We start from the raw sequence: 115,343 nt of genomic DNA on the forward strand, positions 1-115,343 counted from the left end.
ATCGTGGCCAACCAGCCCCAGTCCCTGGCCGGTGTCCTGGACATCGAGGCGTCCGAGAAGGCCGCCCGCTTCGTCCAGATGTGTGACGCGTTCAATCTGCCGATCGTGACCCTGCTCGACGTACCCGGCTTCCTGCCCGGTGTGGATCAGGAGCACGGTGGAATCATCCGGCACGGGGCGAAGCTGCTGTACGCGTACTGCAACGCCACCGTGCCGAGGATCTCGCTGATCCTGCGCAAGGCGTACGGAGGTGCGTACATCGTCATGGACAGCCAGTCCATCGGTGCGGACCTGACGTACGCCTGGCCGACCAACGAGATCGCGGTGATGGGCGCGGAGGGTGCGGCGAACGTCATCTTCCGTCGGCAGATCGCCGACGCCGAGGACCCCGAGGCCATGCGCCGGCGCATGGTCAAGGAGTACAAGGCCGAGCTGATGCACCCGTACTACGCGGCCGAGCGCGGACTGGTCGACGACGTCATCGACCCCGCCGAGACCCGTGAGGTCCTCATCGCCTCACTCGCCATGCTCCGCAACAAGCACGCCGACCTGCCCTCCCGTAAACACGGCAATCCGCCCCAGTAAGTCATGAACGACGGGGCGCGGCGGGACCGGCCCCGGTCGGGGGTCGTGCCGCCGGTCCCGTAGCCAGGAGACATTTGATGGTCAAGCAGGACCGTGCGGCCCGCACACGTCAGTCGTTGATCCGTGCAGCCGCCGAAGTGTTCGCGCGGGAGGGCTTCGTGCCCGCCTCGCTCACCGCGATCAGCCGCGGGGCCGGGGTGAGCAACGGCGCGCTGCACTTCCACTTCGAGAGCAAGAAGTCGCTGGCCCGGGCCGTGGAGGAAGAAGCGGTGCAGGTCGTCCGCGGCATCACCGGGAAGGCGCTCGACGGTGGGGGAGGAGGTCTGCGGACACTCATGGACACCACGCGCGAGCTGATGGGCCGACTGGTCGACGACATCGTCGTCCGGGCCGGCTTCGAGCTGGGCGGTGACCCGGCCAGGGGGGAGGAGTCCCTTCTGAGGAGCGAGTGGCAGCGATGGGTCGAGAGCATGCTGCGGCGTGCCGAGGAGGAGGGCGAGCTGGCGGAAGGGGTGTCGCCGGGCGATGCCCTGCCCGCCATCATGGCGGCGACCGTGGGCTTCGAGATGCTCGGCGCCGAGGACAAGGTGTGGCTGTCCGAGGAGACGATCGACGGGTTCTGGGAGCTGTTGCTGCCCGGCCTGGCGGGTGGACGGGAGCAGCCGGTGCCGGCCGGTCCGCCCTCGATGGTGGCCTCCGGCCATCGGGTCGTGGCGCCCGCACGACCAACAGACTGATCATGCTGTTTTGAGCGTTCGTCGCGGAGGAGCTCCACCCGATACCCCTCCTCGCCCCCCGGGTGAGGAGGGGTTGTTCTTTCTGCCTCCTCGTCAAAGTCCCAGGTCAGAGGGTTTCTTGAGCGTCAGAGGCAAGTCAAAAGAAACAGCACGTTCGGTTTGATATTGACAAACCGTACGTCCTGTTTTTTACTCGAGGTACTTCGAGCTCATGATTCATGCACGAACAGGGGAGACGGCGTGGATATCGATGTACTGGGCGCGTTGGCCGTCCGTGAGAACGGACTCTCGGTGACGCCGACGGCGCCGAAGCCGCGGCAGGTCCTGGCCCTGCTGGCTCTGCACGCCGATCGGGTCGTGCCCGTGGCCACGCTGATCGAGGAGCTCTGGGGCGACCGGCCGCCGCGCAGCGCCCGCACGACCCTGCAGACGTACGTGCTGCAGCTGCGGGACCTGATCGCGATTGCGCTGCGGGAGGACCCGGAGGGGACCGGGCCCCGTTCCGCCAAGGACGTGCTCGTCACCACCCCCGGGGGCTACCTGCTCAACACCTCCGGCGGCACCAGCGACGTCCGCGAGTTCGAGCGGCTGGCGGGGCTGGGGTACCGGGCGATGGACGCCGGTGACTTCCCGGGCGCGGCACGGCAGTTGGGCGACGCGCTCGCACTGTGGACCGGCGCCGCACTGGCCGACGTGCAGACCGGGATGCAGCTGGAGATGGAGACCCGGCGGCTGGACGAGACCCGGCTCTGCGCGCTCGATCAGCGCATCGAGGCCGATCTGCGGCTGGGCCGCCACCGGGAACTGCTGGGCGAACTGACCATGCTGGTCAGCCGCTACCGCACGCACGAGAATCTGCACGGCCAGTTCATGCTGGCACTGCACCGCTCCGGGCGCCGCAGCGAGGCGCTCGACGTCTACCAGCGGCTGCGCTCCGTCCTGGTACGGGAGTTGGGCTTCGAGCCGTCCGCCGGGCTGCGGCGGTTGCAGCGGTCGATCCTGATGTCCGGTCCGGAGTCCGCCCTCGACCCGGCCGCCGCCGGCGGTGGTCGCGAGCGCCTCAGCCGGGTCGGCTGAGGGGGAGGGGAGCGAAGATGCAGGCCAGATCGCAGCGGACCCGCCAGAGGCTGGTTCGCGCGGGCGCGGAGATGTTCAACCGGAACGGCTACGCCAACGCGACGCTGGGCCAGATCGCCGGGGCGGCCGGGATGACGAAGGGGGCGCTGTACTTCCACTTCGCCTCCAAGGACGGACTCGCCGACGCGGTGCAGGAGCGGGGCCGCGACATGTTGCAGGATTTCATCCGGGAGCGCTGGGAGGCGGGCGTACCGCCGGTGCAGGTGCTCATCGACATGACGCACTGGCTGGCGCGGACGTTCCACGACGACCCGGTCATCCGGGCCAGCTTCCGGATCACCAACGAGTGCACCGGCCGGCAGCCGCCCGTCACCGACTTCCACCAGGCGTGGATCACCGAGGTGTTGCGGCTCCTCGGCCAGGCCCGGCAGGAGGGCTCGTTGCAGGACCGCGAGGCGGGGGACGGGCCCGAGGCGCTGCTGTCCGCGACGGTGTGCGGCATCGGGGTACTGGCCGGCACCGGCATGCCGTACCCGCAACTCGGCGACCGGGTCGCGGCGCTGTGGAAGCCGCTGCTGTCGGCGCTCGTACCGCCCGGTGACGTGGCGCGCTACCGCACCCGCCCGCCGGCCGTCGCGGGGAACGCCCGGCCGCAGGTCGTCGCCGAAGGCCCCCACGCACAGGTTTCCCGCCCGGACGCCGGGCGGCCCGAGCGGGGCCGGGCCGCCTGAACGGCGCCGGGACGCCGTGCACGACGACACGGCTCGCCCGTACGGAGTAGTCGCGGGGGAGTGCTCCCTCCCGGGGACCAGCCCGCGGCCGCACATTTCAGCACGGACGGCGATAGCCGCCGGTCGGACGCGCCTTCGATACTTCCTTCGTCGGCCAGCCGGGACGGACACTTTGGAGCCCATCCATGCCCCATGAACGTCAGAATTCCCTCAGGGCGGATGTCATCGCACCGCCACCCGACGCGATGACCGAGGCCATGGTGACCGAGGTCGTGGTGGTCCTCGCCGACGTACTGAGACTGAAGCCGGAGAAGATCGATCCCCAGCAGACCTTCCGTTCGCTGGGCCTCGACTCGCTGCTGACCGTGGAGTTCGTCGCCACGGTGAACGCCCGGTACGGCACGGCCGTCAGGGCGGCCGCCCTGCTCGACCATCCGACCCCGCTGGCCTTCACCCGGCACGTGGCGGGTGAGCTGGGGACGGGGGGTTCCGCGACCGGAACCGTGCCGCCGTCCGGTACCCGGGGCCCGGCCGCGGCCCAGGACCGGGGACCGGCGCCCGCCATGCCGGGGACCGCGGCGCCGATGCCGGTCGTGCCGGTGCCGGAAACCGGGTCCGGGCCCGTCCAGCCGTCCGGCGGCCCGCCCGCGACCGCGTCCTCGATGCCCGGGGCGCGGGAGATCCTCGACCACCTGCGCGAGGAACTCGCCCGCATCCTGTGCTGCGACCCGTGGGACATCGACCCCACGGCCGCGTTCAACCTCCTCGGCGTGGACTCCATCATCGGCGCCCAGTTCATGGCGGTCATCAACGGCACGTACGGCATGGAGGAGCGGCCGGTCGCGCTCTACGAGCACCCCAGCATCGCCGCGATGGCCGCGCACATCGCCCTCGCCACCACGGGGACGGCGACGGCCGCCCCGACGACGGGGGTGATGCCCGCACCGGTGGCGGAGCCGGTCGCGGAGGCCGAGGACCCGGGGCTGCGGGCGCTGCTCGACGCGGTGCGCGACGACCGGCTCTCCGTGGACGAGGCACTCACTCTGCTGCCCAGGCGGGCGTGAACGGGCTGAAGGCGATGGACGAACGAGAAATACTCACCCGCTTCAAGGCCGGAACCCTGGAACGGGACCGGGCCGTGCGACTGCTGGCCGGGCTGAAGGCCGTACCCGGTCCCGCCCCGGAACCGGCAACGCTCGGGGCCACGGGGCCGGTCACGTCGAAGATCCCGGACGGGGTGACGCCGGAGGCCCACGACCGGGTGCCCTCGCCGGACCCCGGTGCGGTACGGCCATGGGCCCGGACGCCGGTACAAGGACGCGTACCGGCACCGGTACCGGCACCGCTTTCTCCGGCGGACCCGTCGGCGGCCCTCCCGCAGGGCCTGCCGCAGGCCCGCCGGACCGATGCGGCCATGGACGTCGAGGACCGGTTCGCCGTCGTCGGGATCGCCGGTCGTTATCCGCTCGCCCCAGACCTGCGCGCCTACTGGCAGAACCTGCGCGAAGGACGGGACACCTCGTCGGGCGCGCCGCTCGGCCGCCCCGGCGCTTCACCGCTGAGCGCGGGACAGCGCGGGCACTTCCTGGACGGGGCCGCCGACTTCGACGCGGACTTCTTCGGGCTGACCGACCGGCGGGCGAGGCTGATCGACCCCCAGGAGCGGCTCTTCCTCGAAACCGTCTGGGAGGCGCTGGAGGACGCCGGCTGCACCGGCACCCGGCTCGACACCCTGACCGGCCCGGGCGGAGCGCCGCGCGGCCTCGGGGTGTTCGTCGGGGTCAGCGCCGCCGACTACTCGCTGGTGGCCGCCGAGGCATGGGCGCGCGGCGGGCGGGAGATGCCCGACAGCGGGCACTGGAGCGTGGCGGGCCGGCTCTCCGGCCTGCTGGGACTGAGCGGACCGGCGCAGGCCGTCGACACCGCGGAGTCCTCCGCCCTCGTCGCGGTGCACCTCGCCGTCGGCGCACTGCGGCGCGGGGAGTGCGCGGCGGCGGTGGCCGGCGGGGTCGAACTGCTGCTGCACCCCTCGCGCGGCCGGCAGGGCGCGGGGGAGGGCGTGGGCGCCGTGGTGCTCAAGCCGCTGGCCCGCGCACTGTCCGACGGCGACCATGTGCACGCCGTCGTACGTTCCACCTCGGCGGGCACCGGCTCCTGGACCGGCTCGGCCGGGCTGCGCGAGACGAGGGGCACGACCGCCCGCCGGGTGGGCGACGCCGGGGCCGTCACCGGCATCGCCGCGCTGACTGCCGCCGTGCTCCAGCTGCGGTACGGCGTCCTCGCCCCCGCACGGGGCGAGGACACGGCCACCCCGTGGCCGAGGCCCCGCGACGCACAGGGACACGAGCTGCCCCGCACGGCCGTCGCCGAGGTGACCGGCGCGACCGGGCCGTTCGACGCGTACGCAGTCCTGGAGGAGTTCGTACCGGCCCGGCCTCCGGGGGACGGACCCGGGATCGGGACGGGGCGGAACGGGGCCGGCCGTGCCGATGGGACTGACGGGACCGGCACGACCGGTGAGGCCGGTGAGGACAGCGGGAGCGGCGGGGCCGGACGTGGTGAGCTGATCCTGCTCTCCGCCCCCACCCCGGGCCATCTCGCCGCCACGGCCACCAGGCTGGCCGACTGGCTCGCCTCGGACAACGGCAGGAGCGGGGACACCACCACCGGGGACGAACGGGTGGCGCTCGTCGATGTGGCCCGCGCCCTGCGCGTCGGCCGAGAGGCACGGGCCTGCCGGATCGCGCTGCTCGCCCGTGACCTTCCCCAACTTGTCGATTCCTTGCGGGAGTTCGTCCGTTCCGGGGTGGACGTCGGCGGAGCCGAAGGAGCATCCGGCGTACGCGGCGCCGGTGTCGGTGTCGGTGGGGTCCGGTACGCGGATCTGCGCACCGGCGGGACCGATCCGCTGGGCCTGGGCGACGTGCCGGAGACCGGCGACTACCTCGGCGCACTGTGGCGGGCCGGCCGGGTCGAACAGCTGACGCGCCTCTGGCTGTCCGGGCTCGACATCGACTGGGCCGCACTGGAGTCCGGGCCGGACGCGGGCCAGACCCTGGTACCGCTGCCGCCCTCGGCGTTCCTGCGCCGCTCCCTGTGGCTGGGGGACCAGGAGGGCCCGCAGGAGGGCACGGAGGAGAAGGGGGCGTCCGGATGACCGGCCTCTCGGTGGTGGAGCGCCCCGTCGACAGGTTCGCACCGGCCCGGTCCGAACCCGTCAAGCTGTGGTTCTGCCCCAACGACGAGCTCACTCCGGGGATCGCCGCGACCCTGGCCACGCACTGGCTGGACGAGCACGAGCAGGAGATCGCGAGCCGGTTCCTGTTCGAGCGCGACCGGCGCCAGTACCTCGTCGCCCACACGCTCGTACGGCGGGTGCTGGCGCTGGAGAGCGGTGTGCCCGAGGCGGAGGCCGTGATCTGGCGTTCCTCGCGGGGGCGGCCGTTCCTGCAGAAACCCGTGGAGGGACTGCCGCGCGGCGGCCGGGAGCTGGACTTCAACCTCTCCCACGCCCACGGCCACAACTTCCTCGGCGTGGTCCGGCGGCACCGCATCGGGGTGGACGTGGAACGGCTCGACCGGGGCGACCAGGGGTTCGACGCGATCGTGGAGACCTTCGCCCCCGAGGAGCAGCAGTGGGTGGCGCGGGCCGCGGCGGGCCGCCCCCGGGACCGCCGGGTGCTGCGGCTGTGGACGCTGAAGGAGGCGTACTCCAAGGCGCGCGGGCTGGGACTCGGACTGCCCTTCGACAGCTTCGCCTTCACGCTGGCCGAGGACCGGGGGGTACTGGGCTTCCGCCCGCCCGAGACCGAGTCCGCGCTGCCGTGGCGGTTCCTGGAGCTGGAACCCGTGCCCGACGTCCTGGCGGCCGTGGCCGTGGCGGCCGACACGGACGTACCGCCCGTCTTCCATCTGCACCACGGCTTTCCGTGGGACCGGGGGGCGCCCCGGCTGCTGGCACTGCCGGAGCCGGTGCCGGTCGTCATGGCGGCGTAGAAACCGCCCCGCGGGGAGCCGCCGGGCGGAGGAACCGTGCCGCGGAGGGCTGTTCGGGGCGTAGGGGGCGAGGTCAGGGGGGCCTTCGGGGTTCCGGGCGGCGGGCGGACCGGCCGACGATGGGTGCGCCCACGTACGGACCGGTCACCGGCCCGTACGAGACAGCGCGGGCCGGCCGCGACGCGTCGTACCCGCGCGGGCCGGCCGTCGACCGAGGGAGCCCCTTCTGTGACCGTGCCGTACACACCGCCGCGGGCCGCCGCGGCAGGTGCCCAGGAATTCCGGGACGCGATGGCGCTGCTCGCCGCGCCCGTCACCGTCATCACCACCACGGACGGCGACGGCCGCCCGCGGGGGTTCACCGCCAGTTCGGTCACCTCCGTCTCGCTCGACCCACCGCTCGTCCTGGCCGGTGTCACACGCGGTTCAAGCTGCCACCAACCCCTCCTGGAACAGGGAGAGTTCGTCGTCAACGTGCTCGGTGCCCGGCATGGGGCACTGGCACGGCGCTTCGCGACCACCGGCGTGGACCGGTTCGCCGGCGGGGAGTTCGGGACGTGGCCCGGCAGCGGTCTGCCGTACCTGCCGGACGCGTCCGTGCTGCTGCGCTGCACCCTGGCGGACGTCGTGCCCGCGGGCGACCACGACCTGCTGCTGGGCAGCCCGGCCGAGGTGCGCACGAACGGCTCGAGCGGGGCTCTGGTCTGGTACCAGCGAGACTTCCACGTCCCTGTGCAGACTTCCCAGGAGAGGACGGCGGCCATCCGGGTGGCCTGACGACATGGGGGTGCCGGTGCGGCTGGTCCGGCGGGACGCACAACTCGACCTGATCGAGCGGCATTTGACGGCCGCCCGGCGGGGCGGGGGTGGTGCGGTGCTCGTCACCGGCAGTCCCGGCACCGGCAAGAGCGCGCTGCTGCGGGCCTTCGCCGGGCGGGCCGGGGAATCGGGCGCGCTGGTGCTGGACGCGTCCGCCTCGCCGGCCGAGACGGACCTGCCGTTCGGCGTCGTGGGGCAACTGCTCAGCGGCGCGGGCCGGGACTCCGGACAGCACCCTGCGGAGCCCCCGCCGCCCCGTTTTCCCGCCCGGCCGGTCGTGGCCGGGAAGCCCGGCGACGACCCCGCGGTGCTCCACGAGACCCTGCGGGAACTCGCCGTGACCGCCCCCGTGGTGGTCCTCGTCGACGACGCGCACCACATGGACGAGGTCTCCGCCCGGTGCCTGCTGTACGTGTGCGGGCGGCTCGCCGCGAACCGGGTCCTGCTGGTGATGAGCGGCCCGCCGCGGCCGCGCTCCCGGCCCCCGTTGCCGCTGCCCCTGGCCGAACTGCTGAGACACCCCCGCTGCACCCCCGTACCGCTCGCGCCCCTCGACGAGGACGGCGTCGCCGCGTTTCTGGCCGCGGCCCCGGGCGGTGCGGCGGACCTGCCGACGGCGCGGCGGCTGGCCCCCGACTGGCACCGGTTCACCGGCGGGAACCCGCGACTGCTGTGCGGGCTGCTCGACGACCACCGGGACTGCGAGCCGGTGCGGCCGTCCCGGCCGGTGGCGGGCACGGCGTTCCGGCGGGCCGTCACCGGCTGCCTGCGGGGCGCCGGTGACCCGGCGGTCTCGGCCGCGCGGGCCCTGGCCGTGCTCGCCGACGCGGCGACGCTCACCCTGCTCGCCCGGCTGCTGGAACTCCCCGAGCGCGCGGTCGGCCCCTGCCTGGCCGAACTCGACGCGATCGGACTGCTGGACGGCGGACGGCTGCGCCACGAAGGGGTGCGGGCGGCGGTGCTGGAGGAACTGTCCGCCCGGGAGTCCAACCGGCTGCACACCACGGCGGGCCGGATGCTGTACGAGAACGGCGCCGAACCGGCCGCGGTCGCCCGCCACCTGGTCGCCGCGGACACCGCCGGCGGCGGACCCGGCCCGGCATGGGCCGTACCCCTGCTCGCCGAGGCCGCCCGGCACGCGATGAGTTCCGGCGGGGCGCGGCAGGCCGCGGAGTTCCTGCGCACCGCCCATCGGGCCGGCGGCCACGAGGCGGCCGGGCTGCTGACGGCGCTGGCCCGCGTCGAGTGGGAGGCCGACCCCGCGGCGGTGATCCGGCATCTGCCCGCCCTCGGGCGGACCCTCGCCGGTGCCCGGTGGCAGACGGCCGAGGACACGGCGGGAGCGATGGGACTGCTGCTGTGGCACGGACGTCCCGCCGAGGTGGCACGGGCCCTGTCCGAGGCCCCGCGCCCCGAGGGGGCGGACGACGCGGACGGGCCCGGCGGAGTGGACGGGACCGGTGGGACGGGTGGACCGGCCGCGGCGTTGGCGTACGTCTACCCGGGTACGGGCGTCGGACCGTACCCGTACGACGGCAGCGGGGAACGGCCCTCCTCGTACTCCCCGTACGAGGAGCGCGGGGACGTGTGGGACGCGCGGGGCGCCGACAGCATGGCCGAGCTCTGGGACGAGGCCGCCGAGCGGGTGCTGGAGTCGATCGTCTACGACCACGCGCCACCGGCGCCCGTGGCCGCCGTCCTGGCGGCGCTCCTGCACACGGGGGAGACCGGACGGGCCGCCCGGTGGTGCGGGCTGACGGCTGGCGGGGACCGGACGGGGGCCACCACGGCCCGTCGGGCGGTCGCCGCCGCGGCGGCGGCCGTGGTGCACGGCCGCACCGGTGCGTACGACCTCGCGTCCGGGCACGCGGAGCGGGCGCTGTCGCTGCTGTCGCCGGGGGCGTGGGGCGTGGCCATCGGCATGCCGCTGTCCGCCGCCGTGCTGGCGGCGACGCGGCGGGGCGCGCACGAGGAGGCCGTGCGGTGGCTGCGCGTCCCGGTGCCCGCCGCGATGTTCCGCACCCGGGCCGGACTGCACTACCTGCTGGCCAGGGGCCATCACCAGCTGGCCGTCGGACGGCCGAAGGCCGCACTCGGCGACTTCCACGCCTGCCGGGACGTGCTGTCCGGGTGGCGGCCGGAACTGCGCGGCGCCGTCGACTGGGACACCCCGGCGGCCGATGCCCTGCGGGCGCTGCGCGGGGAGGGCACCGCGAACGGGGACCCGATCGCCGGACTGACCGAGGCCGAACGCCGGGTCGCGGTACTGGCCGCGGACGGCTGCACCAACCGGGCCATCGCGGCCAGGCTGTACGTCACCACGAGCACGGTGGAGCAGCATCTGACCCGGGTCTACCGCAAGTTGTGCGTGAAGTCGCGCGGGGATCTGGCCCACCTGGTGACGGCCCGCTCGCACTGAGTCCCGTCCGCACCGAACTCCGCCCGCCCCCGGTGCGCTACTGGTGTGTCACCGGGTTTCCGTGGAGACCGCCGTCCGCGCACGGCCAGACACCGCTGTCCAGGGGGCCGAGGCCCGTCCGCCGCAGGACGAGGAGTTCGTCGTGGAGGGCGAAGAGCACCTGCCCCCGGTCCAGCAGCATGATCCTGCTCATCACGGCGCGCTTCTCGTCCTCCAGGGCAAACAGCTCCCGCATCCGCGATTCGGCGTCGACGGCGAGCAGCCGGCCGTCCCGCCAGAACACCGCGGTGCCCTCGTCGTCCAGGGCCGGGTAGGCGGTGTGGTAGCCGGAGAGCGCGGGCCCGTGCCGCACCGTGCCGTCGGGGTCGAGGCGGACGAAGCGCGAGCGGGACGGCAGGACGTTCTCGGACTCGGGTCCGCTGATGGCGCCGTGCCGGTCGACCAGCGGCATCGTGTGCGTCGGCCATTCCCGTACCACGGTGCCGGAGGAGTCGTGGTGGGCCGTGCCGAACGCGCCGTAGCCCTGGGAGCCGATCAGGAACTCGCCCGGTCCGACGATCGCCTTGTGGTGGCCGGGCCCGGGTGTGCTCGCGGCGACGGGCCGACCGGTGGCGGTGTCCAGGAAGAACGTGACGGATATGCCGCTGCTGCCGTCGGCGAACGTCGCGGCGACGCGGTGACCCGCGACCAGCAACGGCTCCCAGTGGTGCGCCTCCACCGTCCGCGGGGTCCACGGCTTCGACGGCCGCGTCTCCCAGCCCGTCTCCGCACCGATCTCGACACAGCCCGGAAACGACAACCGGCCGAGCACGGCCGGTGTCGACCATCGCGCCGAGCCGTCCCCGTCGTGCCGTGCGACCCGCGGATGACGGCCGGCCGGGACGACCCGGCCCCGCCCGGCGGGCAGCCAGGACGCGCACACGCCGTCGGGCAGCACCACGAACGCGCCGAGGTGTTCGTGGGGTTCGTGGTCGGGGACGACCGAGCGCAGAGTCGAGCCGGTGGCGTCCAGCCCGGTCAGCACCACACCCTCCGGCCCGCGATGGGCGACCCACACCGAGCCGTCCGGACCGACGCGCGGCGGGCCCGGGGGTCCGTCGAACCTGCGGCGCCACAGGACCTCTCCGTCCACGTCCACGGCGGTGAGCACCGTGGTGGACAGGTCCTTGCCGTCGTAACCGGTGATGAAGACGGGCCCGCCGGAGTCCGGTGCCGCCAGACCCCGCACCTGCCCGGACATCGGCACACGCCGCGGTTCGCTCATGGTTCGGGCCCCTTCCCCTGGTACCACGGGCCCGGAGTCTACGCAGGCGTGCAGGCGCGGGGCGGTGTCCCTCCCGGGACGGTTCATCGGGGGAGGGACACCGGCGGGGACCGTCAGCGGCGGGCGCCCGCCGTGCGCAGGCCGCGGCCGTTCTTGCGGCCGAGCAGGCCCGCGGCCACCAACTCGTCCAGGACCACGGCCGGTTCGTACTCGGGGGTGCGGAAGCACTCGTACAACCGGTTCTGGATGGCGAGCGAGACGTCGAGGCCGATGGTGTCCAGGAGCGCGAACGGGCCCATGGGGTAACCGAATCCGGACCGGATCGCGTGGTCGGTCTCCTCGATGTCCGCGTCGTGCCGCTCCAGCAGGGCGAGGGCCGCACCGAGGTAGGGGAACAGCAGGCTGTTGACGATGAAGCCGGTGCGGTCCGGACACGTCACCGCCGTCTTGCCGAGGGTGCGGCAGAAGGCGTGCGCCGTCGCCAGGGTCGTCGGGGCCACCGCGTCCGTGTGCGCCAGCTCCACCAGCTTCATCACGGGGGCCGGGTTGAAGAAGTGGATGCCCACGACATCGGCCGGGCGGCCGGACGCCTCGGCGCACGCGGCGACCGAGAGGCTGGACGTGGTGGTGGCCAGTACCGTGCCGGGAGCACAGACCCTGCCGAGCGCCGCGAACATCGCACGCTTGACGTCGAGGTCCTCGGCGACCGCCTCGATGACCAGGTCGCAGTCGGCCAGCGCCGCCATGTCATGGGCGCCGGTGAGGAGTTCACCGGCCGATGCCCTGGTCTCGACGGTGACCCTGCCCCGCCGTACGCCCCGGGTCAGGGAGTCGGCGACGGAGTCCAGCGCCCGCTGTGCCTTCTCCGGGTCGCGGGCCACCAGGACCGTGGGGTACCCCGCCGTGGCCGTGACCTCGGCGATGCCGCGCGCCATCGCGCCGGAGCCGAGCACCCCCACCCGGCGCACCGGCACACCGGCCGGCCCGTCGGAGCCGTCGGCCGGCCGGCCGAGCGGGGCACCGGTCTCGTCGTACGTGTGGAAGCCCTCGCCGGTGGTACGGCCCAGGCGCCCGGCCGCCACCATCCGGCTGAGCAGCGGGGCGGGCTCGAAGGCGCTGTCGCCGGTGCGCCGCCACAGCTCCGTCAACGCGGCGTGGGCGGTGCCGAGGCCGATGCGGTCGAGCGTCTCCAGCGGACCGGCCGGCAGCCCGCAGCCCAGCCGCATGGCGGTGTCGATGTCGTGCTGGGTGGCGTAGCCCTCGTCGAAGAGGATCACGGCACGGTTGAGGAACCCGAGCACCAGGGCGGTGGCGTCGGCGGCGGGCCGGGCGCCGACCGCGACCGGGGCGAGCCCGGCCGAGGCCACCAGCGCGTCCACGGCGGCGGCGGTCTCCGGGGAGGTCAGGGCCGTCCGCACCGGTTCGACGGGGCCGCCGGGGGCGGGCGGGGTGAACAGGCGCAGCCCCGCCACGTCGGCCGGCCGGCCGGTGGCGATGGCCAGACGCGTGACCGGCAGCGCCGCCGTGGTGGTCAGCACCGGGGTGCCGGGCGGGCAGACCGAGATGATCCGGCCGAGCGCGTCGGTCTTGGCGGCGAGGTCCTCCGGGACCGCCTCGATCACCAGACCGGCCGCGCCCAGCGCGGTGTGGTCGGCGGTGAAGGTGACGTCGGGGCGGTCGGGGCCGTTCCCGGCGGCGATGACGGCCTTGAGCCGCCCGGCCACACGGGCCAGGACGTCCAGGTCGGTGTCCACGGCGACGACGGTGTGGCCCGCGCCGTGCAGCAGGTGCAGGAGTGCCTCGCCCGTCGAGCCCAGGCCGACGATGCCCGTCACGGAAGCGGGAGCGGCGGCGTCCGTCACGGGTGCGGGGGTGGCGGGCGTGACGGGGCTCGCCCCGGGCTTGGTGTCGCTCTGTCGCGCAGTCATGAGGTCCGCGCCTCCTCTTCCCGGAACCGGTTGATGGCGTCGATGTGCTTCTCGCGCATTTCCTCGTCCCGGACGCCGAGCCCCTCGCGCGGGGCCAGGGCCAGCACGCCGACCTTGCCCTGGTGGAGGTTGCGGTGCACCTCGTACGCGGCCTGGCCGGTCTCCTCCAGGGAGTGGACCTTCGACAGGGTGGGGTGGATCTTCCCCTTGGCGACCAGGCGGTTGGCCTCCCACGCCTCGCGGTAGTTGGCGAAGTGCGAGCCCACGATCTTCTTCAGCGACATCCACAGGTAGCGGTTGTCGTACTCGTGCCGGAACCCCGACGTGGAGGCACAGGTGACGATCGTGCCGCCCTTGCGGGCCACGTACACCGAGGCGCCGAAGGTCTCGCGGCCGGGGTGCTCGAAGACGATGTCCACGTCCTCGCCGCCGGTCAGTTCGCGGATGCGCTTGCCGAAGCGCTTCCACTCGCGCGGGTCCTGGGTCTGCTCGTCCTTCCAGAACCGGTAGCCCTCGGCACTGCGGTCGATGATCGCCTCGGCGCCCATGCTCCGGCAGATCTCCGCCTTCCGCTCACTGGAGACCACACAGATCGGGTTGGCGCCGCCCGCCAGGGCCAACTGCGTGGCGTACGAGCCGAGTCCGCCGCTGGCGCCCCAGATCAGCACGTTGTCGCCCTGCTTCATGCCGGCGCCGTTGCGGGACACCAGCTGGCGGTACGCGGTCGAGTTCACCAGACCGGGGGAGGCGGCCTCCTCCCAGCTCAGGTGCTCGGGCTTGGGCATCAGCTGGTTCGACTTCACCAGCGCGAGCTGGGCCAGGCCGCCGAAGTTGGTCTCGAAGCCCCAGATGCGCTGCTCCGGGTCGAGCATCGTGTCGTTGTGCCCGTCCGCCGACTCCAGCTCCACCGACAGGCAGTGCGCCACGACCCGGTCCCCGGACCGCCAGCGGTTCACCCCGGGCCCGGTGCGCAGGACGACGCCCGCCAGGTCGGAACCGAGGACGTGGTACGGCTGGTCGTGGCGGGCGGCGCCGGGGAACTGTCTGGCGTACCGCTCCAGGAAACCGAAGGTCGGCAGCGGCTCGAAGATCGACGACCACACGGTGTTGTAGTTGATGGCGCTCGACATGACGGCGACCAGGGCCTCGCCCGGACCGGGCTCGGGGGTCGGCACGTCCTGGAGGTGCAACGACTTGCGCGGGTCCTTGTCGGCGGAGGCCATGCCCTCGAACATGCCGGTGTCCTCCTTGCGGACAACGGCACCTCGATAGCTCTCCGGGAGCCGCAGACCCGCGAAGTCCTGCGGCGTCGCGTCCTCGGAGAGAAGAGCACTGATGATCTCGTCCACGTGAATTCCCTGATTCTCTTGAGAGTCGAGGAGAGCGAAGCGGGCCACCGTGTCCGTCACGGGCGTCCGCTGTCTGCCACAGGCATCCGTCACGGATGTCCGTCACGGGTGTCCGTCCAGCGTGGGACACCGCACCGCCCCCGGGGCACCCCTGTCCGCCCCCAGAAGGCGCGCGCCCGGTCATAGGGGGCGATTAGGGGAGGCCCGGGAGCGGGGCGCGCACCCATCCTGTGCGCAGGACCCACTCGGATCGGCTAGGAGAACTCATGACGGGAATCCCCGGCGACAGCCCCTGGTTCAGGAACTACCGGCCCGCCCCCGACGCACCCGTACGCCTGGTCTGCCTGCCGCACGCCGGCGGTTCGGCCAGCTTCTACTTCCCGGTGGCGCGGGAGCTCTCGCCGCAGGTGGAGGTCCTGGCCGTCCAGTACCCCGGCCGGCAGGACCGCCGCACCGAGCCGGCCGCCACCGACCTGGAGGCGCTCGCCGACCGGATCGCCGAGGCACTGGGTCCGTGGACGGACCGGCCGTACGCGCTGTTCGGGCACAGCATGGGCGCCGTCGTCGGCTTCGAGGTGGCCCGCCGGACGGAAGCCGCGGGCAACGGCCCCGTCGAACTGTTCGTCTCCGGCCGCGGCGCCCCCTCCCTGGACCGCGCGGACGCGTGGTACCCGGAGACCGACGAGGAGGTCGTCGCCGAGATCCGGAAGCTGGACGGGACGGGGGGCGCGCTGCTCGACGACGAGGAGACGCTGCGCATGATCCTGCCCGCGCTGCGCGCCGACTACCGGGCGGTGCGCGGCTACCGCTACCGTCCGGGCCCGCCCCTGGACTGCCCCGTCACCGCGTTCACCGGCGACCACGACCCCAAGGCGCGGATCGAGAACGTACAGGCGTGGGTGAACCACACCAGCTCGGGCTTCGGTCTGCGGGTGCTGCCCGGTGGGCACTTCTTCCTCGTCGACGAACAGGAAGAGGTGCTCCGCACGGTCCGGGAGCGGTTGGCCCGGACCCCGGTGGCGGCATGACCGTGTACTCGCCCGCCCCGGGCGGCACCGGCATCCTCGGCACCGGCTCGTACCTGCCCGAACGGATCGTCACCAACGAGACGGTCGCCGCCCGGGCCGGGGTCACCGCCGAATGGATCGAGCGCAAGACCGGCATCCGCGAGCGGCGCTACGCCGCGGACCACGAGGCCGCGTCGGACCTCGCCACCGAGGCCGCCGTACGGGCCCTGGCCGACGCCGGGGCCGGACCGGACGACCTCGCCTGGATCGTCGTCGCGACCTCCACCCCCGACCATCCGCAGCCGGCCACGGCCGCGTTCGTGCAGCACCGGATCGGCGCGCGCCGGGCGGCGGCCTTCGACGTGAACGCCGTGTGCGCCGGATTCGTCGCCGCGCTGCACACCTGCTCCCGGCTGCTGGCCGGGCCGGGGGCCGACGGGCGCCGGCACCTGGGACTCGTCGTCGGCAGCGAGGTCTACTCGCGCATCATCGATCCCGAGGACCGCAGGACCGCGCCGCTGTTCGGGGACGGGGCGGGCGCCGTGGTGCTCGGCCCGGTGTCCGGGGGCCGCGGCCTCCTGGGCACCGGCATGCGCACCGACGGCCATCTGCACGACTTGATCGGCGTCACCGCGGGCGGCAGCAGGAAACCCGCGTCGGAGAAGACCGTCGCCCGCGGCGACCACTTCTTCCGGATGCAGGGCAGGGAGGTGCGGGCCTTCGTGGAACGGGAGCTGCCGGACGCCGTCGCGGGCACCCTCGACGCCTTCCGGGTCACGGCCGACGAGATCGACCACTTCGTGCCGCACCAGGCCAACGGCGAGATGCTGCGGAGCGTGGCCGCCGGGCTCGGGCTGACCTCGGCACGGGTCCACCTCCCGGTGGAACGGCACGGGAACACCGGGGCCGCCTCGATCCCGCTGGCCCTCGACCACGCTCGCCGTACGGACGGTCCGGTCGACGACGACCTGGTGCTGCTGGCGGGGTTCGGCGGCGGAATGACCCTCGGAACCACCCTGCTGCGCTGGGGCCGGTAGCTGAGGACGCGCTCGGCGAGTGGCCGTACGGCTCGGATCGTGTGTTGTCGGGGACGAGGGCGCCGGCCGGAGCCACCTCGTGCCGCGCTCTCAGGATCATCATGCGGGCAGCCGCACAAGGCGCGGTAGCGAGCCCCGCTCCCGCGCCTTGTACAGCTCCTGCGCGTGTGCTGTCATGGTCATTCTTGTGACCGGCCCCGGGGGAGGCGACAGGCTTGCTGGGGGACGTGGACGATTCGACGCCCCGGTTCATCGGCCCCTACCGGATCGTCGCGCGGCTCGGTTCGGGCGGCATGGGCGAGGTGTACCTCGGAGCGGACGAACGCCGGCCGCCGCACCGGGTGTTCGTCGCCGTGAAGACCGTACGGAGCGACCTCAGCGACGACGAGGGGTTCCGGTCCCGGTTCCGCCGCGAGATCGAAACGGGCCGGGCGGTGTCCGGCCGGTACACGGCCCGGCTGCTCGCCGGCGACCCCGAGGGCGCGCCCCCCTGGCTGGCCACCGAGTACGTGCCGGGCCCCGACCTGGAAGACGTGGTGCGGGGCGGCGGCCCGCTGCCGGAGCCGACCGTGCGCGCCCTCGGCCGCGGGCTCGTCGCGGCGCTGCGCTCGATCCACCACGCGCGGGTCCTGCACCGCGATCTGAAGCCCGCGAACGTACTCCTCACCGCGGCCGGTCCCAAGGTCATCGACTTCGGCATCGCCCGTGCCTTCGGCGCCGGCACCATGACCCGCACCGGCGGGATCGTCGGCTCTCCGGGGTTCATGTCGCCCGAGCACGTGGCGGGCAGCAAGCACGTCGTCGCCGCCTCCGACGTCTTCTGCCTCGCCTCGCTGCTCTGTTACGCGGCGACCGGGCGCGGTCCGTTCGGGGGCGGTCCGGTCGCCGCGATCCTGTTCCGCATCGCCCGTGCCGAGGCCGATCTGACGGGCGTACCGGACGGGCTGCGCGACGTGCTCGCGGCATGCCTGCATCAGGACCCGTCGAGCCGACCGGACACCGTCGAGCTCGCCCGGCTCTTCGAGGACGCCCCCGCGGACGGCGCATGGCCGCCGCACGCCGCCGCGGCCATCGCCCGCCGCGAGGACGAACTGACGCGACTGGCCGCCGAGTTGGGGACCGTAGCCGTTCCCGAACTCCACGCCGCGCCCACGATGACCGCGCCGCACCGGGCCGTTGCCCGCCGTGAGGTCCGCCGACGCCGCGTGCTGACCGCGGCTCTGACGCTGGTGGTCCTCGCGGGCGCCGGGCTGGCAGGCGGCTACGCCGCAGGACTGTGGCCCCGGCCGGACGCCGGGAACGGCGGATCCCCGGACGTTCCCACGACATCCGCCCCGCCCCGCGAGAGCGGCCCGGCGGGAGGGCCCGTACAGGCTTCCTACGTGGACGAACTCGGCGGCCCCGACCGGAGCAGGGTCTTCGAGGACGCCCCCTCGCAGCGCCCGGACGGCTGGCGGCCCTGGACCGTGCACCTCACCGCCGGGCCGGTGGCCTGCGGAGCCGACCGCACCGTCGTGGTGTGCCGGCTCGCGGACGGCAGCCTGCAGACGCTCCGGCTGAAGGACGGTTCCTCCCTCTGGCGGGCTCCGCTCCGCAAGGGCGCCGAACCCGCCGGGGCCACCGGCCCCGTGATCGCCGGCAGCGTCGTCGTGACCGCCGAGGAGGGCCGGCTCCGGGCGCGTGCCACGGCCGACGGAAAGGTCCGCTGGGAGCGGCCGCTGTCCGGCCGCCCACTGGGCCGGCTGCTCGGCGTCGACACCGGCGTCTACGTCAACCTCGCCGACGCCGACGGGGTGCGCGCCGAGGCGTACGCCCTCGCGGACGGCGCGCGCCGCTGGACCCGGCCCGTGGCCCGGACGGCGGACCCGCGCGCCGGGCGGCAGGGTGTTCTCGCGTACGCACCGGACCTGCTCTACGTCAACGGGGAGAAGGGCCTCGCCACGTGGAGCCCGGCCACCGGGAAGACGGAGCGCGAGGCACCGCCCGGCGGGACCGGCGAGGGGTCGCCCGACACCCGGTACTGCCTCGATCCGCGCCTGTCCGCCGGTGAGCTGCTGTGTATCGATCCCGACGGCCGGGGCCTCCACTTCCGGGACGCCGAGGCCCTCACATCGAGCTACCTGAGCGACCGGTACCGGCTCACGCGGCAGGTCTCGGTGCGGGACGCCGTGTTCGGGCCGTACGTCCCCGGTACGGCCCCGATCCTTGAACTCCCTTCCGAGGGACGGGTGGTACGCGTCACCGACGCCCCGTACGACAAGCTGTCCGCAGTGACGACGGTGGCGTCGATCCCGCGTGGCGACGACGGCCGGCCCGCCCCCCTCACCTCGCCCGTCGCGATCGGCGACACCGTCGTCTACGCCGACAACGCCACCCTGAGCGTGCTGCCGGCCGCGGAGGGGGACGCGGTCCCGACCTCCGTGCCGGACTCGCCCGGCAACCGGGCCACCGGCACCGACCCCAGCCGTCCGGGTGCCCGTCGCGCCCCGTCCCTGCTCTCCGTCGGCGGAGTGGTCGTGCTCGGGTACTTCGACGGAACCGTTCGCGCGCAGACCCTGCCCGGACGCTGAGATCTCCCGGCCCCCCGAGCCACCGAGTCCCCCCGGCCCCCAAACCTCTGGAGTCGTCGTGCTGGAGCCCCTGGACGCGTCCGCCGTCCGCCGTGTCGGCCCGTATGCGCTCATCGGGCGGATCGGTGCGGGCGGCATGGGCACGGTTCATCTCGCCCGCCGCGACGGACCGGTGGACCCGTCCGGACCGGCGGACCCGTCCCGCCCGAGCGACAGGGAAGTCCTCGCGGCGGTGAAGACCGTGCGGGAGGACGTCCGGTTCGACGCCGAGTTCCGACTTCGCTTCCGCCGGGAGGTCGAGGCCGCGCGCGCGGTGCGCAGTCCTCACACCGTGGCCCTGATCGATGCCGCCCCGGATGCGGAACCCCCGTGGCTCGCCACCGAGTTCGTCCCCGGGCCCTCGCTCGCCGAGGCGGTCCGGAGGCACGGCCCGCTGCCCCCGGACGTCGTCCGGGCCCTGGGAGCCGACCTCGCGCGGGCCCTGCGGGCGGTCCACGGCGCGCGCCTCGTCCACCGCGACCTGAAGCCCGCGAACGTGCTGCTCGCCGAGGCCGGGCCCAAGGTCATCGACTTCGGTATCGCCCGGGCCTTCGACGGGACGGTGCTCACGGCGGCGGGTTCGGCGGTGGGCACGCCCGGGTTCATGTCACCGGAGCAGGTGGGCGGCACGGACCCCGTGGGACCCGCTTCCGACGTCTTCGGCCTGGGCGCGCTGCTGTGCTGGGCGGCGACCGGGAACGGTCCCTTCGACGACGCCGAACTGGCCGCCGTCCTCACCCGGATCGTGGAGGGACGCGCCGACCTCCGGCACGTCCCCGCGGGGCTGCGCGACCTCGTCGCCTCCTGCCTGGCCGTCGACCCGGCAGCCCGCCCGACGACCGACGCCCTGGTCAGAGCGCTCGACCCGCAGGCGGCCGGGGAGCGCCCGGGTGCGCTGTTCGCCCGCTCGCAGGAGCCGTTCCCGTGGCCCTCCGGGGTGCGGGAGCTGATCGCCGCGTACGAGGAGGAGACCGGCCGGATCGTGGCGAGCGCGCCGCGGCTTCCGCTCCCACCACCGGTACCCGCCGCCGTTCCGGGAGCCGGCCAGGGGCCCGGCCGGCCGGACGGGGCGCCCGCTTCGCGGCGTACCCGTACCCGGACCCGGGCGGCGGTGATCGCCGCGTCGACGGCACTGGCCGTGACCGCGACCGTCCTCGGCGTGCGGCTCCTGGCCGGGGACGAGACGAAGGACGACGGGGCGAAGACGCCGGGCGGTTCGTCCTCGGCACCGGTCCGTCCCGCTGCCCCGCCCGACCCGGAGGAGCCGATGATGAACGGCGGCGCCTACGGGGCGATGACCCTGGCCTATCCGGAACCCGGGACACCGGGAGCCGCGGCGCCGAAGGGGTGGAAGCCATGGCACGCCACGGCGTCGTCCGGCATCGGCGGGTGCGTGCTGGGCACGGACCTGCTGCTCTGCGGTGGCAGCGGTGGGGTCGAGGCACGCCGGACCACCGACGGGACGCTCGTGTGGCGGCACGCGGCGCCGGTGCGGCCCGGTGGCGCCGTCATGACGCCCGGCCTCTCCACGGACCGGGTGTTTCTTCCGGAGGGCGAAGGAGTCCTCGTCGCGCGACGGTCCGACGCCCGGCCGCTCGCCCGCTGGCCGGGGGCCGCCGGTTTCCTCCCGGAGCTGGCGGTCGCCGCCGGCGGCACGGTCTACATCGCGTACGAGGGCGCTGCGGGCGTCGGGCTGCCGGGGGAGATGCTGTTCCGGGCGTACCGGGAGAGCGACGGGCAGCGGATCTGGGAGCGGAAGCTGCGGCTCGCCTATCCCAACAGCATGACGCCGGTGGCCGGCCGCCTCCACATCACGGGCCCCGGCGGGACCTGGCAGCTGGACCGGCGGACCGGGCGGGTGCTCGCCGAGGAGAGGAAGGTGTACTGCGGGGACGTGGTGGTGCCGGACGGGACCTCCTACTGCTCCGACTCCGGCTCGGCGCGCACCGTGGTCAGGGGGCCGGGGACGCTGGACGAGCGCGGCACCGTGATGGGCGACAACCCACTGACGGCCGGTGCCGACGGCACGGTGATCACTGCCGACGGGTCCGGGGCAACCCAGGATCTGATCGCGTCCCGGGCCGGTGACGGGACGGTCCTGTGGCGGTCCCCGCTGGGGTGGGCGGAGTTCCCCCAGCGGGGTGAGGCCCTTCTCGTCGGCCGGCGTCTCGTCCTCGTCAGCCCGGCGGGCATCGAGACGCGGTCGCTCGCGGACGGTTCGACGCTGGACATGGTCCTGCCGGACGGCTGGCCGGACCGGGAGGCGGGCAGCGAACAGCAGGTGCTCGTCTCCGGGGATGTCGTCTTCTACGTACGCGGTACGGCCATGGCGTCGGCCCGCCTGCCCTGAGCCCGGACCACCTTCTCCCACCCGGGCCGGCCTCGTTGTTCCGACTCCGGCCGGAGGACACGCTGCGGCCGTGACCGGCGCCCGTGGCGATCCGCCGCTGTACCGGCAGCGGATCGCCGGGCGACTGGTTCACGAACCGCTGCCGAGCCGGGCATTCGTCGGACGGGCCCGGCCCCTGCCGGTCCCGGTCAGGCGTCGTCGCGGGGTTTGCCGAACTCCTCGATCAGCACGGGATACTGCTCCCCGCCGTGCCCCGCGGCGATCGCCCGGTCGGCCATCGCCTTGAACAGCTCGGGCAGTTCGGCGTTGACGCCCACCGCCCTGCTCTCCTCGATCAGGTGCTCCATCGCCCGTGCGTCGGTCTCCAGGGCCGACACCTCGGCGGGGAAGGAGCCGCTGTCGATCTGCTCGGCGTACCCGGGCAGCCATTCGGCCACACCGGTGGCGATCCGCTGGGCGAACGGCGCGTACGTCGCGGCGTCGACACCGGCCGTGCGGAGGAGGGCGGTGCCCTGGAGCCAGGCGTTCAGGACGCTCCACATCATGGCCAGCCCCGCCACGTCGTACAGGGCCGCCAGTCCGTGGTCCGTACCGAGGTGGGTGACAGTGCCGAGCGCCTCCAGTGTCGACCGGTGCGCTTCGAAGACCTCCTGCGGCCCGCTGTGCAGGATCACCGCCTCGGCGGTCCCGATCACCGGCGGGACGGCCATGATGGCGCCGTCCAGGTAACGGGCGCCGATCCGGTCGGCCCACCGGGCCGCCTCCCGGGCCCCGGCCGAGTCGCCGGAGGTCAGGTTGACCAGTGTCGTACCGGTCGGCACGACATCGTCCGCGCCGAGCAGTTCGTGCACGGCCGCGTAGTCGGTGAGACAGATGACCGTCAGAGGGGAAGCCTTGAGCGCGGCACCGACCGTGGGTGCCAACTTTGCTCCTTCGACGACCAGTTGATCGGCCTTGGCGGCCGTACGGTTCCATACGGTGGTGGGGTGGCCGGCTTTCAGGAACGCGCCGGCGAGCGCCTGACCCATCAGCCCGAGTCCGATGACCGTCACGGGCGCAGTGGTTGTGTCGTTCATGGCAGCATCGTCAACGTTGATACCGGTATGAAGGTCAAGCGAGGTTTCGATGAGGATCGGGGAACTGGGCCGTCGAACGGGCCTCAACGCCCATCAGCTGCGCTACTACGAGGCCCAGGGCCTGCTGGAGGCGGACCGCGGGGCGAACGGGTACCGGGAGTACGACGAGAGCGCCGTGCTGCGGGTGAAGCAGATCCGGCACCTGCTCGGCGCCGGTCTGTCCTCCGAGGACATCGCGTACCTGCTGCCCTGCGCGGTCGGGGAGGCCCCGGAGCTGGCCGGGTGTCCCGAGCTGCTGGCCGCGATGCGGTCACGGCTTCGGCAGCTGGACGACCGGATGGAAAGCCTCGCCCGGTCCCGTGACGCCCTTGCCGGCTACATCGACGCGGCCGAACGCACGGGGGGCGAGAGCTATCCCCCCTTCGACGGCGTCGACCCGGAGCCCGTCCCCGCCTGAGCCCGTCCCCGCCTGAGCTGGGCCGCCGCCGACCGGGGCCGCCGTCCCCGGCCCGCTTCAGCGGCGCAGGTACCGCCGCAGGGCGTCGGCCAGGCCCTGGTGCCAGGTGTGGAGGTGGGCGGCACGGCGGGCGTTGATCTCGCAGGAGTACGACGAGCCGTCGTACAGCGCGAGGGTGACGAGCAGCCGGGTGCGGCGGACGGTGCGACCGGTGACGTCGGCGATCTCGGACCAGGAGAACTCCGCCTCCACGTCCGCCTGTTCGGGGTCCTCCTCCCGCCCGCCCCGGTCCGGGGCGCCGATCCGGTACAGGGTGAACATCACACCGTCGGCGTCCACCAGGATGCTGGAGTTGGAATCCGCGGCGATGAACACCCCTTCCTCGGAGGCGGAGGCGGAGGTGTCCGGGGCGGGGACGTGCGGGGCGTGGGCAGGCTTCGGCGGCATGTCCAACCGCGTCGGTACGTACGTGGCGGCCTGGGCAATCGGATCCGGAGCCGGAACGGGAGCCGGAGCCGACGGCGGTGTCGGCTCCGATGCCAGCAGCCGGCGCGGGTCGGGGCCGGGTTCCTCGCCTCCCTCCGGCCGTTCCGCGGACTCCTCGAACCAGTCCAGGAGCTGGTCGGTCGTCGGACGCCGTCCCGGCTCCTTGGCCAGGCAGGCCGCCGCCACATGCCGCACCCCCTCGGGCACGGCGTCGAGATTCGCGGGTTCGTGCACCGTGCGATACATCATCCCCATGGGCGTCCCCCCGCCGAACGGGCTGCCGCCCGCCGCCGCGACGAGGACCGCGCCGAGCGCGAACACGTCCGCCGCGCCGGTGACCTCGTCGCCCGTCGCCTGCTCGGGGGCGAGGAAACCCGGTGTGCCGAAGGCGTGGCCCGTCGCCGTCAGACGGGTGGACTCGACCGCCCGCGCGATGCCGAAGTCGAGTACCCGGGGACCGTCGTCGGCCATGATGATGTTTCCGGGCTTCAGGTCGCGGTGGACGAGCCCGCACCGGTGGATGGCCTCCAGCGCCTCGGCCAGACCGGCACCGAGCCCCCGCAACGCCCTTTCGTCCATGGGACCTCGTGTGCGGAGGAACTCCGCGAGGGTGGGGCCGGGGACGTACGCGGTGGCGAGCCAGGGCGTCGGGGCGTCCGGATCGGCGTCGACGACGGGTGCGGTGTGGAATCCGCCGACGGCACGCGCCGCGGCGACCTCGGCGAGGAACCGCTCGCGGAAGACGGGGTCGGTGGCCAGCTCGGACCTGGCCACCTTCACCGCGACGGGCCGCCCGCCGCGGGACCGGGCGAGGTACACGCTCCCCATCCCGCCCTCGCCGAGCTTGCGTTCGATGGTGTACGAGCCGATACGGCTGCCGGGCGCACCGAGCGCCCCGCCCCCTGTACTCACGCGGTCCCCCACAGTCCTTTCCGGCGGCCGCCCCGGCCGATTCCCGCCGATGCGGTGGAGGAGATCGTCTCATCACTCCGGTCCGGCCGGTGCGATCGGATCAGGGCCGGGCGGTCAGGTTCCGGGGAAGCCGGGCGGTCAGGGCGTCGATGCGGCGGGACAACGCCTGTTGCTCCCGGCCCAGTTCGTCGACGCGCCGCCGCAGCCGGGCCAGTTCGTCACCCGGGTCGGGGGCCGCCCCGACCGTCACCGGGGCGTCCGACGGGGCCGGGGCGGACAGGTCGGGCGCGTGGTTGAGGATCGCCTCCATCCGGCCGCGCAGCGCCGGGCCCGGCTCGATGCCGAGCGCATCCCTCAGCCGACGGCGCGCCCGCTCGTACACGCCCAGTGCCTCGGCCTGGCGGCCACTGCGGTACAGGGCGAGCATCAGCAGGTCGTAGAAGCGTTCCCGCAGCGGGTGATCGGCCGTCAGTTTCTCCAGCTCGCCGGTGATCTCGCCGTGCCGGGCACAGCGCAGGCTCGCCTCGTACAGCGTCTCCAGGGTGGTGAGCCGGTTCTCCTCCAGCCGGTCGGCCTCGGTGGCGCAGATCTGTCCGTGGCCGCTGTCCTGGAGGGCGGGGCCGCGCCACACGGCCAGGGCGCGGCGCAGCAGTTCGACGGCGCGGCCGGGGTCGGCGGCGAGCATCGCCCGGCCCTCCGCGGACAGCCGGTGGAAACGCTGGACGTCGGTGGTGGCCGGGCCCAGGTGCAGCAGGTAGCCGGCCGGCAGGGTGCTGATCCATTCCCGCCCGCTGTCGGCCGCACCGGCGCAAGCCGGGAGCAGCCGTCGCAGCCGGGCGACATGGGCCTGCAGGGCGTTCGCGGCGTTCGCCGGGGGACGGTCGCCCCAGAGTTCGGCGGTCAGCCGGTCGCCGGGCAGGAGCTGTCCGGCGTGGACGACGAACGCGGAGAGCAGGGCGCGTTGTTTGGAGCCCGGTGGGACGATGCCCGCCCCCGTCAGCGGATCGCGCACCTCCACCGGCCCCAGCAGCCGGAACTCGACCTCGCCGCCGTCCGCGGCGGCCGGGGGCGCCGGTGCCGCGGACGGCGGGGCGAGTTCGAGCACCGGCATCACGGGATCTCGGGGGCGGACGCGGAGAGGGCGAGCGCGCGCCGGGCGTCCTCGGCGATCCGCCCGGTCAGCGCGGCGGGGTCGGGCTGGAAGTAGAAGTGCCCGCCCTCGAACAGGTGCAGGCCGAGGAAGTGCTCCGCCCGGTCCGCCCAGCCGGACAGCCGGGCGGGCGGCGCCACCGTGTCGTCGGTGCCGCCGAAGACGGACAGCGGCACGGGCAGGGGCACCGGGTCGGGAGCGGGCCGCCAGGTCTCCACCAGCCGCAGGTCGCCCCGGATGGCCGGACCGAACAGCTCCCACATCTCCGGGTCCTCCAGGACCGCGGCGGGTGTGCCGCCCATCGCGGCCAGCTCCCGGCGCAGCCCGGCGTCGTCGAGCAGGTACCGACGGGTTCCGTCCCCCTCGGGGCGCGGCGTGCTGCGCGCCGACAGCCCCAGCCAGACCGGCGGCGTACGGCCCTCGGCGAGGATCCTGCGGGTGAGTTCGTAGGCGATGAGCCCACCCATACTGTGGCCGAACAGGGCGTAGGGTCCGGAGAGTTCGGCATCCAGTTCGGTGAGGAAGTGGTCCACGAGCCGGTGGGCGTCCCCGATGGCGGGCCGGTCCGCCAGCAGACCGCGCCCGGGGGCGTCGACGAGCCGCACCTCCCAGTCGGACGGGAAACGGCCGGGCCAGTCGCGGTAGAGCAGATGGGAACCACCCGCGTGGTGGAACACGAACAGGCGCAGTTCCATGCTGACTCCGTCTTGTGGGACATGGTCTTCGGTCGGAGTACCGGACCTTAGCCGATGTGCGCGACCGATGATCGTCCCTCCGGTCCGGTTCGAGCACGTGTGCACTTCACCTGGACGGCCGACGGCCCCGCGGACGACGGGAGGCCGGTCCCGACCCCCATGTGACAAGGAGGGGCGGCTCGTTCCGGTTCGAGGGCCCGGACCGGGCGTGTACCGGTCCGGGCCGAAACCGGACGGCCGTGAGCCGCCGAAGGAACTGGAGGCGGAGCGGTGGCGTTTCCCGGGCGGTCGAACTTGAGGAGACACGGTGCGGATCTACATCAGTGTGGACCTGGAAGGCATCACAGGGCTCGTGGACGCCGACGACGTCCAGCCCGGCGGCCGGGACTACGAGCGCGGACGGCTGATGATGGCGGAGGACGTCAACGCCGCCGTCAGGGGAGCCGTCGCGGCCGGTGCCACCGACATCACCGTCAACGACGCGCACGGCCCGATGCGCAACCTCCTGCCCGAGGCGCTGCACCCGGCGGCACGCCTCATCCGCGGCAGGCCCAAACAGATGGGCATGCTCGAAGGACTCGTTCCCGAACACGACGCCGTGATCTGCGTCGGCCACCACGCGCGGGCCGGATGATGACCCGCCGGGCGGGACGGCTGAGCGCGGTCCCCGGTGCCGGCATGGACGACCTGCGGCTCCTGTTCCCCGAGGGCCTCTCCGGCCGTTGCCGGCGGGGCCGGTCGGCGCGCCCGCGAACCGGAGGCGCCGGCCGCGTCCCGTTGGAAGGCCGCTCGAACCCAGGTCGAGGTACGGGGGCGTGCGGGGCGAACGGGGCTAGCGTGCGGAACGCCGACGGCTTCGAGCTCGGGGGAATCGACCGGGCATGCGGGGAGGAAATCGTGGAGATTCAGGTTCTGGGTCCACTGAGTGCCGACGTCAACGGAGTGTCGATCGTTCCGACCGCGGGAAAGCCGCGCCAGATCCTGGCGCTGCTCTCCTTCTACCCGGGCCGGGTCATGCCCGTGCCCACACTCATGGAGGAGATCTGGGGCACCAACCTGCCCCAGAGCGCCATGACCACGCTGCAGACGTACATCCTGCAGCTGCGTCGCAGGCTGGGCACCGCGATGGGGCCCGACGCACCCGGCACCGCCAAGGAGGTGCTGGCCACCCGGCACGGCGGCTATCTGCTGCAGATCCCGCCGGAGTCCGTGGACGTGCACCGCTACGAGCAGCTGGTGGCCGCGGGGCAGAGCGCCTTCGACGAGGGCGAGGACGTACGGGCCGGGAAGCTGTATCGCGAGGCGCTCGCGATGTGGCAGGGAACGGCACTCGTGGACGTACGGGTCGGCTCGATCCTGGAGATCGAGGTCCTGCGGCTGGAGGAGAGCCGGCTGGTGACCGTCGAACGGCGCATCGACGCCGACCTCCGGCTCGGCCGGCACAGCGAACTCCTCGCGGAACTCACTGATCTGATGGCTCGTCACCCCCAGCACGAGGGACTGCACTCGCAGGCGATGGTTGCGCTGTACCGCTCCGGGCGCCAGGCCACCGCGCTGGACGTCTACCGCAGGCTGCGGACCCGGCTCATCGAGGAGCTGGGCGTGGAGCCCTCGCCGCAGCTCCAGCGGCTGCACCAGGCGATGCTCGCCGTCGACCCGGCACTGGACGTCACCTGCGGACCGCGCCGCGGTTCCACCTTCGATCTGTACGCGGCCTGACGAACCCGCCCACGAGGGAGGCACAGCAGATGCCCGACGAACAGCCCGTACGGCTCCACTGCTTCGCACACGCCGGAGCAGGCGTCTCGTCCTTCTACAACTGGCCCCGCGACCTGGGCCCCGGCGTCGAACCGGTGCCCAGGCTGCTGCCGGGGCGCGAGGCCAGGCGCCGCGAGCCCCGGATCACCGGGCGCGAGGCACTGCTGGCCGATGTGATGGGCACCTTCGCCCCCGCCCCGGACGTCCCGTACGTGCTGTACGGGCACAGCCTCGGCGCGATGATCGCCTACACCGTCACCCGGGCCCTGCACGAGGCCGGGCTGCCCGGCCCCGCGCTGCTGGCCGTCGGGGCCTGTCCGCCGCCCGACTCCGCGTCCGAACTCTCGGACTCCGTCGGGGAACCGGACGAGCACCTGCTGAAGCTGCTCGGCGAGGTCGGCGCCCTCCCGGAGGGGGCCGGACCCGGCGGGTTCTGGCACCGGGCCGTGCTGCCGGTGCTGCGCGACGACCTGACCCTCGCCGACGACCTGCGGGCCGGCGCCCGCGAACCGGCCGGGGGCGCACCGCTGTCCGTGCCGATGCTGGTCGTCGCCGGGGCGGACGACCCGCTGGCCCAGCCGGACGCGATGGCGGGCTGGCGGCGCTGGACCACGGGACGGGTGGTGACCCGGACCGTGCCCGGCGACCACTTCTTCGTACGCGGCCGCGAGCTGCCGCGCCTGCTCGGGCGGGCCTGCCGTGTCGTACGGCGCACCGCACCGGCCCCCGCCGCGGTCGTGGCCCGCGGCTGACCGCCGCCCACCACAGGAGGACACACACCATGAGGAACAGCCGATGAGACGCGTCGTCATCACCGGGATAGGGGTGGTCGCACCCGGCGGGGTGGGCACCAGGGCGTTCTGGTCACTGCTGACGGAGGGCCGCACCGCGACCCGCCGCATCACCCTCTTCGACGCCTCCTCGTTCCGTTCGCAGATCGCGGCCGAGGTCGACTTCGACCCGGCCGAGCACGGCTTCGGCCCCCGGGAGGCCCGCCGGCTGGACCGCGCGGCCCAGTTCGCACTGGTCGCCGCCCGCGAGGCGGTCGCCGACAGCGGCCTGACCCCGGCCGACGGCGCGGAGCGCACCGGGGTCACCCTGGGCAGCGCCGTCGGGTGCAGCACCGGGCTCGACGAGAGCTACGCGCACGTCAGCGAGCGCGGCGGCCACTGGCTCCTGGACCACACCAGGGCCGAGGAACGGCTCGCCGACTACCTCGTGCCCAGTTCCCTGGCCGTCGAGGTGGCGCGCGACATCGGTGCGCAGGGGCCCGTCGCGGTCGTCTCCACCGGCTGCACCTCCGGCCTGGACTCGCTCGGCCACGCCGCCGAACTCATCCGCGAGGGCAGTGCCGACGTGATGGTGGCGGGCGCCTCGGAGGCCCCGGTCACCCCGATCACCCTGGCGTCCTTCGACGCGATCCGCGCCACGTCCACGCGCAACGACGAGCCGGAGACCGCCTCCCGCCCCTTCGACCGCACCCGCAACGGCTTCGTGCTCGGCGAGGGCAGCGCGGTGCTCGTCCTGGAGGAGCACGGGCACGCGCTGCGGCGCGGCGCCCATGTGTACGCGGAGATCGCGGGCTTCGCGAGCCGTTCCAACGCGTACCACATGACGGGGCTGCGCCCGGACGGCGGCGAGATGGCCGAGGCGATCAGGGTCGCCCTGGACGAGGCGCGCCTGGACGCCACGGCCGTCGACTACGTCAACGCCCACGGATCGGGCACCAAGCAGAACGACAAGCACGAGACGGCGGCATTCAAACGCAGCCTGGGCGAGCACGCCCACCGGGTGCCGGTCAGCTCCATCAAGTCGATGATCGGCCACTCGCTGGGCGCGATCGGCTCCCTGGAGATCGCCGCCAGCGCCCTGGCCATCGAGCACGACACCGTGCCGCCGACGGCCAACCTGCACGACCAGGATCCCGCCTGCGACCTCGACTACACCCCGCTCGTCGCCCGTCGCCGGCGCACCGACACGGTGCTCAGCGTCGGCAGCGGCTTCGGCGGCTTCCAGAGCGCGATGGTGCTGACCAACCGGCACACGGGGGCGGCCGCATGACCGCCGTGGCCGCCGAGGAGGCGGGGCTGATCGGTGTCCGCGGAGTGGAGGCGGTCGTCACCGGCATCGGTGTCGTGGCGCCCGGCGGCGTCGGCACGGAGCAGTGGTGGGCGGCCGTGCTGCGCGGCGAGAACGCCATCGGGCCCCTCACCCGTTTCGACGCCTCCGGCTACCCCGCCCGGCTCGCCGGGGAGGTCACCGGGTTCGTCGACGAGGACCACGTGGCGAGCCGGCTGCTCCCGCAGACCGACCGGGTGACCCGGTTCTCGCTCGCCGCCGCCGCGCAGGCGCTGGAGAACGCGGACCTCGACCCGGAACGGCTGCCCGACTACGCGGTCGGCGTCGTCACCGCCAACGCCACCGGCGGCTTCGAGTTCGGACAGCACGAGCTCCAGGCGCTGTGGAGCAAGGGCAGCCGGCACGTCGGCGCCTACCAGTCCTTCGCCTGGTTCTACGCCGCGAACTCCGGCCAGATCTCCATCCGGCACAAACTGCGCGGCCCCAGCGGGGTCGTCGTCTCCGAGCAGGCGGGCGGCCTCGACGCCGTCGCCCAGGCCCGCCGCCAACTGCGCAAGGGCGTCCGGGCCGTGGTCACCGGCGGCGTCGACTCGGCGCTGTGCCCCTGGGGCTGGACGGCGTACCTGGCCGGCGGCGGACTGAGCACGGGCGACGACCCGGACCGGGCCTACCTGCCGTTCGACGCCGCCGCGTCGGGCCATGTCGTCGGCGAGGGCGGTGCGCTGTTCGTCCTGGAGGACGGGGACGCCGCCCGCAGCCGCGGCGCAGTGGTCCACGGCACGGTCGCGGGCTGCGCCGCCACGTTCGACCCGGCGCCCGGCACCGGGGAGCCCCGGTTGCGGGCCGCCGCCGAACTGGCCCTGGCGGACGCCGGGATCACCCCCGGCGAGGTCGACGTGGTGTTCGCCGACGCGGCGGGCGAACGGGCCGCCGACCGGGCCGAGGCCTGGGCGCTGGCCGAGTTGTTCGGCCCGTACGGAGTGCCGGTCACCGCGCCCAAGTCGATGACCGGCCGGCTCTCGGCGGGCGGTTCCGCCCTCGATCTGGCGGCCGCCCTGCTCGCCCTGCGCGACCAGGTGATCCCGCCGACGACCGGCACCGCCCGACCCGCCGAGGACTGCCCCGTCGACCTGGTGATCGGCGCGCCGCGCCGGACCGCACTGCGGACCGCGCTGGTACTGGCCCGTGGCCGCGGCGGATTCAACGCGGCCACCGTGGTGCGCGCCGCACGCTGAGAACCGGTCGGGCGGCCCCCCGACCGGACGGTCACCCGACCCGCGTACGACTTGCGCACCGATCCGCGCCCGCACCGCGCACCGATCCGCGCCCGCACCGCGCACCGACCCCCGACCGGGTCGCACATCGACCCACGACCGGGTCGCACATCGACCCACCACCGAGGAGAAAGGCACTTCTGTGGACCGGCTGGAGCTCACCGAACTGACCGTCCTGCTGCGCACCTGCGCGGGCGAGGGCGAGGGCGTCGACCTGGACGGCGACGTCCTCGACACCCTCTTCCTCGACCTGGGCTACGACTCGCTCGCCCTGTTGCAGGTCACCGGCATCATCGAACGCGACTACGAGGTCCTGCTGGACGAGGAGGTGCTGGAGGACGCGGAGACCCCGCGCCAGTACCTCGACCTGGTCAACCGCGCCCTGTCCGCCCGGGCCGCCGCCTGACCCGACCGCCACGAATCCGTCGAGGAGCCGACCATGTCATCGACCCCCGGGCTCACCGAGATCGCCGACGGCGTCCTCGGCTACGTCCAGCCCGACGGCGGCTGGTGCCTGAACAACGCCGGACTGCTCGTCGGCGACGGCACCGGGGGCCCGCTCCTCGTCGACACCGTCGCCACCGAAGCACGGGCCCGGCGGCTGCGCGCGCAGGTGCTGCGGGTGGCGGGCGCCCCGCCGCGCCTGCTGGTCAACACCCACTTCCACGGCGACCACACCTTCGGCAACTTCGTCTTCCCCGAGGCCGTCGTCATCGGCCACGAACGGGCCCGCGCCGACATCGAGGCGGCCGGGCTGCACATGGCCGGACTCTGGCCCGACGTGTGCTGGGGCGACCTGGAGGTCGTGCCCCCGCAGATCACGTACCGCGACCGCATGACCGTGCACATCGGCACGCTGCGGGCCGAACTGATCCACCCGGGGACCGCGCACACCACCGGCGACACCGTCGTGTGGCTGCCGGAGCAGCGGGTGGTGTTCACCGGCGACCTGGTCATGTCGGGCGCCACCCCGTTCTGCCCGATGGGCTCGGTCTCCGGCTCCCTGGAGGCGCTGCGCACCCTGCGCGCCCTCGGCGCCCGCACCGTCGTGCCGGGCCACGGACCGGTGGGCGGACCCGAGCTGTTCGACGACAACGAGGGATACCTGCTGCGCCTCCAGCGGCTCGCCCGGGAAGGGCTGGCCGCCGGACTCACCCCGCTCCAGGTAGCCCGCGAGGCGGGACCCGGACCGTACGCCGGTCTGCTGGACGCCGAGCGGCTGGTGCCCAACCTGCACCGCGCCTACGCGGAGGAGCGCGGCGCGGCGCCCGGCGATCCGCTGGACATCCCCGCGCTGTTCCGCGAGATGTCCGAGCACCACGGCGGGACACCGGCCTGCCACGCCTGACGGACGGCCGGACCGGACCGGCCCCGCCCCTCAGAAGGACTGGTGGTCGGGGGTGACGCGGCGCTCGCGCGTGCGCAGCTCCCCGCCCTCGTACACCAGCACGTCCTCCACCACGCTGCTCGGCGAGATGACCGGTACCGGGTCCCAGGGGCGGCTGACCATCACCAGCGTGTAGTAGTGCGTGACCAGGCTGCCGTCCGGCCCCGGGTCCACGCTCAGCATGTTGTACCAGTGCCGGCGCCGCACCGGCTCGGTGCCGAACCGGCGCACGTGCGCGGCGCGCAGCTCCGCCGCGATGGCCTCGCGGCCCCGGGCCGGCGGGATGCCGGGCGACGGCGCGAACACCCCGTCGGCGGTGAACGTCGCGGCGAACTCCTCCGCCCGCAGGTCGTCGAGGAGCCGGACCTGCCGGGCGTAGAACTGCTGCACCTCCACGTAGAGCGCCGTCCGGTCGGTGCCGAGCCGCGGCTCGGTCGCATACGTCGTCATCCTGTGCCTCCTGGTCCTCCGGTCGCCCGGCCGCTCCGGCCGATGCGCGCGTTCTCCTGCGGGGATCTCGCCGAGCGGTGTCCGTGCCGGACGTGACCGCCCGGCCGGCCCCGGCGCCCCTCAGCCGAGGTCGTCACGGGTCACGACGCGGTGGCGGGTGCGCCACTTGCCGCGCGAGCGGACGAGCACGTCCTCCATGACGCACACCCGGTGCACCGCCGACACGCCTTGGGCGGGCGTCGCGTACACCAGCGCGTAGCAGCGGGTGCGCAGCGTCCCGTCCGGCTGCGGACTCAGGTCGAGCATTCCGATCCAGTGCCGGAACCGCTCCCCGCTGCGCGCCTGCTGGGCCTCGTTGCGCCGTACGTTCGCCGCCAGAGCGGCCCGGCCGCGCACCGGCTCGTCCAGGGTCGGCACGTCGAAGACGGCGTCCTCCGTGAAGGTTCCCGCCCAGCGCTCGGCCTCGTGCGAGTCGAAGAGCTGCATCTGGTGCGCGTAGAACTGCTGGACCCGCGCGTACAGGACGCCGAAGTCCTCCTCGGGGGCATGCACCCCGTCGGGCACCGCGAAGGCGGTGTCGGTGCGGCTGAGCATCTCGGTGGTCATGTGACCCTCCTCCGTTCCATCGGATGCGGACACTCTCTGCGGCGCAGATCGAGCGCTCTTCGAAGATTCCTCAAGCGCCCCGGCCGAACGTGTAAACGCCCGCCGGGTGCCGAACGGCAGCCGCGCACCGACCAGCCGGAGGAGAACGAGCCATGCCGAACCTCGCCTTTCCGGACCTTCCGCTGGACGCCCTGCTGCGCCGGGCGGCCGTGCGCGACCCCGACGGCATCGCCGTACGGACCGCGGACACGGACATCGGGTTCGGCGAGCTGGACGCGCTGACCGACCGCGTCGCCGCCTGGCTGCGGCGGGAGAACGGGAACCGGCGCGGGGTGCGCACCGGCGTCGCCCACGTCCTCGACCCGGTCTTCGCCGCCGCCTACTACGGCACGATCCGCAGCGGCGCCACCGCCGTCCTGGTCAACCCGCTGGTCGGGGCGGAGGGGCTGCGGCACGTCCTGGCCACCGCCGGGGTGGAAGTGGTGTTCGTCCCCGCGGCCACGGCCGAACTGCTCACCAAGCTGCGCGGCGCACTGCCCCTGCTCCGCACGATCGTGGTGACCGACGCCCCGGACGGGGTGACGCCCGGCGACGCGGTCCCGCTGCACCCGGCCCTGGAGACGGCACCGGACACCCCCGGCTGGGGCCTGTCCGACCCGGCGTCGATCGCCTGCGTCCAATTCACCACCGGCACCACCGGCCGCCCCAAGGGCGTCCTGCTCACCCACCGCAACCTGGTCGCCAACGCGAAGCAGACCGCCCTGGCCCACCACCTGGACTGTGCCTCGGTCGCCCTCAACCACCTGCCGCTCTACCACGTCATGCACCTCAACTCGGCGGTGTACGCGGGGGCCTGCCAGGTCCTGTGCCAGGACCCGGACCCGTTCGCCTCGCTCGCCGCGGCCGCCGCGGCCGGTGCCACCCACTACTACGGGCTGCCCGCCCGGCTGCACCGCCTGGCCGACGACGAACGCCTCGCCGCCGCCGGGCCCGCCCCTGCCGGCGGTCGGCTCACGGCCGTGCTCTCCGGCGGCTCCGGGCTGAGGCCCGGGGCGGCGCGCACCCTGCGCGACCGGCTCGGCGTCCCCGTCATCCAGGGCTACGGCATGGCCGAACTCTCCCCGCTCACCCACTGCCAGCGGCCCGACCGCTACCGGCCGGGCGAGGTCGGCGAGCCCGTCCCCGGCACCGAGTGCCGCCTCGTCGACGTGGACTCCCGCACCCCGGTCGAGATCTGGTCCACCGGCGAAGTCCAGGTCCGGGGACCGCAGTTGATGGCCGGATACCTCGACGACAGCCACCCGGCCCGGATCGACGAGGACGGCTGGTTCTCCACCGGTGACGTCGGCTACCTCGACGACGACGGCTCGCTGCGCCTGGTCGACCGGCTCTCCGACATCTTCAAGCACGACAACGAGATCGTCTCGCCGAGCCGCGTCGAGCAGGTCATCGGCGAGGACCCGAGGGTCGCCGACTGCATCGTCGCCGACTGGCCCGACGACGTGCACGGCGGCCTGGTCTGGGCCGGTGTCGTGCTGCGCGACGCCCCGCAACCCGTACCGCACACCGGTCCCCGACCGGACGGGGAGCACCCCGCGGCCCCCGCCGACGTCCTCGACGCGATCACCGCGCGGGCCAACGAGCGGCTCGCGGACTTCGAACGCATCCGTCTGGCCGAGGTGCTGGAAGCGGTACCCCGCACCCCCACCGGAAAACCCGAACGGCGCGCCCTGCGCCAGCAGCTGAAGATCCGGGCCGCCGCCCGGACGACCGCACCGGCTGCCTGAACGACCGCCCCGCCGCCCGGACGACCGCACCGGCCCTTTCCGGGCCGCCTGACCACTTACGGAGAACGCATGAGCACCGACCGACCCGATGTGCTCGTCGCGGGCGCCGGCCCTGTCGGGCTGACCGCCGCCCACGAACTGGCCCGCCGGGGCCTGCGGGTGCGGCTCGTCGACGCCGCCCGCGGCCCCGCCCGCACCAGCCGGGCCGTGGCCACGCATCCGCGCACCCTGGAGACGTACGACCAGATGGGCGTCGTCGAGGACATGCTCGGCCGCGGCCGGAAGAACCGCGCCTTCACCATGTACGCCGAGGGACGCCGACTGGTGCGGCTGGAGGCCGACTACGCCACGATGCCGACCTCCTACCCGTACACCCTCGTCATCGGCCAGACCGAGACGGAGGCGGTGCTGCGCGCCGCCGTCGCCCGGCTGGGCGTCGAGATCGAGTGGGGAGTGCGGCTCACCGGCTTCCGGCAGGACGCGGACACCGTACGGGCCACCCTGGAGAAGGCGGACGGCACCGAGGAGCACATCGAGACGTCCTGGCTGGTGGGATGCGACGGCGGCCACAGCACCGTGCGCAAACTGCTCGGCCTGGAACTGGTCGGCGGAGCCGGTGAGACCTGGATGCTCGCCGACGTACCGGTCGACATGGACCTGCCGCCCGACACCATCTACTGGACCCACACCGGCGGACAGGCACTGATGATGGTGCCCTACGCCCGCGAGGGGTACTGGCGGCTGCTGGACACCACACCCGCCCGGCGGGACACCGACCCGCGCGCCGTGGAGGAGCGGCTGGGCGAGAAGCTGTCGGCCGGGCTCGGCCGCCCGGTCCGGGTCGGCGAGAGCGACTGGACCTCGGTCTTCACCTTCCAGCAGCGCATGGTGGAACGGATGCGCGAGGGCCGCGTCCTCGTCGCCGGGGACGCCGCCCACGTGCACAGCCCCGCCTCCGGGCAGGGCATGAACACCGGCATCCAGGAGGCGTACAACCTCGCCTGGAAGCTGGCCATGGTCCAGCAGGGCCACGCCGGCCGGGAACTCCTCGACACCTACGGCGAGGAACGGATGCCCATCGGCCGGGCCCTGCTCGGCTCCACCCGCACCGCCACCTTCCTCGTCCAGCTGAAGAACACGCTCGCCCCGCTGGCGCTGCCCGTGGTCTTCTCCGTGGTGCGGAAGGTGCCCCCGTTGCGCCGGGCCATCCAGCGCAAGGTGCTCGGCGGCATGTCCGGGCTGCGCATCGACTACGGCGCGTCCTCCCTGACCACCGTCGACACCTTCCGGCACGTCCCCGGCACCGCCGCGCTGTCCAACGCCGCCGTCGCCGCGGGCACCGAGCCGACCCCGGCGCCCGCCCCCGGCGAACGCGTCACCCGGGCCGCGGTCCACGACCCCGACGACCCCGCCTTCACCGCACTGCGCGCCGAACTGCGCGACCCCCGCTGGTCGTTGCTGCTCGCCGCGGGCGGCACCGGGCCCGGCGACGTCCCCGTGGGCGTGGCCATCACGGCCGCCGCCCAGTACTCCGAGTGGCTGTCGGTGCGCACCGTCGGCGGCACCGGACCGGACGGACCCGCCCCGCTCGCCGACCCGGACGGCCGGCTGCGCGCGGCGCTCGGCCTGGCCCCCGGCGGCTGGCTGCTGGCCCGCCCCGACGGCTACACCGCCGCCCGAGCCACCGTACTGACCAGGGACGCCCTGGGCCGGGCGCTCGCCCCGCTGCGCCCCGCCGCGCCGCTCGCCGACGCGGCCAGGACCGAACCGGGACTCGTACTCCCGGCCCCCGCCCCACGGCTGAAGGAGCACTGACCGTGACCGACAACCACCCCGTCGCCCTGATCACCGGGGCCACCAGCGGCATAGGACTGGCGGTGGCCCGCCGGCTCGGCAGGTCCGGGTACCGCGTGTTCCTGTGCGCCCGCACCGAACAGGACGTCAAGCAGACCGTCGAGGACCTCCGGGACGAGGGCCTGGAGGCGGCCGGACAGGCCGCCGACGTCCGCTCCCGGGAGTCCGTGGCCGCGCTGGTGCACGCCGCCGTCGAGACGTACGGTCCCATCGACGTACTGGTCAACAACGCCGGGCGCAGCGGCGGCGGCGTCACCGCCGACATCGCCGACGAGCTCTGGTACGACGTCATCGACACCAACCTCAACAGCGTGTTCCTGATGACGCGCGAGGTGCTGAAGAACGGCGGCCTGACCGGCAACGCCCGCGGGCGGATCATCAACATCGCCTCCACGGCCGGCAAACAGGGCGTGCTGCTCGGAGCCCCGTACAGCGCCTCCAAGCACGGCGTCGTCGGCTTCACCAAGGCACTGGGCCGGGAACTGGCCCCGTCGGGCGTCACGGTCAACGCGGTCTGCCCCGGCTACGTCGAGACACCGATGGCCCAACGGGTGCGCCAGGGGTACGCGGCGGCCTGGGACACCACCGAGGACTACGTGCAGGAGCAGTTCGAGGCGAAGATCCCGCTCGGCCGCTACTCGACCCCGCAGGAGGTCGCCGGACTGGTCGGCTACCTCGTCTCCGAGTCCGCCGCCTCGATCACCGCACAGGCGCTCAACGTCTGCGGCGGACTGGGCAATTTCTGAAAACCATGAGGAAGGTGATCTGTGGTGTCCGGTGAGCGTGTACACCGTACGACGCATTCGGTCGAGGTGGCCGCCCCGGCGGGGGTCGTCTACGGAATGATCTCGAACGCGGTCCAGTGGCCGCTGTTCTTCCCGCCGAACGTGCACGTCGAGCGGCTGGAGTTCGACGGCCGGGACGAACGGCTGCGGATGTGGGCGGTGGCCAACGGGCAGGTGCGGTCGTGGCTCTCGCGACGCGTGCAGGACCCGGAGGCCCGGCGGATCGACTTCCGCCAGCAGCACCCGCAGGCCCCGGTCGAGACGATGAACGGGTCCTGGACCGTGCAGGAGCGGCCCGGCGGGACGAGCCTGCTGACCCTGCTGCACGACTTCACGGTCATCGACGACCGGCCCGAGGACGTGTCCTGGACGGAGCGGGCGGTCGACACCAACTCGACCGCCGAACTGACGCAGTTGAAGCGGCTCGCGGAGCGCTGGACCCGGCTCGACGAACTCGTGCTGTCCTTCGAGGACGCGGTCCGGGTCAAGGGCCCGGCCGAGCTGGTCTACGACTTCCTGTACCGGGTCGGCGACTGGCCCGAACTGGTGCCGCACGTCGCCCGCCTCGACCTGACCGAGGACGCCCCCGGCGTCCAGGTCATGGCGATGGACACCCGCACCGCGGACGGCGCGACCCACACCACGGAGTCGGTGCGGATCTGCTTCCCGCACGCCGGCCGCATCGTCTACAAGCAGACCCGCACCCCCGCGCTGATGGAGGCGCACACCGGCGAATGGTCGGTGCTGCCCGACGAGTCCGGCGTGACCGTCATCTCGCAGCACAACGTGGTGCTGCGCGAGGAGGCCGTCGAACGCGTACTGGGCGAGGGCGCCGACCTCGCACGGGCCCGCCGCTACGTCCGCGAGGCCCTCGGCCGCAACTCCACGGCCACCCTGAACCTGGCCAAGCGCCACGCGGAGTCCGCGATCCGCGTGTTGTGACCCGCGCCCCTCCGGGCGCCGAAACCTCCAACACCTTCGTACCGAAAAACACCTGAATGCCCGGCACGGTGGAGCGTCCACCGCTGCTCCGGCCCCGCTCTAGCCGTCGCCGTGAAAGTTGCTCCGACGGACTTCCTCGGAGGGGAACGGGGCGGCAGCAGTGGGCGCTCGACCCTTTTCCGGCCGGCCGCAAACCTCTAGGAGAGGCATGAGCTCCAACACCATCACAGCCGGGGACACACACGACCGGACGGCAACGCCGTCCGACGGGCCGGTGCTGTGGCACCTCGCCCTGGTCGCCGGTGCCGACGGCACCTCCCTCGACGCCGGACTCGCCGGGCTCAAGGCCCGTCTCGCCGAGTCCCCCGCCCGTGAGGACGTGCCCGTGCGCATCCGCACCCTCGGCAGCGCCGGGGAAGGCCACCGCGGTGCGGTCCTGGCCGGCGACGGAGCCGCCACGGAGCTGGGCGCGGGCGTGCCCGCGGGGGCCGCGGCCTCCGTCGCCTTCATGTTCCCCGGGCTCGGCGACCACTACCTGGACATGGGCCGCGACCTGTACCGCGACTTCCCGGTGTTCCGGTCCGCCGTCGACGACTGCGCCGACGCGCTCGCCCCCGAACTGGGCCTGGACATCCGCGAGGTCGTCTTCCCCGACCCGACGCCCGAGGAGCGCACCGCCCCGGCCGTCGACCTGCGCCGCATGCTCGGCCGCGGCACGACCCCGCAGAGCGAGAACGAGCGCCGGCTCAACGCCACCCGCCTCGCCCAGCCGGCCCTCTTCGTCATCGAGTACGCCCTGGCCAGGCTCTGGGAGTCCTGGGGCGCCCGGCCCTCGATCATGATCGGCTACAGCCTCGGCGAGTACGTCGCGGCCACCCTCGCCGGGGTGCTGTCCCTGCCGGACGCGCTGACCCTGGTGGCCCGCCGCGCCGCGCTCATCGACGCGCTGCCGCAGGGCGCCATGCTCGCCGTGATGCTCCCCGAGGAGCGGGTCCGCCCGCTGCTCGGCACCGGCCTCTCGCTCTCCGCCGTCAACGGCCCCGAGTTCTGCGTGGTGGCCGGACCGGTCGCCGACGTCGAGGCGCTGGAGCAGGACCTCGGCCGGCAGGGCGTCGTCCACCGCCGGGTGCAGTCCACGCACGCCTTCCACTCCTCGATGATGGAGCCCATCGCCGAGCAGGTGACCGAACTGGCGCGGACCTTCACCCTGACCCCGCCCCGCATCCCGTACATCTCCAACGTCACCGGCCGCCCCATCACCGACGCGGAGGCCACCGACCCCGGCTACTGGGCGCGCCACCTGGTCAGCCCGGTCCGCTTCGCCGACGGGCTGACCGCCCTCGCCGCCGCCGACCTGCTCCTGGAGACCGGCCCCGGCCAGACCCTCAGCAGCATGGCCACCGTGGTCCGCGGCAGCACCGCCGGCACCGTCGTCGCCTCCATGCGCCACCCCCTGGAGAGCCGCTCCGACTCGGCCGTGGCCCTCAAGGCACTGGGCCGGCTCTGGCTCGCGGGCGCCGACATCGACTGGACCGGCTTCCCCGCCTCCGAGCTGGACATCGTGGCCGACGGCGCCGCGACGGCCGCCCTGGCCGACGACGAACACACCGCCACCCCCACCGAGCAGGAACTGCACGGCCTGTGGGCCAGGCTGCTGAAGACCGACCAACTGCCGCGCGACATCAGCTTCTTCGAGATCGGCGGCAACTCGCTGCTCGCCACCCGGCTGATCCTGCGCATCAAGCGGGCCTTCGGCACCGACCTCTCGCTGCGCCAGGTCTACGAGTGGGCCACCCTGACCCGGATGGCCGCCGCGATCGACACCCTGCGGGCCGGCGGCGAACTGACCGCGACCCGGGAGGGCTCCTCGCACACGGGCAACTCCCGGGCCCGCTTCACCCTGCCGAACGGCCTGACGGTGTCCCACCAGAACGAGGCGGAGACCCGCCACTTCTACGAGGACATCTTCGACCACCGCACGTACGCCAAGAACGGCATCTCCATCCCGGACGGCGCCACCGTCGTCGACGTCGGCGGCAACATCGGCCTGTTCACCCTCTTCGCGCACTACGAGGCGAAGGACGTACGGGTCTTCACCTTCGAGCCCGCGCCCCCGATGTTCGAACTGCTCAGTCAGAACGTCGCCGAGCACGGCGTCGACGCCGAACTCTTCAACATCGGGATCTCCGACGCCGAGGCGCAGGCGAACTTCACCTTCTACCCGCGCAGCTCCGGCATGTCCTCGTTCCACCCGGACGAGGAGGAGGAGAAGCACAACCTGCGCACGATCATCGCCAACCAGCAGAAGACCGAGGCCGACGCCGAGGTCGCCGAGCTGGTCTCCGGCGACGAACTGCTCGACGTCCGCTTCGAGGCGATCGAGTTCACCGCCACACTGCGCCCGCTCAGCGCCGTCATCCGCGAGCAGGGCATCGAGCGCATCGACCTGATCAAGATCGACGTGCAGAAGAGCGAACGGCAGGTCATCGACGGCATCGCCGACGAGGACTGGCCGAAGATCCAGCAGATGGTGCTGGAGGCGCACGACGCGGACGGCGAGGTCGGCCGCCTGGTCGAGCTGCTGGAGAACCGCGGCTTCACGGTCAGGGCCGAGCAGGACGAACTGTACGTCGGCACGGACATCCACAACATCTACGCCGTACGCGGCGCACGCTAACGGAGTCGTAGGACATGGAATTCACGACAGCAGGAGTCGTCGGCGCGGGCGTCATGGGCGTCGGTGTCGCGCAGAACCTCGCCCAGACCGGCCACCGGGTGGTGCTCGTCGACGTCTCGGAGGAGGTCCTCGACAACGCGCGCCGCGAACTGCGCAACAGCCTGCGCGCCTACGCCCTGTTCAACAAGGGCTCGGGCGTCGACCCGGCGGCGGTCTTCGAGAAGATCGATTTCACCACAGACTACGAACTGCTGGCCAAGGCCGACTTCGTCGTCGAGAACGTCACCGAGGACTGGGGCATCAAGCAGCAGGTGTACGAGCGGATCGACCGCATCGTCCGCCCCGACGTGGTCTTCGCCGTCAACACCTCGGCGATCTCCATCACCCGGGTCGGCTCGGTGACCACCCGCCCCGAACGCGTCATCGGCATGCACTTCATGAACCCGGTGCCGATGAAGCCGATGGTCGAGGTGATCCGCGGCCACCACACCACGCCGGAGACCATCGACACCGCCCGCCGCTTCCTGGCCGGCATGGGCAAGGAGTGCATCGTCGTCGAGGACGTCCCCGGCTTCGTCTCCAACCGGGTCCTCATGCTCACCATCAACGAGGCGGCCTTCCTGGTCCAGGACGGCGTGGCCCCCGCGGCCGACGTCGACCGGATCTTCCAGACCTGCTTCGACCACAGGATGGGCCCGCTGGAGACCGCCGACCTGATCGGCCTCGACACCATCCTCAAGTCCGTCGAGGTGCTCTACGAGAGCTTCAACGACAGCAAGTACCGGCCCGCCCCGCTGCTCAAGAAGATGGTCGCCGCCGGCCTGCTGGGGCGGAAGAGCGGCGAGGGATTCCACAAGTACCACTGAGAGCCCGCCGGACCACCCACCCCACGACAACAGGACGGATGAAGAGATGAGCACGGACAACAGGACCCGGATCGCGGAGTACCTCTCCCGGTTCTTCCCGGTCCAGGACCTGAAGGACGACGACGACATCTTCGAACTCGGCTTCGTCAGCTCGATGTTCGCGATGCAGCTGGTCTCCTTCGTCGAGCACGAGTTCGGCATCACCGTCGAGAACGAGGACCTGGAGCTGGAGTACTTCCGCTCCATCGGTGCGCTCGACGCGTTCGTCACCCGCAAGCTGTCCGTCCCGGTCCCGCAGTAGGACGGGAGCGGACACGACGATGACCGGAGCGCTCACCGACCGGCAGGCGCAGGCCCAGAAGGAATTCCGGGCCTTCGCCGACCGGCACATCGCCCCGCACGCGGACGCATACCACCGGACCCAGCGCACCCCGCCCGAGGCCGTCCGGCTCCTCGCCGACGAGGGCCTGCTCGGGCTCCCCGTCGCCGAGGAGTACGGCGGCGGCGGCTGCGACGCGGTCACCCTCGGCCTGCTCGCCGGTGAACTCGGCCGGGCCTGCTCCTCGCTCCGCAGCCTGCTCACCGTCCACACGATGGTGGCGCACGCGATCGCCCGCTGGGGCAGCCGCTCCCAGAAGGAGACCTGGCTGCCCCGGCTGGCCCGCGGCGAACGCATCGGCGCGCTCGCCGTGTCCGAACCGGGCGCGGGCAGCGACGCCTCGGGAGTCACCACCCGGCTCGTCCGCGACGGCGACGACTGGGTGGTCGACGGCCACAAGAAATGGATCACGTACGGCGAGACCGCCGACCTGTTCCTGGTCGTCGGCCGCTCCCCGGAGGGCCCCACGGCCCTGCTCGTCGAACGGGACACCCCCGGACTGCGGACCGAGCTGATCGAGGACATGATCGGCATCCGGGCCTCGATGACGTCCCACGTACGCTTCGCGAACTGCCGCGTACCGGCGGACAACGTCCTGGCCAGGCCCGGACTCGGGGTCTCCCACGTGGTCGGCGCCGCCCTCGACCTCGGCCGCTACACCGTCGGCTGGGGCTGCGTCGGCATCCTCGACGCCTGCCTGGAGGCGAGCGTCGACTACGCCGCGACCCGCGAGCAGTTCGGCTCCCTCATCAAGGAGCACCAGCTCGTCAGAAGCATGATCAGCAACATGTACACGGACGCGCACGCCGCCCGGCTGCTGTGTCTGGAGGCCGGCCGGCTGCGCGACGAACGCCACCCCGGCGCCCTGGCCGCGACCTCCACGGCCAAGTACTTCGCCGCCACCGCCGCCGGCCGCGCCGCCGGGGACGCCGTCCAGATCCACGGCGCCAACGGCTGCAGCTCCGAATACCCCGTCCAGCGCCTCCTCGGCGACTCCAGGGTCATGGAGATCATCGAGGGCAGCGCACAGCTCCACCAGGTGGGGCTCGCCGAGTACGCGTTCCAGGAACGCGGACCGAGGAGTGACCGATGACGACGACCACCGTGACGACCGTCAAGTGCGTGGTGTGGGACCTCGACAACACGGTGTGGGACGGGGTGCTGCTGGAGGACGGCGACGTCACCCTGCGCCCCGCCGTCGTGGAGGTGCTCCGCACCCTCGACGAACGCGGCATCCTCCACTCGATCGCCAGCCGCAACGACCACGACGCGGCCATGGCGAAACTGGCGGAGTTCGGCATCGCCGAGTACTTCCTCCACCCGCAGATCCACTGGGGCAACAAGTCGGACTCCGTCAAGGCGGTCGCCGAGGCCATCAACATCGGCATCGACACCCTGGCCTTCGTCGACGACCAGCCCTTCGAACGCGACGAGGTCGGCTTCGCCCACCCGCAGGTGCTGTGCATCGACGCCCTCGACGCCCCCGGCATCCCCGAACTGCCCGCGATGCAGCCCCGGTTCGTCACCGCCGACTCCCGCGAGCGCCGCCACCTCTACCGGGCCGACATCCGGCGCAAGGACGCCGAGCAGGCCCACCGGGGCACCGACGAGGACTTCCTCGCCTCGCTCGGCATGCGCTTCACCATCGCGCCCGCCCAGGAACGCGACCTCCAGCGCGCCGAGGAACTGACCGTACGCACCAACCAGCTCAACGCCACCGGCTACACCTACTCCTACGAGGAGCTGGACGCCTTCCGCCGCTCGCCCGACCACGACCTCCTGGTGGCCGGACTGGAGGACACCTACGGCACCTACGGCAAGATCGGCCTCGCCCTCGTCGAACGCGGCGAGGACGCCTGGACCGTGAAGCTGCTGCTGATGTCCTGCCGCGTCATGTCCCGCGGCGTCGGCTCCGTCCTGCTCAACCACCTGATCCGCAGCGCCCACGACGCCGGCGTCGGACTGCGCGCCGAGTTCGTGCCCACCAGCCGCAACCGGACCATGTTCGTCACCTACAAGTTCTCCGGCTTCCGCGAGATCGGCCGGAACGGCGACGTGTCCGTCCTCGAACACGACGGCACCCACATCCAGGGCTTCCCGCCGTACATGGACGTCACGGTCGAGCACTGATCACGGACCCACCCACCCGACACACCGCCACCGCACTGCTGGAGAGGGACGGAAAGCAGAGATGAACGCTCAAGCCAACGAGGAGCGACTGCGGCGGGCCATGGCCGCCGTCCTGCAACTCCAACAACGCAACGCGGAACTCGAGAACCAACGCCACGAGCCGGTGGCCATCGTGGCCATGGCCTGCCGGCTGCCGGGCGGGATCACCACCCCGCAGGACTACTGGGACCTCCTCGCCGGGGAACAGGACGCGATCGGCCCCCTGCCCGCGCGCTGGGAAGCCTTCGACCTGTACGACCCCGACCCCGGTGCCATGGGCAAGAGTTACGCGCGCGAGGGCGGATTCCTCGACGGCATCGAGCAGTTCGACGCGGGATTCTTCGGCATATCGCCGCGTGAGGCGCAGTCGATGGAACCACAGCAGCGGGTGGTCCTGGAGGCGGCCTGGGAGGCGCTGGAGCGGGCCGGGCTGCGGGGCGACCAGTTCAAGGGGAGCCGCACCGGTGTCTACGTGGGCGCGATGCGCCCCGACTACGAGACGATCCGCACCGATCTGGAACTGCTCGACGGCTACCAGGGCACCGGGGTGTCGGGCAGCGTCATCTCCGGCCGCGTCTCGTACGCCCTGGGCCTGCAGGGCCCCGCCGTGACGGTGGACACCGCGTGCTCCTCGTCGCTGGTCGCGATCCACCTCGCCGTCACGGCACTGCGCAACGACGAGTGCGACATGGCCCTCGCCGGCGGTGTGACGGTCATGAGCTCCCCCGGGATGTTCGTGGAGTCCAGCCGGCTCGGAGCGATGTCCCCCGACGGGCGGTGCAAGAGCTTCTCGGCCGACGCCGACGGCGGCGGCTGGTCCGAGGGCGCCGGCATCCTGGTCCTGAAGCGGCTCTCGGCCGCACAGCGGGACGGCGACCGGGTGCTGGCGGTGATCCGCGGCAGCGCGGTGAACCAGGACGGCCGCAGCCAGGGACTCACCGCCCCCAACGGCCCGGCACAGCAGCGGGTCATCCAGGACGCGCTCACCGCCGCCCGGCTCACCCCCTCCGACATCGACGCGATCGAGGCACACGGAACGGGCACCCCCCTGGGCGACCCGATCGAGGCGGGCGCGCTCGCGGAGGTGTTCGGGCCGGGGCGCACCGCAGGAACCCCGGTGTACCTCGGGTCGTCCAAGTCCAACATCGGGCACAGCCAGGCCGCCGCCGGTGTCGCCGGTGTCATGAAGATGGTGCTCGCGCTCCAGAACGACACCCTGCCCAGAACCCTGCACGCCGAGCAGCCGAGCCCGCACATCGCCTGGGAGGGCAGCGGCCTCGAACTCCTCCGGGAGGCACGCCCCTGGCGCCGCGGCGAACGCACCCGCCGCGCCGGCGTGTCGGCCTTCGGCATCAGCGGCACCAACGCGCACGTGGTGCTGGAGGAGGCCCCGCCGGCCGAGGACACGGTCCCCGAGCCGAGGCACGAGCCCCGGGCCGACCTGCCGGCCGTACTGCCCCTGGTGCTGTCGGGCCACGACGAGCAGGCGCTGGGCGCACAGGCCGAACGCTGGGCCGCGTGGCTGACGGAACACCGCGACGTGCCGTTCGCCGACGTGGTGCGCACGGCGGCCCGGCAGCGCTCGCACCTGGAGACCCGGGCCTCCCTGCTCGTCCCCGGCCACGAGGCCGCCGCCGAGGCGCTGCGGGCGCTCGCACAGGGCCTCCCGGGCGCCGACACGGTCGTCGGTACGGCACGGGAGCGCGGCCGGGCCGTGTTCGTCTTCCCCGGCCAGGGCAGCCAGTGGGCCGGCATGGGCCGGGCGCTGCTCGCCGAGTCCGAGGTGTTCCGGCAGGCGGTGGAGAACTGCGACGCCGCGCTGCGGCCGTGGACCGGCTGGTCGGTGCTGGACCTGCTGCGCGGGGAGACGGACGAGGACCTGCCGTCCCTGGAGCGGATCGACGTACTGCAGCCGGCCCTCTTCGCGGTCATGATCGGCCTGGCGGAGCTCTGGACGTCGCTGGGGGTGAAGCCTGCCGCCGTGGTGGGCTCCAGCCAGGGCGAGGTCCCGGCCGCGGTGATCGCCGGCGCGCTGTCCCTGACGGACGGCGCACGTCTCACGGCGCTGCGCTCCCAGGGCCAGCTGCGCGAATGCAGCGGCCGGGGCGCCATGGCACTGGTCGAGATGCCGGTCGCCGACGTCGAGGAACTGATCGCCCCGTACGGCGGAACGCTCTCGGTGGCCGTGGTCAACACCCCCGCCTCGACGGTCGTCTCCGGTGACGTGGCCGCGGTCGAGTCGCTCCTGGAGGAGCTGGCGGGCCGCGACGTGTTCAGCCGCCGCATCCAGTCCGACACGGCGGGGCACAGCGCCCACGTGGACCCGGTGCTGCCCTGGCTGGCCGAGCAGCTCCGGGACCTCGAAGCACGCCCCTCCGCCGTGCCCTTCTACTCCACGGTCACGGGCGGCCTGCTCGACGGGGCGGAACTCGACGCCGCCTACTGGTGCCGCAACGTCCGCGACACCGTCCGCATGGACCTGGCACTGCGCGAACTGGTGGACGGCGGCCACGACGTCTTCATCGAGATCAGTCCGCACCCGGTCCTCGGCATGGCACTGACCAGCGCGACCGCGGAAACGCACGGCGCGGTCGTCGGCAGCCTCGGCCGCGACCGCGGCGGAATGTCCCAACTCCTTCGTTCCCTCGGGGCGTTGCACGTCCAGGGATACCCGGTCGACTGGAGTCGCGCGCTGGGCGGCGGGCCGGCCGCTCCCGCGGCGGACCTGCCGACGTACGCGTTCCAGCGCCAGTACCACTGGGTCGACCTGCCGCCGGCGGCGTCCGGGCCGCGTCCGGCCGCCGGGGCCCCGGTCCGCACCACGGCCGGGGACGGCGCCCGGACCCGCAAACCCGCCGGGCTGCGCGGACGACTCGCCGGACTCGCCGACCACGAACGGCTCGACGTCCTGATCGACGTCATCCGGCACGAGGCCGCGACGGTGCTCGGCGCCCCCGAACCCGTACCCGCGGACAAGCGCCTCCAGGAACTCGGCCTGGACTCGATCATGGGCCTCCAGCTGCGCAACCGCCTGTGCGACCTGACGGGCAGCACGCTCGCGACGAACCTCGCCTTCACCCACCCCACGGCCCAGGACCTCGCCGCCCACCTGCTGTCGGAGGTCCTCGCCGGGGCCGACGACGAATCGGCCGTACTGCCCCTGGAGCGGGCCGCGGCCCGCGACGTCCACCCGGCCACCGAGGGACAGCGCCGGCTGTGGTTCCTGGAACGGATGAACCCCGGATCGGCCCAGTACAAGGTGGCGATGCGGATCCGCACCGCCAGGCCGCTCGACCACGACGTCCTGACCCGTTCGCTCGAATGGGTCGTCGCCCGGCACGAGGCGCTGCGGACCGGTCTGGAGATGAGGGACGACGAACTCGTCCAGGTCGTGCACCCGGAGGTGCAGGCCCCCGTCCTCTTCGAGGACCTGCGCGAATCCGGCGCCGACGCGCTGGAGGAGCACATTCGCCACGAGGAGCAGGAGCCGTTCGACCTCGGCGGCACCTCGCTGTTCCGCTGCCGCGTCCTGGACCTGGCGGCGGACGACCAGGTGGTGTGCTTCAGCCTGCACCACGCCGTCACCGACGGCTGGTCGCTCTCGCTCTTCCTGATGGAGCTCTTCCACGCCCACCAGGAGTTCCTGGCGGGGCGCCGGCCCGACCCGGAGCAGGCCGAGTTCCACCTCGGTGACTACGCGGCCTGGGAGCGACGCAGCATCGCGGAGGGCCGCTTCGAGGAGGCGCTGCACTTCTTCGGCACCGAGCTGGAGGGCGTGGAGCGGCTGGAGTTCCCGCCCGGCCCGGACAGCGTCCCCGAGGGCGCCGAGGGCGGCGACACCCTCTACTTCACCGTCCCGGCCGGTCTGCGGACCGAGCTGGAGGCGCTCGCCGCCCGCACCTCGGTCACCCCGTACACCGTGCTGGTCAGCGCCTTCGCCACCCTGCTCGCACGCTCCACCGACCAGTACGACTTCGCCGTCGGCACCGTCTGGTCGAACCGCCAGCTCCCGGGCATGAGCGGCACCTTCGGCTTCCTCGCCAACACCCTGCCGCTGCGCTGCGACCTGTCGGGGGACCCCCGGTTCGAAGAACTGCTGGCCTCGATGTCCCCCCGCGTCAGGGGCGTGTTCGAGCACCAGAACGTGCCCCTGACCGAGGTCGTCCGCGCGGTCGGCGGCGCCCGCACCGGCGACGAGAACCCGCTCTTCCGTGCCGTCTTCAACTACGGCGGCGCCGCCATGCCCACCGTGGGCGAGGGCGACGCCGTGTGGCACCTGCCCCCGACCGGCAGTCTCGCGGGCAACGTCCGGGGCGCCTCCAAGTTCGAGCTCGGCATCACGCTCATCCCCTGCGGGGACGAGCTGCGGGGCGAGTTCGAGTACCAGGGGCACGTGATCGACCGCCCGGCCGCACAGCGCATGGTGGACAACTTCACCACCCTCCTCGAATCGATCGTCCGGGAGCCGGACCGCCCGCTCAGCCGGCTGCGGCTCCTCGCGGACGAGGAACTGCACTGGCTGGTCGAGCGCGGTGGCCGCGTCACCCCGCACGCCCCCGGCACGGTGTCCGCCCTGCAACTGGTCTGGGACCAGATCCGCCGGACCCCGGACGCCGTGGCACTGATCTCGGACGGGCAGGAGCTGACCTACCGCGAGATGGCCTGGCACGCCTCCGCCCTGGCGGACAAGCTGCGCGCCGCCGGCGTCGGCCCCGAGACCCCCGTCGGGGTCCACCTGCCCAGGTCCTCCCAGCTCGTCGTCTCGGCCCTCGCCATCTGGCTGGCCGGTGGCGCCTATCTGCCGGTGGACCCCGGCTACCCGCAGGCACGGGTCGCGTACGTCATCGAGGACAGCGGCATCGAGGTGGTCATCACCCGGACCGGCACCGAGGCGGACCTGGCCGGTACCGGGGCCCGGCTGCTGCACGCCGACGACCTCCACGACGCGCCCGTCCCGGACGGCGACGCGCTCCCGGAGATCACCCCTCCCGCACTCCACGACCTGGCCTACGTCATCTACACCTCGGGCTCCACCGGCAGGCCCAAGGGCGTGCAGATCGAGCACGGCCAGTTCGTCAACTTCTGCCACGCGGTCGACGAACGGATCGGAGGCGGCAGCGGTGACACCTGGCTCGCCGTCACCAGCCCCTCCTTCGACATCGCCACCGTGGAACTGCTCTGGACCCTGACCCGCGGCTACCGCGTGGTGATCGCCCAGGGCAGCGTGGGCGAGTGGCCCTCCTACCGCACGTACGCGCCGACCCACCTCCAGTGCACCCCCTCGCTGGCCCGGATGCTCCTCGCGGACTCCGCCGGCCGGGCCCTGCTCCGGGGCCTCGACCGGATGATCGTCGGTGGCGAGGCGCTGGACCGCGGACTCGCGGCCAGGCTCATGAACACCTGCCGGGGCGGACTCACGAACATCTACGGTCCGTCCGAGACGACCGTGTGGTCCACCACCTGGCACGCCGAGCCCGGCGAGGTGTCCCTGGGCGACGCCGTGCGCAACACCAGCCTCTACATCCTCGACCGGCACGGGGCCCGGGTGCCCCGCGGCAGCCGCGGCGAGCTCTTCATCGGCGGCCTCGGCGTCACCCGCGGATACCTGAACCGCCCGGAGCTCACGGCGGAGCGATTCGTGGACGACCCGTTCGCCGAGGCGGACGGCGCCCGGATGTACGGCACGGGGGACGTCGTCCGCTACCGCGAGGACGGCAGCCTGGAGTACTGCGGCCGGGGCGACGCCCAGATCAAGCTGTACGGCCACCGGATCGAGCTCGGCGAGATCGAGGCGGTCGCCGGGGAGCACCCCGCCGTCGCCGAATGTGCGGCCGTGGTGCGCAGGGACGAGGGCAGCGACCCCAGGCTCTGCCTGTACTGGGTCCGCGGCGACGGTGCCGGGGGCGTGGACGACGACGAACTGCTCCGCTACTTCCTGGCCAAACTGCCGTCCTACATGGTGCCCTCGCAGCTCGTCGGCATGGACGAACTGCCGCACACGCCCAACAAGAAGGTGGACCGCAAGGCCATCCTGGCGCTGCCGGCGCCCGGCCCCGCGGCCGCCCCGACCCCTCGGGACGGCGACGACTCCCTGGAGAGCCTCGTCTCCCGGGCCTGGGCGGAGGTGCTCAACCTCACCCGGGTGGACCGCGACCGCGGCTTCTTCGAACTGGGTGCCAGTTCGATGACCGCGCTCCGGGCGCACCGGACGATCTGCGAGGGACTGGGCCGGGAGTTCCCCCTCTCCGCGCTCTTCCGCTACCCCACCGTCCGGCAGCTGGCCGCCTTCCTGGGCGGCACGTCGCAGGCCACCGCCCCCGGCCGGGCCGCGGCGCGCCGGGGTCCGGCCGCCGACGAGGCGGTCGCGATCGTCGGATTCGCCTGCCGGCTCCCGGGCGCCCCGGACGCCGACACGTTCTGGAGCAACCTGAAGAACGGCACGGAGTCGATCCGGCGGTTCACCCCCGAGGAGCTCAGGGCGGCCGGAATCGACGACGAAACCCTGTCCGACCCCGACTACGTACCGGCCAAGGGCTTCGTCGAGGGCGCCGCCCTCTTCGACGCGGAGTTCTTCGACTGCTCGCCCGCCGAGGCCGAGACGATGGACCCGCAGCACCGGCTCTTCCTGGAATGCGCCTGGCAGGCCCTGGAACACGCGGGCCAGGTCCCGCAGCAGTTCGACGGCGCCATCGGTGTCTTCGCGGGCGCCGGGCAGGGCGGGTACCGCAGCAGTGACGACGCCACCGAGATGTCGGACTTCTACCGCACGATGGTCGGCACGAAGAACGACTTCCTGGCCACCAGGGTCGCCCACAAGCTGAACCTGCGGGGCCCCGCGCTGACCGTCCAGACGGCCTGCTCGACCAGTCTCGTGGCCACCCACCTGGCCCGTGAGAGCCTGCTGCGCGGCGAGTCCGACATCGCCCTGGCGGGCGGCGCCTCGCTCAGTTACCCGCTGGAGCAGGGCTACTTCCACCAGGAAGGGCTGGTGTTCTCGCCGGACGGCAAGTGCCGGGCGTTCGACGCCGACGGGGCGGGCACGGTTCTCGGCAACGGCGTCGGAATCGTCGTGCTGCGCCGCCTCTCCGACGCGCTGGCCGCCGGGGACACGGTCTACGCGGTCATCCGCGGCAGCGCGATCAACAACGACGGGTCCAACAAGGTCGGCTTCACCGCACCCAGCGTCGACGGCCAGGCGCGCGTCATCGCGGCCGCCCAGGCCGACGCGGGCGTGACCGCGGACACCATCGGCTACATCGAGGCGCACGGCACGGGGACCACGCTCGGAGACCCGATCGAGGTCCAGGCCCTGCAACAGGTGTTCGCGACGGCCGGCCGCACCGAGCCGTGCGCGCTGGGCTCGGTGAAGACCAACATCGGGCACACGGATGTGGCAGCGGGAGTGGCCGGCCTGATCAAGGCGGCGCTGTCCCTCCACCACCGGCAGCTGGTGCCGAGCCTGAACTTCGAGAAGCCGAACCCCGAGATGGAACTCGACCCCGAACTCCTCTATGTAAATACGGAGTTGAGGCACTGGGAGCAGACGCAGGGCCCGCGCCGCGCGGGAGTCAGCGCCTTCGGTCTCGGCGGTACGAACGCCCACGTGATCCTCGAAGAGGTCCCGGTGACGGAGGCCGCGGAATCGTTCCCGCCCGAGGACGCACGGCCGGTGCCGGTGGTGGTGTCGGGTCGTGACGAGGCGGCGCTGCGGGAGCAGGCCGGGCGCTGGGCGTCCTGGCTCTCCGGTGGTGAGGACGTCCGCCTGGCGGATGTGGCGGTGACGGCGGCCCGTCATCGTTCGCACTTCGAGTCGCGGGCCAGTGTGGTGGCGTCGGATGCTGCCGGGCTGGTGGAGGCGCTGGAGGCGCTGGCCGAGGGCCGGTCGCACGACGCGGTGGTCACCGGCAGTGCCGAGCGTCGCGGGAAGGTCGTCTTCGTCTACCCCGGCCAGGGCTCGCAGTGGGTCGGCATGGGGCGCGAACTCCTGGAATCCAGTGAGGTGTTCGCGCAGACGGTGGATGCGTGCGACGCCGCGTTGCGGCCGTTCACGGGCTGGTCGGTGCGGGAAGTCCTGGCGGCGGCGGAGGACGACAACCTGCTGCTCGACCGGACCGAGGTGGTCCAGCCCGCCCTGTTCACGATGGGGGTGGCCCTCTCCGCGCTGTGGCGTTCGCTGGGTGTGGAGCCGGCGGCCGTGGTCGGTCACTCGCAGGGCGAGGTGGTGGCCGCGGTGGTGAGCGGTGCCCTCACCCTGGAGCAGGGCGCGCAGGTCGTCGCCCAGCGCTCGCAGGCCGCCCTGGCCTGCGTCGGACAGGGCGGCATGGCACTGATCGAACGCCCGGTCGCGACGGTCGAGGAGTTCCTCGCCCCGTACGGCGACGCCCTCTCCGTCGCCGCGGTCAACAGCGCCGGTTCCACCGTGATCTCGGGCCGGGCGGACGCGATCGAGCAGATCGTCGCCGAACTCCAGGACAAGGACGTCTACGCCCGCAGGATCAAGGCCGACTATGCCTCCCACAGCGCCCAGATGGACCCCATCCTGCCCGGCCTCGCAACCGGCTTCGAGGGCCTGGCCCCGCAACGCGCACGGATCGCGTTCTACTCCACCGTGACGGGCGGGGTGTCCGACGGCACGGATCTGGACGGCACGTACTGGTGCCGCAATCTGCGCGAGCCCGTCCGTTTCGACCGGGCCATGGACCGGCTCCTGGACGACGGCCACACCGTGTTCGTGGAGATCTCCGCGCACCCGGTGCTGTCGATACCGCTGACCGACGGCAGCGCGGAGCGCGGCGGCATCGTCGTCGGCTCCCTCGCCCGCGATCACGGGAGCACGGCTCAACTCATGAACAACCTGGGCCTGTTGCACGTCCAGGGTTACGACGTCGACTGGGACCGGGCCCTCGGGCTCGAAGCAGGCCGGGGCTCCTTGCTGAACCTGCCCACGTACGCCTTCCAGCGCGAGCACTACTGGAAGGAGGCGCGGCAGTCGCCGCGGACCTTCGGCGCCGGGGCGGGCGAGGCGCTCCGCAGGGCCGTCGGCACCGGCAGCACGGCCGAGGTCATGGAGGTCCTGGGCGCCCCCGAGAACCTCGCGGACAGCGTCGCGGACGTCCTTCCGCTCCTGGCGGACTGGTTCAGGAAGCAGACGGAGAAGGCCGAAGCGGAAGGACGGGACGCGACCGCGTCCAGGGGCCGCCGGACCGGTCTGCGCGAGCGACTGGCCACGATGACCGGGCACGACCGGCAGTCGGCGGTGCTCGAACTGGTCGTCCGGGAGGCGGCCTCGGCCGTGGGGGTGCCGGGCGACGACATCGTCACCGACCAGCCCCTGTTCCAGCTCGGTGTGGATTCACTGGTCGCGGTCGGTCTGCGCAGCCGTATCGCCCGTGCGACCGGCCTGACCGTCCCCGTACAGGTCATCCTGGGGGAGAGGGGCTGCCTGGGCATCGCCGAGCACCTGGCCGAAGGGCTGGCCGGGGCCCGGGACGCGGCGGGCGGAAGCGGACCGGGACGATGGCTGCGGACCCTGAAGCCCGCGGCCGAGCCGACCGCCCGGATCGTCTGTGTCGCCGGCGGCGGCGGGACGACCGCCGGTCACGTGCCCCTGATCCGGCACCTCCCGGACGGCATCGAACTGCTCGGCGTGCAGATGCCGGGCCGGGAGAGCCGGGCGGCCGAGGCCCCCGCGACCTGCATGAAGGACGTGGTGGCGGCGATCACCGCCGAGCTGACGGACCGTGCCCCCGTGCCGACCGTCGTCTACGGCCACAGTCAGGGGTCGTGGATGGCCTGGGAACTGGCGCACGCGCTCTCGGCCCTGCCGGAGCCGCCCCCTCTCACGTTCGTGCCGGCGTGCGCGCTGCCGCCCTTCGTGGAGATGCCACCGGCCATGCAGCGGATGGAGGAGCTGGCCAAGAACCTCGACCGGGCCACCACCGACGAACTGGCCGTCGCCTTCAAGGGCATCCTGCCCGACGACATCCTGGCGAACGCCGAGCTCCTCACCACGTACAGCTCCGCGCTCCACCACGACGCGACCCTGTCGATGAATCATCGGGACTCACTGGTCGGTGACGAACGGGACCGTCTCCGCATCCCTGTCGTCGCCGTCGCCGCGAAGGACGACCCCGTGCTTCCCGAGGGGGCGACACAGGGCTGGCAGAACCTGACGGACGGGCAGTTCGCGCACCACGTCATCGACGGCAGCCACGCGGCTCCGATCGAGAACAGCGAAGCGATGGCCGCAGAACTCGTGGCGGCGATACAGAAAGGCATGGGAGAGAAGAATGTCTGAGGCAGTCCGGCCGGACGGTGCACGGATCCACTACGAGGTGCACGGCGAAGGCTTCCCCGTGCTGTTGCTGGCCCCCGACCCGGTGGGCAGCCGGATCGAGTCGTGGGAGGAGAACTTCTTCCACCCGGTGCGTGAGCTGTCGCGGCACTTCAAGGTGATCGCGATGGACCAGCGCCACGCCGGCCGCAGCTCCGCGCCCGCCGTCCCCTTCTCGTACGAGCAGACGGTCGCCGACCAGCTCGCGGTGCTCGACGAGGTCGGGGCCGAGCAGGCCCACGTGGTGGCCGCCGGGTTCGGCTGCGTGCACGCCTGGCGGCTGGCGCACGAGGCACCGGGCCGGGTGCGGTCGGTGGTGGCCCAGGAGCCGGCGGGCCGCGACGCCACCAACACCCTGGGGGACTTCTTCGGTCTCTTCGACCCGGCGATGAGGCTCCCGCGCGCGGCCGGCTTCGACGACCCGGAGACGGAGGGCCTCGGCGCGGTCTTCGAGGCCGCCGCCCGGGACGGGGTTTTCGAACGGAACCCGGAGGCCGGACCGTTCGCCCAACGACTGCACGACGACGGTGAGTTCCAGAAGGAGCTCCTCGCCTTCCGGCGCGAGAAGTACGTCACGCTGCTGGTGCGGTTCCGTGACGCGATCTTCCCGGAGGGCCGTGCCCACTTCTCCGTCCCCGACGAGTGGATCAGCGAGTTCCCCGCCCCGCTGCTGGTACTGCCGGGCGACTCCCCGCAGCGTCCCGAGGCCCTGGCCGCACGGATCGCCCTGGAGGCTCCCGAGGCGACCCTCCTCGAACCGGGCTTCGCCGCGCCCGAGCGGCGTGCGAAGACCGTGGCGTCGATCGTCGAGTTCCTGCTGAAGAACAACCCGAGCTGAAGGAAGGTAAGCGCGCCATGCAATCGCTCGCAGAGATCGACATCACGAGTGAGCAGTTCTACGACGAGAACGGCTACCCGTGGCAGGAGTGGGACCGGCTGCGGGAGGAATCTCCCGTCCACTGGTACCACCGCCCCGGTTACGAGCCGTTCTGGGCCCTGACCAAACACGAGGACATCTCCTGGGTCGCCCGCAACACCGACGCCTTCTCCTGCCGCGAGCGCACGGCGATCGAGACCCCGGACGAGATCGAGCCGTGGGAGACGGAGCGCGAGCGCCGCGGCCAGGTCTACGGCCACGTCGCCGACTACCCCGCCGGGCTCGGCTTCATGGACGCGCCGCTGCACCGCCAGGTCCGGCAGGCCATGTACCCTTGCTTCACGCCCAAGGCCATGGCGGCGATGGAGGAGCGCTTCTTCGAGCTCTCGACCTCGTACGTCGCCGACTTCGTGAAGCGGCTGGACGAGCACGGCACCGCGGACGTGGCGCACGACCTCGCCGCCCGGCTCCCGCTGGCCGCCATCTTCGAACTGCTGGGGGTGCCCGGCGAGGACTGGGACCACCTCTTCCGCGTCCACCAGGACACCGCCTCCGCCTTCCACAAGGGCTACAAGCAGGAGGAGGGCGAGGAGGCACAGGCCCGCTTCATGCGCGCCATGATCGAGCTGGACCAGTACATGTCCGGTCTCGCGAAGAAACGCATGGAGGAGGGCGGCAGCAACGGCACCGACGTGCTGAGCCGGCTGGCGAAGGCCACCGTCCTCGGCAACCCCCTCGAATTCCACGACATGTCCTACCAGTTGTTCAACCTGGTGCAGGCGGGCAACGGAACCACGCGCAACGCCATCGCCGGCGGCATCAAGGTGCTGCTGGAGAACCCCGACCAGTTGCAGAAGTTGATCGACGACCCCACCCTGCTCGATGGGGCCGTGGACGAGATCCTGCGCTGGACCTCGGTCGCCGTGGTGATGGCACGCACCGCCATGAAGGACACCGAGATCCGCGGCCAGAAGATCCGCAAGGGCGAGACCGTCGCCATGTTCTTCCCGGCGGCCAACCGCGACCCGGACACCTTCCCCGACCCGTACCGCTTCGACATCACCCGCAGCCCGAACCGGCACATCGCGTTCGGCGGCAACGGGGAACACCGCTGCATCGGGGCCGCCCTGGCACGGACCGAGCTGCGCGCCATGTTCCGCGCCCTGCTGCCCGTGCTGCCGACCCTGGAACTGCACGGCGACTCGAAGATGCTGGTGCTGCGCCTGCTCATCTCCGAGTTCGTGCAGCTCCCGGTCCGCCGCAAGGAGGCACTGGCATGACGGTGGAGCAGAGCATCGAGAGCGAGATCCGGCCGGTGCCCACCACCATCGAGGAATTCGCCGCGTGCGACGAGTCCGACCTCGAGATCGTGGTGCCCTGGACCGGTCCCGCCATCGATCCGGAAACCGGTGGGCTGAAGGGGCCGCTGCCCGACTCCTACGTCGTGGCCACCTCCGGCGGCTGGCCCAAGCCCGGCGCGATCGAGATCGCCACCGAGCTGAACCGGGTCCTCCTGGAGGAGCTGTGGAAGCGGGAGGGCCTGCTCGCAGCGACGTTCGCCATCTCCCAGAAGTGCTGGATGAGTTCGCGCGCCCTGGCCGTGTGGACGGACGAGGAGGCGCTGAGGGGCTTTCTGCAGTCCGAGGGGCACATGAACGCGGTGCGCAAGACGAAGAAGCTCGCGTACGGGTGGGAGGGGACGCGCTGGGTGAGCAGCTCGCCGGCACTTCCCACTTTTGACGAGGTACGGGCCAGGCTGGCCCAGCAGAGGAGGAACAAGTGACGATCACCGCGGTGGCACCCGAAAAGACGGACGCACTGGTCACGCATCTGCTTCAGGAATTCGATCTCGCTTACGAGATGATCCTGGAACTCATTGACGGTTTCGACAACGAGACCGCGCGCACCGCACCGGAGGGCCACATGCCGGCCCTCTGGTTCCTCGGCCACCTGATGTGCTCGAAGGACTATGTTTCGGGGCTTTACCAGGAGGGCGGCATATCCCTTTCTCTTGAGTTCTACGACAAATGGGCGGGCGACTGCGACAAGGTCGACTGGGAGGGGGCTCCTTCCCTGGACGAAATGCTCGGCCTCTACAAGCGGATTCACGCTCGGTTGCGCGAACTCGTGGCCACGATGGGCGCGGAGGATCTGCACCGTGAGTGCCCGGTCGAGATTCAAGCTCCGCTTGACGATTACTGGAAGAAGCGTCTAGGGAGGCTCGGGTCCGCACTCTCCCTGGTACAAATGCATGACGCCTACCACGGCGGTCAGCTGGGAAGTCTGCGGGGCGCCCTCGGGATGACCGTTCCCTTCTGAGGAACGCCAGTTGTTGGCGGAAGCGCCGGTGCCGGGGCGCTGGTACAGTGCCGGATTGCCACCGACGGAATTCGTGTCGTCTTCAGAGAAGGTGTTCGATGACATCCCACATCGCGTTCTTCAACTTTCCCGCATTCGGACATCTGAATCCGACTCTAGGAGTCGTGGAAGAACTCGTTCGACGTGGGCACCGGGTCAGCTGTACCACCACGGATCAATTCGCTCCGGCCATTGAGGCGGTGGGAGCGGAAGCCGTTCGCTACACCTCCGTATTCGGTCAGTACTACACGAACCCCTTCACGCCCGAAGCGATTTCGGGCGAAGGGCTGCGGACGCTCGAGGAAGCGACTTCCCTGGTGAGCCAGGTGGAGGGTTTCTACGGGGAGAACCGACCCGACGTGATCCTCCACGACTTCATGGCGTGGGGTGCCCGCTTCTACGCGGCGCAGCAGGACATCCCGACGGTACGGCTGTTCCCGTCGTACGGGGTCAACGAGCACTTCTCCATCCAGGCCAAGTTCCCCATGGCCGAGATGACCGACCCCAAGGTCATGGAGATGGTCACCAAGCTCGACGGGATGCTCCCTGAGCTCGGGTTCCCGGGCATGACGTCCATGGAGTTCTTCATGGATCCGCCGAAGCGCGGCATCATCTTCCTCCCGCGGGACTTCCACTACGACGGGCACACCTTCGACGAGCGGTTCGTGTTCGCGGGCCCGTGTCTCGGTGACCGGTCGGCCTTCCAGGGCACGTGGCAGCGCCCGTCGCAGGACCGTCCGGTACTCCTCATCTCGCTGGGCACCGCCGCGACCGGCTGGCCGGAGTTCTTCAGGACCTGCGTCGAGGCCCTCGCGGACTCCCGCTGGGACGTGGTGATGGCCGTCGGCGACAACATGGACCCGGCCGAACTCGGGGACCTCCCCGCGAACTTCGACGTACGACGCAGTGTTCCCCAGCTGGACGTGCTCCGCCACGCCGATCTGTTCATCACGCACGGCGGAATGAACAGCGTCATGGAGTCGCTCTACAACGGCGTCCCGATGATCGTGAACCCGCTGATGAGCGAGCAGCGCGCCAATGGGCTCCGCGTCGAGGAGCTCGGCTTCGGCCGGCTGCTCACCCGCGACGACTTCAGCCTCGAAACCCTGCGCAAGGCGGTCGACGAGGTGTCCTCGGACGCCTCCGTCACCGACCGCACCAGGGCGATGGGCGAGGCGATGCGCAAGGTCGACGGCCCCGCCGTCGCCGCGGACGCCGTCGAGTCGTACCTGACCGGAAGCACCCGCTGAGTTCAAGTCGAGCTCGAGCAGACGGCGCGATGATGTCGATGTGGCATCCCGCGAGTTCCGTCCGCCGCTGTTGACTTGACCAGGGAGCACTCCCGTCACAACACCGGCCACATCATCCCGCGCGGGATGACGTGGCCGGTGTTTTCTGTCCGCCGGGTCGAACGCCGGGGAGCCGGTGGCTCGCCACATGAATCCGTCTCCGCAACGAGGAAGACAGCGTGAAACGACTGATAGGCACAACTCTGGCCGCGACCCTGCTCGCAGTGGTCCTCATACCCGGTACGAGCGCCCAGGGCAGAACGATGGTGGAAGAGGGCAGGACCCGGGGGGAGGCGGTGTCCTTCCCGGGCATCGGCTCGCTCTCGCAGCCCTCGGGCAAGGGAAGCTTCCGGTTCGGCGTCTCCAGCTCCGCGACGCAGATCGAGGACCGGAACGAGAACAACGACTGGTACCTCTGGAGCAAGCCGGCCCCCGAGGGCCTCGGCAAGAGCCCCTTCGTCGGCGACGGCGTGGGCGGTTACACCCGGGCGCTCGACGACGTCGGCCTCGTCAAGGACCTCAACGTGGACTCGTACCGGTTCGGTATCGAGTGGTCCAGGGTCGAACCCCAGCGCAACAAGATCGACGAGGCGGCGCTCGACCACTACGGCAAGCAGCTCGACGCGCTCGCAGCCAAGGGCATCCGCCCGATGATCACGCTGCACCACTTCGCCAACCCCGTATGGGTCGACGACCCCCGGGACCCCGAGTGCAAGAACGGTCCGAGCGACACCAATCTGTGCGGCCTGGACCACCCGCAGGGCGGTGAGCTCGTCGTCAAGGAGATGGCCGAGTTCGCCAAGCTCATCGCCGACCGGTTCGGCGACCGGGTCGACGAGTGGGTCACCCTGAACGAGCCGATGGTCTACATGACCTTCGCGCACGCCTTCGGCGCCGGCCCGCCCGGCAAGGCCAACCTGAACACCGCGAACCTGAGCAAGTTCACCATGGCGCAGCGGCGTTACATCATGGCCCACGTGGCGATGTACAAGGCCATCAAGTCCGCCGACCGGGTCGACGCCGACCGCGACGGCGCGACGTCCAGCGTCGGCCTGACCGTCGGTGCCCAGGAGTACGTGCCGATCCGCAACGGCCGGATCAGCAACGACCCGCGCGACATCGCGGCCCGCGACCGCTACCGCCAGTACACCGACTACGGTTTCGTCGACGCCCTGTGGCGCGGAACGTTCGACAACGACCTGGACGGCACCGTCGACGAGCAGCACCCCGAGTGGACGGGAACCCTCGACTGGCTCGGCCCCCAGCTGTACGCCCGCATCGGCGTCTCCGCGCCCGGAGCGTCCGGCGGCGGCGACCCGAGCTACCCGGTGCTCGACGTGGACCTGTGCACCACCGCGCCCTGCCTCCCCTACAAGGACCCGTCCTACTTCGTTCCGGCGATGAACTACGAGGCGTCCGCCCAGGGCATGGCCGGAGTGCTGAAGGAGTACGGCAACCGCTACCGCGGGCTGCCCCTCCTGGTGAGCGAGTCCGGCATCGCGACGGAGAACGGCACCCGCCGTTCCCAGCACATCGTGCGCACCCTGGAGCAGATCTCCCAGGCCCGCGCCGCCGGCGTCGACGTCCGCGGGTACTACCACTGGAGCCTGCTCGACAACTTCGAGTGGCTGTCGGGCTACTCGGCACGCTTCGGGCTCTACCAGGTGGACCGCACCACCATGGAGCGCATCCCGACGAGCTCGGTGCCGGTCTACCGGCAGATCGCCGGGTCGCGTTCCCTGTCCTCGCAGACCAGGCAGGAATTCGGCGGCACGGGGCCGTTCGCCCCGGAGACCGCGAGCAGCACCGCCCGCTGACGCCGCCCGAACACACCGGGGGGCCGCTCCGTCCGGACGGCCCCCCGTGTCCCCCTCCGCGCCGGAAGTCCGGTTCGACGAGCAAGGAAGAGCAGATGAGCTTTGCCCAGCTGAACAGTGGTGTGGCCGCCCCCCTGCCGGGCGCCGAGGACATCGCCGGCTTCCTGCGCGACGCCGTCGCGGCAGCCCTCGACGCGCGGCCGGAAACCGTCGACGTCGACCGGCCGCTGCGCGACCTCGGACTGGACTCCGTCCGGATCCTGTCCCTCGTGGCGGTGCTGTCGGAACACCTCGGACGCCCCGTGCCCGGCTGGGTGGTGTGGCAGTACCCCACCGTCGCCGGGCTCGCCGCCCACCTGGCGGGCGAGGACGCACTCCCCGCCGCCGCGCCGCGCACCGGCCGGACCCCCGCCGCCGCGAACGACCCCATCGCCATCGTCGGCCTCGGCTGCCGGCTGCCCGGCGGCATCGAGACGCCCGAGGCGCTCTGGGAGAGCCTGTGCGACGGGCTCGACGCGATCCGCGAGGTCCCCGCCGACCGCTGGAACGCCCGGGAATGGCTCGACCCGGACCCCCGGACCCCCGGCCGGATGAACACCCGCTGGGGCGGCTTCCTCGACGACGTCGCCGGCTTCGACGCCGACCTGTTCCGGATCTCGCCCGCCGAGGCCAAGCACATGGACCCGCAGCAGCGCATGGCGCTGGAAGTCGCGTGGGCCGCCTTCGAGGACGCCCGGATCGTCCCCACCGGCATCGCCGGCACCCGCACCGGCGTCTTCTTCGGCACGATGGCACAGGAGTACCACCTCGCCACCGGCGCCGACGCCGACGACATCGAGACGCACTCCGCCGTCGGCTGGGACAACTCCATCATCCCGGCGCGCATCGCCTACACGCTGGGTCTGCAGGGCCCCGCCATGGCCGTCGCGACCGCCTGCAGCTCCTCGCTCACCGCCACCCACCTCGCCGTGCAGAGCCTGCGCCGCGGCGAGACCGACCTCGCCCTGGCGGGCGGCGTCAACATCATGCTCCACCCCAACACCACCGTCGCCATGACCAAGTTCGGCGGCATGAACCCGGACGGCCAGTGCCGCGCCTTCGACGCGGGCGCCAACGGCTACGTGCGCGGCGAGGGCTGCGGCGCCGTCGTCCTGCGCAGGCTCTCCGACGCCCTGGCCTCCGGCGACCGCGTGTACGCCGTGATCCGCGGCACCGCCGTCAACAACGACGGCGCCTCCAACGGACTCACCGCCCCCAACCCGCGCGCCCAGGTCGACGTCGTGCGCACCGCCTGGCGGGACGCCGACGTCGACCCCAAGGACGTCTCCTACGTGGAGGCGCACGGCACCGGCACCCTCCTCGGCGACCCCATCGAGGCGGAAGCCCTCGGCACGGTGTTCGCCGAGGGCCGCGAGGAACCCCTGCACCTGGGCTCCGCCAAGACCAACTTCGGCCACCTGGAGCCCGCGGCCGGCGTCACCGGCCTCCTCAAGACCGCCCTGTCCCTGTACCACGGCGAGATCCCCGCCAGCCTCCACTTCGACGTGCCCAACCCGCACATCGACTTCGAGGCCAACAAGCTCAGCGTCGTCGCCGAGCGCCGCCCGTGGCCCGCCGCCCGCCGCCGCTACGCGGGCGTCAGCGGCTTCGGCTTCGGCGGCACCAACGCCCACGTCGCCCTCGAAGAGGCCCCCTGCGTCCGCCGCCGCCTCACCCCCCTCGCCGCCGCGACCGAGGAGGCGCTGAACGCGGCGATCGCCACCGCGGGGGACACCGCGACCGGACCGCACCCGGCCCCGGACGCCACCGGCACCCACCGCGCGGTCGTCGCCCCGACCCCGGCCGGCCGCGCCGAACTCGTCGCGGGCCCCACCCGGCCCGGGGACCGCCCCCAGCTGGCCTTCTTCTTCTCCGGCCACGGCGCGCAGTGGATCGGCATGGGCCGCGACCTGCTCTCCGAGCACGCCTTCCGCACCGCCCTCGACGACTGCGACCGCGCCGTCGCCGAGCACACCGGCTGGTCGGTCACCGACGAACTCCTCGCCGGCCCCGCCGCCTCCCGGCTCGACCGCACCGACGTCGTCCAGCCCGTCCTGTTCTCCGTACAGGTCGCCCTGGCCCGCACCCTGGCCGCCTGGGGCCTGGAACCCGACACCGTCTTCGGCCAGAGCATCGGGGAGGTGGCCGCGGCCGTCGTGGCGGGCGCCCTCCCGCTGGACGAGGGCGCCCGGCTCATCACCACCTGGTCCGCGCTGATCGCCGAACGCGCCTCGGGCCACGGCGCCCTCCTGGTCTGCGACCTCACCCCCGACGAGGCCGCCCGCCCGGCCGCCGGCCACGGGCTCTCCGTCGCCGGACACCTCGCACCCGACCAGGTCTGCCTGTCCGGCCCCACCGACGCCGTCGCCGCCGCCGAACGGGAACTCTCCGAGAACGGCGTGCGCACCGCCCGCGTCAACATCGACTACGCCTCCCACAGCGCCGGGCTGGAGGACCTCGCCCCCGAACTCGTCCGCCGCATCGGCACCCTGCGCACCGGCGTCACGTCCGTCCCCTTCTGGTCGACCGTCGACGACGACTTCGTCGACGGCACCGCGCTCGGGGCCGAGTACTGGGCGCGCAACATGTGCCGCCCCATGCTGGTGGCCGAGGCGGTCGCCGCCCTCACCCGCACCGAGCCCGCCGCCGCGCACGGACTGAGCGTCGTGGAGATAGCACCGCACCCCGTCGCCCGGCACTCCCTGGAACGGACGCTCACCGCACTCGGCGCCACCCGCGGCGCCGCCCTCGCCACCTGCCGACGCGACCGGCCCGCCCGCCGGAGCCTGGAGGACCTGGTCGCCCGCCTGTGGTGCGAGGGCCACGACATCGGCTGGACGGCCGTCCACGGCCGCTCCGGCAGGCCCGCGCTCAAGACCCCCGTCGTCCTCACCGTTTCCGGCAAGTCCGAGGAGGCACGGGCCGAGAACGCCGCCCGGCTCGCCGACCACCTGACGGGCCGGCCCGACGCGGAACTGCTCGACATCGCCTACAGCGCCGCACACCACCGAGCCCACCTGGAGCACCGGGCGGGCGTCGTGGCGAGCACCACCGACCGGGCCGGGGAAGCCCTGCGGGCGTTGGCGGAGGGCCGGGCACACCGTGATGTCGTCGAGGGAGCTGCTGTCGGCGGTGAGCTTGCGGTGCTGTTCACGGGCCAGGGCAGTCAGCGGATTGCGATGGGCCGTCAGTTGTACGGGGCGTTCCCGGTGTTCCGGGAGGCGTTCGACGAGGTGTGCGCGGCGCTGGAGCCGCATCTGAGGGTGCCGTTGGCCGCGGTGGTCTTCGCTCCCGAGGACAGTGCGGACGCGGTGTTGGTGCATGAGACGGAGTTCACGCAGCCGGGGTTGTTCGCGGTGGGTGTGGCGTTGTTCCGGTTGTGGGAGTCGTGGGGTGTGGTGCCGGGTGCGGTGGCGGGGCATTCGGTGGGTGAGGTGGCCGCCGCCCATGTGGCGGGGGTGTTGAGCCTGGAGGATGCGGCGCGGTTGGTGGCGGCGCGTGGGCGGTTGATGCAGGGGTGTGAGCGGGGTGGGGCGATGGCGTCGGTGGAGGCGTCGGAGCCGGAGGTGGTGGAGGTTTTGGCGGGTGTGGTGGGGCGGGTGTCGGTGGCGGGGCTGAACGGTCCGGCGCAGACGGTCGTCAGTGGTGATGGGGCCGCGGTGGACGCGGTGGTGGAGCACTTCGCGGGGATGGGGAGGCGGACGCGTCGGCTGGAGGTGTCGCACGCCTTCCACTCGCCGCACATGGACTCGATGCTCGACGCGTACCGGGAGGTCGTGGAGAGCTGTGTGTTCCACGTCCCGGAGATCACGTTGGTGTCGACGGTGACGGGTGGGGTGGTGTCGGGTCGGGAGCTGGCCGATCCGGGGTACTGGGTGCGTCAGGTGCGCGACGGGGTGCGGTTCCTGGACGCGGTGCGGTGCCTGGAACGGTCCGGGGTGTCGCGGTATCTGGAGTGCGGTCCGGCGGGTGTGCTGTCGGCGATGGGCGCGGGATGCGTGGAGAACGAAGCGGTGTTCACCGCCTCGCAGCGCACCCCCCGCGGCACGGACGAGCCGGTCGACGAGGTCCGTTCCCTGCTGCGGGCTTTGGGCGAGCTCCATGTGTCCGGGCAGGACATCACCTGGGACGGGGTCCTGCCCGACGGGACGGCCGTGGACCTGCCCACGTATGCCTTCCGACGCAAGCACTACTGGATCGAACCGAAGGCCGGGAAGAACACCGGCCACGGACGCCCGCACGCCGACGACGCCCTGTGGCAGGCCGTCGGCAGCGGAGAGAGCGCACGCGTCTCCGAACTCCTCGGCGTGACCGACAGCTCCGCCGTCGCCACCCTCCTGCCCTACCTCGCCACCTGGCGCGAACAGCAGGACAGGGCCGGCGAAGTCGCCGACTGGAGCTACGAGGAGACCTGGCAGCCCTCCCCGGTGGCCCGCACCGCACCGCTGCCGCGCGGCCACTGGCTGATCGTCGCCCCCGCCGCCGCACAGAGCCTCGCCGGAGAACTGGCCGAGGCCCTGACCGGCGCGGGCGCCTCCCCGCACCTCCTGACCGCCGACACGGACACGGACTCCGGTACCGGCACGGACACGGACTCCGGCACCGACCGCGCCGCGTACGCCGCGTCGATCGGCGACCTGATCGCGGAACTCGGCGACGAACCGCTGCGCGGCATCCTCGCCCTCACCGCCGCCGACACCGCCCCGCACCCCGACCACCCCGCCGTGACCACGGGCGCCGCCCGGAGCCTCGCGCTCGTACAGGCACTGGGCGACACCTCGGTACGGGCCCCGCTGTGGTTCGTGACCCGGGGCGCCGTCCACGCCCACGACACGGACCCCGCCCCCGCCCCCGCCCAGGCCCTCGCCTGGGGACTGGGCCATGTGGTGGCCCTCGAACACGCCAACCGCTGGGGCGGACTCGTCGACCTGCCCGCCGAACCCGACCCGGCGACGGTCCGCCGACTCCTGGCCACCCTCGCCGCGCACGGCACCCCGGGCGCGGAGGAACACGTCGCGCTGCGCCCCGCCGAACGTCTCGTGCGCAGGCTGCGCCGTACGGGTACCGCACCGGCGGCCGCACGGCCCTGGACCCCCCGGGGCACCGTCCTGATCACCGGCGGCAGCGGCGCACTCGCCGCCCACCTGGCCCACCGCCTCGCCGAACGCGGCGCCGAACACCTCGTCCTCGTGTCCCGGCGAGGCCCCGACGCCGAGGGCGCCACCGAACTCACCGCCGCACTCGAAGCCGCGGGCACCCGCGTGACCCTCGCCTCCTGCGACGTCACCGACCGGCGGCAGCTGGACGAACTCCTCACCGCGCTCGACCGCGACGAGGCGCCGCTGCGCGCCGTCTTCCACACCGCGGGCGTCCTCGACGACCGGCTCATCGACCGCCTGGACGCCGAAGCCCTCGCCGCCGTGGCCGCCCCCAAGCTCACCGCCGCCACCCACCTGCACGAACTCACCCGCGACCGCGACCTCGACGCCTTCGTCCTGTACTCGTCGGTCGTCGGCACCCTCGGCAACATCGGCCAGGCCAACTACGCCATGGCCAACACCGCCCTGGACGCACTCGCCGCCGGACGCCGGGCCGAGGGCCTGCCCGCCGTCTCCATCGGCTGGGGCCCCTGGGCCGACGGCGGCATGACCCACGGCGCCGCCGAGAGCCAACTGCGCCGCATCGGCCTCGAACCCATGCCCGCCGAACGAGCCCTGGACGCCCTCGACACGGCACTCGACCGCGGCGGCTCGACCGTCGTCGCCGGCATCGACTGGCCCCGGGCCGCCGCCGCGTACACCGAGGGCCGCGACCGCCCCTTCCTGCACGAGGTCCCCGAGGCCCGCGCGGCGGTCGCGGACACCCCCGCCGAGCAGGCCAACCCCCTGCGCACCACCCTGCTCGCCCTGGCCGAGGACGCCCGCGAGAACCACCTGCGATCCCTGCTCGCCGTCGAGGCGGCGGCGGTGCTCGGCGCCGAGAACCCCGCCTCGCTCGACCCCGAGCGCGGCTTCAAGGACCTGGGCTTCGACTCGATGATGGCCGTCGACCTCAGCGTGCGCGTACAGAAGCGCACCGGCGTCATCACACCCAAGACCCTGATCTTCGACCACCCGAACCTGGCGGCCGCCGCACGGTGGCTGCTCGGCGAACTCACCCCCGCCCTCACCGACACCTCCGCCGCCGGCGCCGCCCACCGCACCGACGAACCGCTCGCCGTCGTCGGCGTCGGCCTGCGCATGCCGGGCGACGCCCACGACCTCGACAGCCTCTGGGACGTGCTCGCCGAGGGCCGCGACACGGTGCGTCAGGTACCGGCCGACCGCTTCGACATCGACGCGTTCTACGACCCGGACCCGGACGCCGAGGGCCGGACCTACGCCCGCCACGCCTCCTTCCTCGACGACGTGGCCCACTTCGACGCGGCCTTCTTCGGCATCTCGCCGCGCGAGGCCGAACCGATGGACCCCCAGCACCGGCTGCTCCTGGAGGCCGCCTGGAACTCCCTGGAGAACGCCGGCATCCGCCCGCGCGAGCTGCGCGACTCCCGCACCGGCGTCTTCGTGGGCGCCGGCGTGGGCGAGTACGGCAAGTACCGCCCGAACGGCGCTCCGGACACGTACACCCTGACCGGCACCCTGCCGAGCTTCAACGCGGGCCGCCTCTCCTACCACCTCGGGCTCCAGGGCCCCGCCCTGTCCATCGACACCGCGTGCTCCTCGTCGCTGGTGGCCCTGCACCTGGCCTGCGAGGCGCTGCGCAACGACGAGTGCGAACTGGCGCTCGCGGGCGGCGTCCAGGTCCTCACGGACCCCGGCGCGTTCATCGCCCTCAGCCGCTCGCACGCCCTCTCCCCGGACGGCCGCAGCAAGGCGTTCTCGGCCGAGGCGGACGGGTACGGGCGCGGCGAGGGCGTCGGCGTGATCGCCGTCATGCGGCTCTCCGACGCGATCGAGCAGAACCGCACGGTACTGGGCGTCATCCGGGCCACGGCCATCAACCACGACGGCGCCAGCAGCGGCATCACCGCCCCCAACGGCTCCTCCCAGCAGAAGGTCATCCGAGCCGCCCTCCGCTCGGCCGGCCTGTCCACCGAGGACGTCGACTACGTCGAGTGCCACGGCACGGGGACGTCGCTGGGCGACCCGATCGAGGTGCAGGCGCTGGCCGCCGTGTACGGGGAGGGCCGCGAGCCGGGCCGGGAACTCGGACTCGGTACGGCGAAGAGCGTCATCGGCCACCTGGAGTCGGCGGCCGGCATCGCCGGTGTCTGCAAGATGCTCGCCTCCTTCAGGAAGGACGCCCTCCCCGGCACCCGGTACAGCTCGCCGCGCAACCCGAACATCGCCTGGGACGACCTGCCGGTACGGGTGGTCGACGAACTCACACCGTGGGAGCGGGAAGAGGGGCGGGTGCGGCGTGCGGGTGTGTCGTCGTTCGGTCTGAGCGGGACGAACGCGCACGTCATCGTGGAGGAGCCGCCGTTGGCGGAACCGGCCGTCGGAGCCGTCGGTGAGGGTGTCTTCCCGGTTGTGGTGTCGGGGCGTGACGAGGCGGCGCTGCGGGAGCAGGCGGGGCGCTGGGCGTCCTGGCTCTCCGGTGGTGAGGACGTCCGCCTGGCGGATGTGGCGGTGACGGCGGCCCGTCATCGTTCGCACTTCGAGTCGCGGGCCAGTGTGGTGGCGTCGGACGCGGCCGGGCTGGTGGAGGCGCTGGAGGCACTGGCCGAGGGCCGTTCGCACGACGCGGTGGTCACCGGCAGCGCCGAGCGCCGTGGGAAGGTCGTCTTCGTCTACCCGGGCCAGGGCTCGCAGTGGGTCGGCATGGGCCGTGAACTCCTGGAATCCAGTGAGGTGTTCGCGCAGACGGTGGATGCGTGTGATGCGGCGCTGTTGCCGTTCACGGGCTGGTCGGTGCGTGAGGTGCTGGCGGGTGAGGAGGGGGAGCATCCGCCGTTCGACCGGGTGGACGTGGTCCAGCCCGCGCTGTTCGCGATGGGGGTGGCCCTGTCCGCGCTGTGGCGTTCGCTGGGTATGGAGCCGGCGGCCGTGGTGGGTCACTCGCAGGGCGAGGTGGTGGCCGCGGTGGTGAGCGGTGCTCTCGCTCTGGAGCAGGGGGCGCAGATCGTCGCCCAGCGCTCGCAGGCCGTGCTGGCCTGCGCCGGGCAGGGCGGCATGGCGTTGATCGAGCGCCCGGTCGCGGCGGTCGAGGAGTTCCTCGCCCCGTACGGGGATGCCCTCTCGGTCGCCGCGGTCAACACCGCAGGCTCCACGATCATCTCCGGACAGGCCGACGCGATCGAGCAGATCGTGGCGGAGCTCCAGGAGAAGGAGGTCTACGCCCGCAAGATCAATGTGGACTACGCCTCCCACAACGCCCAGATGGACCCGCTGCTGCCGGATCTCGCCTCGGGCTTCGAGGGTCTGGTCCCGCGCCGTGCGGACCTGGCGTTCTACTCCACGGTGACGGGGGCGGTGTCCGACGGCACGGATCTGGACGGTACGTACTGGTGCCGCAACCTGCGTGAGCCCGTCCGCTTCGACCGCGCCCTGAACAAGCTCCTCGACGACGGTCACACCGTGTTCGTGGAGATCTCCGCGCACCCGGTGCTGTCCATGCCGCTGACCGACGGCAGCGCGGAGCGGGGCGGGATCGTCGTCGGCTCCCTCGCGCGACGGAACGGCAGTGCGGCTCAACTCCTGCGCAATCTGGGCCTGTTGCACGTCCAGGGGCACCAGCTCGACTGGGACCGGGCCCTCGGCCTCGCCCCGGACGCCGGCGCCCTGCTCAACCTGCCCACGTACGCCTTCCAGCGCGAGCACTACTGGCTGCCCGTTCCGAAGGCCACCGGTGACGCCGGATCGCTGGGCCTGGAGACCTCGCCGCACCCCTGGCTGGGCGCGGTGACCGAACTCGCCGACGGCGAAGGCCACTTGTTCACCGGAAGGCTCTCCCTCACCGATCAGCCGTGGCTGAAGGACCACACGGTCTTCGGAACCGTCATCGTTCCCGGCACGGGCCTGCTGGAACTGGCCACCGCCGCCGCCCACGAGGCGGGCGCCGACGGGGTGGCCGAACTGACCCTGGCCGAGCCGCTGGTGATCGACGAGGCGGTGCGGATACAGATCACGGTCGGCGCGCCCGGCGCGAACGGCCGCCGCTCCCTCACGATCCACAGCCGCCCCGACGACACGCAGGACGACTGGACCCGCCACGCGAGCGGCGAACTGCGCGAGGAGCCGGCCGGTCCGGCCCCGGACGACTTCGCGGAACTGTGCCGGTGGCCGGTGGCCGGCGCCGAGCGGGTCGACCTCGACGGGTTCTACGACCGGTTCGGCGCCCAGGGCATCGACTACGGCCCCGCCTTCCGGGGTCTGACCGAGCTGTGGCGCAAGGGCGACACCGCGTACGGCATCGTCCGCCTGCCCGGGACCGCGGGGTCCACCGGGTCCGCCACCGCGCCCACCGGGTCCGCGGCCGGGGCCGAGTACAACCTGCACCCCGCGCTCCTCGACACGGCCCTGCACATCATGAAGGGGGCGACCCCCGCACAGGGCGCGGGGGAACCGGAAGGGGCGCTGCTGCCCTTCGAGTGGAGCGATGTCGAGCTGTACGCGGCGGGCAGCGCCGAGCTGCGCGTCCGCATCGACGTCGAAGCCTCCGAGGCCGGACAGGAGATCCGGGTCCGGGCCGCCGACGCCACGGGCGAACCCGTCGTACGCATCGGTGCGCTCCACCTCCGGCGGGCCACCGCCGAACAGCTCCGCGCCGCGCGCAACACCGGCGCCGACGGCCTCCACCGCCTGGAGTTCCAGCCGGTGACGGCCCCCGCCCCGCAGGGCGCGGTCGCCGACGCCGTGCTGACCGGCACCGGCGAACTGGCCGCCCTCATCGGCGTACCGACCCTGTCCGACATCGACGCGCTGACCGCCCTGCTCGACTCCGGCCGGCGGGCACCCGCCCGCGTCGTCGTCGACACGACCGGCCGGCCGCCCTTCTACAGCGAGCCCGAGGCCGCCTACAAGGCGACCGAGTACGTCCTCGCGCAGCTCCAGGAACTGCTGTCCGACGACCGGCTCGACTCGACGGAACTCGTCTGGGTCACCCGCGGCAGCGTCGCCGCGGCCCCGGGCGACCGGCTCGACGGGCTGCCGTACGCACCGCTGTGGGGACTCATCCGGTCCGCCCGCGCCGAGCACCCCGAGCGGGGCCTCCGCCTGATCGACCTCGGCCCGGACGACGCGGACGGGGACGCGCTCGCCCGCGCCCTCGCCGTCACCGGCGAACCCGAACTCGCGGTCCGCGCGGGCGAGGTGCTCGCCGCCCGCCTGGTGCGCGGGGCCGCCCCGGACGACGAGGCCGCCGCACGGCCGCTCGACCCCGAGGGCACGGTGCTGATCACCGGCGGCACCGGCGAACTCGGCCGCGAGACCGCCCGGCACCTCGTACGCCACCACGGCGTCCGCCACCTGGTGCTGACCTCGCGGCGCGGTGCCGAAGCCCCCGGAGCCGCGGAACTCATCCACGAACTCGAAGAGGAAGGTGCGCGATGCGTACGTGTGGTGGCCTGTGATGTCGCTCGGAGAGATGACGTGGCGCAGGTGCTCGGTCTTGCTGAGGAGGGCCGGCCTTGGACGGCTGTCCTGCACCTCGCGGGAATTCTGGACGACGGCGTCCTTCTCGGCCAGGATGCGGAGAGACTCTCCCGCGTGATGGCACCCAAGGTGAAGGGCGCCCTCTTCCTGGACGAACTCACCCGGGACCTCGACCTCGCCGCCTTCGTCCTCTTCTCCTCCGCGGCCGGCACCGTCGGCACGGCGGGCCAGAGCATCTACGGCGCGGCCAACACCTACCTCGACGCCTTCGCCGCCCGGCGACGGGCGGAGGGCCGCCCGGCAACCGCCCTCGCCTGGGGGCTGTGGCACCAGGCGGGCGTGGGCATGACCTCGCACCTGGGCGCGGTGGAACTGGAACGCATGCGCCGCCAGGGCATCGCCCCGCTCCCCTTCGACCAGGGCCTGGCCCTCCTCGACGCGGTGCTCGCCCGCCCCGCCGACAACTTCGTCCCCGTGAAGCTCGACCTGCGGGCCGTACGGCGGGCGGCGGAACAGGGCCAGGACGTCCCCGCCCTGTTCCGTGCGCTCGTACGCCGGCGACTGCGCCGGGCGCCCTCGGCCGACACGGCGACGAGCCCGGCCGGCCTGCGCGAACGACTGCTGGCCGCGCCCGAGGACCGGCGCCAGGACCTCGTGACGGAGATGGTGCTGAGCGAGGTCGCCACCGTGCTCGGGGTGAGCGGGGGCGGTTCGCTCTCGCCGCAGCAGGTCCTCAAGGACCTGGGGCTCGACTCCCTGATGGCGGTCGAGCTGCGACGCCGCCTGTCGGCCGAGAGCGGCATCTCCCTGCCCGCGACGCTCGCCTTCGACTATCCGACCCCCGACCACATCGCACGGCTGGTACTCGGCCGGATGGACCTGCCCACGGAGGTCCCCGCGACCGGCACGCCCGGGGACGGCGCGTCCGGGGCCGAGGACCCCGAGTCCGTACTCGGCTGGGTCCTCGAACAGCTCTCCGCCGACCGGATCCACCGCAGCGGACTGCTGGAGCAGCTCGTCGAACTGGCCCGGCAGGAGGGTCCCGGCACCGCGGCGGTCGCCACCCTGCCGATCGCACCGGCCGAGGAGGAGCGTTCGGTGGACGACATCAACGCCGAACTGAACGCCCTGCTGGAGGCATCGGGCCTCGACCTCGACTGAGCGGCCGCGCGGCGCCGACGCCCCGTCGGCCCCGCGCGGGACACGAGGGGCCCCGACGGTCATCCGATCGCCGGGGCCCCTCGCATGCGCACGCGGTCCTTCGACCGGCAGCGGCATGAAGTACTGGAACGTGGAGATCGCCGCGGTCGGGCAGTCGGTCGCCGCGCATCCGCATGAGTTTTCCGCACTCCCTGCCGAGGCGGACGGCTACCGAACCTTTCCCTCCGGTCGTAGGCTTCGACACCACGTTCATGACATGGGGAAACCGCCATCATGGTTCGTGCGCGCCGGTGTGCTGCCGCCTTCATGACGGGGAGGCCGGTGGTGTCAGCGGCACCCTGAAGGGTTGATGACTTCACGATGCAGAACCCGAGTCGGCCGGGCCGGAAGGGCGCCCATCCGGCGCTGGTCGTCGGCCTCGTCGTCGCGGTCCTCGGCCTGGCATGGGCGTGCGGCGGCGGGTCGGACGAGCTCGCGCCCGGCTGCCGTTATGCCGGCAAGTTCAAGGTCTGCGAGGATCCCGTACCGAGCCCGTCCCCATCGGACCCGTACGGGGTCCACGAACCGTTCGACCCGTATGGCGACCCGTTCGGGACGGCGACGCCGTAGCCGTCGAACGACGTGCGTCCCCCGGCGGCGAGGCGAAAGGAGCGACATGCGGCGACCTCCACCGCCTGGGACCACACACGGCACCGCCCGCCTCGGCGCGTCCGCCGCGGCGACGGCGCACCCTCCCCTCCCGGCGTGTGCGAGATGCCGGAGACCGTCTGCGAACAGGACAGCCACAGCTTCCTCACCCGTCCAGGAGAACACGGCATGACCACGGTGATGGGCATCGATGCCCGCGGCACCCAGCACTGCGAGACGACAGCCCTGGGGGTGCTGCTGCGGCACCAAGGAATAGATCTGTCCGAGCCCATGCTGTTCGGCCTCGGCTCCGGCCTGTCCTTCATCTACTGGGATGGCAAGAACATGGGATTCCCCTTCCTCGGCGGACGGGTCAAGCCCTTCGAGCTCACCCGCAACCTGGCCACCGCGCTCGGGCTGGAACTCCTGACCCGGGAGACCACCTCCCCGCGCAAGGCATGGGACGACGTGGCGACCCCGATCGACGCCGGACACCCCGTCGGACTCCAGCTCGACAGCTACTACCTGGACTACTTCGGCTCCAGGGTCCACTTCGGCGGCCACATCGTCGCCATGTACGGCTACGACGACCGCAATGCCCACCTCGTGGACACCGAGCAGCAAGGCGGAGCCGTCTCCACCAGCCTGACCAGCCTCGCCCGGGCCAGGGCCGCGCGCGGTCCGATGACCGCCAAACACCGGTCCTTCACCCTCACCGCCCCGAGGAACCCGCCCTCCCCGCACGGACGCATCGTCCCCGCCATCACCGCCTGTGCCGACGCCTTCCTCGACCCGCCCATCGCCAACCTCGGCCACCGCGGCATCGAGAAGGCCGGCAAGCTGGTACGCACCTGGCTCCAGCGCACCGACAACCCACGGCGAGACCTGCCGCAGGCCGCCTTGTTGATGGAGAAGGCCGGTACCGGCGGCGCCCTGTTCCGCAACCTCTACCGCGACTTTCTCGCCGAGTGCACCGATCTGATCGACAGCAGCCACCTGCGCACCGGCCATGCGCTGTACACCGAGGCTGCCACCCTGTGGGCGGAGGTGGCAGCACTGGTCGGGAAGGCCGGTGAATCGGGCGACGCGCAGTGCCTCGACCAGGCCGGCTCGGTTCTCGGCGATCTCTCGCGCATGGAGCGCGAGGCCATGCAAGCACTGAGCCGTCTGGGAAACGAGGCCCCGAGCACGATCCGGCCCTGAGCGGGCGGTTCGTTAGTCCTTGAGCTCGCACACGGCCGTCGCGGCTCGCGGGTGTGTCCGGCCACCGCCGACGAACGGCGCCCCACCGGATCGTCCGGTGGGGGGCCTCGCCCTGTGGTGACCCCGTGCTGCAACGAACCGAGTCCGTGCACCGTCAGCGGAAGTGGGCACCCAGGTCGTAGCCGCTCCTGCTCGGGGAGCAGGAGTGCTCGTCGATCTTCCCTTCCGCATACAGCTTCTGGGCCTCCTGCTCACAGGCGTCCTTGGTGGGAAACGAGCCGACGAATTGCCAGGGATCCGCCTGTGCGACCCCTGCCCCGGCCATGCCGAAAGCAGTGCCGGCAACCAGTGCCACAGCGAGCGTACGAATCTTCATGTGTACCCCTTGCCGAGTCCTGCCCCTCGCCGATGCAACGGAAAACAACACATCGGCACTTTTGCTGAGGGAATGCTCCCATTCGTCAGGTTCCGGTTCCAGGATCGCCACCGACTGTTTGCTCTTCGGGCTCACCGGCAGCCAGCTGCCGACACGATCTGCCGGGCCTGGGCCTGTACACCCTGGATGTCGCAGATACCTCTCAAGGAGCAGACGCGCGGCCTCGGCGACCGGCTTGTGCGACGCCCGTGAGGACGGCGTCGAGCATGCGGTCGAACTCCGCCTCCGAGCCGAAGTCGGCCATCCGCGGCATGAGTTCGGCCAGCGTCGGGTACGCGTCGGCGTCGAAGTCCGGCACCGCCGCGGCGCCGTGGACCTCCGCCGAGGTGCGGGCCAGCAGGTGACCGTTGAGGAACCCGAACAGCACCGACGGAGTGTCCGCGACGACCTGTTCGGGCACGCCCGCACCCCGCATCGCCGCCACCAGCCGCTCCAGCGCGACGAGCGCCGGGGTCGACGTCTGGGCGCGGTCGGCCAGCAGCGGGAAGACCCGGGGATGGCGGTGGGCCATGTCCCGATACGCGTGGGCGGTGCGGCGGGCGATGACCTGCCACCCCTCCGGGGCGTCCTCGGAGCCGTCCTCCGGGGCGTCCCCGGGGGCGATCTCGACCTCGGCCAGGACCACCTCGCAGACCGCGTCGAGCAGCGCCGCCTTGCCCTTGACGTGGTGGTAGATCGACATCGGGTCCACCCCGAGTTCGTCGGCCAGTCGCCGTACCCCGAACCGTTCCAGCCCGTCGCGGTCGACCAGGCCGACCGCCGCGACCGCGATGCTCGCGCGATCCAGCCCGGCCGAGGTGCCTCGTGCGCGTCGTGCCACGCCATCCTCCTGTCGCTTGCCAAACCTACGGCGTAGAACATATCGTGCGGGACGAAATCTACACCGTAGGTTTAATGATCCGGGGAGGGATCCGCATGACCACCACCGACACCCCGTCACCGGCCGCGCCCGCCGCACGCCCCCCGGGCGCCCCCGTCGGCGTGATGTACGTCGGACTCGCACTGACCGCCGTGACCGCGATCGCCCCACTGGTGGACGCGCTCACCGTCGACACCATCGCCGGGCACGTCCGCGCGGCCTACCCGGACTGGGGCCCGGGGCCGGTGGGTCAGGACCGCACCGCGATCACCGCCTACCTCGCCGTCACCGGCGGCCTGGGGGTGCTGTTGTGGCTCCTCGTGATCCGTGCGGTCGCGGCAGGCAGGCGCTGGGCGCGGACCGCGGCCACCTCGGCATGGGCCGCGGGCGTGACGGTGGCGATGGTCGACCTCGGCATGGGCGGCGAGCGGTACGAGGTGATCGTGCCGGTCGGGTACGGCGTGCTGACGCTGCTGCCGTGCGTGGCCGGGGGCGTGGCGGTCGTCCGGCTGTGGCGCCGCAGGGATGCGCACGCACACGACGACCTTGCCGCCCGCTGACCCGGCCGCCGCCCCCTGGCCCTGCTGCCCACCGACCCCGTTCCACCGAGACCGACAAGGAAACATGACATGGGAAACCCACTGGACGGCGCGGCGCTGGATGCCGCCCTGGAGAACGTGCACCGTGCCGGGGTGCCGGGGCTGTTCGCCGAGGTGTGCGATGGCGACCGGGTGTGGCGCGGTGCCGCGGGGGTCGCGGATGTGGCCACCGGTCGTCCGGTCACCGCCGACATGCGGCACCGGATCGGCAGCGTCACCAAGACCTTCACCACGGCGGCGGTCCTGCAACAGTCCGAGGCCGGCCGGATCGGACTCGACGCACCGATCGGCCGGTACCTCCCGGAACTGGTCCCCGGGGAGCGCGGGGAGGCGATCACGGTCCGGATGCTGATCAACCACACCAGCGGCCTCGCCGAATACCTCCCCTGCGCCTACCCCTCCCTCAAGGCATTCCCCGACCTCGCCGACACCGGACCGCAGAGCCTGGACGACCACCGACTCACCCGGTTCGACCCCGCCGAACTGATCGGACTGGGAGTCGCCGCACCCCCCGCCGGCACCCCGGGCGGCGCGCCGGGGCTGTACTCCAACACCAACTACCTGCTCCTGGGCCTGCTCCTGGCGAAGGTGACCGGCAGCACGGCCGAGCAGTGCATCACCCGGAACGTCATCGAGCGCGCCGGACTCCGGCACACCGAATTCCCCACCGGGCCACACATCGAGGGGCCGCACTCGCGGCTCTACGAGGCATGGTTCGGCATGATCGACCCGCTCCGCGACTACAGCGTCTACGACATGTCCTGGGTGGGGCCGTCGGCCTCCTTGATCTCGACCGTCGCGGACCTCAACCGCTTCTACGGCCTGCTGCTGGCCGGAAAGATCGTCAGCCCCTCGTCGCTGGCACAGATGCAGCGCACCGTCCGGGTCGTCTCCCAGGAGGGAAAACTGATCGACTACGGCCTCGGCCTGCACCCGATGGAAGGCCCCGGACAGGGTGTCTTCTGGGGCCATGGCGGCACGGTCTGGGGCGGGGGGACGCTGGCCATGGCCCGTGCCGACGGCGCGCGGCGGATGGCGGTCGCACTGAACACGCAGAGGTGGAACCGGCTCGACTCCTCCGGCAGGCCGCAGCCCCACCCCATCGACGACGCGCTCGCGGCTCTGTACCGCGTGGCGATGTACGGCTGACCCGGAGCGCAAGGGGTGCCGCCGGGACTCCGACACCTCTCCGCGCGGGTGTCGGCGTTCCGGGCCCTCGCGCTTGCCGATGGGGACGACCACGGGACTGGTGGGCCCGCGTGTCCATGAGTCGCGCACCCGCCGTGGCCGTCGGCCGATCGTCCCTCTGCGCCAGTGCTCTGCGGCATGATGACCGGTGTGAACACCGAGACACTGATAGATGTCTGGCAGCGGCTTCTCGCCGACCCCCACAAGTCGTGGGTGCTGTTCGAGCACGGCACTTGTGTCGTGCTGACCGCTCCGGAAGGGGAGCTTGCCGAACAGGCCACCGACCTCCTGGAGAAGTTCGGCCCGGCACGTGCGGGATCCTCGGCAGGAGACTTCGGGGTGATCGACCCCGAGGACGGCGAGGGATGGGTCGTCACCGGACATCACAACGACGTTCTCACCTATGTCGGCCCCGATGAGCCCCAGGACCGGTCGCAGATCGCTGTCGGACTGTTCGGACGTTCCAAGCGGCACCGGGACGGCACCGAACTTCGCATCGTCCACGTCGAGGACAAACGAGGCTCAGCGGAGCCGGCGTAAGGGCGGTACCGGCCGTTCGTGGGACGCTGATTCCGGCGTATCTCCCGGTTGATGGTCGACGGATTCCGCTCCAGCTCCGCTGCGGTCTTCCGCACCGACACCTTCTCCCGCACCCGGTCGGCGATGTGGATCCGTTCCTCCTGCGTCAGCTGCCGAGCGGGTCTCTTCCTCGTTGGTGCAGTGCCGTTGCGCCACCGTTTGCCGGTACGCCGGTTGTTGCCGACGAACGCGATCGGGAGCGGCAACGCCCGCATCCGCAAGGTCGTCCGCGCTCACCGCGCCCGGAGCACTCTGCGGAGAGGGGCCTGCGACTATGCGGCCGACTGCCCCGCCCGTTCGGCCTCGGCGCGCAGCCTGCCGGCCCGCTCGGCCGGGTCGTAGTCCGGTCCGACGCCCTCGATCAGCAGCACGTCGCCCTCGATGTGATCGGTGCGCAGCCGCAGGATGTCCCGGTAGGCGGGCGAGCCGTACCAGGCACGGGCCTCGGCCAGGCCGGGGAACTCGATCAGCACCATGCTGCCGGGCCATGTGCCCTCCACCACCTCGGCCGGCGGACCGTGAATGAGGAAGCGGCCCGCGAAGGGATCGAGGGTGGCCTGGATGCGTTCCAGATACTCGATGATGTCGGTGTGATGGCGGCGGCTGCGGAGATGGGCGAAGCCATAAGCGGACACGATCGGGCTCCTTCGTTCCGTTAGTCCCGGGGCGGTGCGACGACCAGAACGTAGCCAGGAGCGAGGGAAGAGGGCGATTACCCCGGAAGTAATCACAGCCGCAGACCTCGGCCACCCATGCCTCGGCCGGGCGGCCGTCGCCTGCGGCAAGACCGGCAGATGACTTCCGAACTCAGGTTCTGGCACAGCCCCCGGGAAGCCGCCCCAGGGGGTGGCGGTTCTGTTCGATGGGAAGAGGGCACCCCGTACAGACCCGTCAGCGGTCCCGCATTCTGGTCCACCACCAGCCGGACGTTGCCAACTCGATGTAGTTCGGCTCCGGCAGGGTACGGCGTTCCAGTTCTTCGTCGATGTGCGTGATCAGGCGGCCCAAGTCCCGTTCGGCTCCAGGAGGGAGGTGCCGCATCGCCCACTCCAGATCGTCGCGGGCATCGTTCATCCCGGGGGAGCAGAACACGGAGGCATCCAAGTACCGGCCGGGCTGCGCGAAAACCCACTCGATACGGGAGAGTGCGTCAGCGACCGCGTTGGGCCACATCTCCTGGTCTTCGACCCGGCGGATCGCTGCACGAGTCCGCGCGGAGACCCCACGGATCCTCAGGACCGGATACTGCCATCGTGGCCGCCACCACTCTGCACGGACGGCCTTGGGGCGCCTACGCGGCATTGCCCTTTCGGATCAACATGAGGCCATCCTGCCACGGTTGGGCCCCTGACTGGGCCTCGATTCGCACACCCGCCGGGAAGCATGCTTCCGAGGCGGCCGTTATCGGCTCCGGCGCCGGCGCCGAGGAACACCAGGTGCGGCACGGAGCGGGAGAACCGGTCGAGCCGGGTGACCTTCGGCGTGCCACTGTCTGCCGGCACTCCGGAGTCGGGTGGCGGGCAGACGTCGCCGGCCCGGATGGCGGGGCATGCCGGCTGCTCAGCCATGCCGACCGGCCCTGGTGATGAGTTTTCGCGACCGCACCCGTCACATGTATGACCGGACAGGGCGAGACGGAAGGACGACGTGATGAGCGCGGACACCATGCTGGAGGAGCCGGGTATGAGCGGGCTGGGGACGCGCGGTCCGGGCGAGGCCGACGAGTCGGGGTTCTCGGGGCTGGCCGAGCGGCACCGGCGGGAACTGCACGTGCACTGCTACCGGATGCTCGGGTCGTTCGAGGACGCCGAGGACACCGTGCAGGAGACGTTCCTGCGTGCCTGGCGGCGGCGGGAGACCTTCCAGGGGCGGTCGACGTTCCGGGCCTGGCTCTACCGGATCGCCACCAACGCCTGCCTGGACCTGCTCGCCAAGCGCCGCCCCGAGCCCGCGACCGGCGGCGAGGTGCGGTGGCTGCAGCCCTACCCGGACCGGCTGCTCGACGAACTGCCCGCGGATGACGCTGACGAGCCGGAGACCGTCGCCGTCGCGCGGGAGACGATCGAGCTGGCGTACCTGGTCGCGGTCCAGCACCTCGCGCCGCGCCCGCGGGCCGTGCTGATCCTGCGGGACGTGCTCGGCTGGCCGGCGAAGGACGTCGCGGAACTCCTCGGCGACTCCGTCAACTCCGTGAACAGCGCGCTGCAGCGCGCCCGGGCCGGGATGAGGGAGCACCTGCCCGCGGAGCGGCAGGACTGGACCGGCGGAGAGGAGGACGCCACCATGCGTGAGCTGGTGCACCGCTACACCGAGGCCAGCGTGGCCACGGACGTCAAGGCGCTCGCCTCGATGCTGCGGGACGACGTCCGCTTCTCGATGCCGCCCACGCCCGGCCTGTACGTCGGCCGCGACGCGGTGGTGAACTTCTTGATCGAGAGCGGCTTCGAGGGCATGACCGGTCTGCGCGCCGTTCCCACCTCGGTGAACCGGCAGCCCGCCCTGGCCTTCTACCTCTGGCGGCAGTCCGAGGGCGCGTACCTGCCGCTGACGATCGACGTCCTGCGCGTCACCGGCGGGACGATCACCGAGATCACCACGTTCCACGACGACCGGTTCCCGCGGCTCGGGCTGCCGGAGCGCCTGCCGGCCGACGGGACCGAGTGACCCGGTGCAAACGCTCGCGCTGCGCCCCGGCGCACGCATCACCGTGATCGCAAAGGAATGGCACAACGCGTTCTGCGTCGTCACCCGTGGCCGGGTGCGGCTGGAGCTACCTGACGGCGAGCCGGGGCCGCTTCTCGGACACGACGCCGCGTTCTGGCTCCGCGGCACCGGCGTCCGCGCCCTGCACAACCCCTGCCGTCGCACGGCCAGGGTGCGCATCATCACTCCGCCCGGAAGCCGGGCCCTTACCGAATGACGAGAGGAACGACATGAACGGCATGAAGGAAACCGCCGTCGTAACCGCCCCGGGCGCCGACCGCACCAGCCGTCCCCACCGACTCCGCCGCCTCGTCGGCACCGGCTTCATCGCCGCGCTCGCAGCGGCGGCGGCCACCACGTCGGCCGCCTCGCTCGCCCGGCTCGCCGGCGCCGACTTCGAGGTCCATGGTGGCGAGACCATCCCGCTGTCCGGCATCGCCGTCGTGACCGGCTTCTTCTCGGCCGTGGGCATCGTCATTGCCGCCGCCCTGCTGCGCCTGAGCGCTCGCCCCGCCGAGCGATTCGTGTGGACGGCCGTGTCGTTGACCGCCATCTCGCTGATCCCGCCCCTTCTCTCCGGGGCGACCATGGCCACCACCACTGCCCTCCTCGGGCTGCACCTCGTCCCCGCAGCGGTGATGATTCCGACCCTGACGCGGAGTCTGGGCACCCGAGCGGGCTGACGTTCTCCGACGGCCATCTCCGTCGTCGGTGCCCTCGGCCCGGTCTTCCTCACGGCGGCGACAGCATCCGCCACCGGTGCTTCGAGCGTCTTCTCCCCATCGGCCACCGGAAAAGTCACCCGCCGCACCGGGTCGGACGGCTCCGACGGGCCGCCTCCGGGTGGGCCTGCCTCCCGGCATAGCGTTCACTCTCAATCATTGCAATGAGTGAAGTGGCTTTCGTTGCATTATCCATCAAGGTGTTGCAACAATTGCAAGGCTTTTACCTGTATGAATGTCAATTCTGCGCAACGAGAGTGTTGTCGAGATCTGGAAAGCAACGTAGCTTTTCTCGTGTCGGAAACAACGAGTGAGCACAGGAGAGCATCATGCAGAGCTTCGCCATCACCGCCCCGGTCTCCGCCGTTCTGGACGTCCCCGCGGGGCGTATCCAGGTGATCGCCGCGGACCGGGCCGATGCCACGGTCGAGGTGCGGCCCGTGAACCCCTCCAAGGGCCGGGACGTGAGGGCGGCCGAGGGGACCAGGGCCGAGTACGCCGACGGGATCCTGCGGATCGAGACCCCGGCGGACGGCCGGTACACCGGCCCCGGCGGGTCGGTCGAGGTCACCGTCCAACTGCCCGCCGGCTCGCACGTGGAGGCGAGGGCCGCCGCCGCGGAGTTCCGGGCCGTCGGCCGGCTCGGGGACCTCGCCCTGGACGGCGCCCACCACCGGACCAAGATCGACGAGGCCGCGAGCGTCCGCCTCACCGCGGTCGACGGCGACATCGAGATCGGACGGCTGGAGGGCCCCGCCGACATCAGCACCCACCGGGGCGACATCCGCATCACCCGGGCCACCCACGGCACGGTCGCCCTGCGCACCGGCTCCGGCAACATCACCATCAACGCCGCCCCCGGCACCTCCGCCACCCTCAACGCCGGCACCACCCACGGCCGCATCAGCAACACCCTCAAGAACGACGGCACCCCCACCCTCGACATCCACGCCACCACCCCCATGGGCGACATCACCGCCCACACCCTCTGACAACCCACAGCCACCCACCCGCAGTCTCCGCACAAGACGCTCCACACGACCAGGAGGAACCCGTGAAGAACAACACAGCATCGACCCGCACGCAGTGGACCGGCATGGTGCCGGTCGACGACACGGCCCTGGCCGTCACCGACAGCGGCGGCCCCGGAATCCCCGTGATCTACCTCAACGGCCAGTTCGCCACCCAGGGTTACTGGCGGCGGGTCATCGCCGAACTGGGAACGGAATGGCGGCACATCACCTACGACGAGCGAGCGCGCGGCAGGAAGTCGAAGCGTTCGGCGGACTACTCCTTCGAGGCGGCCGTCCGCGATGTCGACGCCGTTCTGGAGGCCAGGGGCGTGGACCGGGCACTGGTGGTGGGCTGGTCCTACGGGGCGGTCGTCGGCGCGCACTGGGCCGCCCGGAACCCGGGACGCACCCTGGGCGCGGTCCTGGTCGACGGCGCGTTCCCGTACGACTGGCTCGACGAGGCCATGGAGCAGCGGATCCGGAAGATGTTCCGGCGGATGGGCTGGTTCCTGCCGCTGCTGCGCCCGACGGGCCTGGCCCCGCGGATGACCGCCGAACAGCAGGCGGACAGCAACATCGAGCTCGGCAGGCTCTCCCGCGAGCGCGAGCTGGGCCCCGTCCTGGACAACCTCACCGTCCCGGTGCGGTACGTGGTCGCTTCGGGCACGTCCTTCGGAAGCCGGGGCGACGAGCAGGAACGGATGCGCACCGGCCTCGACGCGGCGACCGTCCGCAACCCGAACATCCGGATCAGCGCGAAGGTCGCCGGCAACCACGGTGCGATCCTCAAGAAGGAGTTCCCGGCCATCGCCGAGGCCGTGCGCGAGGTCGCCGCCCTCGACCGCACGGCATGCTGAGAACGGACCGCCCGTCGGCCGAGCAGTACGAGGAAGTCATTGCCGCTGCCAATGAGGCCGCGAGCCATGAGGGGCACCGGCAAAGCCTGCTCGGCGAGTGCCGGATGCGGTGCACCGGTCACTACGTCGTCCTCCGCTCCGGCGACAGGCCGACTCCCCTGGGAATCTTCGGGTTCTCAGGGGGCCGGCAGTGCTTCGCCCCATCGAGTCGCCCTGCCCGACGACGGGCGTTTCCAGGATGTGAAGCCGGGGATGCCGAGCGGCTCCGGGACGGGACTTCCGCCCTCCGGCGAGGAACTCGCCGAACCGAATGAGATCGGCAGGTGAGGCCGGATGGCGGACGGGGAAGATCCCGACGGAAAGGTTCGGGCCGGGCCCCCGACCCGGCGGCCGGCCCGTCCGTCGTCGGGTGTGAGCTGAAGAAGTACGCCGACGTCGATGGCAGAACCGCTTCTACGACACCGGCGACGACGTGCCCACGGACGGCGTGGTGCGCAAGGACTGGCGCGAGGCAGTCGTCGACGACCAGGGCCGCATCGAGCGCATCCCCTATGAGCTGTGCGTCCTGGCCGCACTGCGGGACGCGGTCCGCCGCCGCGAGATCTACGTCCAGGGCGCAACCCGGAGGACGACCTGCCCGGCGACTTCGAGGCCATCCGCGCCGTGAACCACGCCGCCGATTCGTCACCCGATGAACCCGAGGGCGTTCATCGCGGACCTGAAGAAGCGCATCACCGCGGGCCTGGGCCGGCTCTCCGGCGCGCTCGCGGACGGGAGCGCGGGCGGGGTGAAGGTCGCCGCCAGCAAGGGCGAGCCGTGGATCACCGTTCCAAAACTGGAGCCGTTGGCCGAGCCCGCCGGCCTGGCTGCGCTCAAAGACGAGGTCACACGCCGCTGGGACGTTCTGGACCTCTTGTCCGGGCGACCGGCGACCGGCGAGCGGCGACCGGCGAGCGCGGCGAGAGCGAGGCGGCGCTGCGGCACGTGCGTCGGCACTTCATCACCGTCGACAACCTCCGCGCCGCCGTGGCGAAGCTGGTGAACGCCACCTTCACCGCCCGCGACACCGCATGGTGGGGCCAGGAGAACGCGTGCACCTCGCACTCGAAGAACTCGGCCGCGCGGTCCGTACGGTCTTCGCCTGCGACTACCTGGCCGGCCTGGACAAGGGGCCCGTCGAAACTTCGATGCCCGCCCTGTACCTGCTCCAGTCCGCACCCGTCCACGTCAACACCCCGCTGGTCCAGCAGGTCCTGGCCGAACCGGCCTGGGCATCGAGGCTGACCGGCGAGGACCGGCGCGGCCTGACCGCGCTGTTCTGGTTCGACGTCAACCCATACGGCACCTTCCGCCTCGACCTGGGGCCGGGGCTTGGTGCCCCGCCCCAAGCCCCGGCGGAGGCCGTCGCCCATCTGGCCGTGGAGACACGATGAAGGGCTTCGCCGACCTCATCGCCGGCCTGGGACGAGTAGCGTGGCGGGCGCTCGACCTGATGCGCGTCTGGGCCGCTCGCGACCGCGCCGCGATCGTGGAGCATTGCGCGCACCCAGGAGGCGGACCAGCCGGTGCAGCCGCCGTGCTCGTCGCGCTGTCTCGGCTGCCGAGCGCCTCGTCACTGTGGTTGTGCGTGTGCCGCCCTGGCGTCGGGTTCGCGGTGCGTGCCCGGGAAGGCGGTCTGCAAACCGATGGCCTGGGCGACGGCTTCTGAGTGTGTCAGCTGAGGATGGTGGCCCGCGCCGGCAACCACTGTCACGGTGGCGTGGGGGAGAGTGTCCAGCAGCGACTGTCCCTCCGCGGTGAGCGGGTCGTCGGAGCCCAGGACGATGTGGACACGGCCTGGGTAGTGCTGCAGCCTGGCCTGGAGGTCGGCACGCCACCGCGGGTTCGCCGTGGCGGCCAGAAGCCCGGCGGCGGTGGCCCCGACGGTGCCGCGGCGAAGATCCGCGACCGTCGACCGGAGCGCGGCCGCGTGGCCCGTGGCGCCGGTCAGCCGCTCGGCCAGCGCCTCGGGGGGTGTCCGCCTCAGGTACCAGCGGGTCAGGGCCGGCCGCCTGGCGACGCGGGGCGGGGGCCCCTGCAGGAAGAACGGTGACACCAGCGTGAGTTGATCCACCGCATCGGGGTGGGCGGCCGCGGCGTCGACGGCGGCCGCGGCGCCGATGGAGTGACCCACCAGGTGACGGGCACCGGTCTCGGTGACCAGCGCGGTCAGCCAGGACCGCCAGTCCTCGCGGCGGCCGGCGCTCATGCCCAGCCCCGGCAGGTCGACGGCGCGCGCGTGCCCGACCGCCGCGACGACCGGGGCCCAGGTGTCGGCGTTGACCGGCAGACCGGGCAGCACCACCGTGGGTGCGCCTGCCTCGCCGAGCTCGAAAGTCCGTATCCCGCCCACCTGGGTGAATCGTCTGTCACCTGCGGGGGCGTCGCCGAAGCGGTGGGCTGCGAGGTGGTCGGCCCAGCGGCGGATCGTCGTGGCGGTGTCCGGCATGGCCAGCCCGTGCCGGGCGGCGAAGGCATGGGCCGAATCGGTCGGGTAGCGGTCGGTCGACAAAAACGTCAGGGTCTCCGGATCGGCCTTGGTGAGCCACTGGGGCAGCCGCTTGAGCAGGGACACCGGGATCCGTGTCCTGGGTGCCTTGACCTCGTAGTGCTCCGCTATGAGCGTGAGCAGGTCGGGCAGTGCGGGCGTGTCGTCGTCCAGTGTCCAGTACGCAGTGCGGTGGGCGGCCTCGTCCATCGGGAGCAGCGTCATGAAACGGGCGAGGTAATCGACCGCGAGCACGGGGAGGAACGTGTGTCCGTTTCCCGGGAGCGCGGGAAGCGAGCCGTGCCAGAGGTCTTTCATGTTGGAGGCGAGTCCGAGGTACTGGTCGGTCTCCCCGGTGGCGCTGTCGCCGATTACGCTGGCCGGGTTGACGATGGACCAGGGAACGCCCGACTGCTCTGCCAGGTACTGGAAGACGGCGTCCGCCTCGGCCCTGGATGCCTCGTAGGCGCCCAGGGCCCGGTAGGTCTCCTGTCGGTACTCCTCGCTCCACAGGGCGGCGTCCTGCCCGCCCACGCGATATCCGGAGACCTGAACCAGGCGGCGCAGGTTCGGCAGCCGCGCCGCGAACGCGACGACCGCGCGGACGCTGTCGACGTTGGCGCGGCGCGCCTCGTCCACCGACATGCCGAACCGGTAGGCGCCGGCGCAGTTGTAGATCTCGGTGATGTCGTCGCACTCGCCGTCGATCAGTGACGCCTTGGCGAAGTCGACCCGGAGGTCGGGCGGGACCCGGTCGTACCCGCGCCCGGCCAGCCACCGGGTCAGCCGCTGGTAGGACTCATGGCTCCGGTTGGCCGTGCTGACTCGAACGCCGGCCCGGCCGAGCGCGAGTACCAGGTGGCGCCCGATGAGGCCGCTCGCACCCAGCACCAGTGCATGCCTGTTCTCCTGGCTCATGCCGAAGCCTCCGCGCTCTGTTCCAGCAGCACGGCGATCGCCTGGGCGGCGCAGTGCAGCGGCTCGGTGGACCGCTGGGCACGCGAGACGATCACCGCTCCTTCCACCATGCTGACCACGGCTGTCGCCAGGGCCCGGGCGACGGGGCGAGGACGACCCTGCGCACTGAGCAGATCACTCACCGGCGCGATCCATGACTCGAAGGCATGGGCGCAGGCGTCTCGCAGACGTTCGCTCTGCGCACCCATTTCCAGTGTCACCACCGAGACCGGGCATCCCAGCTGGAAGTCGCTGTCGTCGAGTATCCCGGCCAGTTCGTCGATCACCCGGCGCACCACTTCACCCGGCGTGACCGCCCCTTGCGCCGAGTCGGCGACGAGAGCGCCGAACCGCGCGGCCGCCAGCTCGATGGCCTTCTCTCCGAGGGCCTCCTTCCCCTGAGGGAAGTGGAAGTAGAGCGACCCCTTCGGGGCGCCCGCGTGCTCCACCACCGTGTTGACTCCCGTGCCGCTGTAGCCGTGCCGCTGGATCAGCTCCAGCATCGATTCCGCCAGGCGCGAGCTGGTCCTGGCTCCCTTGGTTCCATCCATGACTCAAGAATAGACCGGTCTATAGATTTTGGGAAGCGCCGCCCGGCGCCCCGAGCCGGAGGCCGCCGTGAAGCTCGCCGGGGAGATCCGCTCCTCCGGCGTCGCCGTGACCCTCGTCGTCCACGAGCACAAGCGGCTCGGCCGCGGCATCGGACTCGCCATGCTCGCGGAAGAGCTCGAAGCCGGCGACGTCGGCCTGGAGTTCCTCACCGGGGAACTGAAGGGCTCGCACGACCCCTCCGGCATCGTGTTCACCGTGCTCGCGGCCATGTCCGGCAGGGAGCGCGAGCACATCCGTGACCGTGTCGAAGCCTTTGAGGCGGTTGGCGGCGCGTTCGACGGTGTTGCGTTTCTTGTGGCGCTCGCTGTCGAAACCGGTGGGCCGGCCGCCTCGGGAACCCCGGCACTTCCCATGTCTCTGCTGGTCGAGACGTTCGGGGATGGTGTGCCGGATTTCGCCCCCTCCGCATCCGTCGGATCACCGCGGCCCGTCAGTCGGTTTGTCCCCGCCACCCCGCCTGTGTCAGGAGATCCGAGAAGCAGTGCCTGGCCGACCATGATCGTTCGCACCGGGATTTCCTGTACCCCAACCACTCGCACCCGGTCGTGCGGGTCGGGCAGGTCGTTTCCGGTCCGGCCCCGACGTTGACGTACCCGAGGTAGTGAAACGTATCATCGGTCGCATTCGCAGGTCCGGACCCGCGAATGCGCCCTAGAGTGGGCGGAGGAAGTCAACTGTTCAGGAGGTGCGCGGCATTGGTCAGCATCAGGGAGGTCGCCGAGCGGGCGGGCGTCTCCGTGGGGACGGTGTCGAAGCACCTGAACACACCGCACCGGGTGGCTCCGGACACCGCGAAGCGGATTCGCCGTGCGATCAAGGACCTCGGCTATGTGCGCAACGAGGCGGCTCGGCAACTGCGGGCGGGACGGAGCAACACACTGGCCTTCGTCGCGCTGGAACTCAGGAACCCGTTCTTCGGCGAGGTGGCGCACGCGGTGGAGCGGCGCGCGGCGGAGAACGGGCTCTTCCTGCTGCTCGCGAGCAGCGACGGCGATCCGGTGCGGGAGTCGCAGTACATCGACATGTTCGTGCAGCAGCGGGTGCGCGGCCTCATCCTCGCCTCCGGGACGACGCGGGACGCGGATCTCGAACTGCTCGCGGCACGTGACATCCCCACGGTCCTGGTCGACGCGTACGGTCCGTCGGACCACTTCTCGTCCGTCTCCGTGGACGACGTGCTGGGCACCAAGAACGCCGTGACCCATCTGATCGAGCAGGGGTGCCGCTCGATCGCCTTCGTGGGCGGTCCGTACACGGTGCGGCAGATCGCCGAGCGGATCGAGGGCGCCCGGCAGGCCGTGGCGGCTCATTCCGGGGTGCGGCTCGAAGTGCTGCCGACCGACGAGCGGACCGTCGCGGCGGGACGGCACGTCGGCGACGCCATCGTGGCGCGCCGGGCGCGGGAGCGGCCGGACGGCATCGTCGCCGCGAACGACATGGTCGCCACCGGCCTCGTGCAGGCCTTCGGGGAGCGGCCCGGCCTGCGCATTCCTTCCGACATCGCGCTGGTCGGCTACGACGACATGGAGTTCGCGGCGACCACACTGGTGCCGCTGACGACGGTGCGGCGACCGCGCGACATCTTCGGGAAGACGGCGGTCGACCTGGTGAGGGACCAGTTCGAGGCCGAGGACCGGTTGCCGGTCCGCACGATTGTGATCCGGCCGGAACTGGTCGTGCGGGCCAGCTCGTTGCGGCGTTCACCCTCCGGTTCGTGAGCGGTTCCCGGTCCGTGAGCGGCGCCGCCCGGTTCCTCGGTGAGCTGTGCGGTCACCCGCCCCGCACCGGGGCGGGCCGCGCCCGCAGTTCGAAGCCGGCGTCGGGCGAGGTGCACCGCAGGTCCAGGCTGTGCACCGTCGTGGTCGTGCCGTCATGCCGTACGTGGGGGTGGTGCAGCACTCGCGCCTCCCAGGCGCTCGCGTCGTAGGACAGCAGGAGGCCGGCCCCGTCCCCCCGGACCAGTGCCCGGCCCGGAGCGTCCAGGGCGATGGGCGCGAAGGAGACGAACCGCTCGGTGATCTCGACGGGCTCCTCGGCGGTGATGCGGTCGCGCAGGACGAGGTGTCCCTCGGCGAAGGTGAACTCGCGGACGAGGGAGGACAGGGCGGGTACCGGGTAGGCGCGGGAGATGTCGAGCCGGAACAGGCTGTGCTCCCGGGTCCGTTCGGCCGTGAGGACCTCGGCGGCGGCCTCGCGGGAGGCGTGCTGGGGGGTTCCGTCGATCAGCGGGACGCTGTGTCCCCGGGAGCCGGTGCACAGGATGTCGTAGCGGCCGGGGCCGAAGTACTGGCCCGAGTAGAAGCCCTGGCCGAGTTCGGCCAGGAGCGGTTCGCCGTCGACGGCGAGGACGAAGCTGCCCACGTCGTTGTGGTTGTGGAGCTCGTCGTTGTGTCCCCCCTTCGCGGCGAAGGCGACATGGTGGCCGTCGGCGGTGGTGGTGCGGGCGATCATCCACTGCACGTCGCGGAAGTAGCAGCCGGTTCCGGCGGGGGACTCGGCCTCTCGGGCGGGCCGGGGCGGCTCGGGGTCGGCGGTCCAGACCAGGGAGCGCAGGGCCGTCGCCCAGGAGCCCATGGAATTCACGGGCTCCTTCTCCAGACGGTCCGGGGAGGGCGGGGCGAGAGCGGGGAAACGCCGGCGCAGGCGTGCGGCGAGGCCCGGGTCGACGGTGCTGTGCGGGGGACTGTCGGAGAACGCGGCGGTGGCCGTGCCGGAGAGGAAGACGCGCTCCGGGAACCGGGCGATCTCCTCGACCTTGCCCGTGGGGTCGTCGAAGAGGTCGATCCGTCCTGCGGTGCGGCGGTGCAGCCCGTCCGCGTAGATGGTGAAGAAACCGAACCCGTAGCTCCAGTAGGCGAGTCCTTCGGGGCAGGCGCCGTCGTCGCCGTAGCCGGACAGGAAGCAGCGCATGGCCGCGATCATCCTGGAAGTGATCTGCGCGAGGACGGCCGTGCCGCCGAGGTCGTCGTCCGGGCCGCCGGTTTCGTCGAGGAGGTGGAGGGCGGCCATGCCCACGGAACAGGCGCACACCGCCGACCAGTTGGTTCTCGCGCTCTCCCACCAGGGCGCGGGGCGGTTCAGCATCGGCCGCAGGACCCGGCGCGACACCTCCTGCCGGATCCGCTCGGCGACCAGTGGGCTCAGCCGCTCCGCGAAGAGGTGGCGCAGTTCGGCCAGGGTGAAGGCGGTCTCGGCGGCGAACAGATCGACCTGTTCGTCGTGCGGGTGCGAAGGGTGCGGGTCCAGCAGGCCGTCGATGTGGGCCGGCAGGGCCCAGGAGTATTCGTCGCAGACGGCCCAGACGAGGTCCTCCAGCGGTGCCAGGTCCATGTCCGGCCGGCAGAGGGCGGTGAGGGCCAGGTCGGTGAGCCTGTTGCGGCGGGCCCGGAAGTACACGTCCTGGAACGGAGCCCGCGACCCGTCCTCGGCGTAGCGCCTGTACAGCGAGAGCGGCAGGGGCTCGATACTCGCGGACGCCCACTTCTCGGCCCGTGCGGCGATCGCCCGCAGGACGGGTCCGCCGAGGGGCGCCGCCCGTACACGTTCCCACAGCTCCGGGGAGCGGTACCCGGCGATCAGGTCCTCGCGCCGCCCGGCACGCAGGGCCTTCACCACGTCGTCCATCACATGTTCCTTTTCTTGGGAGGCCGAGGGTTCTCGGGGAGCCGAGGGCCGGGGAGGACGGCCCTCGGGGATGCCGGGGCCGGGGGACGGCCCTCGGGGATGCCGGGCCCGTCCTATGCCGTACGGGAGAACTCTTCCCGGCCGATCGAGTGGGCGAGCGGTCGCCCGTGGGTGAGGCGTTCCACCTCGCGGACGGCGCCGTCACCGAGGCGGCGCACCTCGTTTCCGGCCGAGCCGGCGACGTGCGGCGTCAGCACCACGTTGGGCAGGGTCCACAGCGGCGAGGCGGGCTCCGGCACCTCCGGCTCCGTGACGTCGAGCACGGCATGGATCCTGCCGGTGGCCAGCTCCGCCACGAGGGCGTCCTGGTCGACGAGTGCGCCGCGCGCGGTGTTGATGAACGTGGCCCCGTCGGGCAGCAGCCGCAGGTGCCCGGCGGTGATCATCCCCCGGGTGGCATCGAGCAGCGGGGCGTGCAGCGAGACGATCTGGCAGCGTGTCATCAGCTCTTCCAGGGACGCCGACCGGGCACCCAGCCGTACCGCCTCCGCCGGGGTCGTATACGGATCGTGCAACAGGACCTCCACGTCGAAGGGGCCGAGCAGGTCGAGCACCCGTCGGCCGACGCGGGAGGCCCCGACGATCCCGACACGCGGCCCGTACAGGCCCCGCCCGCCCGGCGGTTCGGACCCGTCCCGCACGGCGCGGTGCGTCCGGTAGTCGTGCTGGGCGGCGAACACCGCCTTTCCGCCGAGCAGGATCATCGCCAGCGTGTACTCGGCCACGGGCCGCGCGTTGTGGTCCGCCTGGGAGGACACGGCCACGCCGCGGGCGAGGTCCGCCTCGTCCACCAGGGTGCGGACGCTGCCCGCCGTGTGCACGAGAGCGCCGAGACGCGGGGCGAGTTCGCGCAGGCCGTGGCCCTGCGTGGTGGTCCCCCAACCGGTGACGAGGATGTCCGCGGCGGCGAGCACCCGGGCCGCCCGCGGGTCCGCGAGTGCGCCGCCCGCCGGGCTGACCCGGACATCTCCGCACTGTTCGAGCCGGTGCCAACTCTCCTTGCTGAACAGGTGGTTGCGGGTTTCGTCCGGGAGGGCGACGACGATGCCACGGGGAGTAAAACGATTCATCCTCGTGACGCTAGGTCGCATGCCGTGGACCGTCAAGAAGATGGACATGGCGAACCGTGATTCGAACTTTTCTCTGCTTACTTCATTGACTCGCTCACCGCTTGAGGGCTAGCTTCCAGGAAATTCGAGTGAAACCTTTCACCCCACGGGTGTGGCCAGTCCCCTCGGCTCGGAGCCGCTCCCGGAGGAAGGAAACGAGCCATGGTGAGTCCCGTCGCGGAGCGGACAGCCGCCGCCCCGACGCCGCAGCTGAAGGGGGAGACGCGGTCCGGGCGCCGCTTCCCCTGGTTCGTCTACGTCGGCCTGCTGCCCCTGTTCGTGCTTCTCGGCCTGCTGGCCTACTATCCGGCGTTCAGCGGCGTCTACCACTCGCTCTTCGACTGGCGCCCGGGCTTCGACTCGTCGTTCGTGGGCCTGGACAACTACCGCACGATGTTCGCGGACGACCTGTGGTGGGACTCGTTCAAGAACCTGGGGTACATCTTCGTCGTCAGCGTCACGGTGATGTGGGTCCTCCCGCTGCTGGCCGCCGAGCTGGTGATCAGCCTCCGCAGCGAGCGGCTCCAGTTCCTCTTCCGCACGGTGCTGATCGTGCCGCTCGCCTTCCCCGGCGTGGTGACGGTCCTGGTGTGGTCGTTCATCTTCGATCCCAACGACGGCATGCTGAACCGGGCCCTCGGCGCGATCGGCCTGGAATCGCTCGCGCACAACTGGGTCGGCGATCCGGCGACGGCCCTTCCGTCCCTGCTCGTGATCGGCTTCCCGTGGGTGGCCAGCCTGCCGTTCCTGGTCTTCCTCACCGCACTGCAGAACATCCCCAAGGAGGTCTTCGAAGCGGCCTCCCTCGACGGCTGCGGCAGACTGCGACGGGTCTTCAGCATCGACCTCCCGCTGATGGCGGCGCAGATGAAGCTGCTGTTCTTCCTCGCGACGATCTCCGTCCTGCAGTTCGGGTTCGCTGCGTACCTGGTGACCGGCGGCGGCCCCGACAACGCCACCCAGGTGCCGGTCCTGCGCATGATCGGTGTCGCCTTCGAGGGCAGCGACTGGGGATACGCCGCCACGCTCTCGACCACTCTCTTCATCATCACCGCTCTGCTCAGCGGCGTTCTCACGCTGGTCCGCAGGAAGGGGAACACCGATGTCCGAGCGCTCTGACGTGCTGACGGCACAGCGGACCCGGCCCGCACCCCGCCCGGTGCGGACCGAGGCCCGCGACACCGGCGCGGCCACCGCCCGCAGGCGCCGCGAGGGCGGGAGCCGGATCCGCCAGGGCGCCGTGATCCTGGTGCTCACCGCGATCGCCCTGGTGGCACTGTTCCCGTACCTGTTCATGCTCATGACGTCGTTCAAGACGAACCAGCAGTTCAACGACAGCTACTGGGTCCCGACCTGGCCACTGCGCCTGGAGAACTACAGCGCCGCCTGGCAGCAGATCCAGCCCTACTTCATCACCTCGCTCCTGGTCGCGCTCGCCGCGATCGTCGGAACCGTGGCCCTGTCGTCGGTCGCCGGATTCCTCTTCGCCCGCTACGAGTTCGTGGGCCGACGGGTGCTGTACGGGATGATCGTGATGCTGATGATGGTGCCGCCGGTGGCGAGCCTCATCCCGATGTTCGTGCTCATGCGCGACCTGGGCCTGCTCAACACGATGACGGTCCTGATCCTTCCGCACATCGCGAGCAGCGTCGTCCTGGCGACCATCCTGATGCGGACCTTCGTCGCGCAGATCCCCCAGGAGCTGTTCGACGCCGCGCGGATCGACGGGGCGAGCGGCCCCCGCATGTTCCGATCCCTCGTCCTGCCGCTGTCGATGCCCGTCATCGGTACGGTCTCGCTGCTGACGGTCATCAGCGTGTGGAACGACTTCTTCTGGCCGCTCCTCGTGATCACCGAGGACAAGCTCCGCACCATCCCGGTCGGCCTCGCCTTCTTCAAGGGGCAGAACGCCACCGAATGGGGACCGCTGTTCGCCGGTTACACACTGGCCAGTCTGCCCCTGCTGCTGCTCTTCACGTTCCTCTCCAAGTACTTCCTCGCCGGAGTACAGGGCGGCCTGCCCGGCACCGGCAAGTAGCACCCCGCCGCCCCCGGCGCCCTCCCGGGACGGCCCTCCTCCCCCGCCCATCCCCTTTCCCCTCACGGAAGGCACTGCCATGCGCTCCAGACTCCGCCGCTCGAAAGGCACGGCGTCGTGCGCCGCGCTCGGACTCACCGCCGTGCTCGCCCTCGCCGGCTGCTCGGCCTCCGACTCCGGCGTGGCCGCCGACGGCACGGTGGAGATCACCCTCGCCGGGCCCAACCAGTGGAACGCCCAGTCCGGCACCTTCGGCAAACCCTGGGAAGAACTCATCGCCGAGTTCGAGAAGGCGGAGCCGAAGATCAAGATCAGGACGAACGTGCTGCCGCTGGCCGACTTCGCCAAGACGCTCGGCACCCAGCTCTCCGCCGGCACCGCCCCGGAACTCGTCTTCTACCAGGTCCCGCACCAGCCGTACATGGTCCACACGCTCGACGACGAGCTGGCCGAGCCGAATCCGTACGTCTCCGGCAACAAGAAGTGGGCGGACCTCTTCGACCCGAAGTACTACGGTCCCGACAAGGGCATCAACGCCGAGGGCAAGAAGGAACTCCTCCCGTTCAACGTCGTGTCGACCGGCCTCTACTACAACGAGAAAGCCTTCAAGAAGGCGGGCGTCGAGGCCCCGGTGAAGACCTTCGACGACCTGATCACCGCCTGCGGGAAGCTGAAGAGCGCCGGATACACCCCGCTGGCCATGGACAGCTCACCGGCCGGCCTCGGCTGGACGATCAAGACGATCTCCAACATGCTGCTCGACAAGTACTACGACAAGCTGAACGTGTACGCGCCCGACGGCTCGAAGGGCAGGAGCGCCACGGTCACGGACAAGGCGCGCATCAGGGCCATCGCCACCGGAGACCTCGATGCCACCAGAACCCCCGAGGTCGCGGAGTCGGTGAAACTGCTCAAGCAGGTCTTCGACACGTGCGCCACCGAGAACTGGTCCGGCATCGCCCCGTCCTCCGCCTCCATCGTCAACGTACGCGACTTCAGCTCCGGCAAGGCCGCCATGGCCTGGGGCACCCCCTTCGGCTACGGAGGACTGACCGGGGTCGAGGGCAAGGTCTCCAGCATGCCCTTCCCGACCATCACCAAGGCCACCACACCGCTGTCCACCGACGCACCGGCGCGGTTCGGCGCCGAGGCCGGCGGCACCAGCTACATGATCCCCTCGACGGTGAAGGGCGCGAAGTACGACGCCGCGCTCAAGTTCCTGCAGTGGATGAGCGTGCCCGGGAACACCCAGGACTGGCTGAACGCCACCGGGGCGCTGCCCGTCCTCAAGGGCGCCGAGGCACCCGAGGCCACCAAGTCCATGGCGCAGGGGGTCTGGAGCGAGAAGATGCGGACCGGCGGCCAGCCGGACGCACCCAAGGGCGTCACCGTGACGAGCCTGTACGACGGCTACCTCCTCGGCTCGAAGTCCCTGGACAAGACCCTTGAGGACCTCGAAGCCTCCTGGCGCAAGCTCGCCCGGGAACAGATCAAGGCCCACGGCTGGGACGACGAACCCTGGGCCAAGGGCTGAGGCGGCCACCACCATGAGGACACCCCGCACACACAGGACCCTGGCCGCGGTCGCCGGAGCGCTGCTGCTGCCGGCCGTGCTGCAACCACAGCCGGCCGGTGCGGCCGAGAGCCACACCTACTACGTGAACAACACCCCCGGCAGCAACTGCGACAACGACCACCCGGGTACCGACCCCGACGCCCCCTGGTGCGGCTTCGCCCCGGCCAACGCCCACACCTACCTCCCCGGGGACCGGCTGCTGCTCGCCCGCGGCGCGGTCTTCGCCGAGGGCCTGGCCGTCGAGGGCGCGGGCAGCCCCACCGCCCCCGTCACGATCGACGCGTACGGCGAGGGACCGCGCCCCCGCATCGTGAAGAACGCTCTCGACACCGGCCTGCTGCTCAAGAACCCGTCGTACTGGACCGTGCGCAACCTCGACGTCGGCTCCACCACCGGTGGCAGGAGCGACATGCGCTACGGCATCCGGGCGGCCTTCACCACACCCGGCCACAAGGGCCTGGTCCTCGAGGACCTCCGCGTCCACGACTCCCGCGTCGCGGGCCTGCACATCGTCAACAACGGCGAGTACGGCATCACGCGGCCCGTCCTCGAAGGACTGCGCATCAGCCGGGTCGAGAGCACCCACAACGCGCACGGCATCGTCACCAGCACCAACAGGAGCGCCACCGACCTTCCGCCCGAACGGGTACCCGGCAAGAGCGGCGAGAACGCCTTCACCGACGTCGTCGTCGACCAGGTGTACCTGCACGACGACAACAACAACGGCGACCCGGCCGACGTGCCCTCCCAGGTCGACGTGGGCTGCCCGGACGGCCTCGCCCTGGGCAACGTGACGAACGCCGTCGTCACCAACTCCGTGCTCCGCAACGAGGCCGCGTGCCGGACCACCTACGGCACCGCGGCGATCTACCTCGGCAACGCCAGGAACGTCCTGATCGCCAACAACATCGTCACCGACACCCCCAACACCGCCAACCCCGACATGGTGGCCATCGACCACGAGTCACGGACCAGCCTGATCACCATCCGGGGGAACTACTTCGCCGACAACCACGGCGGCGGCATCGAGTACCTCGCCATCCACGGCGCGGACGACTTCCACACCGACGACAAGGTCGTGGACAACGTCTTCGCCGACAACGGGGTCCAGTCGCACATCCCGTACCCGCCGGACGGGGCGATCGGCCAGCTCGGCAACAACATCCCGGTCGGGGCCGAACTGACCGGCAACCTCTACCACGAGCCCTACGGCTTCCTCACCGCCAAGTCCGGCGGCGACGTCTCCCGCTTCACCCAGCACAACAACGTGTCCGTCGACCGGCGTGCGGATCTCGGCCACGCGGCGGAGGACTTCGGGGCGCCGAAGAGCGGCGGACCATGGGGCTACGCCGCACGCGACGACGGCCGGTGGAAGCCGTTGCCCTGGGACGGGGACCGGCACGCCTACACCTCGCCCGCCGGAACCATCGACCGGTTCACCGCCACCGCCGGCACGGCCCGCACCTGGACCGCGCCCCGCAGCGGCTCCGTCAACCTCCGCGGCTTCGCCCTGCCCACGGCCGCCTCCGACAGCACCGCGAGCGTGGCCCTCACCCTCAACGGCCGTCGGCTCGCCGGGCCTTGGGATGGCATCGACGCCTCGGGCCAGGCCACCAACGTCGACGACCTGCGGGTCAGGGCCGGCGACGTCATCCGCTTCGAGACCGCCGCGGGCAGCGCACCGGTCAGCTGGGCCCCCGCGATCGGCTACTCGGCACGGAGCCGGGCCGACGACGCGCCGGGCACCTGGTCGTTCGACGCGAACGACGACGCCCAGGGATGGACCGGCGACAAGCCGTTCACGGTCCGGCGCGGCAAGCTCGACGTCCGGGCGAGCGGCGAGCGGACCCGGCTGGAGACGTCGGGCACCCTCCGCCTCGCACCCGGGGGCCGCTCCGCGCTGCGGCTGCGACTCGACAACGACACCCGCGCGACCGACGGCACCGTCACCTTCACCACCGCGGGCGGTCGCACCGGCAGCGTCCCCTTCCACCTCAACCCCGAGGAACCCAAGGGGCTGGCCACCGCCTACCGCGACCTCCTCGTACCCCTCGCCGGCCACCCGGCATGGGACGGAACCGTGCGGCGGCTGAAGGTGACCTTCACCGGCGCCGAGGGCCGGATCTCGCTCGACCGCATCGCCTTCGACGACCCGCCCGCGAAGTCATGGGACTTCACGGACGACGGCGAGGGATGGGCCTTCGCCCCCGACGTGAGCAGGCCCTCCCCGGGCCGCCCGGTGACCGACGTCGTACCCGGCACCGACAACTCCCGGGGCACCTTCACCGACCACGCCGACATCGCCTGGCTCAACACCCGGATGCAGACCTTCCGGGCCGCGGGGGGCAGCCTCGCCCGGCTCGACCTGTGGGCGTACCGGAAGGGCGAACCGGCCGGATCGCTGTTCCTGCGGGTGGTCCGGCTGGAGGAGGGCGGCACCGGAACGGCGGAGACCCTCTTCACCGGCTCCGTGCACCCCGGCGACGTCCCCACCACGAGCGGCCCGGTGAGCGTGTACCCGAACCTCCAGGACCTGGACCCGGACGCGACGTACGGACTACAGGTCTTCGCGTCCTACCAGACCCCCGGCGGCGGGACGTACGGCATCGGCTACAACGACGCCGGCCTCCACCCCGACGGCCGCGAGTACTACTCCGTCGACGGCAACGGCTCCTGGTACGGCCCCGAGGCGGGCAGCAGGCGCAGCCTGAAGTTCCGCACCTTCGCCTTCGCGGACGGCGCCACCTCCACACCGCCCGACAGCGGCCACGCACCCGCCCCGACGAAGGACGGCGAACTCGTCGGCAGGAGCGGCTACGAACCCGAGCTGCTCTCCCCCGACGGCCTCGGCCTCGACGCGGACGAGCACCGCTACGTACGCGTCCGCATGAGCAACCCCGACAACCGCCCCGTCGGCTACCTGCTCTTCACCACCGAGGACGAACCGGACTTCGACCTCCCGGGCGGCGGCGCGCCGCCACCCAACGAAGCGGGACTGAAGGGCATCGCGATTCCGCTCGTACCGGGGGCCGAACACACCGAATACGTTCTCGACATGGCCACCGTCCCCGGCTGGAAGGGCACCATCACCCGGCTCAAGGTGCAGCCGTTCAACCGCTGGAACTACTACATCGGCAAACCCACCAGCACCTGGAACGGAGCGATCGACCACATCCGCGTCGACTGAACCGGTGCCGGGACCGGCGGACCCCGCCGGTCACGGCACCCGAGGAAGGCCAACGATGACCCGCTCGAAGCGCACCACCCCCGCCCTGGCCACCGCCGCGGCCGCCCTGCTGACCGCCCTGCCCCTCGCCGGACCGGCCCACGCCGCGGGCACCTCCTACCACGTGGACAACCGCCCCGGATCGAACTGCGCCGACTCGGGACCGGCCACCCCGCAACAGCCCTGGTGCACCTTCACACCCGTCAACGCCCGCACCTTCACCGCCGGTGACAGGATCCTGCTGGCCCGGGGCGCGGCGTGGGCGCAGGGCATGACGCTCAAGGGCTCCGGCACGGCCACGGCCCGCATCGAACTCTCCGCGTACGGCAGCGGGGACAGACCGCGCATCCTCAAGGGCACGTCCGCCTACGGCATCAGCCTGAGCAACCCCTCCCACTGGGCGGTGAAGAACCTGGAGGTCGACGGCCGCGGCAGCCCGAAGATGACGTACGGAGTCGTCGTCGGCTACGACGAGACCAGCGGCATCGGCCACGAGAACCTGACCTTCTCCGACCTGTACGTCCACCACAACCACATGGGCATCCGGATCGGCGGGAAGGCCGCCCCGGCGGCGGACCGGTGGGCGGTCAAGGGGGTGCGGATGACCGGCATCAGGGGCGAGCACAACGGGGTGTCGATCGCCTTCGGCGACGGCCGCGGCCTGAAGAACTTCATCCAGGACACCGTGCTCACCGGTCTCGCACTGAGCAACGACGACGGCGCCCCGGCCCCCCTGGCCGAGGAATGCCCGAACTCCCTGACGCTGCAGAGCATGACCCGGGTGACCGTCAGGGACTCGCTCGTCAGCCACGCCGGGGGCTGCACCGTCTCCACCGGCACCACCGGCATCTACCTCGGTCACGTCGCCGACGTCGACCTCACCAACAACATCGTGGCCTACACCCGGCAGAGCGGTTCGCCCGACCAGAGCGGCATCAACTACGAGGGCTGGACGGACGACGTGGCCGTCCGCGGCAACCTGATCGTCGGCAACGTCCGCTGGGGCGTCGCCCTCCAGGGCATCCACGCCGAGGGCCCCAACCGGAACGTGACGGTGGAGTCCAACACCATCGTCGAGAACGGCCAACCGCCGATCGCCTCACTCGGCGACGAGGCCCCGCCCGACGGGGTGATCCGCGACAACCTGTGGGAGGGCGACAGCCTGACCGCGACCGTCGACGGCGGCAGCTTCGCCGACGTCGCCGTCTCCGGCAACGCCGGGCCGACCACCGGGGGCCGGGTCTGGTTCGCGGCCCGCGACTTCGCCTCCGGACAGGGCGTGCTCGACTGGCGCTACCAGTACTTGCCCGACGGCGGCACCACCTGGACGAACCTGTCGTACCAGGCGGTCGACGACTCCTGGCGGCCGGCGGCCGGCGCCCTGCCCCTGCTCAAGAAGTGGCAGTGGCACCCCACGGGCGGGACCGGCCAGGTGGCCAGGGTCTGGACCGCGCCCAGGGACGGCACCGTGGCGATCCGCGGCCGGGCGGTCAAGGCGGACCAGGGCGGCGACGGCGTCCGGGTCCGCATCCGCCTCGGCGACCGCGACGTGCTCGCGCCCCGCACCGTCGGCGGCGACGACCGGGTGGGAGCGGCGACCTCCGTCGACTCACTGACCGTCAGGGCCGGCGACACCCTCCGCTTCATCGTCGACGCCGGCCCCGCCGGAGAGAACGCGTACGACACCACCAGTTGGACCCCCGTGGTCGGCTACCTCCGATGACCCACATGGTCGGCCACCTCTGACCGAAGGACGCACCGCAGCATGACGCACGACATCGTCCACGACGCCCGCGACACGGCGCTCACCCTCCGCCGCGACCATCTCGCGCACTGGGGCGGCACGGACCCGCAGGGGCGGCGGCTCACCGCGAACAACTACCACTTCGAGATCGACGGCGAGCCGCTGCCCGTGGTGGCGGGGGAGTTCCAGCCGCAGCGCTACCCCGCCGAGGAGTGGGAACAGGGCATCCTCGCACTCAGGAGCGCGGGCTGCACCATGGTCTCCAGCTACGTCTTCTGGAACCTCGTCGAACCACGTCCGGGCGAGTTCGACTTCACCGGCGGCAACGACGTGCGTCGCTTCGCCGAACTCTGCCACCGGCACGGCATGCTCTTCTCCCCGCGCATCGGCCCCTACAACAACGCGGAGTTCTCCGTCGGCGGACTTCCGCCCTGGCTCTACGGCATGCCGCTCACCGAGCGGTCCAACGACCCGCGCTACCTGGAACTCGTCGGCCGCTACTACCGCAGGCTCGGCCGCGAACTCTCCGGCCTGTACTGGCAGGACGGCGGCCCCGTCGTCGTCGTGCAGCTGGAGAACGAACTCACCCACGCCCCCAACGACTGGCGCACCCTCTTCGGATACACCGCCACCGACCACCGCGGTCCGACGGGCAAGGACTTCACCACACACATGGAGCACCTGCGCCGGCTCGCGCTGGAGGCCGGGATCACGGCCCCGGTCTTCTCCATGACCGGCTGGGGCACGGCGACCGGGGAACCGCCCGCGGACACCTTCCTGGTGAGCTACGGCGGCTACATGGACCTGCACTTCAGGCCCTGCAACAGCGGCCTGACCGTCTTCGGCAGCCAGGACTTCCCCTTCCGCGGCCAACTGCCGGTGGCCTTCTGCGAACTGGGCGGGGGCTCCCCGACACGTGCCGCGTACCGGCCCGTGACCGCCCCCGACGACGTCCTCGTCGGAGCACTGACCCGGCTCGGCACCGTAGAGACGATCATGCTCGGCTACTACATGATGCACGGCGGCGCCAACCCGGTCCGGGGCGACTTCGGCTGGATGACCAAGGAACCGGAATTCTCGCTCCTGTCCTACGACTTCGGCGCTCCGGTCAGCGAGTACGGCGAGCGCCGCGCACCCTTCTACCGCACGGCGCCGCTCAACCGCTTCGTCACCGAGTTCGGCCCCGAACTCGCCCGAATGCGGGCGGTCCCGTCCACCGATCCCGTCACCGATCCCGATGAGGACCGGCTCCGCACGGCCGTGCGCTCGGACGGCACCTCGGCGTTCGTGTTCCTGGCCAACTACGGAAACCGGACCCCGCTCGGCGCCAGGGACGAGGTCTCGCTCGTCGTCCGGCTGGACGACGGGGACGTCCGGTTCCCGCGCTCCACCGGGCTGTCCGTCGAATCCGGGGGCTCGGCGATCCTGCCCGTCGGGCTCGACCTCGGCCACGGAGTGACCCTGGTGTCGGCCACCGCCCAGCCGCTCGCCCGGCTGCGCGGGCACGCCGTCTTCTTCCGCCCCGGACCGGGCGATGTCGAATACGCGCTGCGCGGCATCGACGACAACGGGCTCGACGGCCCCGACGGCATCGCCACCACGGTCACGGGCGACGGCTCCTTCACGGTCGGTGAGACGCTCGACATCGTCACCCTGAGCCGCGAACAGGCCGAGCACAGCCAGGTGACCGACCTGGCGGGCGAGCGGCGGCTCGTCACCGGCCCCGACGACCTGACGCTCGACGGCGACACCGTGACCGTCAGCCGTCTCGTCCCCCTGGGCGTCGAACCCGAGCCGTTCACCTGGTCCGTCCTCCCCGGGCCGGAAGTGGTGCGGGTGGCCGGAGCCGTGGTGCGCGAGGAGCCGGCCGGCCCGCTGTCCCGGTACACGGCACCGGCCCCCCGCCCCCGGCCCGACCGGGAGAAGCTCGTCGTGGAGAAGCTCTCGCCCGCGCGCCTGCTGCTGCGCGCGCCGGGCGTGGAACCGGACGAACTCGCCGGACTGTGGGCCGACATCGACTACACCGGCGACCTGTGCCGGATGTTCGACGCGGGCACCGGCGCCCTGATCGGCGACGACTTCCACCACGGCATCCCCTGGCGGGTGAAGCTCGGCCGCTTCCGGCACGCCCTGGCCGGGGCGGGCGTGCAACTGCGGGTCGAACCGCGCGCGACGGCCGAGCGGACCGCCGACACGGAGGGGATTCTCCTGGACAGCCGGGAGGAGATCCACGGCCCCGCCGAGATCCACACGGTGCGGTTCTCGGCCGAGGTCCGCCAACAGTTCATCTGCGGCTGAGAGAGCCGGGAGAAGAGGAAACCACCATGGCCCAGTTCGACCTGCCGCTCGACCGACTGCGCGACTACCGGCCGGAGACAGCCGCCCCCCCCACGACTTCGACACGTTCTGGGAGAAGACCCTCGCCGAGACCCGGGCCCACGATCTCGACGCCGTGTTCGAGCCGGTGGAGACCGGGCTGACCGGAGCCCGGGTGTGGGACGTGACCTTCGCCGGATTCGGGGGCCACCCGATCAAGGGCTGGTTCACCGCCCCGGCCGGAGCCGAGGGGCCGCTGCCCCTGGTGGTGCAGTTCCAGGGCTACAACGGCGGCCGGGGCCTGCCCCACTGCTGGACCCTGTGGCCGCTGGCCGGCTACGCCCACTTCGTCATGGACATACGGGGGCAGGGCGGCGGCAGCCAGGGCAGCGGCGGCAACGTCGGCGACACCCCGGACCCGGTCGGTTCCGGCCCCTCCCACGCGGGCTTCATGACCCGGGGCATCGAGGATCCGGAAACGTACTACTACCGCCGCGTCATCGCCGACGCGGTCCGTGCCGTCGAGACCGCCCGCTCCCACCCCCTGGCCGACCCGGCCCGCACGGTCGCGCTCGGCGCCAGCCAGGGCGGCGGCATCGCACTCGGGGTGGCCGGCCTGGTCCCCGACCTCGCGGCCGTCTGCGTCGACGTGCCGTTCCTGTGCCACTTCTCCCGCGCGATCACGCTCACCGACGCGCGCCCGTACGCCGAGATCGCCGGCTACCTGCGCATGCACCGGGGCAAGGAGGAGCAGGTGCTGCACACCCTCTCCTACGTCGACGGAGTGACCTTCGCCGCCCGCGGCCGTGCGCCCGCGCTGTTCTCCGTCGGCCTGATGGACCAGGTCTGCCCACCGTCCACGGTCTTCGCCGCCCACAACGCCTACGGCGGGCCCAAGGCCATCGAGGTGTATCCGTTCAACGGCCACGAGGGTGGTGCCATGTTCCAGCAGAAGGCTCAACTCGGCTGGTTGAGCGTGCAGTTGAGCAACCCGGCTTGACGGGATCGACATACTGTACGGCCCGATGCCCCGTGCGGCCCGACGCGCCGCACGGGCCGGTGCATCGCACGGGCCGGCCGACGAGAAGAGGACGTTTCGCCATGCCCGCCATACCAGGTATTCCCGGTATTCCCGGAACGCCTGAGACACCTGCCGAACCCTTCGAGCCCGCCGCATCCGTCGTGTCCGTCACGTCCACCGCATCCGTCACGGCCGCCATCCGTGTGACGCGGCCGACCGTCGAGTACGCCGAGCGGCCTCTCGGCCTCGACATCCGCCACCCCCGCCTGAGCTGGCTCCTGGAACCCACGGAACCCGGCCTGCGCGGACAGGCCCAGAGCGCCTACCGGATCCGCGTCGCCACCGACCCCGACCGCCTCGCCGCCCCCGACGTCTGGGACAGCGGCACGGTCACCTCCGGCACCTCCCTGCTCGTGCCCTACGCCGGACCCGAACTACAGCCCCGTACACGCTACTTCTGGACCGTGCGGGTCTGGGACGAGACCGGCCGCGCCGCCGCGTGGTCACCCCCCACCTGGTGGGAGACGGGCCTCCTCGCCGACCCGCACGACGCCTCCCCGTGGACGGCACAGTGGATCGGCGCCCCCGCGCCCCTGCTCGCCGCCCCGCCCCTCGACGACTCCCACTGGATCTGGGCCCCCGAGGAACCGCCGACGGGCACCCGCTGGTTCCGGACCGTCGTCGACGTCCCGCACGACCTGGTCCGCGGCCGACTGGTCCTCACCGCGGGCGGCGGCTGCACGGCGTACGTCAACGGACACGAGGTCGACCACGTCGACGCCGCCGCCCCCGTGGTCGACGGCCGACCGCCCCGCGTCATCGACGCCACCCCCCACCTGCGGCCCGGCCCCAACGTCCTCGCCCTCACCGCGGCCCCACCCGTGAACGGCCGAACCGGCCTCCTCGGAGTCCTGGAGCTGGCCACCGCCGACGGCGTACGCCTCCTCACCACCGACGCCCACTGGAAGTGCACCGCCCGGCAGCCGCACAGCACATGGCACGCGCCGGAACACGACGACAGCACGTGGAACCCGGCCGTCGTCCTCGCCCCGTACGGTCGCGCACCCCGGCCGGTGACACCTCCCGACCACGCTCCCGTGACCCAGCTGCGCCACGCGTTCCGTCTCGCCGGAAAACCGGTGGCACGGGCACGCCTCCACGCCACGGCCCTCGGACTGTACGAGGCCCACCTCAACGGCCGCCGCGTGGGGGACGAACGGTTGGCCCCCGGCTGGACCGACTACCACCGGCGGGTCCAGTACCGGACGTACGACGTCATCGACCACCTGCGCGCCGGGGAGAACGCACTGGCGGTCAACCTCGCGGCCGGCTGGTACGCGGGCAGCATCGGCTGGGTCGGCCCCCACCAGTACGGTGAACACCCGGCCCTGCTCGCTCAGTTGGAGGTCACCTACACCGACGGCTCGACGGACCGGATCGAGTCCGCACCCGACTGGCGCGCCGCCGCGGCACCGATCACGAGCGCCGATCTCCTGGCCGGCGAGGAGTACGACGCCCGCCGGGAGACCGCGGGCTGGACGGAGCCCGGCTTCGACGACACCGGCTGGGCGCGGGCCGTCGTCGTGGACGGTGTCACCACCGAACCGGTCGCCCAGCTCGACGCCCCCGTACGCGTGATCCAGGAACTGATCCCGCGCGAGGTGACGGAACCGGCCCCCGGAGTCTTCGTCCTCGACCTGGGCCAGAACATGGTCGGTACCGTCCGCCTCACCGTCTCCGGACCGGCCGGGACACGGGTGCGGCTGCGCTATGCCGAGGCACTCGACCCCGACGGCACGCCCTACACGGCGAACCTGCGGTCGGCGCGGGCCACGGACACGTACATCCTCAAGGGCGTCGGCACCGAGACGTTCGAGCCGCGCTTCACCTTCCACGGCTTCCGCTACGTCGAGATCACGGGCCACCCCACAACACCCACCCGGGAGAGCCTCGTCGGCCTCGTCCTGCACACCGACGCCCCCCTCACCCTCGACTTCGGCACCGATGTGCCGATGCTCAACCAGCTCCACAACAACGTCGTCTGGGGCCTGCGCGGAAACTTCCTGTCCGTACCCACCGACACCCCCGCGCGTGACGAGCGGCTCGGCTGGACCGGCGACATCAACGTCTTCGCGCCGACCGCCGCCTACCTCATGGAGTCCGCCCGCTTCCTCACCAAGTGGCTGGGCGACCTGCGCGACGCCCAGGACGAGGACGGCGCCTTCCCCGACGTCGCCCCCCACGTACGCCCCCTCGGCAAGGGCGTGGCGGGCTGGGGCGACGCGGGCGTCACCGTCCCCTGGGCGCTGTACCGGGCGTACGGCGACGTGCGGGTCCTGGAACAGAGCTGGACATCGATGGTGCGGTGGCTGGACTACCTCACGGCCAACAGCGACGGCTTCCTGCGTCCCGCGGAGGGCTACGGGGACTGGCTCAACATCGAGGACGAGACCCCCAAGGACGTCATCGGCACCGCCTACTTCGCGCACAGCGCCGACCTCGTCGCACGCACCGCGCGGGTGCTCGGCCGGAACCCCGAGCCGTACCGGCAGCTCTTCCACAAGGTCCGGAACGCCTTCCGCGCGGCCCACGTGTCCGCCGGGGGCCGGGTGAAGGGGGACACCCAGACCGCCTACGTCCTGGCCCTGTCCATGGACCTCCTGGCCGAGGACGAACGGGGACCGGCCGCGGACCGGCTCGTCGAACTCATCCGGGCCAGGGACTGGCACCTGTCCACCGGCTTCCTCGGCACCCCCCGGCTGCTCCCCGTGCTCACCGCCACCGGCCACGACGAGGTCGCCCACCGGCTGCTGCACCGGAGGACCTTCCCCAGCTGGGGCCATCAGATCGACCGGGGCGCCACGACGATGTGGGAGCGCTGGGACTCGGTCCGGGCGGACGGCCGTTTCCAGGACGCCGGAATGAACTCCTTCAACCACTACGCCTACGGCTCGGTCGGCGAGTGGATGTACGCCCACATCGCCGGCATCGCACCGGGCGCCCCCGGCTACCGGCGGATCATCGTCCGTCCCCGACCGGGAGGCGGGGTGGGGGAGGCGAAGGCCCGTTTCGACTCGCCGTACGGGCCGGTCACCACCCACTGGACCACGGCGAACGGCGGTTTCCGCCTCACCGTCTCCCTGCCCGTCAACACCACCGCCGAAATCTGGATCCCCGCCCGCGACGCGTCCGAAGTCGCCCACGAAGAGGTGGAGTTCCTGCGCATGGAGGACGGCTGTGCCGTCTTCGCCGCAGGATCGGGCAGGTACGAATTCGCCGTCTGACCCACACCTGTTCCCGAACCACCTCGCCCCCTGCCGCGGAGACCTCCCCACCGCGGCAGGGGGCGCGGTGATTCCGGACGCGGACGGAACGCGGCCCTGCCGGCGCACCCGTACGACGACGCGCACGCAGTTGCCGTACGGGCCGGCCCGTCCAGGCACCGTCAACCGCGGCTCAAGTGGCGACGGATTGGGTGGCCAGGTCCCTGATTTGTCGCTCCGGGACGCTGTTGTCCGCGGTGGCCGTAGAGAAGGGCTCGATGGTGTCGATCTCAAACCAGGATCGTATGGAAGCCGCACTGCCTGCGATCCGTGCGCTGCAGAAGCGTGCCGCGGATCTGGAGGCGAAGCAGGCCCGGCAGCACGAGCCGATCGCGGTGGTGTCGATGGCGTGCCGGCTTCCGGGCGGTATCGATACACCGGAGGCGTTCTGGGATTTGTTGGTGTCCGGTGGGGACGCGGTGGGGGGTCTGCCGGAACGCTGGCGAGGGCTCGACCTCTTCGACCCGGACCCGGAGTCGGTCGGCAAGAGCTACGCCCGTGAGGGTGGGTTCATCGACGGTGTCGAGCGGTTCGATGCCTCGTTCTTCGGTATTTCGCCGCGTGAGGCGTTGTCGATGGATCCGCAGCAGCGGTTGGTGCTGGAGGCGTCGTGGGAGGCGCTGGAGCGGGCCGGTGTCCGGCCCGACGTGCTGGCCGAGAGCCGGACCGGCGTCTACCTCGGCACGATGAGCTCCGACTACGGCGATCTGGGCCGTGACCTGGACGCCCTCGACGGCTACATCAGTACGGGCAAGGCGTCGAGCGTGGTGTCGGGCCGGGTGTCGTACTCGCTCGGGCTCCAGGGCCCCGCGATCACCGTGGACACGGCGTGTTCGTCGTCGTTGGTGTCGGTGCACCTCGCGGTGCAGGCCCTGCGCCAGGGCGAGTGCGAACTGGCCCTGGCCGGTGGGGTCACGGTCATGAGCGCGCCGTCACTGTTCGTGGAGTTCTCGCGGCTGAAGGGGATGGCGGCGGACGGGCGGTGCAAGTCGTTCTCGGCCGCCGCGGACGGTGCGGGCTGGGCCGAGGGTGCGGGCGTCCTGGTCCTGAAGCGGTTGTCGGCCGCGGAGCGTGATGGTGACCGGGTGCTGGCGGTGCTGCGGGGCTCGGCGGTGAATCAGGACGGTCGCAGTCAGGGGCTGACGGCTCCGAATGGTCCGTCGCAGCAGCGGGTGATCCAGGACGCGTTGGATGCGGCCCGTCTCGTGCCGGCCGACATCGATGCGATCGAGGCGCACGGCACGGGCACGTCGTTGGGCGACCCGATCGAGGCGGGTGCGCTGGGTGAGGTGTTCGGTCCGGGACGGGACGCGAGCCGGCCGGTGTGGCTGGGTTCGTCGAAGTCGAACATCGGCCACGCGCAGGCGGCTGCCGGTGTGATCGGTGTGATGAAGATGGTCCTGGCGTTGCAGCACGGGGTGTTGCCGAAGACGTTGCACGCCGAGGAGCCGAGCGCGCTGATCGACTGGGAGACCAGTGGGCTTGCCCTGGTGCAGGACGCCCGTCCGTGGGAGCGGGAAGAGGGGCGGGTGCGGCGTGCGGGTGTGTCGTCGTTCGGTCTGAGCGGTACGAACGCGCATGTGATCGTGGAGGAGCCGCCGTTGGTGGAACCGGCCGTCGGAGCCGTCGGTGAGGGTGTCTTCCCGGTGGTGGTGTCGGGGCGTGACGAGGCGGCGCTGCGGGAGCAGGCGGGGCGCTGGGCGTCCTGGCTGTCGGGTCGTGAGGGTGTGAGTGTGGCGGATGTGGCGGTGACGGCGGCCCGTCATCGTTCGCACTTCGAGTCGCGGGCCAGTGTGGTGGCGTCGGACGCGGCCGGGCTGGTGGAGGCGCTGGAGGCACTGGCCGAGGGCCGTTCGCACGACGCGGTGGTCACCGGCAGTGCCGAGCGCCGCGGGAAGGTCGTCTTCGTCTACCCGGGCCAGGGCTCGCAGTGGGTCGGCATGGGCCGTGAACTCCTGTCATCCAGCGAGGTGTTCGCCGCTTCCGTCGATGCCTGCGACGCCGCGTTGCGGCCGTTCACGGGCTGGTCGGTGCGTGAGGTGTTGGCCGGTGAGGAGGGGGAGCATCCGCCGTTCGACCGGGTGGACGTGGTCCAGCCCGCGCTGTTCGCGATGGGGGTGGCCCTGTCCGCGCTGTGGCGTTCGCTGGGTATGGAGCCGGCGGCCGTGGTGGGTCACTCGCAGGGCGAGGTGGTGGCCGCGGTGGTGAGCGGTGCTCTCACTCTGGAGCAGGGGGCGCAGATCGTCGCCCAGCGCTCGCAGGCCGTGCTGGCCTGCGCCGGGCAGGGCGGCATGGCGTTGATCGAGCGCCCGGTCGCGGCGGTCGAGGAGTTCCTCGCCCCGTACGGCGATGCCCTCTCGGTCGCCGCGGTCAACACCGCAGGCTCCACGATCATCTCCGGACAGGCCGACGCGATCGAGCAGATCGTGGCCGAGCTCCAGGCCAAGGAGGTCTACGCCCGCAAGATCAATGTGGACTACGCCTCCCACAACGCCCAGATGGACCCGCTGCTGCCGGATCTCGCCTCGGGCTTCGAGGGTCTGGTCCCGCGCCGTGCGGACCTGGCGTTCTACTCCACGGTGACGGGGGCGGTGTCCGACGGCACGGATCTGGACGGTACGTACTGGTGCCGCAACCTGCGCGAGCCCGTCCGCTTCGACCGTGCCCTGAACAAGCTCCTGGACGACGGTCACACCGTGTTCGTGGAGATCTCCGCGCACCCGGTGCTGTCCATGCCGCTGACCGACGGCAGCGCGGAGCGGGGCGGGATCGTCGTCGGCTCCCTGGCCCGTGACCACGGGACCCACGCCCAGCTCCTGCGCAATCTGGGCCTGTTGCACGTCCAGGGGCACGGCATCGACTGGGACCGGGCCCTCGGGCTCGAAGCAGGCCGGGGCTCCCTGCTGAACCTGCCCACGTACGCCTTCCAGCGCGAGCACTACTGGCTCCGGACCGAGGAGTCCACGGGTGACATCCGGGCCGTCGGCCTGGACGGGGCCGGGCACCCGTGGCTGGGTGCCGTCACGGTGACGGCCGACGACGAGGGGAGTCTGTTCACCGGAAGGTTCTCCCTCACCGACCAGCCGTGGCTGAAGGACCACGCGGTCCTCGGGACCGTCCTGGTCCCCGGCACCGGTCTGCTCGACATGGCCCTCACCGTCGCACACCACGTCGGTGCCGCCGGAGTCGGCGAACTGACCCTCCTCGAACCCCTCGTCATCACGCAGGAGGCGGGTGTCCGCATCCAGGCCGTGGTGGCAGGTCCGTCCGGTGGCAGCCGTCGCACGATCGCCCTGTACAGCCGTTCCGAGGACGCCTCCGACGACGCGCCCTGGCGGCATCACGCGAGCGGTGAACTGAGCGACGCCGCGACGGAGTCCGCGACCACCGGTTTCGACGAGCCGGCCCAGTGGCCGGCCCCCGGCGCCGAGCCGGTCGACCTCGACGGGTTCTACGACGCATTCCGGGCGCGCGGACTGGAGTACGGCCCCGCCTTCCAGGGCCTGACCGAGCTGTGGCGCAAGGGCAACACCGCGTACGGAACCGTCCGCCTTCCCGACGGCCTCGACGCAGATGCCTTCGGCATTCACCCCGCCCTCCTGGACGCAGCCCTGCACGCGATGGTGGCGGTGCAGGGCGGTACGGGAGCCGGGGGACACGTACCGCTTCCCTTCGAATGGGCGGGCGCGGAACTGTACGCCGCGGGCAGCACCGAGTTGCGCGTCCGGATCGACCTGGACGGGGAGAACACCCTCGGGATCCTGGCGACAGACCCCGCCGGGCAGCCCGTCGTCCGGGCGGACCTGCAACTGCGCGAGGCAGATGTGGAGCAGATCCGTACGGCCGGATTCACCACCGAGCACCTCTACCGGATGGACTTCCGGGCCCTGCCCGGACTCACCGCCCGGCCGGCCGACACCGTCCACGTCCTGGAACTCGTGGACCCGGACGGGTTCGACGGGCTGTCGGTGCGCATGGACACGGGCGCGGAAGTGCCGGAGCGCGTGGTGGTGGACGCCACCGCGGCGGCCGACGACCCGAGGGCGGCGACGGCGGACGCCCTGTCCCTGGCCCAGCGGCTGCTGAGTGAACCTCGCCTGGAAAACGCCGAGTTCGTGTGGGTCACCCGGAACGCCGTGGACACCGGCGACGGCGTCGGCGACCTGGCCCACGCGCCTCTGTGGGGGCTGCTGCGCACCGCCCGCTCCGAGCATCCCGAACGCACCGTTCACCTGGTCGACCTCGACGCCGGGGAAGCCGCCGACGCGCCGTTCGTCGTCGGTGAGCCGGAGATCGCGGTACGCGGCGGAGAGATCCGGGCAGCACGGCTGACCCGCGTCGTCGGCGGCGACCGCACGACCGAATTCGCCCCCGGCGGCCGGGTCCTGATCACCGGCGGCACCGGTGAACTGGGCACTGCCCTGGCCACTCACCTCGTTCGCGCCCACGGGGTGCGCCACCTGGTCCTCACCTCCCGGAGCGGCCCCGACGCCCCCGGCGCCCGGAGCCTGATCGAGGCCCTGACCGATGCCGGGGCCCAGAGCGTCGACATCCGGGCCTGCGACGTCGCCGACCGCGACCAGGTCCGCACTCTGCTCACTGCCACCGGTGCCCGACCCTGGACCGGGATCTTCCACCTCGCCGCGGTCCTGGACGACGGGCTGCTCACCGCCCAGACCCCTGAACGCCTCGCCCCCGTGTGGGCCCCCAAGGCCGATGGCGCCCGGCACCTGCACGACCTCTCCGAGGAACTCGGCCTCGACCTCGCGGCGTTCGTGCTGTTCTCCTCCGCAGCCGGAGTCCTGGGCGGCGCGGGCCAGTCCAACTACGCCGCGGCCAACGCCTTCCTGGACGCCCTGGCCGCGCACCGCCGTGCCGAGGGGCTGCCCGCCACCAGCGTCTCCTGGGGGTTGTGGCAGCAGGCGGGCACCGGCCTCACCGCGAGCCTGGGGCAGGCCGAACTCGCCCGCCTCCGCCGCCAGGGCATCGGCGCCCTCACCCCCGCCCAGGCACTTGCGTCCCTCGACGCCGCCCTCACCGCCGCCCACCCGCACTGCGTCCCGGTCAAGCTCGAACTCGCGGGGCTCCAGAAGGCACTGGACGGTGAAGGGGAGTCGGCCGTGCCGGCCGCGCTGCGTTCCTTGCTGCGCGCGCCGCGGCGCCGGGCCGGTCGTGCGGCGGCGGCCCCCTCGGATCTGCGGGGTCAACTGCTCGTACTGCCGCAGGCCGACCGGCTCGCCCCGCTCACGGACCTGGTGCGCACGGAGGCCGCGACGATCCTGGGCATGTCCGGTCCGGCCGCGGTCGGCAAGGAGCAGGTCTTCAAGGTCCTCGGCTTCGACTCGCTCATGGCGGTCGAGCTGCGCCGCCGCCTCTCCGCCAGGACGGGGCTCAGCCTTCCGTCCACCCTCGCCTTCGACCACCCCACTCCGGTGGCCATCGCCGAACTGCTGCTGAAGCGGCTGGCGTTGGACTCCGGGACGGAGAAGGGAGCCGGGACCTCCGGCCGGTCCGGGAGCGCGGTCCGGAACGAGAACCGCAACCACGGCTCCGACGAGCCGATTGCGGTGGTGTCGATGGCGTGTCGGTTGCCGGGTGGGATTGATTCGCCGGAGGGTTTTTGGGAGTTGTTGTCGGGGGGTGGGGATGCGGTCGGGGGGTTCCCGGGGCGGTGGCGGGGTCTGGATCTGTTCGATCCGGATCCTGAGGTGGAGGGGAAGAGTTATGGGTGTGAGGGTGGTTTTCTCGCGGATGGGCATGTGGAGGGTTTTGACGCGGGGTTCTTCGGTATTTCGCCGCGTGAGGCGGTGTCGATGGATCCGCAGCAGCGGTTGGTGCTGGAGGCGTCGTGGGAGGCGCTGGAGCGGGCCGGTGTTCGGCCCGATGAGCTGGTCGGCAGTCGTACGGGTGTGTATCTGGGCACGATGAATTCCGATTACGGGGATCATCGGGCGCATGATCTGCAGGCCCTGGACGGGTATGTGGGTACGGGCAGGGCGTCGAGCATTCTGTCGGGCCGGGTGTCGTATGCGTTGGGGTTGCAGGGTCCGGCGATGACGATCGACACGGCGTGCTCCTCGTCACTCGTGGCGATGCACCTGGCCGCCTCCGCCCTCCGCCAGGGCGAATGCGAAGCGGCCCTGGTCGGTGGTGTCACCGTGATGTCGACACCGGCGACTTTCGTGGAGTTCTCGCGGCTGAAGGCCATGGCGCCCGACGGGCGGTGCAAGTCGTTCTCGGCCGCCGCGGACGGTGCGG

At 72.0% G+C, this 115,343-nt stretch carries 78 protein-coding genes and 3 pseudogenes (1 of these 81 running past the window's edge); 63 read left to right on the forward strand and 18 right to left on the reverse strand.

Translation table 11 applies throughout. From position 1 onward, the window contains the following. From ACFYW1_RS29175 to ACFYW1_RS29215, 9 genes are all read left to right on the forward strand, one after another. On the forward strand, window positions 1-585 hold a 585-nt coding region (locus ACFYW1_RS29175; protein ID WP_388999588.1), incomplete at its 5' end, for a carboxyl transferase domain-containing protein. 77 nt (window positions 586-662) lie between these two features. Beyond that, a complete protein-coding gene (locus ACFYW1_RS29180; protein WP_388999591.1) occupies window positions 663-1,322 on the forward strand; it encodes a ScbR family autoregulator-binding transcription factor in 660 nt (219 codons plus the stop codon). A gap of 240 nt (window positions 1,323-1,562) precedes the next feature. Then, window positions 1,563-2,399 (forward strand): BTAD domain-containing putative transcriptional regulator, encoded by an 837-nt coding sequence (locus ACFYW1_RS29185; protein WP_388999594.1) that lies wholly within the window; start codon window positions 1,563-1,565, stop codon window positions 2,397-2,399. 17 nt (window positions 2,400-2,416) lie between these two features. Further along, the gene (locus ACFYW1_RS29190; RefSeq protein WP_388999597.1) at window positions 2,417-3,130 is read left to right on the forward strand and encodes a ScbR family autoregulator-binding transcription factor; all 714 of its coding nucleotides are present in this window, start codon (window positions 2,417-2,419) and stop codon (window positions 3,128-3,130) included. Window positions 3,131-3,315: 185 nt separating this feature from the next. Further along, a complete protein-coding gene (locus ACFYW1_RS29195; protein WP_388999600.1) occupies window positions 3,316-4,194 on the forward strand; it encodes a phosphopantetheine-binding protein in 879 nt (292 codons plus the stop codon). Then, on the forward strand, window positions 4,191-6,287 hold the full coding sequence (locus ACFYW1_RS29200; RefSeq protein WP_388999603.1) for a beta-ketoacyl synthase N-terminal-like domain-containing protein: 2,097 nt from the start codon (window positions 4,191-4,193) through the stop codon (window positions 6,285-6,287). Before ACFYW1_RS29195 ends, ACFYW1_RS29200 begins: the two co-directional genes overlap by 4 nt. Then, complete coding sequence (locus tag ACFYW1_RS29205) at window positions 6,284-7,126, forward strand: 4'-phosphopantetheinyl transferase family protein (protein ID WP_388999606.1); 843 nt, start codon at window positions 6,284-6,286, stop codon at window positions 7,124-7,126. The genes ACFYW1_RS29200 and ACFYW1_RS29205 overlap by 4 nt, the downstream gene beginning before the upstream one ends. A 228-nt stretch (window positions 7,127-7,354) precedes the next feature. After that, window positions 7,355-7,903: a flavin reductase family protein gene (locus ACFYW1_RS29210; RefSeq protein WP_388999609.1), complete on the forward strand. Its 549-nt coding sequence runs from the start codon at window positions 7,355-7,357 to the stop codon at window positions 7,901-7,903. A 4-nt stretch (window positions 7,904-7,907) separates the two neighbouring features. Next, window positions 7,908-10,364 carry an AAA family ATPase gene (locus tag ACFYW1_RS29215; protein WP_388999612.1) on the forward strand — a complete coding sequence of 819 codons (2,457 nt, stop codon included), beginning with the start codon at window positions 7,908-7,910 and terminating at the stop codon, window positions 10,362-10,364. A gap of 37 nt (window positions 10,365-10,401) precedes the next feature. Here the strand turns inward: ACFYW1_RS29215 and ACFYW1_RS29220 are convergent, their stop codons facing one another. The 3 genes from ACFYW1_RS29220 to ccrA all read right to left on the reverse strand — a co-directional run bounded on the left by ACFYW1_RS29220 (window position 10,402) and on the right by ccrA (window position 14,905). Further along, a complete protein-coding gene (locus ACFYW1_RS29220) occupies window positions 10,402-11,628 on the reverse strand; it encodes a hypothetical protein (RefSeq protein ID WP_388999615.1) in 1,227 nt (408 codons plus the stop codon). A gap of 113 nt (window positions 11,629-11,741) precedes the next feature. Beyond that, complete coding sequence (locus ACFYW1_RS29225) at window positions 11,742-13,556, reverse strand: 3-hydroxyacyl-CoA dehydrogenase family protein (RefSeq protein WP_388999618.1); 1,815 nt, start codon at window positions 13,554-13,556, stop codon at window positions 11,742-11,744. Further along, complete coding sequence (ccrA, locus tag ACFYW1_RS29230; protein ID WP_388999621.1) at window positions 13,553-14,905, reverse strand: crotonyl-CoA carboxylase/reductase; 1,353 nt, start codon at window positions 14,903-14,905, stop codon at window positions 13,553-13,555. Before ccrA ends, ACFYW1_RS29225 begins: the two co-directional genes overlap by 4 nt. 266 nt (window positions 14,906-15,171) lie before the next feature. Here ccrA and ACFYW1_RS29235 point away from each other — a divergent pair, with 266 nt between their 5' ends. From ACFYW1_RS29235 to ACFYW1_RS29250, 4 genes are all read left to right on the forward strand, one after another. Then, window positions 15,172-15,933, forward strand: coding sequence for a thioesterase II family protein (locus ACFYW1_RS29235; RefSeq protein WP_388999624.1), 762 nt, complete (start codon window positions 15,172-15,174; stop codon window positions 15,931-15,933). Then, a complete protein-coding gene (locus ACFYW1_RS29240) occupies window positions 15,930-16,949 on the forward strand; it encodes a 3-oxoacyl-ACP synthase III family protein (RefSeq protein ID WP_388999627.1) in 1,020 nt (339 codons plus the stop codon). The genes ACFYW1_RS29235 and ACFYW1_RS29240 overlap by 4 nt, the downstream gene beginning before the upstream one ends. A 227-nt stretch (window positions 16,950-17,176) precedes the next feature. Then, a complete protein-coding gene (locus tag ACFYW1_RS29245; protein ID WP_388999630.1) occupies window positions 17,177-19,519 on the forward strand; it encodes a protein kinase in 2,343 nt (780 codons plus the stop codon). 58 nt (window positions 19,520-19,577) lie between these two features. Next, window positions 19,578-21,908 (forward strand): protein kinase, encoded by a 2,331-nt coding sequence (locus ACFYW1_RS29250; protein WP_388999633.1) that lies wholly within the window; start codon window positions 19,578-19,580, stop codon window positions 21,906-21,908. 188 nt (window positions 21,909-22,096) lie between these two features. On the opposite strand, the gene ACFYW1_RS29255 is transcribed toward ACFYW1_RS29250, so the two are convergent. After that, window positions 22,097-22,984: an NAD(P)-dependent oxidoreductase gene (locus ACFYW1_RS29255; protein WP_388999636.1), complete on the reverse strand. Its 888-nt coding sequence runs from the start codon at window positions 22,982-22,984 to the stop codon at window positions 22,097-22,099. Between the two features lie 49 nt (window positions 22,985-23,033). Here ACFYW1_RS29255 and ACFYW1_RS29260 point away from each other — a divergent pair, with 49 nt between their 5' ends. Further along, window positions 23,034-23,441, forward strand: coding sequence for a MerR family transcriptional regulator (locus ACFYW1_RS29260; protein ID WP_388999639.1), 408 nt, complete (start codon window positions 23,034-23,036; stop codon window positions 23,439-23,441). A gap of 57 nt (window positions 23,442-23,498) precedes the next feature. Here the strand turns inward: ACFYW1_RS29260 and ACFYW1_RS29265 are convergent, their stop codons facing one another. The 3 genes from ACFYW1_RS29265 to ACFYW1_RS29275 all read right to left on the reverse strand — a co-directional run bounded on the left by ACFYW1_RS29265 (window position 23,499) and on the right by ACFYW1_RS29275 (window position 26,684). Beyond that, complete coding sequence (locus ACFYW1_RS29265) at window positions 23,499-24,839, reverse strand: serine/threonine-protein kinase (protein ID WP_388999642.1); 1,341 nt, start codon at window positions 24,837-24,839, stop codon at window positions 23,499-23,501. A gap of 100 nt (window positions 24,840-24,939) precedes the next feature. Then, complete coding sequence (locus ACFYW1_RS29270; RefSeq protein ID WP_388999645.1) at window positions 24,940-25,950, reverse strand: BTAD domain-containing putative transcriptional regulator; 1,011 nt, start codon at window positions 25,948-25,950, stop codon at window positions 24,940-24,942. Further along, complete coding sequence (locus ACFYW1_RS29275; protein ID WP_388999648.1) at window positions 25,950-26,684, reverse strand: thioesterase II family protein; 735 nt, start codon at window positions 26,682-26,684, stop codon at window positions 25,950-25,952. The genes ACFYW1_RS29270 and ACFYW1_RS29275 overlap by 1 nt, the downstream gene beginning before the upstream one ends. Window positions 26,685-26,991: 307 nt before the next feature. Here ACFYW1_RS29275 and ACFYW1_RS29280 point away from each other — a divergent pair. From ACFYW1_RS29280 to ACFYW1_RS29310, 7 genes and pseudogenes are all read left to right on the forward strand, one after another. Beyond that, window positions 26,992-27,315 (forward strand): annotated as a pseudogene (locus ACFYW1_RS29280) (M55 family metallopeptidase); the annotation flags it as partial. A gap of 266 nt (window positions 27,316-27,581) precedes the next feature. Further along, complete coding sequence (locus ACFYW1_RS29285; RefSeq protein WP_388999651.1) at window positions 27,582-28,403, forward strand: BTAD domain-containing putative transcriptional regulator; 822 nt, start codon at window positions 27,582-27,584, stop codon at window positions 28,401-28,403. Window positions 28,404-28,432: 29 nt separating this feature from the next. Next, window positions 28,433-29,194, forward strand: coding sequence for a thioesterase II family protein (locus ACFYW1_RS29290; RefSeq protein ID WP_388999654.1), 762 nt, complete (start codon window positions 28,433-28,435; stop codon window positions 29,192-29,194). A gap of 43 nt (window positions 29,195-29,237) precedes the next feature. Beyond that, window positions 29,238-30,503, forward strand: a complete 1,266-nt coding sequence (locus tag ACFYW1_RS29295; RefSeq protein ID WP_388999657.1) for a beta-ketoacyl-[acyl-carrier-protein] synthase family protein — start codon at window positions 29,238-29,240, stop codon at window positions 30,501-30,503. Further along, window positions 30,500-31,756 carry a ketosynthase chain-length factor gene (locus ACFYW1_RS29300; protein ID WP_388999660.1) on the forward strand — a complete coding sequence of 419 codons (1,257 nt, stop codon included), beginning with the start codon at window positions 30,500-30,502 and terminating at the stop codon, window positions 31,754-31,756. The genes ACFYW1_RS29295 and ACFYW1_RS29300 overlap by 4 nt, the downstream gene beginning before the upstream one ends. 181 nt (window positions 31,757-31,937) lie before the next feature. After that, a complete protein-coding gene (locus ACFYW1_RS29305; protein ID WP_388999663.1) occupies window positions 31,938-32,201 on the forward strand; it encodes an acyl carrier protein in 264 nt (87 codons plus the stop codon). Between the two features lie 33 nt (window positions 32,202-32,234). Continuing rightward, window positions 32,235-33,143: an MBL fold metallo-hydrolase gene (locus ACFYW1_RS29310; protein WP_388999666.1), complete on the forward strand. Its 909-nt coding sequence runs from the start codon at window positions 32,235-32,237 to the stop codon at window positions 33,141-33,143. Between the two features lie 30 nt (window positions 33,144-33,173). Here the strand turns inward: ACFYW1_RS29310 and ACFYW1_RS29315 are convergent, their stop codons facing one another. Together ACFYW1_RS29315 and ACFYW1_RS29320 are read right to left on the reverse strand one after the other, a co-directional pair. Continuing rightward, window positions 33,174-33,632, reverse strand: coding sequence for a nuclear transport factor 2 family protein (locus tag ACFYW1_RS29315; RefSeq protein ID WP_388999669.1), 459 nt, complete (start codon window positions 33,630-33,632; stop codon window positions 33,174-33,176). Between the two features lie 120 nt (window positions 33,633-33,752). Then, a complete protein-coding gene (locus tag ACFYW1_RS29320; RefSeq protein WP_388999672.1) occupies window positions 33,753-34,238 on the reverse strand; it encodes a nuclear transport factor 2 family protein in 486 nt (161 codons plus the stop codon). Between the two features lie 152 nt (window positions 34,239-34,390). Here ACFYW1_RS29320 and ACFYW1_RS29325 point away from each other — a divergent pair, with 152 nt between their 5' ends. The 20 genes from ACFYW1_RS29325 (at window position 34,391) to ACFYW1_RS29420 (ending at window position 75,996) form a co-directional block, all read left to right on the forward strand. Further along, complete coding sequence (locus tag ACFYW1_RS29325; RefSeq protein ID WP_388999675.1) at window positions 34,391-36,025, forward strand: class I adenylate-forming enzyme family protein; 1,635 nt, start codon at window positions 34,391-34,393, stop codon at window positions 36,023-36,025. A gap of 69 nt (window positions 36,026-36,094) precedes the next feature. Further along, on the forward strand, window positions 36,095-37,840 hold the full coding sequence (locus ACFYW1_RS29330; protein WP_388999678.1) for an FAD-dependent oxidoreductase: 1,746 nt from the start codon (window positions 36,095-36,097) through the stop codon (window positions 37,838-37,840). A 2-nt stretch (window positions 37,841-37,842) separates the two neighbouring features. Further along, entirely contained in the window at window positions 37,843-38,625 is a 783-nt protein-coding gene (locus ACFYW1_RS29335) for an SDR family NAD(P)-dependent oxidoreductase (RefSeq protein WP_376041908.1), read from the forward strand. Between the two features lie 24 nt (window positions 38,626-38,649). Then, window positions 38,650-39,606, forward strand: coding sequence for an aromatase/cyclase (locus tag ACFYW1_RS29340; protein WP_388999682.1), 957 nt, complete (start codon window positions 38,650-38,652; stop codon window positions 39,604-39,606). Between the two features lie 208 nt (window positions 39,607-39,814). Then, window positions 39,815-42,283: an FkbM family methyltransferase gene (locus tag ACFYW1_RS29345; RefSeq protein WP_388999685.1), complete on the forward strand. Its 2,469-nt coding sequence runs from the start codon at window positions 39,815-39,817 to the stop codon at window positions 42,281-42,283. 14 nt (window positions 42,284-42,297) lie between these two features. Further along, window positions 42,298-43,149 (forward strand): 3-hydroxyacyl-CoA dehydrogenase family protein, encoded by an 852-nt coding sequence (locus ACFYW1_RS29350; RefSeq protein WP_388999688.1) that lies wholly within the window; start codon window positions 42,298-42,300, stop codon window positions 43,147-43,149. 46 nt (window positions 43,150-43,195) lie between these two features. Further along, complete coding sequence (locus ACFYW1_RS29355) at window positions 43,196-43,450, forward strand: phosphopantetheine-binding protein (RefSeq protein ID WP_148832722.1); 255 nt, start codon at window positions 43,196-43,198, stop codon at window positions 43,448-43,450. Window positions 43,451-43,469: 19 nt separating this feature from the next. After that, window positions 43,470-44,621 (forward strand): acyl-CoA dehydrogenase family protein, encoded by a 1,152-nt coding sequence (locus tag ACFYW1_RS29360; RefSeq protein ID WP_388999692.1) that lies wholly within the window; start codon window positions 43,470-43,472, stop codon window positions 44,619-44,621. Then, entirely contained in the window at window positions 44,618-45,658 is a 1,041-nt protein-coding gene (locus ACFYW1_RS29365; protein WP_388999695.1) for an HAD-IIIC family phosphatase, read from the forward strand. Before ACFYW1_RS29360 ends, ACFYW1_RS29365 begins: the two co-directional genes overlap by 4 nt. A gap of 61 nt (window positions 45,659-45,719) precedes the next feature. Continuing rightward, window positions 45,720-55,994, forward strand: a complete 10,275-nt coding sequence (locus ACFYW1_RS29370) for an amino acid adenylation domain-containing protein (RefSeq protein ID WP_388999698.1) — start codon at window positions 45,720-45,722, stop codon at window positions 55,992-55,994. After that, entirely contained in the window at window positions 55,987-56,868 is an 882-nt protein-coding gene (locus ACFYW1_RS29375) for an alpha/beta fold hydrolase (RefSeq protein WP_388999701.1), read from the forward strand. Before ACFYW1_RS29370 ends, ACFYW1_RS29375 begins: the two co-directional genes overlap by 8 nt. A gap of 17 nt (window positions 56,869-56,885) precedes the next feature. Then, window positions 56,886-58,187, forward strand: a complete 1,302-nt coding sequence (locus ACFYW1_RS29380) for a cytochrome P450 (protein ID WP_388999704.1) — start codon at window positions 56,886-56,888, stop codon at window positions 58,185-58,187. Beyond that, window positions 58,184-58,690 (forward strand): hypothetical protein, encoded by a 507-nt coding sequence (locus ACFYW1_RS29385; RefSeq protein WP_388999707.1) that lies wholly within the window; start codon window positions 58,184-58,186, stop codon window positions 58,688-58,690. The genes ACFYW1_RS29380 and ACFYW1_RS29385 overlap by 4 nt, the downstream gene beginning before the upstream one ends. After that, on the forward strand, window positions 58,687-59,226 hold the full coding sequence (locus ACFYW1_RS29390) for a DinB family protein (RefSeq protein ID WP_388999710.1): 540 nt from the start codon (window positions 58,687-58,689) through the stop codon (window positions 59,224-59,226). Before ACFYW1_RS29385 ends, ACFYW1_RS29390 begins: the two co-directional genes overlap by 4 nt. Window positions 59,227-59,324: 98 nt before the next feature. Then, window positions 59,325-60,515 carry a macrolide family glycosyltransferase gene (locus tag ACFYW1_RS29395; protein ID WP_388999713.1) on the forward strand — a complete coding sequence of 397 codons (1,191 nt, stop codon included), beginning with the start codon at window positions 59,325-59,327 and terminating at the stop codon, window positions 60,513-60,515. Between the two features lie 218 nt (window positions 60,516-60,733). Beyond that, on the forward strand, window positions 60,734-62,371 hold the full coding sequence (locus tag ACFYW1_RS29400; protein WP_388999716.1) for a glycoside hydrolase family 1 protein: 1,638 nt from the start codon (window positions 60,734-60,736) through the stop codon (window positions 62,369-62,371). A 95-nt stretch (window positions 62,372-62,466) separates the two neighbouring features. After that, on the forward strand, window positions 62,467-74,166 hold the full coding sequence (locus ACFYW1_RS29405) for an SDR family NAD(P)-dependent oxidoreductase (protein WP_388999719.1): 11,700 nt from the start codon (window positions 62,467-62,469) through the stop codon (window positions 74,164-74,166). Between the two features lie 115 nt (window positions 74,167-74,281). Next, window positions 74,282-74,476, forward strand: a complete 195-nt coding sequence (locus tag ACFYW1_RS29410; protein WP_388999722.1) for a hypothetical protein — start codon at window positions 74,282-74,284, stop codon at window positions 74,474-74,476. A gap of 50 nt (window positions 74,477-74,526) precedes the next feature. Next, a complete protein-coding gene (locus ACFYW1_RS29415) occupies window positions 74,527-74,775 on the forward strand; it encodes a hypothetical protein (protein WP_388999724.1) in 249 nt (82 codons plus the stop codon). A gap of 207 nt (window positions 74,776-74,982) precedes the next feature. After that, on the forward strand, window positions 74,983-75,996 hold the full coding sequence (locus tag ACFYW1_RS29420; protein WP_388999826.1) for a BtrH N-terminal domain-containing protein: 1,014 nt from the start codon (window positions 74,983-74,985) through the stop codon (window positions 75,994-75,996). Window positions 75,997-76,150: 154 nt separating this feature from the next. Here ACFYW1_RS29420 and ACFYW1_RS29425 read toward each other — a convergent pair whose 3' ends face one another. After that, the gene (locus tag ACFYW1_RS29425) at window positions 76,151-76,372 is read right to left on the reverse strand and encodes a hypothetical protein (protein WP_388999727.1); all 222 of its coding nucleotides are present in this window, start codon (window positions 76,370-76,372) and stop codon (window positions 76,151-76,153) included. Between the two features lie 202 nt (window positions 76,373-76,574). Continuing rightward, window positions 76,575-77,252, reverse strand: a complete 678-nt coding sequence (locus ACFYW1_RS29430) for a TetR/AcrR family transcriptional regulator C-terminal domain-containing protein (RefSeq protein ID WP_388999730.1) — start codon at window positions 77,250-77,252, stop codon at window positions 76,575-76,577. 95 nt (window positions 77,253-77,347) lie between these two features. Here ACFYW1_RS29430 and ACFYW1_RS29435 point away from each other — a divergent pair, with 95 nt between their 5' ends. The 3 genes from ACFYW1_RS29435 (at window position 77,348) to ACFYW1_RS29445 (ending at window position 79,618) form a co-directional block, all read left to right on the forward strand. Further along, on the forward strand, window positions 77,348-77,851 hold the full coding sequence (locus ACFYW1_RS29435) for a hypothetical protein (RefSeq protein ID WP_388999733.1): 504 nt from the start codon (window positions 77,348-77,350) through the stop codon (window positions 77,849-77,851). A 69-nt stretch (window positions 77,852-77,920) separates the two neighbouring features. Beyond that, window positions 77,921-79,039, forward strand: a complete 1,119-nt coding sequence (locus ACFYW1_RS29440) for a serine hydrolase domain-containing protein (RefSeq protein WP_388999735.1) — start codon at window positions 77,921-77,923, stop codon at window positions 79,037-79,039. A 180-nt stretch (window positions 79,040-79,219) separates the two neighbouring features. After that, window positions 79,220-79,618: a hypothetical protein gene (locus ACFYW1_RS29445; RefSeq protein WP_388999829.1), complete on the forward strand. Its 399-nt coding sequence runs from the start codon at window positions 79,220-79,222 to the stop codon at window positions 79,616-79,618. Window positions 79,619-79,659: 41 nt separating this feature from the next. Here ACFYW1_RS29445 and ACFYW1_RS29450 read toward each other — a convergent pair. The 3 genes and pseudogenes from ACFYW1_RS29450 to ACFYW1_RS29460 form a co-directional block, all read right to left on the reverse strand. Then, window positions 79,660-79,872, reverse strand: a pseudogene (locus ACFYW1_RS29450) (helix-turn-helix domain-containing protein); the annotation flags it as partial. Between the two features lie 57 nt (window positions 79,873-79,929). Beyond that, a complete protein-coding gene (locus ACFYW1_RS29455; RefSeq protein WP_388999737.1) occupies window positions 79,930-80,292 on the reverse strand; it encodes a DUF1330 domain-containing protein in 363 nt (120 codons plus the stop codon). A gap of 256 nt (window positions 80,293-80,548) precedes the next feature. Next, on the reverse strand, window positions 80,549-80,731 hold the full coding sequence (locus ACFYW1_RS29460; protein ID WP_388999739.1) for a hypothetical protein: 183 nt from the start codon (window positions 80,729-80,731) through the stop codon (window positions 80,549-80,551). 576 nt (window positions 80,732-81,307) lie between these two features. On the opposite strand from ACFYW1_RS29460, the gene ACFYW1_RS29465 reads away from it, so the two are divergent. The 8 genes from ACFYW1_RS29465 to ACFYW1_RS29500 all read left to right on the forward strand — a co-directional run bounded on the left by ACFYW1_RS29465 (window position 81,308) and on the right by ACFYW1_RS29500 (window position 86,236). Next, window positions 81,308-82,321 carry an RNA polymerase subunit sigma-70 gene (locus tag ACFYW1_RS29465; RefSeq protein ID WP_388999741.1) on the forward strand — a complete coding sequence of 338 codons (1,014 nt, stop codon included), beginning with the start codon at window positions 81,308-81,310 and terminating at the stop codon, window positions 82,319-82,321. 4 nt (window positions 82,322-82,325) lie between these two features. Next, the gene (locus ACFYW1_RS29470) at window positions 82,326-82,577 is read left to right on the forward strand and encodes a hypothetical protein (protein WP_388999743.1); all 252 of its coding nucleotides are present in this window, start codon (window positions 82,326-82,328) and stop codon (window positions 82,575-82,577) included. 13 nt (window positions 82,578-82,590) lie between these two features. Beyond that, window positions 82,591-83,043: a DUF6069 family protein gene (locus ACFYW1_RS29475; protein ID WP_388999745.1), complete on the forward strand. Its 453-nt coding sequence runs from the start codon at window positions 82,591-82,593 to the stop codon at window positions 83,041-83,043. Between the two features lie 368 nt (window positions 83,044-83,411). Next, the gene (locus tag ACFYW1_RS29480; RefSeq protein ID WP_388999748.1) at window positions 83,412-84,074 is read left to right on the forward strand and encodes a DUF4097 family beta strand repeat-containing protein; all 663 of its coding nucleotides are present in this window, start codon (window positions 83,412-83,414) and stop codon (window positions 84,072-84,074) included. A 62-nt stretch (window positions 84,075-84,136) separates the two neighbouring features. Continuing rightward, window positions 84,137-84,952, forward strand: a complete 816-nt coding sequence (locus ACFYW1_RS29485; protein ID WP_388999751.1) for an alpha/beta fold hydrolase — start codon at window positions 84,137-84,139, stop codon at window positions 84,950-84,952. Between the two features lie 472 nt (window positions 84,953-85,424). Continuing rightward, window positions 85,425-85,619 (forward strand): hypothetical protein, encoded by a 195-nt coding sequence (locus ACFYW1_RS29490; RefSeq protein ID WP_388999754.1) that lies wholly within the window; start codon window positions 85,425-85,427, stop codon window positions 85,617-85,619. Window positions 85,620-85,643: 24 nt separating this feature from the next. Next, window positions 85,644-85,994 (forward strand): hypothetical protein, encoded by a 351-nt coding sequence (locus tag ACFYW1_RS29495; RefSeq protein ID WP_388999832.1) that lies wholly within the window; start codon window positions 85,644-85,646, stop codon window positions 85,992-85,994. Continuing rightward, on the forward strand, window positions 85,937-86,236 hold the full coding sequence (locus ACFYW1_RS29500; protein ID WP_388999757.1) for a hypothetical protein: 300 nt from the start codon (window positions 85,937-85,939) through the stop codon (window positions 86,234-86,236). The genes ACFYW1_RS29495 and ACFYW1_RS29500 overlap by 58 nt, the downstream gene beginning before the upstream one ends. Window positions 86,237-86,564: 328 nt before the next feature. Here ACFYW1_RS29500 and ACFYW1_RS29505 read toward each other — a convergent pair whose 3' ends face one another. Both ACFYW1_RS29505 and ACFYW1_RS29510 read right to left on the reverse strand, forming a co-directional pair. Beyond that, entirely contained in the window at window positions 86,565-88,397 is a 1,833-nt protein-coding gene (locus ACFYW1_RS29505; RefSeq protein WP_388999760.1) for an alpha/beta fold hydrolase, read from the reverse strand. Continuing rightward, on the reverse strand, window positions 88,394-88,987 hold the full coding sequence (locus ACFYW1_RS29510) for a TetR/AcrR family transcriptional regulator (RefSeq protein ID WP_388999763.1): 594 nt from the start codon (window positions 88,985-88,987) through the stop codon (window positions 88,394-88,396). The genes ACFYW1_RS29505 and ACFYW1_RS29510 overlap by 4 nt, the downstream gene beginning before the upstream one ends. 28 nt (window positions 88,988-89,015) lie before the next feature. Here ACFYW1_RS29510 and ACFYW1_RS29515 point away from each other — a divergent pair, with 28 nt between their 5' ends. Then, a complete protein-coding gene (locus ACFYW1_RS29515; RefSeq protein ID WP_388999766.1) occupies window positions 89,016-89,636 on the forward strand; it encodes a recombinase family protein in 621 nt (206 codons plus the stop codon). 107 nt (window positions 89,637-89,743) lie between these two features. Further along, the gene (locus ACFYW1_RS29520; RefSeq protein ID WP_388999770.1) at window positions 89,744-90,766 is read left to right on the forward strand and encodes a LacI family DNA-binding transcriptional regulator; all 1,023 of its coding nucleotides are present in this window, start codon (window positions 89,744-89,746) and stop codon (window positions 90,764-90,766) included. A 52-nt stretch (window positions 90,767-90,818) separates the two neighbouring features. Here the strand turns inward: ACFYW1_RS29520 and ACFYW1_RS29525 are convergent, their stop codons facing one another. Further along, window positions 90,819-92,672 carry a heparinase II/III family protein gene (locus tag ACFYW1_RS29525; protein ID WP_388999773.1) on the reverse strand — a complete coding sequence of 618 codons (1,854 nt, stop codon included), beginning with the start codon at window positions 92,670-92,672 and terminating at the stop codon, window positions 90,819-90,821. 113 nt (window positions 92,673-92,785) lie between these two features. Next, window positions 92,786-93,802: a hydroxyacid dehydrogenase gene (locus ACFYW1_RS29530; protein ID WP_388999775.1), complete on the reverse strand. Its 1,017-nt coding sequence runs from the start codon at window positions 93,800-93,802 to the stop codon at window positions 92,786-92,788. A 201-nt stretch (window positions 93,803-94,003) separates the two neighbouring features. On the opposite strand from ACFYW1_RS29530, the gene ACFYW1_RS29535 reads away from it, so the two are divergent. From ACFYW1_RS29535 to ACFYW1_RS29575, 9 genes and pseudogenes are all read left to right on the forward strand, one after another. Further along, complete coding sequence (locus tag ACFYW1_RS29535) at window positions 94,004-94,960, forward strand: carbohydrate ABC transporter permease (protein WP_388999778.1); 957 nt, start codon at window positions 94,004-94,006, stop codon at window positions 94,958-94,960. Then, window positions 94,944-95,879 (forward strand): carbohydrate ABC transporter permease, encoded by a 936-nt coding sequence (locus ACFYW1_RS29540; RefSeq protein WP_388999781.1) that lies wholly within the window; start codon window positions 94,944-94,946, stop codon window positions 95,877-95,879. The genes ACFYW1_RS29535 and ACFYW1_RS29540 overlap by 17 nt, the downstream gene beginning before the upstream one ends. A 79-nt stretch (window positions 95,880-95,958) precedes the next feature. Continuing rightward, the gene (locus ACFYW1_RS29545) at window positions 95,959-97,413 is read left to right on the forward strand and encodes an ABC transporter substrate-binding protein (protein ID WP_388999784.1); all 1,455 of its coding nucleotides are present in this window, start codon (window positions 95,959-95,961) and stop codon (window positions 97,411-97,413) included. 13 nt (window positions 97,414-97,426) lie between these two features. Continuing rightward, window positions 97,427-100,642, forward strand: a complete 3,216-nt coding sequence (locus tag ACFYW1_RS29550) for a hypothetical protein (RefSeq protein WP_388999787.1) — start codon at window positions 97,427-97,429, stop codon at window positions 100,640-100,642. A gap of 55 nt (window positions 100,643-100,697) precedes the next feature. Beyond that, window positions 100,698-102,404 carry a right-handed parallel beta-helix repeat-containing protein gene (locus ACFYW1_RS29555; protein WP_388999790.1) on the forward strand — a complete coding sequence of 569 codons (1,707 nt, stop codon included), beginning with the start codon at window positions 100,698-100,700 and terminating at the stop codon, window positions 102,402-102,404. Between the two features lie 42 nt (window positions 102,405-102,446). After that, window positions 102,447-104,723, forward strand: coding sequence for a beta-galactosidase (locus ACFYW1_RS29560; protein WP_388999793.1), 2,277 nt, complete (start codon window positions 102,447-102,449; stop codon window positions 104,721-104,723). Between the two features lie 26 nt (window positions 104,724-104,749). After that, window positions 104,750-105,741, forward strand: a pseudogene (locus tag ACFYW1_RS29565) (acetylxylan esterase). A gap of 101 nt (window positions 105,742-105,842) precedes the next feature. Then, window positions 105,843-109,046, forward strand: coding sequence for an alpha-L-rhamnosidase (locus tag ACFYW1_RS29570; protein WP_388999796.1), 3,204 nt, complete (start codon window positions 105,843-105,845; stop codon window positions 109,044-109,046). 284 nt (window positions 109,047-109,330) lie between these two features. Further along, window positions 109,331-115,343: the 5' portion of an SDR family NAD(P)-dependent oxidoreductase gene (locus ACFYW1_RS29575; RefSeq protein WP_388999799.1), read on the forward strand. 4,802 nt of this gene lie beyond the right edge of the window; the window shows 6,013 of its 10,815 coding nt (coding positions 1-6,013); it begins with the start codon at window positions 109,331-109,333; the stop codon falls past the right edge of the window.

It is taken from the genome of Streptomyces sp. NPDC002669 (genome assembly GCF_042889165.1).
Taxonomy (GTDB): Bacteria; Actinomycetota; Actinomycetes; order Streptomycetales; family Streptomycetaceae; genus Streptomyces.

Bases quoted from the DNA above. Each gene is read 5' to 3' on its own strand.
- ACFYW1_RS29180 (WP_388999591.1), top strand. From the start codon at position 663: ATGGTCAAGCAGGACCGTGCGGCCCGCACACGTCAGTCGTTGATCCGT.
- ACFYW1_RS29190 (WP_388999597.1), top strand. From the start codon at position 2,417: ATGCAGGCCAGATCGCAGCGGACCCGCCAGAGGCTGGTTCGCGCGGGC.
- ACFYW1_RS29195 (WP_388999600.1), top strand. From the start codon at position 3,316: ATGCCCCATGAACGTCAGAATTCCCTCAGGGCGGATGTCATCGCACCG.
- ACFYW1_RS29205 (WP_388999606.1), top strand. From the start codon at position 6,284: ATGACCGGCCTCTCGGTGGTGGAGCGCCCCGTCGACAGGTTCGCACCG.
- ACFYW1_RS29215 (WP_388999612.1), top strand. From the start codon at position 7,908: ATGGGGGTGCCGGTGCGGCTGGTCCGGCGGGACGCACAACTCGACCTG.
- ACFYW1_RS29220 (WP_388999615.1), bottom strand. From the start codon at position 11,628: ATGAGCGAACCGCGGCGTGTGCCGATGTCCGGGCAGGTGCGGGGTCTG.
- ACFYW1_RS29225 (WP_388999618.1), bottom strand. From the start codon at position 13,556: ATGACTGCGCGACAGAGCGACACCAAGCCCGGGGCGAGCCCCGTCACG.
- ACFYW1_RS29235 (WP_388999624.1), top strand. From the start codon at position 15,172: ATGACGGGAATCCCCGGCGACAGCCCCTGGTTCAGGAACTACCGGCCC.
- ACFYW1_RS29240 (WP_388999627.1), top strand. From the start codon at position 15,930: ATGACCGTGTACTCGCCCGCCCCGGGCGGCACCGGCATCCTCGGCACC.
- ACFYW1_RS29255 (WP_388999636.1), bottom strand. From the start codon at position 22,984: ATGAACGACACAACCACTGCGCCCGTGACGGTCATCGGACTCGGGCTG.
- ACFYW1_RS29260 (WP_388999639.1), top strand. From the start codon at position 23,034: ATGAGGATCGGGGAACTGGGCCGTCGAACGGGCCTCAACGCCCATCAG.
- ACFYW1_RS29270 (WP_388999645.1), bottom strand. From the start codon at position 25,950: ATGCCGGTGCTCGAACTCGCCCCGCCGTCCGCGGCACCGGCGCCCCCG.
- ACFYW1_RS29275 (WP_388999648.1), bottom strand. From the start codon at position 26,684: ATGGAACTGCGCCTGTTCGTGTTCCACCACGCGGGTGGTTCCCATCTG.
- ACFYW1_RS29290 (WP_388999654.1), top strand. From the start codon at position 28,433: ATGCCCGACGAACAGCCCGTACGGCTCCACTGCTTCGCACACGCCGGA.
- ACFYW1_RS29295 (WP_388999657.1), top strand. From the start codon at position 29,238: ATGAGACGCGTCGTCATCACCGGGATAGGGGTGGTCGCACCCGGCGGG.
- ACFYW1_RS29300 (WP_388999660.1), top strand. From the start codon at position 30,500: ATGACCGCCGTGGCCGCCGAGGAGGCGGGGCTGATCGGTGTCCGCGGA.
- ACFYW1_RS29310 (WP_388999666.1), top strand. From the start codon at position 32,235: ATGTCATCGACCCCCGGGCTCACCGAGATCGCCGACGGCGTCCTCGGC.
- ACFYW1_RS29315 (WP_388999669.1), bottom strand. From the start codon at position 33,632: ATGACGACGTATGCGACCGAGCCGCGGCTCGGCACCGACCGGACGGCG.
- ACFYW1_RS29320 (WP_388999672.1), bottom strand. From the start codon at position 34,238: ATGACCACCGAGATGCTCAGCCGCACCGACACCGCCTTCGCGGTGCCC.
- ACFYW1_RS29325 (WP_388999675.1), top strand. From the start codon at position 34,391: ATGCCGAACCTCGCCTTTCCGGACCTTCCGCTGGACGCCCTGCTGCGC.
- ACFYW1_RS29330 (WP_388999678.1), top strand. From the start codon at position 36,095: ATGAGCACCGACCGACCCGATGTGCTCGTCGCGGGCGCCGGCCCTGTC.
- ACFYW1_RS29345 (WP_388999685.1), top strand. From the start codon at position 39,815: ATGAGCTCCAACACCATCACAGCCGGGGACACACACGACCGGACGGCA.
- ACFYW1_RS29350 (WP_388999688.1), top strand. From the start codon at position 42,298: ATGGAATTCACGACAGCAGGAGTCGTCGGCGCGGGCGTCATGGGCGTC.
- ACFYW1_RS29355 (WP_148832722.1), top strand. From the start codon at position 43,196: ATGAGCACGGACAACAGGACCCGGATCGCGGAGTACCTCTCCCGGTTC.
- ACFYW1_RS29360 (WP_388999692.1), top strand. From the start codon at position 43,470: ATGACCGGAGCGCTCACCGACCGGCAGGCGCAGGCCCAGAAGGAATTC.
- ACFYW1_RS29365 (WP_388999695.1), top strand. From the start codon at position 44,618: ATGACGACGACCACCGTGACGACCGTCAAGTGCGTGGTGTGGGACCTC.
- ACFYW1_RS29370 (WP_388999698.1), top strand. From the start codon at position 45,720: ATGAACGCTCAAGCCAACGAGGAGCGACTGCGGCGGGCCATGGCCGCC.
- ACFYW1_RS29375 (WP_388999701.1), top strand. From the start codon at position 55,987: ATGTCTGAGGCAGTCCGGCCGGACGGTGCACGGATCCACTACGAGGTG.
- ACFYW1_RS29380 (WP_388999704.1), top strand. From the start codon at position 56,886: ATGCAATCGCTCGCAGAGATCGACATCACGAGTGAGCAGTTCTACGAC.
- ACFYW1_RS29385 (WP_388999707.1), top strand. From the start codon at position 58,184: ATGACGGTGGAGCAGAGCATCGAGAGCGAGATCCGGCCGGTGCCCACC.
- ACFYW1_RS29395 (WP_388999713.1), top strand. From the start codon at position 59,325: ATGACATCCCACATCGCGTTCTTCAACTTTCCCGCATTCGGACATCTG.
- ACFYW1_RS29405 (WP_388999719.1), top strand. From the start codon at position 62,467: ATGAGCTTTGCCCAGCTGAACAGTGGTGTGGCCGCCCCCCTGCCGGGC.
- ACFYW1_RS29410 (WP_388999722.1), top strand. From the start codon at position 74,282: ATGAAGTACTGGAACGTGGAGATCGCCGCGGTCGGGCAGTCGGTCGCC.
- ACFYW1_RS29415 (WP_388999724.1), top strand. From the start codon at position 74,527: ATGCAGAACCCGAGTCGGCCGGGCCGGAAGGGCGCCCATCCGGCGCTG.
- ACFYW1_RS29420 (WP_388999826.1), top strand. From the start codon at position 74,983: ATGACCACGGTGATGGGCATCGATGCCCGCGGCACCCAGCACTGCGAG.
- ACFYW1_RS29425 (WP_388999727.1), bottom strand. From the start codon at position 76,372: ATGAAGATTCGTACGCTCGCTGTGGCACTGGTTGCCGGCACTGCTTTC.
- ACFYW1_RS29435 (WP_388999733.1), top strand. From the start codon at position 77,348: ATGACCACCACCGACACCCCGTCACCGGCCGCGCCCGCCGCACGCCCC.
- ACFYW1_RS29440 (WP_388999735.1), top strand. From the start codon at position 77,921: ATGGGAAACCCACTGGACGGCGCGGCGCTGGATGCCGCCCTGGAGAAC.
- ACFYW1_RS29445 (WP_388999829.1), top strand. From the start codon at position 79,220: ATGACCGGTGTGAACACCGAGACACTGATAGATGTCTGGCAGCGGCTT.
- ACFYW1_RS29460 (WP_388999739.1), bottom strand. From the start codon at position 80,731: ATGAACGATGCCCGCGACGATCTGGAGTGGGCGATGCGGCACCTCCCT.
- ACFYW1_RS29465 (WP_388999741.1), top strand. From the start codon at position 81,308: ATGAGCGCGGACACCATGCTGGAGGAGCCGGGTATGAGCGGGCTGGGG.
- ACFYW1_RS29475 (WP_388999745.1), top strand. From the start codon at position 82,591: ATGAACGGCATGAAGGAAACCGCCGTCGTAACCGCCCCGGGCGCCGAC.
- ACFYW1_RS29480 (WP_388999748.1), top strand. From the start codon at position 83,412: ATGCAGAGCTTCGCCATCACCGCCCCGGTCTCCGCCGTTCTGGACGTC.
- ACFYW1_RS29495 (WP_388999832.1), top strand. From the start codon at position 85,644: ATGAACCCGAGGGCGTTCATCGCGGACCTGAAGAAGCGCATCACCGCG.
- ACFYW1_RS29505 (WP_388999760.1), bottom strand. From the start codon at position 88,397: ATGAGCCAGGAGAACAGGCATGCACTGGTGCTGGGTGCGAGCGGCCTC.
- ACFYW1_RS29510 (WP_388999763.1), bottom strand. From the start codon at position 88,987: ATGGATGGAACCAAGGGAGCCAGGACCAGCTCGCGCCTGGCGGAATCG.
- ACFYW1_RS29525 (WP_388999773.1), bottom strand. From the start codon at position 92,672: ATGGACGACGTGGTGAAGGCCCTGCGTGCCGGGCGGCGCGAGGACCTG.
- ACFYW1_RS29530 (WP_388999775.1), bottom strand. From the start codon at position 93,802: ATGAATCGTTTTACTCCCCGTGGCATCGTCGTCGCCCTCCCGGACGAA.
- ACFYW1_RS29535 (WP_388999778.1), top strand. From the start codon at position 94,004: ATGGTGAGTCCCGTCGCGGAGCGGACAGCCGCCGCCCCGACGCCGCAG.
- ACFYW1_RS29540 (WP_388999781.1), top strand. From the start codon at position 94,944: ATGTCCGAGCGCTCTGACGTGCTGACGGCACAGCGGACCCGGCCCGCA.
- ACFYW1_RS29545 (WP_388999784.1), top strand. From the start codon at position 95,959: ATGCGCTCCAGACTCCGCCGCTCGAAAGGCACGGCGTCGTGCGCCGCG.
- ACFYW1_RS29550 (WP_388999787.1), top strand. From the start codon at position 97,427: ATGAGGACACCCCGCACACACAGGACCCTGGCCGCGGTCGCCGGAGCG.
- ACFYW1_RS29555 (WP_388999790.1), top strand. From the start codon at position 100,698: ATGACCCGCTCGAAGCGCACCACCCCCGCCCTGGCCACCGCCGCGGCC.
- ACFYW1_RS29560 (WP_388999793.1), top strand. From the start codon at position 102,447: ATGACGCACGACATCGTCCACGACGCCCGCGACACGGCGCTCACCCTC.
- ACFYW1_RS29570 (WP_388999796.1), top strand. From the start codon at position 105,843: ATGCCCGCCATACCAGGTATTCCCGGTATTCCCGGAACGCCTGAGACA.